Annotated in this window: 111 protein-coding genes (2 of these 111 running past the window's edge); 36 read left to right on the top strand and 75 right to left on the bottom strand. The window is 69.2% G+C overall.

Annotation, left to right across the window (positions count from 1 at the left end):
• The 4 genes in view from LY40_RS10220 to LY40_RS10205 are tightly spaced (at most 17 nt apart) and all read right to left on the bottom strand, a layout consistent with a single transcriptional unit that may run on beyond the window.
• Positions 1-1,418, bottom strand: partial view of a carbamoyltransferase family protein gene (locus tag LY40_RS10220; protein ID WP_258936636.1) — the 5' portion only. It extends 400 nt beyond the left edge of the window; only the first 1,418 of its 1,818 coding nucleotides appear in the window; the start codon lies at positions 1,416-1,418; its stop codon lies beyond the left edge, outside the window.
• Positions 1,419-1,435: 17 nt separating this feature from the next.
• Complete coding sequence (locus LY40_RS10215) at positions 1,436-2,734, bottom strand: hypothetical protein (RefSeq protein WP_258936635.1); 1,299 nt, start codon at positions 2,732-2,734, stop codon at positions 1,436-1,438.
• On the bottom strand, positions 2,731-3,948 hold the full coding sequence (locus LY40_RS10210) for an ATP-grasp domain-containing protein (protein ID WP_258936634.1): 1,218 nt from the start codon (positions 3,946-3,948) through the stop codon (positions 2,731-2,733). The genes LY40_RS10215 and LY40_RS10210 overlap by 4 nt, the downstream gene beginning before the upstream one ends.
• A complete protein-coding gene (locus LY40_RS10205; protein ID WP_258936633.1) occupies positions 3,945-4,880 on the bottom strand; it encodes a glycosyltransferase family 2 protein in 936 nt (311 codons plus the stop codon). Before LY40_RS10205 ends, LY40_RS10210 begins: the two co-directional genes overlap by 4 nt.
• Positions 4,881-5,218: 338 nt before the next feature.
• On the opposite strand from LY40_RS10205, the gene LY40_RS10200 reads away from it, so the two are divergent.
• Genes LY40_RS10200 through LY40_RS10180 form a run of 5 tightly spaced genes read left to right on the top strand, consistent with a single transcriptional unit; the run spans position 5,219 to position 10,310 of the window.
• A complete protein-coding gene (locus LY40_RS10200; protein WP_258936632.1) occupies positions 5,219-6,004 on the top strand; it encodes a hypothetical protein in 786 nt (261 codons plus the stop codon).
• Positions 6,001-7,062, top strand: a complete 1,062-nt coding sequence (locus LY40_RS10195) for a peptidogalycan biosysnthesis protein (protein WP_258936631.1) — start codon at positions 6,001-6,003, stop codon at positions 7,060-7,062. The genes LY40_RS10200 and LY40_RS10195 overlap by 4 nt, the downstream gene beginning before the upstream one ends.
• Positions 7,059-8,189 carry a hypothetical protein gene (locus LY40_RS10190; protein ID WP_258936630.1) on the top strand — a complete coding sequence of 377 codons (1,131 nt, stop codon included), beginning with the start codon at positions 7,059-7,061 and terminating at the stop codon, positions 8,187-8,189. The genes LY40_RS10195 and LY40_RS10190 overlap by 4 nt, the downstream gene beginning before the upstream one ends.
• Before the next feature lies 1 nt (position 8,190).
• A complete protein-coding gene (locus LY40_RS10185; RefSeq protein WP_183783797.1) occupies positions 8,191-9,234 on the top strand; it encodes a GNAT family N-acetyltransferase in 1,044 nt (347 codons plus the stop codon).
• Positions 9,231-10,310, top strand: coding sequence for a GNAT family N-acetyltransferase (locus tag LY40_RS10180; protein ID WP_228726036.1), 1,080 nt, complete (start codon positions 9,231-9,233; stop codon positions 10,308-10,310). The genes LY40_RS10185 and LY40_RS10180 overlap by 4 nt, the downstream gene beginning before the upstream one ends.
• Positions 10,311-10,382: 72 nt before the next feature.
• Here LY40_RS10180 and LY40_RS10175 read toward each other — a convergent pair whose 3' ends face one another.
• The 6 genes from LY40_RS10175 to LY40_RS10150 form a co-directional block, all read right to left on the bottom strand.
• On the bottom strand, positions 10,383-10,760 hold the full coding sequence (locus LY40_RS10175) for a succinate dehydrogenase/fumarate reductase transmembrane subunit (protein ID WP_183783794.1): 378 nt from the start codon (positions 10,758-10,760) through the stop codon (positions 10,383-10,385).
• Positions 10,757-11,260 carry a succinate dehydrogenase, cytochrome b556 subunit gene (sdhC, locus tag LY40_RS10170; protein WP_183783792.1) on the bottom strand — a complete coding sequence of 168 codons (504 nt, stop codon included), beginning with the start codon at positions 11,258-11,260 and terminating at the stop codon, positions 10,757-10,759. Before sdhC ends, LY40_RS10175 begins: the two co-directional genes overlap by 4 nt.
• On the bottom strand, positions 11,257-13,002 hold the full coding sequence (locus LY40_RS10165; RefSeq protein ID WP_258936629.1) for an FAD-binding protein: 1,746 nt from the start codon (positions 13,000-13,002) through the stop codon (positions 11,257-11,259). The genes sdhC and LY40_RS10165 overlap by 4 nt, the downstream gene beginning before the upstream one ends.
• Positions 12,989-13,726, bottom strand: coding sequence for a succinate dehydrogenase/fumarate reductase iron-sulfur subunit (locus LY40_RS10160; protein ID WP_183783790.1), 738 nt, complete (start codon positions 13,724-13,726; stop codon positions 12,989-12,991). Before LY40_RS10160 ends, LY40_RS10165 begins: the two co-directional genes overlap by 14 nt.
• The gene (gene argH / locus LY40_RS10155; protein WP_258936628.1) at positions 13,719-15,230 is read right to left on the bottom strand and encodes an argininosuccinate lyase; all 1,512 of its coding nucleotides are present in this window, start codon (positions 15,228-15,230) and stop codon (positions 13,719-13,721) included. Before argH ends, LY40_RS10160 begins: the two co-directional genes overlap by 8 nt.
• Positions 15,231-15,338: 108 nt before the next feature.
• Positions 15,339-16,064 carry a sulfite exporter TauE/SafE family protein gene (locus LY40_RS10150; RefSeq protein WP_258936627.1) on the bottom strand — a complete coding sequence of 242 codons (726 nt, stop codon included), beginning with the start codon at positions 16,062-16,064 and terminating at the stop codon, positions 15,339-15,341.
• A gap of 126 nt (positions 16,065-16,190) precedes the next feature.
• On the opposite strand from LY40_RS10150, the gene LY40_RS10145 reads away from it, so the two are divergent.
• On the top strand, positions 16,191-17,831 hold the full coding sequence (locus LY40_RS10145) for an SLC13 family permease (protein WP_183783784.1): 1,641 nt from the start codon (positions 16,191-16,193) through the stop codon (positions 17,829-17,831).
• Positions 17,832-17,867: 36 nt separating this feature from the next.
• Here LY40_RS10145 and LY40_RS10140 read toward each other — a convergent pair whose 3' ends face one another.
• The 3 genes from LY40_RS10140 to LY40_RS10130 form a co-directional block, all read right to left on the bottom strand.
• Positions 17,868-18,602, bottom strand: coding sequence for a FadR/GntR family transcriptional regulator (locus tag LY40_RS10140; protein ID WP_221212748.1), 735 nt, complete (start codon positions 18,600-18,602; stop codon positions 17,868-17,870).
• 105 nt (positions 18,603-18,707) lie between these two features.
• Entirely contained in the window at positions 18,708-19,733 is a 1,026-nt protein-coding gene (locus LY40_RS10135; RefSeq protein ID WP_183783782.1) for an Ldh family oxidoreductase, read from the bottom strand.
• A complete protein-coding gene (locus LY40_RS10130) occupies positions 19,730-20,713 on the bottom strand; it encodes a hydroxyacid dehydrogenase (RefSeq protein ID WP_258936626.1) in 984 nt (327 codons plus the stop codon). Before LY40_RS10130 ends, LY40_RS10135 begins: the two co-directional genes overlap by 4 nt.
• A 181-nt stretch (positions 20,714-20,894) precedes the next feature.
• Between LY40_RS10130 and LY40_RS10125 the strand changes: the two genes are divergently transcribed.
• Positions 20,895-21,197: a UxaA family hydrolase gene (locus tag LY40_RS10125; RefSeq protein ID WP_183783778.1), complete on the top strand. Its 303-nt coding sequence runs from the start codon at positions 20,895-20,897 to the stop codon at positions 21,195-21,197.
• Positions 21,176-22,336 carry a UxaA family hydrolase gene (locus tag LY40_RS10120; RefSeq protein WP_258936625.1) on the top strand — a complete coding sequence of 387 codons (1,161 nt, stop codon included), beginning with the start codon at positions 21,176-21,178 and terminating at the stop codon, positions 22,334-22,336. The genes LY40_RS10125 and LY40_RS10120 overlap by 22 nt, the downstream gene beginning before the upstream one ends.
• A 72-nt stretch (positions 22,337-22,408) precedes the next feature.
• Here LY40_RS10120 and LY40_RS10115 read toward each other — a convergent pair whose 3' ends face one another.
• Positions 22,409-23,332 carry a YeiH family protein gene (locus LY40_RS10115; protein WP_258936761.1) on the bottom strand — a complete coding sequence of 308 codons (924 nt, stop codon included), beginning with the start codon at positions 23,330-23,332 and terminating at the stop codon, positions 22,409-22,411.
• 168 nt (positions 23,333-23,500) lie between these two features.
• Here LY40_RS10115 and LY40_RS10110 point away from each other — a divergent pair, with 168 nt between their 5' ends.
• The 4 genes from LY40_RS10110 to LY40_RS10095 all read left to right on the top strand — a co-directional run bounded on the left by LY40_RS10110 (position 23,501) and on the right by LY40_RS10095 (position 28,385).
• Positions 23,501-24,454 carry a LysR family transcriptional regulator gene (locus tag LY40_RS10110; RefSeq protein ID WP_183783774.1) on the top strand — a complete coding sequence of 318 codons (954 nt, stop codon included), beginning with the start codon at positions 23,501-23,503 and terminating at the stop codon, positions 24,452-24,454.
• A gap of 97 nt (positions 24,455-24,551) precedes the next feature.
• Entirely contained in the window at positions 24,552-25,973 is a 1,422-nt protein-coding gene (locus tag LY40_RS10105; protein WP_258936624.1) for an NAD-dependent succinate-semialdehyde dehydrogenase, read from the top strand.
• A gap of 130 nt (positions 25,974-26,103) precedes the next feature.
• Positions 26,104-27,468 carry an MFS transporter gene (locus tag LY40_RS10100; protein WP_308216704.1) on the top strand — a complete coding sequence of 455 codons (1,365 nt, stop codon included), beginning with the start codon at positions 26,104-26,106 and terminating at the stop codon, positions 27,466-27,468.
• A 53-nt stretch (positions 27,469-27,521) separates the two neighbouring features.
• Entirely contained in the window at positions 27,522-28,385 is an 864-nt protein-coding gene (locus tag LY40_RS10095) for an NAD(P)-dependent oxidoreductase (RefSeq protein ID WP_183783768.1), read from the top strand.
• An 18-nt stretch (positions 28,386-28,403) separates the two neighbouring features.
• Here the strand turns inward: LY40_RS10095 and LY40_RS10090 are convergent, their stop codons facing one another.
• The 4 genes from LY40_RS10090 to LY40_RS10075 form a co-directional block, all read right to left on the bottom strand.
• Complete coding sequence (locus tag LY40_RS10090; RefSeq protein ID WP_258936623.1) at positions 28,404-29,513, bottom strand: acetate/propionate family kinase; 1,110 nt, start codon at positions 29,511-29,513, stop codon at positions 28,404-28,406.
• Positions 29,510-31,894, bottom strand: a complete 2,385-nt coding sequence (locus LY40_RS10085; RefSeq protein ID WP_258936622.1) for a phosphoketolase family protein — start codon at positions 31,892-31,894, stop codon at positions 29,510-29,512. The genes LY40_RS10090 and LY40_RS10085 overlap by 4 nt, the downstream gene beginning before the upstream one ends.
• Before the next feature lie 124 nt (positions 31,895-32,018).
• On the bottom strand, positions 32,019-32,195 hold the full coding sequence (locus tag LY40_RS10080; protein WP_183783764.1) for a hypothetical protein: 177 nt from the start codon (positions 32,193-32,195) through the stop codon (positions 32,019-32,021).
• Positions 32,196-32,332: 137 nt separating this feature from the next.
• A complete protein-coding gene (locus tag LY40_RS10075; RefSeq protein WP_183783762.1) occupies positions 32,333-33,004 on the bottom strand; it encodes a GntR family transcriptional regulator in 672 nt (223 codons plus the stop codon).
• Positions 33,005-33,109: 105 nt separating this feature from the next.
• On the opposite strand from LY40_RS10075, the gene LY40_RS10070 reads away from it, so the two are divergent.
• From LY40_RS10070 to LY40_RS10050, 5 genes are all read left to right on the top strand, one after another.
• Entirely contained in the window at positions 33,110-33,340 is a 231-nt protein-coding gene (locus tag LY40_RS10070; RefSeq protein ID WP_258936772.1) for a hypothetical protein, read from the top strand.
• Complete coding sequence (locus LY40_RS10065) at positions 33,337-34,572, top strand: CoA transferase (protein WP_258936621.1); 1,236 nt, start codon at positions 33,337-33,339, stop codon at positions 34,570-34,572. Before LY40_RS10070 ends, LY40_RS10065 begins: the two co-directional genes overlap by 4 nt.
• A gap of 41 nt (positions 34,573-34,613) precedes the next feature.
• Complete coding sequence (fabG, locus tag LY40_RS10060; RefSeq protein WP_258936620.1) at positions 34,614-35,354, top strand: 3-oxoacyl-ACP reductase FabG; 741 nt, start codon at positions 34,614-34,616, stop codon at positions 35,352-35,354.
• On the top strand, positions 35,354-36,583 hold the full coding sequence (locus LY40_RS10055; RefSeq protein ID WP_183783754.1) for an acetyl-CoA C-acetyltransferase: 1,230 nt from the start codon (positions 35,354-35,356) through the stop codon (positions 36,581-36,583). Before fabG ends, LY40_RS10055 begins: the two co-directional genes overlap by 1 nt.
• A 110-nt stretch (positions 36,584-36,693) precedes the next feature.
• Positions 36,694-37,929 carry an acyl-CoA dehydrogenase family protein gene (locus LY40_RS10050; protein WP_258936619.1) on the top strand — a complete coding sequence of 412 codons (1,236 nt, stop codon included), beginning with the start codon at positions 36,694-36,696 and terminating at the stop codon, positions 37,927-37,929.
• Between the two features lie 25 nt (positions 37,930-37,954).
• On the opposite strand, the gene LY40_RS10045 is transcribed toward LY40_RS10050, so the two are convergent.
• Positions 37,955-38,488 carry a pyridoxamine 5'-phosphate oxidase family protein gene (locus tag LY40_RS10045; RefSeq protein WP_183783750.1) on the bottom strand — a complete coding sequence of 178 codons (534 nt, stop codon included), beginning with the start codon at positions 38,486-38,488 and terminating at the stop codon, positions 37,955-37,957.
• 97 nt (positions 38,489-38,585) lie between these two features.
• Here LY40_RS10045 and LY40_RS10040 point away from each other — a divergent pair, with 97 nt between their 5' ends.
• Positions 38,586-39,113, top strand: coding sequence for a winged helix-turn-helix transcriptional regulator (locus LY40_RS10040; RefSeq protein WP_228726034.1), 528 nt, complete (start codon positions 38,586-38,588; stop codon positions 39,111-39,113).
• Between the two features lie 48 nt (positions 39,114-39,161).
• On the opposite strand, the gene LY40_RS10035 is transcribed toward LY40_RS10040, so the two are convergent.
• The 5 genes from LY40_RS10035 to LY40_RS10015 all read right to left on the bottom strand — a co-directional run bounded on the left by LY40_RS10035 (position 39,162) and on the right by LY40_RS10015 (position 43,320).
• The gene (locus tag LY40_RS10035) at positions 39,162-40,217 is read right to left on the bottom strand and encodes a zinc-dependent alcohol dehydrogenase family protein (protein ID WP_258936618.1); all 1,056 of its coding nucleotides are present in this window, start codon (positions 40,215-40,217) and stop codon (positions 39,162-39,164) included.
• Positions 40,218-40,303: 86 nt separating this feature from the next.
• Entirely contained in the window at positions 40,304-40,771 is a 468-nt protein-coding gene (gene rraA, locus LY40_RS10030) for a ribonuclease E activity regulator RraA (RefSeq protein ID WP_228726429.1), read from the bottom strand.
• A gap of 86 nt (positions 40,772-40,857) precedes the next feature.
• Positions 40,858-41,067, bottom strand: a complete 210-nt coding sequence (locus tag LY40_RS10025) for a hypothetical protein (RefSeq protein ID WP_183783746.1) — start codon at positions 41,065-41,067, stop codon at positions 40,858-40,860.
• Positions 41,068-41,096: 29 nt separating this feature from the next.
• The gene (locus LY40_RS10020; protein ID WP_258936617.1) at positions 41,097-42,215 is read right to left on the bottom strand and encodes a fatty acid desaturase family protein; all 1,119 of its coding nucleotides are present in this window, start codon (positions 42,213-42,215) and stop codon (positions 41,097-41,099) included.
• Positions 42,216-42,225: 10 nt separating this feature from the next.
• Positions 42,226-43,320 (bottom strand): ferredoxin reductase, encoded by a 1,095-nt coding sequence (locus LY40_RS10015; RefSeq protein WP_258936616.1) that lies wholly within the window; start codon positions 43,318-43,320, stop codon positions 42,226-42,228.
• 124 nt (positions 43,321-43,444) lie between these two features.
• Here LY40_RS10015 and LY40_RS10010 point away from each other — a divergent pair, with 124 nt between their 5' ends.
• A complete protein-coding gene (locus tag LY40_RS10010; RefSeq protein WP_183783742.1) occupies positions 43,445-44,062 on the top strand; it encodes a TetR family transcriptional regulator in 618 nt (205 codons plus the stop codon).
• Positions 44,063-44,146: 84 nt separating this feature from the next.
• Here the strand turns inward: LY40_RS10010 and LY40_RS10005 are convergent, their stop codons facing one another.
• The 3 genes from LY40_RS10005 to LY40_RS09995 are packed head-to-tail and all read right to left on the bottom strand — an operon-like array spanning position 44,147 to position 47,018.
• Complete coding sequence (locus LY40_RS10005; RefSeq protein ID WP_372497752.1) at positions 44,147-46,447, bottom strand: heavy metal translocating P-type ATPase; 2,301 nt, start codon at positions 46,445-46,447, stop codon at positions 44,147-44,149.
• A gap of 41 nt (positions 46,448-46,488) precedes the next feature.
• Entirely contained in the window at positions 46,489-46,695 is a 207-nt protein-coding gene (locus tag LY40_RS10000; RefSeq protein WP_183783737.1) for a heavy-metal-associated domain-containing protein, read from the bottom strand.
• A 41-nt stretch (positions 46,696-46,736) separates the two neighbouring features.
• Complete coding sequence (locus LY40_RS09995) at positions 46,737-47,018, bottom strand: metal-sensitive transcriptional regulator (RefSeq protein WP_183783735.1); 282 nt, start codon at positions 47,016-47,018, stop codon at positions 46,737-46,739.
• A gap of 194 nt (positions 47,019-47,212) precedes the next feature.
• Here LY40_RS09995 and LY40_RS09990 point away from each other — a divergent pair, with 194 nt between their 5' ends.
• Together LY40_RS09990 and LY40_RS09985 are read left to right on the top strand one after the other, a co-directional pair.
• On the top strand, positions 47,213-47,653 hold the full coding sequence (locus tag LY40_RS09990; RefSeq protein ID WP_183783733.1) for an Hsp20/alpha crystallin family protein: 441 nt from the start codon (positions 47,213-47,215) through the stop codon (positions 47,651-47,653).
• A 203-nt stretch (positions 47,654-47,856) separates the two neighbouring features.
• Positions 47,857-48,141 (top strand): hypothetical protein, encoded by a 285-nt coding sequence (locus LY40_RS09985; protein WP_258936615.1) that lies wholly within the window; start codon positions 47,857-47,859, stop codon positions 48,139-48,141.
• Here the strand turns inward: LY40_RS09985 and LY40_RS09980 are convergent.
• A complete protein-coding gene (locus tag LY40_RS09980) occupies positions 48,131-48,529 on the bottom strand; it encodes a hypothetical protein (RefSeq protein ID WP_183783729.1) in 399 nt (132 codons plus the stop codon). The genes LY40_RS09985 and LY40_RS09980 overlap by 11 nt on opposite strands.
• Before the next feature lie 245 nt (positions 48,530-48,774).
• Entirely contained in the window at positions 48,775-50,100 is a 1,326-nt protein-coding gene (locus LY40_RS09975) for an aminotransferase-like domain-containing protein (protein WP_258936614.1), read from the bottom strand.
• Positions 50,101-50,179: 79 nt separating this feature from the next.
• Here LY40_RS09975 and LY40_RS09970 point away from each other — a divergent pair, with 79 nt between their 5' ends.
• On the top strand, positions 50,180-51,007 hold the full coding sequence (locus LY40_RS09970) for an alpha/beta fold hydrolase (protein ID WP_258936613.1): 828 nt from the start codon (positions 50,180-50,182) through the stop codon (positions 51,005-51,007).
• 3 nt (positions 51,008-51,010) lie between these two features.
• Here the strand turns inward: LY40_RS09970 and LY40_RS09965 are convergent, their stop codons facing one another.
• From LY40_RS09965 to LY40_RS09945, 5 genes are all read right to left on the bottom strand, one after another.
• On the bottom strand, positions 51,011-52,144 hold the full coding sequence (locus tag LY40_RS09965; RefSeq protein ID WP_258936612.1) for an NAD(P)/FAD-dependent oxidoreductase: 1,134 nt from the start codon (positions 52,142-52,144) through the stop codon (positions 51,011-51,013).
• 97 nt (positions 52,145-52,241) lie between these two features.
• Complete coding sequence (locus LY40_RS09960; RefSeq protein ID WP_258936611.1) at positions 52,242-53,108, bottom strand: RNA polymerase sigma-70 factor; 867 nt, start codon at positions 53,106-53,108, stop codon at positions 52,242-52,244.
• A 37-nt stretch (positions 53,109-53,145) separates the two neighbouring features.
• Positions 53,146-55,731 carry an ATP-dependent Clp protease ATP-binding subunit gene (locus LY40_RS09955; protein WP_183783721.1) on the bottom strand — a complete coding sequence of 862 codons (2,586 nt, stop codon included), beginning with the start codon at positions 55,729-55,731 and terminating at the stop codon, positions 53,146-53,148.
• 131 nt (positions 55,732-55,862) lie between these two features.
• On the bottom strand, positions 55,863-55,997 hold the full coding sequence (locus LY40_RS09950) for a hypothetical protein (RefSeq protein ID WP_258936610.1): 135 nt from the start codon (positions 55,995-55,997) through the stop codon (positions 55,863-55,865).
• Positions 55,998-56,125: 128 nt separating this feature from the next.
• Positions 56,126-57,049: an AraC family transcriptional regulator gene (locus LY40_RS09945; protein WP_183783719.1), complete on the bottom strand. Its 924-nt coding sequence runs from the start codon at positions 57,047-57,049 to the stop codon at positions 56,126-56,128.
• A 92-nt stretch (positions 57,050-57,141) separates the two neighbouring features.
• Between LY40_RS09945 and LY40_RS09940 the strand changes: the two genes are divergently transcribed.
• Positions 57,142-57,582 carry a pyridoxamine 5'-phosphate oxidase family protein gene (locus LY40_RS09940; protein ID WP_258936609.1) on the top strand — a complete coding sequence of 147 codons (441 nt, stop codon included), beginning with the start codon at positions 57,142-57,144 and terminating at the stop codon, positions 57,580-57,582.
• Positions 57,583-57,900: 318 nt separating this feature from the next.
• Here the strand turns inward: LY40_RS09940 and lpdA are convergent, their stop codons facing one another.
• The 7 genes from lpdA to LY40_RS09905 all read right to left on the bottom strand — a co-directional run bounded on the left by lpdA (position 57,901) and on the right by LY40_RS09905 (position 64,978).
• Positions 57,901-59,301 carry a dihydrolipoyl dehydrogenase gene (lpdA, locus tag LY40_RS09935; RefSeq protein ID WP_183783715.1) on the bottom strand — a complete coding sequence of 467 codons (1,401 nt, stop codon included), beginning with the start codon at positions 59,299-59,301 and terminating at the stop codon, positions 57,901-57,903.
• 109 nt (positions 59,302-59,410) lie between these two features.
• Complete coding sequence (locus tag LY40_RS09930) at positions 59,411-59,815, bottom strand: nitroreductase family deazaflavin-dependent oxidoreductase (protein ID WP_183785587.1); 405 nt, start codon at positions 59,813-59,815, stop codon at positions 59,411-59,413.
• A 51-nt stretch (positions 59,816-59,866) separates the two neighbouring features.
• Positions 59,867-60,886 (bottom strand): threonine ammonia-lyase, encoded by a 1,020-nt coding sequence (locus tag LY40_RS09925; RefSeq protein WP_183783713.1) that lies wholly within the window; start codon positions 60,884-60,886, stop codon positions 59,867-59,869.
• Positions 60,887-60,910: 24 nt separating this feature from the next.
• The gene (locus tag LY40_RS09920; RefSeq protein ID WP_183783711.1) at positions 60,911-62,065 is read right to left on the bottom strand and encodes a Gfo/Idh/MocA family protein; all 1,155 of its coding nucleotides are present in this window, start codon (positions 62,063-62,065) and stop codon (positions 60,911-60,913) included.
• A 96-nt stretch (positions 62,066-62,161) separates the two neighbouring features.
• Complete coding sequence (locus LY40_RS09915; RefSeq protein WP_183783709.1) at positions 62,162-62,938, bottom strand: ABC transporter ATP-binding protein; 777 nt, start codon at positions 62,936-62,938, stop codon at positions 62,162-62,164.
• A 97-nt stretch (positions 62,939-63,035) separates the two neighbouring features.
• The gene (locus LY40_RS09910; protein ID WP_183783707.1) at positions 63,036-64,058 is read right to left on the bottom strand and encodes an ABC transporter substrate-binding protein; all 1,023 of its coding nucleotides are present in this window, start codon (positions 64,056-64,058) and stop codon (positions 63,036-63,038) included.
• A 38-nt stretch (positions 64,059-64,096) separates the two neighbouring features.
• On the bottom strand, positions 64,097-64,978 hold the full coding sequence (locus LY40_RS09905; RefSeq protein ID WP_183783705.1) for an ABC transporter permease: 882 nt from the start codon (positions 64,976-64,978) through the stop codon (positions 64,097-64,099).
• 204 nt (positions 64,979-65,182) lie between these two features.
• Between LY40_RS09905 and LY40_RS09900 the strand changes: the two genes are divergently transcribed.
• The 4 genes from LY40_RS09900 to soxR all read left to right on the top strand — a co-directional run bounded on the left by LY40_RS09900 (position 65,183) and on the right by soxR (position 68,977).
• Positions 65,183-66,220: a LacI family DNA-binding transcriptional regulator gene (locus LY40_RS09900; protein WP_183783703.1), complete on the top strand. Its 1,038-nt coding sequence runs from the start codon at positions 65,183-65,185 to the stop codon at positions 66,218-66,220.
• A gap of 239 nt (positions 66,221-66,459) precedes the next feature.
• Positions 66,460-67,629, top strand: a complete 1,170-nt coding sequence (locus tag LY40_RS09895) for a dihydrodipicolinate synthase family protein (protein WP_183783699.1) — start codon at positions 66,460-66,462, stop codon at positions 67,627-67,629.
• Positions 67,626-68,441, top strand: coding sequence for a sugar phosphate isomerase/epimerase family protein (locus LY40_RS09890; RefSeq protein WP_183783697.1), 816 nt, complete (start codon positions 67,626-67,628; stop codon positions 68,439-68,441). Before LY40_RS09895 ends, LY40_RS09890 begins: the two co-directional genes overlap by 4 nt.
• Before the next feature lie 68 nt (positions 68,442-68,509).
• Positions 68,510-68,977 carry a redox-sensitive transcriptional activator SoxR gene (soxR, locus tag LY40_RS09885; protein WP_183783695.1) on the top strand — a complete coding sequence of 156 codons (468 nt, stop codon included), beginning with the start codon at positions 68,510-68,512 and terminating at the stop codon, positions 68,975-68,977.
• A 195-nt stretch (positions 68,978-69,172) separates the two neighbouring features.
• Here soxR and LY40_RS09880 read toward each other — a convergent pair whose 3' ends face one another.
• From LY40_RS09880 to nucS, 7 genes are all read right to left on the bottom strand, one after another.
• Positions 69,173-70,291: an alkaline phosphatase family protein gene (locus tag LY40_RS09880; protein ID WP_228726032.1), complete on the bottom strand. Its 1,119-nt coding sequence runs from the start codon at positions 70,289-70,291 to the stop codon at positions 69,173-69,175.
• 136 nt (positions 70,292-70,427) lie between these two features.
• Positions 70,428-71,159, bottom strand: a complete 732-nt coding sequence (gene dhaM, locus LY40_RS09875; protein ID WP_258936608.1) for a dihydroxyacetone kinase phosphoryl donor subunit DhaM — start codon at positions 71,157-71,159, stop codon at positions 70,428-70,430.
• Complete coding sequence (gene dhaL / locus LY40_RS09870) at positions 71,156-71,785, bottom strand: dihydroxyacetone kinase subunit DhaL (protein WP_183783689.1); 630 nt, start codon at positions 71,783-71,785, stop codon at positions 71,156-71,158. The genes dhaM and dhaL overlap by 4 nt, the downstream gene beginning before the upstream one ends.
• Positions 71,785-72,786 carry a dihydroxyacetone kinase subunit DhaK gene (dhaK, locus tag LY40_RS09865; protein WP_258936607.1) on the bottom strand — a complete coding sequence of 334 codons (1,002 nt, stop codon included), beginning with the start codon at positions 72,784-72,786 and terminating at the stop codon, positions 71,785-71,787. The genes dhaL and dhaK overlap by 1 nt, the downstream gene beginning before the upstream one ends.
• 141 nt (positions 72,787-72,927) lie before the next feature.
• Positions 72,928-73,209, bottom strand: a complete 282-nt coding sequence (locus LY40_RS09860) for a hypothetical protein (protein WP_183783685.1) — start codon at positions 73,207-73,209, stop codon at positions 72,928-72,930.
• 10 nt (positions 73,210-73,219) lie between these two features.
• Positions 73,220-74,917, bottom strand: a complete 1,698-nt coding sequence (locus LY40_RS09855; protein ID WP_183783683.1) for a sodium:solute symporter family protein — start codon at positions 74,915-74,917, stop codon at positions 73,220-73,222.
• A 324-nt stretch (positions 74,918-75,241) separates the two neighbouring features.
• Positions 75,242-75,901, bottom strand: coding sequence for an endonuclease NucS (gene nucS / locus LY40_RS09850; RefSeq protein ID WP_258936606.1), 660 nt, complete (start codon positions 75,899-75,901; stop codon positions 75,242-75,244).
• 527 nt (positions 75,902-76,428) lie between these two features.
• On the opposite strand from nucS, the gene LY40_RS09845 reads away from it, so the two are divergent.
• Together LY40_RS09845 and ehuD are read left to right on the top strand one after the other, a co-directional pair.
• A complete protein-coding gene (locus LY40_RS09845) occupies positions 76,429-77,193 on the top strand; it encodes an amino acid ABC transporter permease (protein ID WP_183783679.1) in 765 nt (254 codons plus the stop codon).
• Complete coding sequence (ehuD, locus tag LY40_RS09840) at positions 77,190-77,846, top strand: ectoine/hydroxyectoine ABC transporter permease subunit EhuD (protein ID WP_183783677.1); 657 nt, start codon at positions 77,190-77,192, stop codon at positions 77,844-77,846. Before LY40_RS09845 ends, ehuD begins: the two co-directional genes overlap by 4 nt.
• Positions 77,847-77,900: 54 nt before the next feature.
• On the opposite strand, the gene ehuB is transcribed toward ehuD, so the two are convergent.
• Positions 77,901-78,803: an ectoine/hydroxyectoine ABC transporter substrate-binding protein EhuB gene (gene ehuB / locus LY40_RS09835; protein ID WP_183783675.1), complete on the bottom strand. Its 903-nt coding sequence runs from the start codon at positions 78,801-78,803 to the stop codon at positions 77,901-77,903.
• Between the two features lie 72 nt (positions 78,804-78,875).
• On the opposite strand from ehuB, the gene LY40_RS09830 reads away from it, so the two are divergent.
• The gene (locus LY40_RS09830) at positions 78,876-79,409 is read left to right on the top strand and encodes an NUDIX domain-containing protein (protein ID WP_183783673.1); all 534 of its coding nucleotides are present in this window, start codon (positions 78,876-78,878) and stop codon (positions 79,407-79,409) included.
• On the opposite strand, the gene LY40_RS09825 is transcribed toward LY40_RS09830, so the two are convergent.
• Both LY40_RS09825 and ehuA read right to left on the bottom strand, forming a co-directional pair.
• Positions 79,406-80,179: an enoyl-CoA hydratase-related protein gene (locus LY40_RS09825; RefSeq protein ID WP_183783671.1), complete on the bottom strand. Its 774-nt coding sequence runs from the start codon at positions 80,177-80,179 to the stop codon at positions 79,406-79,408. The two genes, LY40_RS09830 and LY40_RS09825, sit on opposite strands and share 4 nt — an antisense overlap.
• 121 nt (positions 80,180-80,300) lie before the next feature.
• Positions 80,301-81,071, bottom strand: a complete 771-nt coding sequence (ehuA, locus tag LY40_RS09820) for an ectoine/hydroxyectoine ABC transporter ATP-binding protein EhuA (RefSeq protein WP_183783669.1) — start codon at positions 81,069-81,071, stop codon at positions 80,301-80,303.
• 381 nt (positions 81,072-81,452) lie between these two features.
• Here ehuA and LY40_RS09815 point away from each other — a divergent pair, with 381 nt between their 5' ends.
• The gene (locus tag LY40_RS09815; RefSeq protein WP_183783667.1) at positions 81,453-82,076 is read left to right on the top strand and encodes a LysE family translocator; all 624 of its coding nucleotides are present in this window, start codon (positions 81,453-81,455) and stop codon (positions 82,074-82,076) included.
• A 42-nt stretch (positions 82,077-82,118) separates the two neighbouring features.
• Here LY40_RS09815 and murA read toward each other — a convergent pair whose 3' ends face one another.
• Complete coding sequence (murA, locus tag LY40_RS09810) at positions 82,119-83,396, bottom strand: UDP-N-acetylglucosamine 1-carboxyvinyltransferase (protein ID WP_183783665.1); 1,278 nt, start codon at positions 83,394-83,396, stop codon at positions 82,119-82,121.
• A gap of 142 nt (positions 83,397-83,538) precedes the next feature.
• Between murA and LY40_RS09805 the strand changes: the two genes are divergently transcribed.
• A complete protein-coding gene (locus LY40_RS09805; protein WP_183783664.1) occupies positions 83,539-84,111 on the top strand; it encodes a cob(I)yrinic acid a,c-diamide adenosyltransferase in 573 nt (190 codons plus the stop codon).
• Between the two features lie 402 nt (positions 84,112-84,513).
• On the opposite strand, the gene LY40_RS09800 is transcribed toward LY40_RS09805, so the two are convergent.
• The 12 genes from LY40_RS09800 to LY40_RS09745 all read right to left on the bottom strand — a co-directional run bounded on the left by LY40_RS09800 (position 84,514) and on the right by LY40_RS09745 (position 95,056).
• Positions 84,514-84,948: a DUF2550 domain-containing protein gene (locus LY40_RS09800; protein ID WP_258936605.1), complete on the bottom strand. Its 435-nt coding sequence runs from the start codon at positions 84,946-84,948 to the stop codon at positions 84,514-84,516.
• Between the two features lie 27 nt (positions 84,949-84,975).
• On the bottom strand, positions 84,976-85,341 hold the full coding sequence (locus LY40_RS09795) for a F0F1 ATP synthase subunit epsilon (protein WP_258936604.1): 366 nt from the start codon (positions 85,339-85,341) through the stop codon (positions 84,976-84,978).
• Positions 85,342-85,476: 135 nt separating this feature from the next.
• Complete coding sequence (atpD, locus tag LY40_RS09790) at positions 85,477-86,901, bottom strand: F0F1 ATP synthase subunit beta (protein ID WP_183783662.1); 1,425 nt, start codon at positions 86,899-86,901, stop codon at positions 85,477-85,479.
• Between the two features lie 3 nt (positions 86,902-86,904).
• Positions 86,905-87,855, bottom strand: coding sequence for a F0F1 ATP synthase subunit gamma (locus tag LY40_RS09785; RefSeq protein ID WP_183783661.1), 951 nt, complete (start codon positions 87,853-87,855; stop codon positions 86,905-86,907).
• 12 nt (positions 87,856-87,867) lie between these two features.
• Complete coding sequence (gene atpA / locus LY40_RS09780; RefSeq protein WP_183783660.1) at positions 87,868-89,508, bottom strand: F0F1 ATP synthase subunit alpha; 1,641 nt, start codon at positions 89,506-89,508, stop codon at positions 87,868-87,870.
• Between the two features lie 61 nt (positions 89,509-89,569).
• On the bottom strand, positions 89,570-90,391 hold the full coding sequence (locus tag LY40_RS09775; RefSeq protein WP_183783659.1) for a F0F1 ATP synthase subunit delta: 822 nt from the start codon (positions 90,389-90,391) through the stop codon (positions 89,570-89,572).
• 12 nt (positions 90,392-90,403) lie between these two features.
• Positions 90,404-90,946 carry a F0F1 ATP synthase subunit B gene (locus LY40_RS09770; protein ID WP_183783658.1) on the bottom strand — a complete coding sequence of 181 codons (543 nt, stop codon included), beginning with the start codon at positions 90,944-90,946 and terminating at the stop codon, positions 90,404-90,406.
• Positions 90,947-90,995: 49 nt separating this feature from the next.
• A complete protein-coding gene (locus tag LY40_RS09765; RefSeq protein ID WP_308216334.1) occupies positions 90,996-91,232 on the bottom strand; it encodes an ATP synthase subunit C-like protein in 237 nt (78 codons plus the stop codon).
• Positions 91,233-91,362: 130 nt separating this feature from the next.
• On the bottom strand, positions 91,363-92,145 hold the full coding sequence (gene atpB, locus LY40_RS09760; RefSeq protein ID WP_183783656.1) for a F0F1 ATP synthase subunit A: 783 nt from the start codon (positions 92,143-92,145) through the stop codon (positions 91,363-91,365).
• 242 nt (positions 92,146-92,387) lie between these two features.
• The gene (locus LY40_RS09755) at positions 92,388-93,065 is read right to left on the bottom strand and encodes a Cg1360 family ATP-synthase-associated protein (protein ID WP_372497751.1); all 678 of its coding nucleotides are present in this window, start codon (positions 93,063-93,065) and stop codon (positions 92,388-92,390) included.
• Between the two features lie 56 nt (positions 93,066-93,121).
• Complete coding sequence (locus LY40_RS09750) at positions 93,122-94,285, bottom strand: glycosyltransferase family 4 protein (protein ID WP_183783654.1); 1,164 nt, start codon at positions 94,283-94,285, stop codon at positions 93,122-93,124.
• Positions 94,286-94,405: 120 nt separating this feature from the next.
• Positions 94,406-95,056, bottom strand: coding sequence for an L-threonylcarbamoyladenylate synthase (locus LY40_RS09745; protein WP_258936603.1), 651 nt, complete (start codon positions 95,054-95,056; stop codon positions 94,406-94,408).
• 126 nt (positions 95,057-95,182) lie between these two features.
• On the opposite strand from LY40_RS09745, the gene LY40_RS09740 reads away from it, so the two are divergent.
• Complete coding sequence (locus LY40_RS09740) at positions 95,183-95,521, top strand: hypothetical protein (RefSeq protein ID WP_258936602.1); 339 nt, start codon at positions 95,183-95,185, stop codon at positions 95,519-95,521.
• Between the two features lie 8 nt (positions 95,522-95,529).
• On the opposite strand, the gene prmC is transcribed toward LY40_RS09740, so the two are convergent.
• From prmC to LY40_RS09715, 5 genes are all read right to left on the bottom strand, one after another.
• Positions 95,530-96,393, bottom strand: a complete 864-nt coding sequence (gene prmC, locus LY40_RS09735; RefSeq protein ID WP_183783648.1) for a peptide chain release factor N(5)-glutamine methyltransferase — start codon at positions 96,391-96,393, stop codon at positions 95,530-95,532.
• A 260-nt stretch (positions 96,394-96,653) separates the two neighbouring features.
• Positions 96,654-97,724, bottom strand: coding sequence for a peptide chain release factor 1 (gene prfA / locus LY40_RS09730; protein ID WP_183783646.1), 1,071 nt, complete (start codon positions 97,722-97,724; stop codon positions 96,654-96,656).
• Positions 97,725-97,928: 204 nt separating this feature from the next.
• Positions 97,929-98,156, bottom strand: a complete 228-nt coding sequence (gene rpmE / locus LY40_RS09725) for a 50S ribosomal protein L31 (protein WP_183783644.1) — start codon at positions 98,154-98,156, stop codon at positions 97,929-97,931.
• A 448-nt stretch (positions 98,157-98,604) separates the two neighbouring features.
• Positions 98,605-99,960, bottom strand: a complete 1,356-nt coding sequence (locus tag LY40_RS09720; protein WP_183783642.1) for a GntP family permease — start codon at positions 99,958-99,960, stop codon at positions 98,605-98,607.
• A gap of 77 nt (positions 99,961-100,037) precedes the next feature.
• A complete protein-coding gene (locus tag LY40_RS09715; RefSeq protein WP_258936601.1) occupies positions 100,038-101,789 on the bottom strand; it encodes an IlvD/Edd family dehydratase in 1,752 nt (583 codons plus the stop codon).
• Positions 101,790-101,916: 127 nt separating this feature from the next.
• Here LY40_RS09715 and LY40_RS09710 point away from each other — a divergent pair, with 127 nt between their 5' ends.
• Positions 101,917-102,543, top strand: coding sequence for a GntR family transcriptional regulator (locus LY40_RS09710; protein ID WP_183783640.1), 627 nt, complete (start codon positions 101,917-101,919; stop codon positions 102,541-102,543).
• Positions 102,544-102,681: 138 nt separating this feature from the next.
• Here the strand turns inward: LY40_RS09710 and rho are convergent, their stop codons facing one another.
• The 6 genes from rho to argS form a co-directional block, all read right to left on the bottom strand.
• The gene (rho, locus tag LY40_RS09705; RefSeq protein ID WP_258936600.1) at positions 102,682-104,676 is read right to left on the bottom strand and encodes a transcription termination factor Rho; all 1,995 of its coding nucleotides are present in this window, start codon (positions 104,674-104,676) and stop codon (positions 102,682-102,684) included.
• Positions 104,677-105,058: 382 nt separating this feature from the next.
• A complete protein-coding gene (gene thrB / locus LY40_RS09700; protein ID WP_258936599.1) occupies positions 105,059-105,952 on the bottom strand; it encodes a homoserine kinase in 894 nt (297 codons plus the stop codon).
• Positions 105,949-107,043 (bottom strand): threonine synthase, encoded by a 1,095-nt coding sequence (gene thrC / locus LY40_RS09695; protein WP_258936598.1) that lies wholly within the window; start codon positions 107,041-107,043, stop codon positions 105,949-105,951. Before thrC ends, thrB begins: the two co-directional genes overlap by 4 nt.
• Positions 107,040-108,335: a homoserine dehydrogenase gene (locus LY40_RS09690; RefSeq protein ID WP_183783632.1), complete on the bottom strand. Its 1,296-nt coding sequence runs from the start codon at positions 108,333-108,335 to the stop codon at positions 107,040-107,042. The genes thrC and LY40_RS09690 overlap by 4 nt, the downstream gene beginning before the upstream one ends.
• Positions 108,336-108,393: 58 nt before the next feature.
• Positions 108,394-109,833 (bottom strand): diaminopimelate decarboxylase, encoded by a 1,440-nt coding sequence (gene lysA, locus LY40_RS09685; RefSeq protein WP_183783630.1) that lies wholly within the window; start codon positions 109,831-109,833, stop codon positions 108,394-108,396.
• A 3-nt stretch (positions 109,834-109,836) separates the two neighbouring features.
• Positions 109,837-111,492, bottom strand: coding sequence for an arginine--tRNA ligase (gene argS, locus LY40_RS09680; protein ID WP_183783628.1), 1,656 nt, complete (start codon positions 111,490-111,492; stop codon positions 109,837-109,839).
• 163 nt (positions 111,493-111,655) lie between these two features.
• Between argS and LY40_RS09675 the strand changes: the two genes are divergently transcribed.
• Together LY40_RS09675 and LY40_RS09670 are read left to right on the top strand one after the other, a co-directional pair.
• Positions 111,656-112,465, top strand: coding sequence for a thioredoxin-like domain-containing protein (locus LY40_RS09675; protein WP_183783626.1), 810 nt, complete (start codon positions 111,656-111,658; stop codon positions 112,463-112,465).
• Positions 112,466-112,519: 54 nt separating this feature from the next.
• On the top strand, positions 112,520-112,586 hold the beginning of the coding sequence (locus tag LY40_RS09670; protein ID WP_183783623.1) for a DUF305 domain-containing protein. The gene runs 839 nt beyond the window's last position; only the first 67 of its 906 coding nucleotides appear in the window; its start codon is at positions 112,520-112,522; its stop codon lies beyond the right edge, outside the window.

Here is a 112,586-nt window from a genome sequence, read left to right as displayed (position 1 = left end):
ACCTTCTCGTTCATCCGGGTCTTCGACTCGGGATCGCGCGGGTCGGCCACCAGCGAGCGATTGCCGAGTGCACGCGGACCACACTCCATCCGGCCCTGAAACCAGCCGATGATCAGACCGTCGGCGATCCGCTGGGCGGAGTGAGCCGCGATGTCGTCGTGGCGTTCGTAGTCCAGTCCCGCGTCCTTGAGCGCCAGCTCCATGTCCGTCTCGGTGTACTCGGGGCCGGTGTAGGTGAAGCCGCTCCGGGGGCGCGGGCGGTGGTAGGTCCCCACGCTGACGTCGAGGGCCGCACCGACGGCGCACCCGTCGTCGGCCGCGGCAGGCTGTGCGAAGAAGTCCTCGAACGGGGTCTCCAGCAGGATCCGCCCGTTCATCACGCTGTTGAGCGCCACCCCACCGGCCACGCTCAGTCTCGTCGACCCCGTTTCAGCCTGCAGCCACCTGGCGAGGTGCAGACCGGCCTCCTCGAGCGTCACCTGCAACGCGTAGGCGATGTCGCAGTAGTGCTGCGGCACCGGGTTCTCGGCCGTGACCCGTGTCTTCGGCCGGGCTGGGCCGAACAGGTCGTGGAACTTCTGCGACATCACGTGTTTGCCGGTGCGGTGGTGCTCGAACCAACTCAGGTCGAGTTCGAACCCGCCGTCCGGGTCGAGGTGCACCAGGTCGCGGAACGCCTCGACATACGTGTCGCGGCCGAGCGGGGCCAGGCCCATGACCTTGCCTTCGTCCCGGGTCGGGTAGAAGCCGAGATATCCGGTGACGCCCGCGTACATCGCACCCAGCGAATGCGGGAACTTGATCCGCCGCAGCTCGGTGATCGTGTCGCCCCTGCCGTGCGCCAACAGCGTCGAGGCGCCGTCGCTGCCGATGCCGTCGAGCGTCAGCACCGCCGATTCGTCCCAGGGACAGATGTAGTACGCACTGCCCGCGTGTGCACGATGGTGGTCGACCAGGTGCACTGTGAAGTTCGTCGGCCCGGAGTGGCCGACGGCCTCCTTGATGTCTCGCCCGAGGGTGTAGGTGCGTTTGATGTGCGCGAGCAACGCACCGCCGACGTGGTAGTCGTCGACGCCCTTGCCTCCGCCGCTGCGGAGTGTCTTCAACAGCCCGGCGGCCCGGCCGCCCGACGCACCGTCCGGATTGCGGAAGACGTCCAGCGTGCCGGGGAAGTACCGCGCGAACACCTTCGCGGCGTGGATCGCCTCCCGCCACCGCTGCCAGTAGTAGGCGACGTGATCCACCTCGGCGAGCGTGATACCGGCCTGGTCGAGGCAGAACCGGATCGCGTTCGCGGGCAGGCCCCCGTCGTGCTTGACGCGGGTGAACCGCTCCTCCTCGGCGAAGGCGACGATCGTGCCGTCGTGGACCAACGCCGCCGCCGAGTCGTGAACCCTGCTGATACCCAGTACGTACATGTTCTCGCTCCGTGGTGTTACGTGGTGGATGACAGGCCGGACCGTGCGGGCCGTCCGGCAGGCGGACCGGATGGACGTCGTCGCACCATGTGGTGCAGCGCCGCCGCCTCGGCCGACAACGCGAACACGACTGCGGCGAACCCACCCGCGGCGCCGAGGGGCGGCACCAGGCACAGCGCACCCACCGTCGTCGCGAGGAGCCGGCACAGCGCTCCCCTGAGGCTCACCCCCAGCAGCGGGCCCCCGGTGTTCTCGATCAGGAAGATTCCGTACATCACGGCGATCGCGGTGACGATCTCGACGGCGGTGAGCACGCCGAGTGCCGCCCACATCGCGATCCCCGTGTCGGCGAGCAGCGCGTCGCGCGATGTGGGCACCAGCAGGGCGGCACTGAACAGCACGGCGAACGCCGCCCCGCCCACGACGACCGCTCGCAGGATCGCCATGGCCTTCGCCCGCGCCACCACCGCGCCGGCTCCCCGCTGGCGGAGCGATACGCCCGGCTGGTGGATCCGGAACTGGTATCGCACGATCGAGCAGAACGCCCCCGCCGCGAGCATCGCGAGGTAGAACGGCCCGCTGTCGGACACCCGGCCCACGGCGGCGAGCACGAAGAACACCACCGCCACGGTGAGGGCGTCCAGCAACTCGGGCACACCGAGGAGCCAGGTGGTGCGCCCGTAGGCGAGCACGAACCGGCGCCGCCGCAGCGGTTCCGGCCGTCGCCAGTCCCGGGGCAGTAGACCGACGGCGACCAGCGCGACGGCGGCCAGTCCCGCGGGCAGCACCAGCAGCACGGTGCGCGGGGACCACTCGGCCAGCCAGGTCGACAGCGTCACGGCCAGCACCAGCACCGCGCCCGCGGTGAACGCCCAGGCGTCGAGCGCGGCCCTTCCCCTGAGCCGGTGGAGTCCGGCCACCGTCATCAGCATGCCGGAACACGTGTGCCAGCAGGCTGCGGCCAGGTACGGCAGCAGGGCCGATTCCGGTGCCACGACGACGGTCACGATCAGGCCGGTCGCGAACGCCAGCACCGGCGCGGCCGCGAACCGAACGGCCAGCGCCGCCACCGTCGCCCGCGTCGCCCTCACCCGCGGAGCCAGCCTCAGTGCGCTCTTCTCGGCCGCATTGGGCAGGAAGACCAGCCACGCGCACGCGCCGAGGGCGTTGGCGAACGGGCCGTAGGCGACGGTTCCCCACACGACGGCCAGCGCCACCTGCATCACCTGCACGCTGGCACGGAACGAGCCCCGGCCGAGGAGCAGCCGCAGCATCATCGACCGGCGGGGGGCCGCGCTCACCGCAGCGCCGGTCACGGCTGCGGCACCGCCTGCGTCACGTCGTCGAGGCGGAACTTCAGTGCGCCGCGCACCGCCTCTGCCGCGGCACGCAGATCATCCATTGTGGGCGCTTGGAGAACCGCGTAGCCGAGTTTGTAGCCGGCCTGTTCGTAGGCACGCACGAACGTTCCCTCGTCGGCGAACAGCCGCAGATCGACCACGGCCGGATGCGAGCGGACCTCCTCGATGCCACAGACCTCGGCGAGTCTGCCGGCCCGGTCCGCCCCGAAGACCTGCACCATCGTGGGCACCGGTTCCCGGGAAGCGAGCACCGGCTCGTCACCCATCGCCGTCGCCATGGTCGCCGCCATGACGTCCACGCCGTAGCACGACTCGATGAGCTCGGCGAGGCCGTTCCCTCCCATGCGCGCACCCATCTCGACCAGATACAGCCTGCCGTCACGGCCCAGCACCGCGTCGAGTGTCAGCGGACCGTCCGGGTAGTCGATCCGCTCGCAGACCGCTTCGAGCATGCCCACCAGCTCGGCGTCCACTCCGGACGGAAGTTCGGCCGGAACGAGGTGCGAGGTGGTGACGAAGTACGGCGGCGGCGTGATCGTCCGTTCGGTGACGGCGTGGAAGGCCACGCTGCCCTGCCGCATGAGAACCTCGACGGTGAGGTGCATCCCCGTCACGTACTCCTCCACGACGAGCTTGCCCTCCGGCGAGAACGCCACCGATTCGGCGAACGCCGATCGCAGGAATCCCGGTCCGGCGCACGCCACCACTCCCCTGCTCCCCGACGAGTCGACGGGCTTGACCAGCGCGGGGAATCGCAGTTCACGGGCGCGCTTGACGAGGTCGTCGTCCGGTGTGCCACTGACGGCCCGATACCCCGGCAGATCCAGTTCGGCGCACAGCTCACGAAACACCGATTTGTCGACCGAAGCGCGCATCGCCAGGTCCGGCAGCGAGGCGGGGAGGTTCCAGTGCCGGGTGAGCCAGGCCAGGGCCGGCAGTCCGACATCGCTGGCCGGGCACAGCACACCGACGATGTCGTCGCGTCCGGCCAGCGCGCTCGCGATCCGCTCCGGGGCGCGCACGCTCAGCTGGACGAACTCGTCGGCGTGGAGCACCCCCGGCGCGCTCGGCCGGATGTCGACGCAGATCGTCCGGTATCCCAGCCCGCGCGCCCGTTGGTACACGCTGACCGAACCGTCGGCGCCGCCGAGCACCACCAGAGTCTTCACGAGGCCACCTCCGCACGCCGGGGCTGCGGCGCAGCCTGCCGTTCGTCGAGGAGCAGGTCGGCCGGATCGACTCGGTCGCACAGCGACGTCTCCCGGATGTAGAACTGTCGCGGCCGCGGCCCTCCGGATCCGACGGTGACGAGGTAGCGAATCCCCACCGACAGCACGGCCGTGATCACGGCGAGGACCACGAACACCGCGGCCGGCACCGCGGCACCACCGACCACTCCGGCGGCCGCACCGACGGCCAGCAGGCCGCACAACGCCGCGGTCCCCAGCGCGAGACCTGCCGCGACGCCGGGAAGCCTGCGGGTGAACCCGACGAACAGTTCCACCGCGTGCGAGGCGAGGAAACGGAACCCCACCTTCGACTCACCGCGCTCCCGCGCGCGATGGCCGACGGCCACCGTCGTGTACCGGCCGGTGAGCCGCGGCACGGTCGCCATGAAGTACGGAGTGCCGAGCTCGAGGTCGACGACGCGACGTGCGAGGTCCGTGCGGACCAGCCGGAACGCGGTCGCACCACGCGGTATCTCGACGCGCAGGACGCGCTGGGCCAGATAGTGGAACACGGCGGTGCCCCATCGCCGCAGCAGCGGGTCCTGCCGGTTGGTCCGGACCCCGAAGACGGCGTCATAGCCCTGCTGCGCCTCGTCGATCAGCACCCGCGCCTCGGCGGCGGGGAACTGCTGGTCGGCGTCGATGTGCAGCACCCACGGCTGTGCGGCGTATCGATATCCGGCCGAAAAAGCCGCCTCGAAACCGAAGTTCCGCGTGAAGGAAATGAAACCGACTCGCGGGTCTTGTTCCGCGATTCCGCGAATGATATCCAGCGATCCGTCCGAGCTTCCGTCGTCGACATAGATGACTTCGAGCTCGATATCGCCGAGCTCTTCGACGATTTCCTCGTATGATGCCGTTATATTGTCCACTTCGTTATAACACGGAACCACAACTGTGATACTCGATATACTGGCGCGATCCCCACTCGGCCCTGTCACAGCTCACGCACCAGAACCGGAGCGGATTCCCGTAAGCGAATCCATCTCGGCGAACACGGCATGAATGTCCTCGCGTTTCTACTCGTCAGTAGTCTCTGCCCCCAGCAGGAACGATTCGAGAGTTATATCCGACAAAACGGCGGCAGCAAGGAGGAAAGTCCGGATTGAGCCGTTCAGCCGAGGTCGAAATGAGGGCATGGGCGACCTTTCGGCGCAATCACGGAATTCCCTGCACGAATCCGGTTACTGCGGTGGCACACTGCTCAGCCATGTGGAATTCGCTGGCCTTCCGGTTGTGGCGGGCCGCCTATCTGCGGGCCGTCTCCTCGGCCTTCGCGACCGTGCCGCTGTACCGCGAGACCTGGGCGCTACACGGCCGCACGGATCCGGTCCTCGTTCCGGGCAAAACCGGAAGCAACGGCGGGGCGCTGCCCGCCGACGGGGTGCACCGCCGACTGGTCGACACCGCTCCGCTCGCGGGCGGATCGACCGAACCGGATCCGGCACGCGGCCTCGCCGGGCTGCTGACCCGCGCCACCCACCGGCCCTCCCACCGGCTGGTCGTCATCGTGGACTCCGACGTCACCCGCCCGCCGACGGGACTGCCTCGCGGTTCCCGCGGATGCGTCCTGCACCCCGACGCCGCCACAGCCGCAGGGGACGAGCCGGTAATCAGAGAGGTCGTCGACACGCTGCGGCGTGGTGAGCGCGTACTGACCGTCGGCGAGGGCAAAGACCTCGACGCACTGACCGCGGCCCTGCCTGCGCAGCTGCCACCGCCCGATCGCGTCCCTCACCACCGCATCGACCGCCCGGGCACGGGGCCGTTCGGGCTGCTCCACGATCCGTTGCTCGGCTATCTCGGCGTCCTACGGGAGTGCGGCCGTCTGCACGTCGACCATTGGCACGTCTACGTGCGTGAGACCGCGGGCGGGCTCGCCTTCACCGTCCTCGACCGCACTTCGCCACGCCTGGTCGACGTACTCATCGGCGGCGGGGTGCCGGGCGAGGTGCACGCCTGCCCGAAGCACGGCTCTCCCGTGATCGAGACATGACGGCTGCGTCCGCGCGCACCGCTGTCGCCGCCGCGCGCATCTGCGACCCACGCGTCGACCCTGCTCCCGTCGGGTGGTCCGAGTTCATCGGCACCGCACGTCCGCACGCCGTGTGGGATCCGGATCTGCTGCGCATCGAGGGCTGGCTGGCGCGCAATCCGCCGCTGCTGGTCACCGTGCACGACGCCGACGGCATCGTGGCGGCACTGTCGGCGCTGGTCTGCCGGCCGACGCGCACACCCCGCTACGCGCCCCGTCGGCCCCGTCGCGGTCCGATGTGGGTGGAAGTCAGCCAGCCGTGGCTCAGCGGACTGCCCGGAATCGTGTGGCGGCCCGAGATCCAGGGACACCGGTTGCACGCGGCCGTACGCGCGGCGGAGCGCGCCCTCGCACGGCACCTCGGGCCCGGCCTGGTCGGGGTGTTCTACCGCGGGGTCGGCCCGGAGCTGCTCCCCGAGCTCGACGGCCACGGCCGCATCCACCGGCGCACGGATTCCTCCGCCGTACTCGACAACACCTTCGCCGACGTCGACGAGTGGCTCGCATCGCTGAGCAAGAGCCGGCGCGCCGGTCTGCGCAGACAGCACCGGCGGGCCGAATCCGACCGGACGCTGCTCATCCGCGGTGGCCCCGGCCGGACCGACATCGACGCAGCCGCCGTGGCGGATCTACTCAACGACCATCGCGCCCGGTTCGCCGCGCAGGCCGGCGACACGCGCTCACCCGTCGCGGCACCGTATGTGGAGGCGTTCGTGCGCAGATCCGACGTGCACACACTCACGTATCACGACACCGACGGCAGGCTGCTCGCGCTCAACATCCTGCTCGACCACCGCGACGTCGTCGTCAAACAGCACTGGGCGGCGCTGCCTCGCGAGGACGAGGGCAGACAGGGGCTGTACTTCGATGCCTACGTCCGCGCCGTGCGCTGGTGCATCGCGCACCGCAGGCCGCGAATCTCGTCGGGCCGGGGCAAGCTCGACGTCAAGACGTCGATGGGGTTCGCCCCCCAGGACGTCCACGGGGTCATCGCGCCGAGGCCGGTGATGGGGCGGTGAACGTCGAGATCCTCGACCCCCGTGTCGACCCGGAACCGTCCGGCTGGGCGGGCTTCGTGGGCTCCCACGGTCTGCATCCCGTCTGGCGTTATCCGCTGCTGCGGCTCGAGGCGTGGACCGCCCGCAACCCGCCCGTGCTGGCCGTGGTGCGCGACCACGGGCTGGTGGTCGGAGGCCTTCAGGTCATGGTGTGCCGCAGCTGGCGCACCGGCCGTTTCGGACCCCCGGTCACTCGGCGGCCGGTCCGGTGGCGGCCGCGCTGGGCCGAGGTCTACCTTCCTCTGCACAGCGGCTACCCGGCCGCTGCCTTCCATCCGGACGCCGACGCGCCGGCCGCGGTCCGCGAGTTCGAACGCGCACTGGTGCGGTGGGTCGGCCCGGGCCTGCTCGGAGTGCTGTACCGGGCCATGACCGCCGAGCTGGCCGATGCGATGTCCGGACCGGGCCGGCCGCGCAGAGAGATCGACCCGGCGGCCGGGCTCCGCCCACCGGAGACGTTCGACGCGTGGCGCGCGAGCCTCGCCGACGACGTGCGCGCCACCATCGACGAGATCGACGCCGACCCCGACGTGCGTACCGACGTCGGGGCCGGCCGCGACGACCTGGACGCGACCGAGCTCGCCGCGCTCCTCAACGCCCACCGGGCGCGCCAGGACGCCCGTGCGTGGTCGGGCGGGCAGCGTTCGCGGTTCGCAGGCCTGCACATGGACACCCGCAGTCCCGTGTCCCCCGCCTACCTGGATGCGCTGCTGCGCAGATCGAACGTGCTCACGCGCACCTACCGCACGGCGGCGGGCCGGCTGCTCGGGTTCAACACGATGATCAACGACCGGGCCACGGCCGCTTTCCATCACTGGGCGGCGCTGTCCCGACAGGACGGCGGCCAGCCGGGGCTCTACCTGCACGCCTACGCCCAGGCCGTGGCCAAGGCGATCGAACGGGGAACGACCGAGCTGACCGCGGGCAGGGCGATGCTGGACGAGAAGGCCGCCCTCGGCTTCCACGATACCCGCGAACTGCACACCGTCGCGGCGCCACGGCCCCTGCTCGGCGACCGCTGGTCGGCAGCGGCCTGGCGCCGGCGACCCGGCAGCACCCGTCCACGCCAGCACGTACCGGGAGCGTGACATGACCGTGCACATCGACGTCCTGGATCCGCGCAGCGAACCCGAGCCCGCCGACTGGGCCGATTTCGCCGCGGCCCAGTCGCTGCCCGCGCCCTGGGACTACGGCATGCTGCGCCTGGAAACGGCGTCGTCGCGATGCCCCAACCTGCTGGTCGTCGCACGCGAAGGGGGCGAGCCGGTCGCAGCGCTCTCGGTCACCGTCGCCCGCCCCGGCGATCCGCACCGCCGCAGGCCCGTCGGCGGCATGGCACGGTTCGCACCCCGGCTCGCCGAGGTGCACCAGCCGTGGATGCCCGGCACGTCGGGGCGGGTGTTCGCGCCCGGGCTCGACGCCACCACGCGGCGGGACATCACGCGGGCGGCCGAGCGCGCTGTCGTGGCCTTCATCGGCCCCGGCTGCTGCGGGGTCGTCCACCGCTATGTCCGTGACGGTGAGCTCCCGGACATCACCGGCAGGGGCAGGGCGGTGCGCGACGCCGTGCCCACGACGTTGCTCCAGAACGGTTTCACCGATGTCGACGAGTGGGTCTCGTCGCTCGCGCGGAGCAGGCGGCACAGCATCCGCGGCCAGCGCCGCAAGGTCGCCGCCGACCCGTCGTTGACGATCCGATGTGGACGAGGCAGGGAGGACGTCGACGGTGCGGAGCTGGCCACACTGCTGCACGCGCACCGGGCGAAGTTCGGCCGCGTTCCACTCGACCTGCGCGGAGCCGTGACCGCCGAGTACCTGCACGGGCTGGTGCGCAGGCCGGACGTGGCCACCCTGACGTACCGCGACGCGGCATCCGGGCGGCTGCTCGCGTTCACCAACGTGCTCGATCACGTCGTGACGCCGCTGCACCAGCACTGGGCGGCGGTCCCGCCCGACAGAGGAGGAAAGCGGCACCTGTACTTCGACGCCTATGCGCGCGTGGTCGGATTCATGATCGACAACGGCAGGCCGTCGATCTCGTCCGGCCGCGGCATGCAGGACGTCAAGGGATCGCTGGGGTTCGCGCCGCAGCCGCTGCATACCGTCATCGCTCCGCGGCCGGTGTGCCGATGATCGGGCCGCCGGCGGATTCCGGCTCCCGGGCGGCCGTTCGCACCCTGCAGGGTTCGGCGCGGGCCGCCCACTACGAGGTGTTCGACCCGCGTTTCGATCCCGAACCGGCCTACTGGTCCCGACTGCGGGCAACCGCAGGTCTGTACGCGGACTGGAGCTGGGCCGCCCTGGCCGCCCAGGCGTGGGCGGCTCGCACACCCCAGTACGTCACGGTGCTGCACGCCGACGACGGCCCGTGCGGGGTGGTGTGGGCCGCGTGGGTCGGACCTCCGACGAGGCGACACCGCTTCGCACTCACGACGCGCGGCGGACGGATCGGTGGGCTCGACGTCCGGGCACCGAACAACGCGTCGGCGCCGGGCTGGTGGTTCGCCGACGGCACCGGGCAGCGGCTGCTCACCGACTACGCGCCTGCGATGCGCGACCGACTGGGTGGCGGATCGCGCCTGCTGCTCGCCCGCCAGCTCGGCGACACCGATGCCGCGGCCGTGAGCGCGCCGCTGCGGATCGTCCGGCCGACCGAACCGATCAGCATGCTCGACACCGCCTCGTTCGAATCCGTCGAACACTGGCAGTCCGAACTGCGCGCCACCCGCAGGCGCAGCCTCACCCAGATCGAGCGGACCGTCGACGACGATCCGCACCTGGAGGTGAGAACCGGCCCGATGGCGGACACCGACGCCGGCGAGGTCGCCACACTGTTGCGGCACAACGCCGAGAAGCACCACGACGTGCCGATCGTGCCGCTGCCGATGTTCACCGGCTACCTCGAGCACCTGTTGCGCCAGCCGGACGTCGTCGGCGTACGGTATGTCGACCCAGTCTCCGGAGCGCTGCGTGCGCTCGCACTGATCCTCGACCATCCACAGTGGCCGGTGATTCGCTCGTGGTCGACGCTGCCGCTGCACCGCGGCGGGCGACGGAATCTGTACTTCGACATGTACACCCAGGCCGTGCGGTTCGCGCTCGCATCCGGCAAGAAGGGCATAGTGCTCGGCAAGAAGATGACCGAGCTCAAACGCACCTTCGGCGCCAGGACGGTGGCCCAGCACGCGGCCCTCGTCCCGCTGCACTGACCTCCCGTGAGCCGGCCCGGATCCGGCAACGACCGGTCAGGATGCTGTGGCCGGTCAGGCCGGCGTGCCCGGTCAGGATGCCGTGGCCGCGAGCCACAACAAGGTCATCCCGCCGACGAGGACGGCTCCCGCTCCGCAGAGCAGGACCACCCGCCATATTCGCCTGCGTCTGCCCGCGGTGTAGTCGGCGATCACCGCCCACAGGCCGAGCACCGCGTGGCCCAGTGTCGCCGCCAGCATCACCCCGTCCCAGACCAGCCACAGTGCGGTCGCCCACCGCTGGTCGATGAAGCGGGAGTCGGTGTCCGCGACGTCCGTGGTGACGTGGGTGGCGACGAAATGCCCCAGCACCAGCACGGCGAGCAGCACACCGGACAACCGCAGCGCGACGTACGCCGCCCGCCTGCGGCGTGCGGAGTTCGCATCACCCTTGATGTCGGCCACCGTCATACGATCACCGGTCCCAGAATGAACACGGCACCCGCGAGCGTGCCGACCACACTCACCCCGAGGACGCCGTAGAGCGCTCGTGTGGAGCCCGTCAGCCCGAGATCGACGAGGTCGACCGCGACCAGCCGCAACCCGTTGGCCGTGTGGAACAGCAAGCCGAACAGCAACCCGACCTCGGCAAAGCGCATCGGCACGCTGCCGTACACCTGGTGTACCTCGTCGTAGATCTCACGCGAGATCACGTACAGGCTGACGTCGCCGACGTGCAGGCACAGGAAGGCGAACAGTCCCAGGCCGCTGACGCGGTGGAGGTAGAACGCCCACCGTTGCAGCTCGGCCCGGTCGCGTCCCGGCCGGGCGAGCCGAGCGACCAGCGAGCGCGACACGAACGGCCCGCCGTCGTCCCGGCGAGCGCTGCGCACGACCACGACGCTGAACGCCACGATCGCGACGGCCACCAGCGCGAATCCACAGAAGAACACGAACTGCGCCACGCTCACGAGCCCGGCCTCCCATCGAGATCGGCCGGCCGGAGGTGGCTGAACTCCACGTCGCGCACCTCCGACTCGATCGCACCGGTCGGGCCGTCGCCGGCCGCCCGCTGCACCAGATACCGGGGACGAGCGTCCGTATCGGGGAAGTCCGACCGTGCGTGCGCCCCGCGGGTCTCGGTACGCCAGGCCGCCGCGTGAGCCATGGCCCTGGCGACGGTCACCTGGTTGGCCAGGTCGAGCGCCTCCTGCCAGGCGAAGTTGACCTGTGGCGGACCGGGAACGGCGATGTGCTCGATCTCGTCGGCCAGCGCGTCGAGTTCCTTGCCCGCGTGCTCGAGCGAGGCACCGTCGCGTACGACGCCGACCGAGCGCCACATGAGTTCCTTCAGCCGCCGGGTCAGATCGAACGGCCACGGACCGAGTGATCGGGTCAGCGGCGCGTACGCTCGCGCCAGCGACGCGTTCACCTCGGTCCGCTCCGGTGTGCGTAACCGCCGCTGCCGGGCCAGCCGGGCGGCAGTGTCCCCGGCGCGTGCACCGAACACGGTCGACTCGGCGACGCCGTTGCCACCGAGCCGGTTGGCGCCGTGCGTACCGCCGGCGTCCTCGCCCGCCACGAGGAGTCCGTCGACGTCGGTCCGGCCGTCGGCGTCGATGAGCACACCGCCCATGTGGAAGTGTGCCGTGGGCGAGACCTGGACGGGACCGATCGCCAGGTCCTGTTCGATCTGCCGGGTTCTCGCGACCATGCCCGGAAAACACCGCTCGACCTCGCCGCTGCCCAGGTGCGAGATGTCGATCAGGACGCCACCCTCGTCCGTACCGCGTCCCGCCATGATCTCGAGGTATCCGGCCCTCGCCACGACGTCCCGTGTGGATCGTTCCATCCGCTCCGCGTCGTACCGGGCCATGTACCGCTCGCCGGCCGCGTTGTACAGGTGCGCCCCTGCTCCGCGCAGCCCCTCCTCCAGCACCGCGCCGGTCATCCGGGACTTACCGGCCAGCAGCCCGGTCGGATGGAACTGCAGCATCTCCATGTCCCGCATCGGCAGGCCGGCTCGCCAACACATCGCCACGCCGTCGCCGGTCTTCTCTCTAGCCGGCGCCGCGACGCGGTACATCGTCGCCGAACCGCCCGTCGCCACGACCACCACCCGAGCCCGCAAGACCAACGGATCGCCGGTGCGCACGTTCAACGCCGTCAACCCGGCCAGTTCACCCTCGGCATCGTGGACGAGGTCGAGGGCACGAACGTCTTCCAGCTCGCGAGGACCGAGACGGAACATCTGATCGCGAAGCCGTCCCATGATCTCGATGCCGGTCAGGTCACCGCGATGCACCGTCCGATCGAACGCCTGCCCGGCGAAGGCCTTCTGATGGATGCGGCCGTCGGGCCTGCGATCGAAGAAGCACCCGACCCTGGTCTCGAGCTCGTTGATCACCCGAGGCGCGTCGTCGACCAGCGTTCTGGCCAACGACTGGTCGTTGAGGAACTTCCCGCCCTGGACCGTGTCGCGGAGATGCAGGTCCACCGAGTCGTCGGGGTCGAGGACCGCGTTGTAGCCGCCCTGCACCATGCGGGTGCACCCGGAACGTCCCACCGCGCCTTTGCTCACCACGGTCACGTCCAACTCCGGACGAGCCGTCAAGGCGTGGAGCACGCACATCAGACCGGCTCCCCCGCTGCCGACCACTGCGACGTCGGTGTCCAGCACCTCCGGTTCCCGCCATACCTCACCGGTCGCCACGGAACCTCCTGCCACGCAGTCGGCGGATCGCACGCGCGGGATCGAGCCCCTTGGGACACGCAGCGGTGCATCCGTAGATGTAGTGACACCGGTCGACACCGGATTCCGCCCCGACGACCTCCAGGCGTTCGGCCGTGGCACTGTCCCGGCTGTCGGCGACCAGCACCATCGCGCGGTTCAGCGCCGCGGGGCCGACGAAATCCCGATGCGCACTCGCGATGCCACAGCTCGAGAAGCACGCCGCGCACCCGATGCAGTCCAGAGCAGGATCGATGGCGCGGCGTTCGGCCGAATCCGGCGCGATCACGGCCGGCTCGGCGTCCATGCCGACGTCGGCGTCCTCGCCGGGCACGAGATACGGCCGCACCGATGCCCACGCCTGCCAGAAGGGGCCGGTGTCGACGATCAGATCCCGCACCACGGGCAGGCCCGCGAGTGGGTCGACCCGGATCCGATCGGTGTCCGCCGGGATCTCCGTCTGACACGCGAGCGCCGAGCGTCCGTCGACCCGCACCGTGCACGTCCCGCACATGCCGACCCGGCACGAGAAGCGGAAGGCCAGCGCGGGATCGTGCTCCCGTTGTACGGCGAGCAGCGCGTCGAGAACCGTCATCGGACGGATACGCGCGACGAGGAACTCCGACCGCGTGCCCTCGACGCTGCGCGTCACGGTCACCCGTACCAGCCCGCCGGCGTTCGTGTCCGCATCGGCGGTATCAGCCATGGGAGTCGCCCAGGTAGTCGCGCACGCGGGCGGTGAGACGGTCCGACGCCTCGTCGAGTCCGCTCCGTGCGCGGTCCAGCCACTCCCGCCGATCGGCCAGCTGCTGCCGTGCACCGGCGAGCGCGTGCCGCATCGGTTCGGGTGCCGGCCCGCCCTGCACCTGGTGCGCCGCGACGAACCCGGACGGGTCGAGAGCGTCGCGCACCTGGGAATCGGCCAGACCCGCATCCCGTCCGAGGACCTCACGTGCCGCTTCGTCGAGCAGTGCGGCGCCGACCTCACCTGGCGACAGTCCTCGGGTCGTGGCCAGCAGCACCAGGTGCCCGACCACACGGTGGGCCGACCGGTAATCCAGGTCCGATTTCCGATGCAGCACGGCGGCGAGCTCGGTGGCCGTCGAGAAACCCGACGCGGCACGGGCAGCGCAACGTTCTCGGTGGACCACCAGCGTGCCCAGCGTCCCGCCGAGCAGACGCAGCGACGTCACCATCTCGTCGCACCCGCGGAACACCGGCGGCACCATCTCCTCCTCGACGTCCTTGATGTCGCCGAAGTTCGTGTTGTGCAGCGCACCGAAGGCCGAGGTCATCTCGCCGACCGCACGTGCGCCGCGGGCGCGCACGTACTCGAACGGGTAGGCATTCTTCTTCTGGGGCATCATGCTGCTGGAGCCTGCGAACGAGTCGCCGATCTCCACCAGCCCGAATTCGTCGGTGTGCCACAGGTAGAGGTCTTCGCAGAGCCTGCTGAGGGTGACACCGATGTTCGCGACGGCGGCCGCCGTTTCGAGCCCGTGGTCACCGGAGGCGACGCAATCGATCGTGTTCTCCCGCACCTCGTCGAAGCCCAGCAAGGCTGCCACGAGGCCCCGGTCGACGGGGTAGGACGTGCCGGCGAGAGCGCCGCAGCCGAGCGTGCAGGCGTTGGTTGTCCGGTAGGCGGCCGCGAGCCGGTCCACATCCCGCAGCAGCGCGCCGGCGATACCGAGCAGGTAGTGCCCGAAGGTCGACGGCTGCGCCGGTTGCATGTGCGTCCACTGGGGCATCACCGTGCCCGCCTCGCGGGCTGCAAGATCGAGCAGTACCTCGACCAACGACAGCAATTCCCCGTGAATCCGGATGATCCGTGGCCGAAGCGCCATCCGGGTGAGCGGCTCGGGCCGCGTTCTGCCCAGGTTGATCTCGCCCGCGGCCGCCGCACCGGCCAGTTCGGCCAGCCGGTGTTCGAGGTGGGAGTAGAAGTACTCGAAATCCGGGTTGAACTCCGCGAAGGCCGCCGCACCCTCCTCCGACATCCGGTCCAGCGCCCCCAGCAGGCGCCGGACGTTGTCGGGCGCGACGATCCCGGTGTCGCCCAACATGACGGCCCAGGCCCGGTTCGTCTCGAGCAATGGGTCGAAGTACTCGTCGAGCATGAACCGGAAGCTCGGCTCGAGCACGGTGGTCGTGTAGATCTCACCCGGTGGTTCGGTCAGTCGTTCGCGAGAGATCCGCTCGGCCGGCATCGCTACCTCCAACTCCGCGACGGTGCGGATGTGGTTTGACCTCTGCCCTCCAGGCACATGCTTACTACCTGTTGATCAGGTGTCAACGCCCCAGTGGCGCCGGCCACATCACACCGACAGCAGCGTCGCCACACCGGCCGCCATCACGAGCACGAACGTTGCGATACGGAACACGTCGGGCCGGGCACGACCACCCCACGCCGTGCCGATCCAGTTCGCGACCAGAGCACCGGGCAACCACCACGCCAGCAACCCGACATCGCCGAGGAACGCCCCGTCCCGAACGCCGAGCACAACGAGACCGACCACATTGCTCGACACGAAGTACACCGCCAGATCGGCGATGAAACTACGCTGACCGTCAGTATCGGCCGCGAGAGTCAGCGCCACCGGCACGCCGTTCAACGATGTCGTCGTACCCAGCGCTCCCCCGGCGAAGCCCGCGAGTGCATAGCGACTCCGCGACCGTTCACCAGGACTCGGCGTCCGGAACACCATCACCGGTGCGACAACGAGTACCACCACCCCGGTGACGAGCCGAATCCCGGACGGATCGATCAGGCCGCCGAGCAGCGCTCCGACGACAAGCCCGGGGAAGCTCGCGACGGCGAGTGGGATCGCACGACGCCACCGGATCGAACGCCACAGACGCGCCACGACCGAGACCCGTGTCGCGAGCGCGATCGCGAGATTCACCGCCACGACGGTCGGGGGATCGAAGCCGAGCAGCAGTATCAGCGGAGTCGCGATGAGGTTGTAGCCGAATCCGGTCATGCCACCGAGCACGGCCGCAAGGACGACGATCCCGGCACCGCCGACGATCACCGTCGACATCGGCCACCCCTTCCGCTGATTGCGATCGCACCCTATCGCAGGATCGATTCATCCAGAAAGAAAGAGGTAAGACCTCTGGTGGTCTGGGTCTAGTGGTCTGCGTCACTCGTCGGTATGGTGCGGCGCATGGCTACTGAGGTCAACGACAACGCCGGGCCCGACGGAGTGTCCGGCGACTCCCGGAGCAGCTCCGGAAGTGATGTCACCTCCGTCCTGCTGTCGGGAACCACATACCGGAGTCTCGGCGAACAAACCCTGTCCCCCACCGAAGAACGCTTCGAACGCGCCCGCCGCACCATCGGGCTCGTGCTGGCGCCGCTGGTGACCGTGGTGTTCCTGTTCCTGCCCACATCGCTCGACGGTCCGCAGCACAAACTGGCCGCGATCCTGCTCGGAGTGGTCGTGCTGTGGGTCTGCGAACCCGTACCCATCCCTATCGGCGGACTCATCGGCGTATCCGCCATCGTCCTGTTGGGTGTCGTACCGGCCGACGAAGCACTGGCACCGTTCGGTTCGTCGACGATCTTCGTGTTCATCGGCGCCTTCATCCTGGCGCAGGCGATGCTTCGCCACGGCCTCGCGAGACGGTTCGCCTTCCTCGTGTTGTCACTGCCCGGGGTGGGCAAGACGTCGGCGCGCGTGGTGTGCGCGTTCGGCGCCATCACCGCCGTACTGTCCGCCGCGATCTCCAATACGGCTACGGTGGCGATGCTGCTGCCAACCGCCGTCGGCATCCTCGCCGTCATCGCGGAACTCGTCCGCAAGGATCTGCCCGAGGGCACCCCGTTCGACCCGCTGCGCCTGCGCATCGGTGTGGCACTGATGCTGATGCTCGCCTACGGCTCCGGAGCGGGTGGACTGCTCACCCCGATCGGATCCGCGCCGAACCTCATCGGTCGCGAGTTCATCGAGCAGGCCACCGGGCAGCAGATCTCGTTCCTCAGCTGGTTCCTCACCGCACTACCGGTCTGCATCGTGATGTTCCTGCTGCTCGCCGGTGTCCTCCTGCTGCTCAACCGTCCGGAAATCAAGAGGCTGTCCGGCATCGAGGACTACGTGACCGCTGAGCGGGCGAAACTAGGGCGCATGTCGTGGGCGGAACGCAACACCCTGATCGCCTTCGGGGTGACGGTCACACTCTGGATGGTGCCGGGTCTCGTGGCCTTGGTCGCCGGCGACGACTCGGCCGCCTACCGGACGGTGAGCTCCCACCTCGACGAAGGCGTGGTCGCGGTACTCGGGGCGGCGCTGCTGTTCGTACTGCCGACCAAATGGTCCAACCGCGAGTTCACGCTCACCTGGTCGGAAGCCAGTCGCATCGACTGGGGAACGATCGTGCTGTTCGGCTGCGGCATCATTTTCGGCACGCTGCTGGCCGAGACGCAGCTCGCCGAGTCGATCGGCACCGGAGCGGCAGCGATGCTGGGGCTGGGCAGCAACATCGCCATCCTCGTGTTCGCCGTCGTCCTCGCAGTCGTCATCTCCGAAACGACCTCCAACACCGCTGCGGCGTCGGTGGTGGTGCCGATCCTCATCCCGGTCGCGACGGCTGCTGGCGTCGATCCGTTCGTTCCCGCGCTGGCCGCGACGTTCGCGGCCTCGTTCGGCTTCATGCTTCCGGTGTCGACGCCGCAGAACGCCATCGTCTACGGGTCGGGCGCGGTGCCCATCACCAAGATGGTCCGCTCGGGTTTCACCTTCGACATCGCCGGAATCGTCCTGGTGGTGTTGTTGCTGCCGCTCATGGTGGGCATGGTCTTCGGCTGACAGCAACAGAACCCGAACCGTGGCGGTGGAAGCCGGTCAGAGTTCGCCGGCTTCCACCGCCACCGGGTTCTCCGTGTGTCTCCGCGCCGCCGCGTACGCACCGCGGATGTGTGCCCGCGCCGCCGAACGAGCCGCGCGCGAGTCGCCCGCCTTGATCGCCTCGAGAATCCGGGTGTGCTCGGCGGCCGACTTCTCCAACCTGCCCGGCAGGCGCAGCGTCGTTTCCATGCCGGTCACCATGATCTCGTTCAGCACCCCCAGGGTGCGCATGAGGAAACGGTTGCCCGCAACTCGCACGACCGCCTCGTGAAACGCGGCGTCCAGTCGCTGCACCTCGTCCCAGTCGACCGGATCCCGCGTGGCCTCGATGAGCTTGTCGTACGCGTCCTGGAGCCACTCGATGCCCACCTCGGTGCAGTTCTTCGCGGCCCAACCGGCGGCGGGCACCTCGAGTACCTCACGCATGGCGAACAGCTCGTCGAGGTCGTGTTCGTAAGAGGTGAGACTGTGGGTCAGCCGCTTCGTGGTCGCAGGCTCTTCGACGAACACGCCCTGACCGTGGCGCACAGCGAGCCGACCGCGCGCGGACAGGGAGCGGATGGCCTCGCGCAGCGACGGACGGCTCACGCCCAGCATCGTGGCCAATTCCCGTTCGGGCGGAAGACGATCACCCGGCCTCAATTGCTCCGCCGTGATCAGTTCCTCGATCCGCTCGGCGATCCGCGCGGCGAGCGAACCCGGTGGCTGAATCGGCTCCCACAGATTGTCCAACGCCTCATCCTTCCGGCCAACTGGTCTGGCCAGTCTACCTTCGGAATGGGGACGACCCCGGCACGGGACACGGCCGTGGCACGGTGCCCCCTGCCCGGGTGAACGTCACACCTGCGCAGCGGTCGTATTCAGGCGTTTCGCCCAGTCGTCCAGGTGCGCCGCGGTGCTGTCCGCCACCTCGACGACACGGTCGTCGGCCAGGTCCGCCGGGCCGATCCGCGAGGCGCCCGGTGTGCGCCCACCCGCGTCGCCCACCTGCTCGGCGAGTGCGGCGAATCGCTCCATCGCGGCCGGATCGAACGCACCGGGACGTACCGTCACCACCAGATGGCCGATACCCTGCGGAACCGCGTCGTCGGCCCGGTTGAACATGTCGGGCACCGCCGAGGACAGGTTGGGGCCCACCAGACCGCCGGTCAACGCTTCGACCAGCAGCGCGATGACGAAGCCCTTGCTACCGCCCATGGGAGCGAGCATGCCCTGCAGGGCTGCCTGCGCATCGGTGGTCGGCTCCCCGTCGACGTCGAACGCCCAGCCCGGTTCGAGCTCGATGCCCTGCTGCGCCCGCCACGCGATGGCACCGCGCGCCACAGCACTGGTGGCCAGGTCGACCACCACGGGCCGCGGCGCCGCGGGTACACCGGCAGCGAGCGGACTCGTCGACAGCACCGACCTCGTGCCCTGCCACGGTGGCATGACCGCAGGGCCGTTACTGAACACCAACGTCAGCAATCCCTCGTCGAGAGCCGGGTACACGTACGCGCCGAGCGCGCCGCAATGAGACGAGTTCCGCACCGCCACGGCCGCGATGCCGGTCGAGCCACTCAGTTCCGCCGCCCGTTCGGCCGCGCGCCATAGCTGCCAGTGCCCCAGGCCGGCACCGCCGTCGTACACCACCACGCCGCCGGTGTCGGACACCGGCGTCAGTACCGCGTCCGCCCTGCAGCCTCCCGCAGCGAGCCGCTCCAGATAGTGCGGAAGCCGCATGAGTCCGTGCGTGTGCACTCCCCACACGTCCGCCAGCACGAGCATCTCGGCCGTCCGTGCCGCGTTCGGCTCGGGCACCCCGGACGCCGTCAACAGCTGCTGTGCGCGGGATCTCAGCTCGCCGGCTGTCCTCGTGCCGTTCATGCCGGTGTCCACAGGTCGTGCTTGCCGACCGCATTCACCGCGCGGCGCCCGGCCAGCACGGCCTGGACGTCGTCGGCGAGCACCGATGCGATGCGCTCCTGGCTCTCCACCGTCAACCCCGCTACGTGCGGGGTGTAGATCACCGTCGGGTGCGCGTCGAGCGGACTTCGGCCCGGTGGCTCCGACTCCCGCACGTCCAGGCCTGCCCCGGCCACGGTCCCCGACCGCAGTGCTGCCGCGAGCGCCGATTCGTCGATCACTTCCCCGCGCCCCGCGCTCACCAGCACCGCGCCGGGCCGTATCGCGGCGAACGCCTCGTCGCTCAAGACATGCCGAGTCTCGCGGGTCGCCGGGAGGTGGACACTGAGCACGTCGGCGGACCAGAGGACCTCGTCCCACCCCGTTACGGTCACCCCCGCCTCGCGCACGTCCGCCGCCGCCGGATCGACGTACGGGTCGTACGCCAGGACACGCACGTCGAACCCTCGCAGCACACGCGCCACCGCCATACCGGTGGCGCCGAGGCCGAGCAGTCCCCACGTCTTGCCCGAGAGCTCCCGGCCCGAACTCCGGTTCCATTCCCCGTTCCGGACTCCACGGTCATGGGCGGGAATCTCGCGCAGTACCGCGAGCGCCAACGCCAGGGTGTGCTCGGCCACGCTCATCGCGTTCACGCCGAGCGCCGCAGACACCACCACACCCGCGTTGTCGGCGGCATCGAGGTCGATGTTGTCCAGCCCCGTGCCCGCCCGCGCCACGATCCGCAGGTCCGGCGCCGCCGCCAACATCTCCGCCGTCATGCGCGCCTTGTTCCGCACCACCACTGCCTGTGCACCGGAGAGCGTGTGCCGCAGCAGGTCATCGTCGACCCACGCATCAGGCTCCCATCGGACGTCGTGTGTTCGCGCGAGCTTGTCGAACGCCTCGCCCCACACGTTCTCGACAACCGCCACCGAACCGGCCATCTCCGCACCGTTCATTCGATCTCAATCCTCGTCCCATTGAGGTTTGACCTCTGTCCGATGAACGTAACGCACCGAAGATCGCTTGCCAACACGGCCGACACTGCGAGTGAGCCCTCACCTCGCGTTGACAACGCTTCTCCCCTGCTTCTAACGTCGGAAACGGAAGAGGTAAGACCACTTACCGAAAGAGGAGAACATGTCAGCTCCCCGGCCAGACTTCCTGGCCCATCGCTCGGGTGACGCGGTCGGCGTCGCGGTACGGGACCTCACCCCCGGCCCCGTCAAGGGCGGGTACCTCGACAGCGACGCCGTCGAGGAACTCGAACTCGCCCACGAGGTGCCGCTGGGCCACAAGGTGGCGCTGCGAGACATCCGCAGCGGCGACGACGTCATCGAGTACGGCGTCCGGACCGCCATCGCGTCGCAGGACATCGCACGCGGCGACTACGTCCACACTCACAACGTTAGGAGCGCACGGTGGCTCAGCAGCGTCGCCTGACCGGGTACCGACGGCCGGACGGTTCGGTCGGCACCCGCAATCATGTCGCAATCCTCCCGGTGGACGACCTGTCCAACTCCGCGGCCGAGGGCATCGCGTCGCTGGTGCCCGGCACCCTCGCACTCCCGCACGCATTCGGACGACTCCAGTTCGGCGACGATCTGGACCTCACGTTCCGCACCCTCATCGGCGTCGGCGCCAATCCGAACGTCGCCGCGGTCATCGTCATCGGGATCGAGCCGAACTGGACGGACGTCGTCGCAGACGGCATCGCCAAGACCGGCAAACCCGTGCATCGCATCGCCATCGAGGGACGAGGCGACCTGCGCGTGATCGAGAGCGCATCGCGGTACGCCAAGAAGTTCCTCCAGGACGCCAGCGAGATCACGCGCGAACCGGTTGATCGGTCCGACATCGTACTGTCCATGAAGGACGGCGAGTCCGACACCACGACCGGCCTCGGATCCTGTCGTGTCACCGCTCACCTCGTCGACCGGTGGGTCGAGTCGGGCGGCACCATGATCTTCGGTGAGACCAGTGAGCTGACCGGTGGGGAGCACCTCATCGCCGAGCGCTGTGTGAGCGACGAGGTCCGCAAGCGGTTCCAGGGTTTCTACGACGACTACGTCGAGATGATCGAACAGACCGGGGCGAATCTGCTCGGCTCCCAGCCGACGCAGGGCAACATCGCCGGCGGGCTGTCGACCATCGAAGAGAAGGCCATGGGCAACATCGTGAAGACGGGATCCGTGCCGATCATGGGTGCACTCGCCCCGGCCGAAGCACCGACCGGGCCCGGTCTGCACTTCATGGACACCTCATCGGCCGCAGCCGAGTGCGTCACGCTCATGGCAGCCGGGCGCGGGGTCGTCAACCTCTTCCCCACGGGACAGGGCAATGTCATCGGCAATCCGGTCCAACCCGTGGTCAAGATCAGCGCGAACCCGAAGACGACGTCGGCGATGTCCGATCATATCGACGTCGACTGCTCCGACGTGCTGACTCAGGAATCGACCGTGGAGCAGGCCGGAGATGCGCTGATCGACCTGGTCGAACGGACGATCAACGGCCGGGTGACCGCATCCGAGGCACTGAACCACCGCGAGTTCACGCTCACCAAGCTCTACCGCAGCGCATAAGCGATCGACCCCCGCGTGGATGGGGCGCACCTCGACCGGAGGTGCGCCCCATCCACATGTGCGGGTTGCGGGTCAGACCGCCCCGGCCGCCGCCAACGCGGTGTACCCGACGACGGCCACCAGCAGCGTGGACAGCGCCCCGAGCGCGAGCCCCCGCCGGCCTGTCCGGAGCAGGGAACCCAGGCTCACTCCCGTACCGAGGCCGAACAACGCGGCGGCGAACAGCAATGTACCGACCACATCGGACACCGAAAGCAGCACCGATGGCACGGCGCCCGTGCTCCGGACCAGCATCATCACCAGGAACGCGACGACGAAGAGCGGAATCAGCGGCGGACGTTTCCCGGTCGTCGCAGCGCCCGCGGGGCCGTTGCCGCGACGATTCGCCATGCTTACTCCTGCCACCATGGGGGCCAGCAGCACAACGCGGGTGAGTTTCACGACCACGGCCACGGCCACGGCCGCCGCACCCGCCGGTGATGCCGCGGCCACGACCTGCGCCACCTCGTGGATCGACACTCCCGCCCAGGCGCCGAGTTGCTCGGGCACCATGCCGAGCCACTGGCCCAGCAGCGGAACCACGGCGATCGCCCCGCTGCCGTACAAGGTCACCAGAGTCACACCGGTTGCGACATCCTCCTTGTCGCTGTCGGTCACGCTGTCCATCGCCGCGATGGCCGAGGCTCCGCAGATCGAGAACCCCGTGGCCACCAACAGTCGAAGGCCCGGCGACACTCCGATGAGACGCCCCATACCCAGCGTGCCGAAGAACGCCACGAGCACCGTCACCACGACGGCGGCGACCACCCCGGGCCCCAGTTCCAACACCTCGCCGAGCCCGAGCTGCAGGCCGAGCAGCACAACTCCCACTCGCAGGAATCGTTTGGTGGCCCACGCGAGCCCCTCCCGCGCCCGCTCCGGAATCCAGCGGCCGACGGCCACCCCGAGGACCACCGCAACGGTGAGGGCGCTCAGCACCGGCCACAGAAGCGACATCCCGAACGCCACGGCCGTTCCCGCCGTCGCCACCGCGACACCGGGTACGAGTGCACGCCAACGCGCGGACCCGTCCACGATCGACTCTTGCTTTGTCACCACTTCATCGTCGTTTCGGGGCTCGGACGGCGGTACCACCAGCTCGTTCGCACGTCATAACCTCTGGGAATGACCGAACTGCCGGACATCGAATCCCTGCAACTGCTCGTGCTCGTGGGTGAGCACCGCAGCCTCACCACCGCCGCCGCGCAGGTCGGAACCACCCAGCCCGCCGCGAGCAAACGCATTTCCGCGCTGGAGCGCCGACTCGGCGTACGGCTGCTCGACCGGTCCCGCACCGGTTCGACGCTGACGCCGGACGGGCGGCTGATCTGCAGCTGGGCGGAGCGGGTGATCGAGAACGTCAACCTGCTCGTCGAAGGCGTCAACGCACTGCGCAGGGAACGCACCGCCCAACTGTCACTGGCGGCGAGTCTGACGGTGGCCGAGCACCTGCTGCCCACGTGGATCGGTGAGCTGCGCAGACAGGTTCCCGATCTTCACGTGGGACTGCAGGTGCTCAACTCCACACGGGTGTGCGAGCTGGTCCGGAACGGCGAGATCGACCTCGGCTTCATCGAATCCCCCCGACGGCTCCGGAGACTGCGTTCCCAGATCGTCGCCAGGGACAGGCTGGTCCTGGTCGTCGCCCCGGGGCACCGCTGGGCGCGCAGGCGCACGCCCGTCGACGCAGCGGAACTAGCCGCAACCCCGTTGATCAGCAGGGAGAGCGGGTCGGGTACCCGTGACACCGTCGAACAGGCCCTGCTCGCGACAGGCCTCACCCCTGTGGAACCGCTGTTGGAACTGGGCTCCACCACCGCGGTACGCAGTTCGGTCGCCACTGGAGCGGGCCCTGCACTGCTCAGCGAACTCGTCGTCGCATCCGATCTCGCGGCGGGGAATCTGCGGGAAGTGGCCACCTCGGGAGTCGACCTGCACCGGACACTGCGCGCCGTCTGGCACACGGGCGCAGCACCGTCCGGTGCCGCGGCCGAGTTGCTCGCACTGGCTTCGCGCGCCGGCGCCGGGCCCCGTACAACATCGGTGCGCCGTACGCAGTCCGAACGCGACCGCGGCTGACCCGACGATCGATGCGGGACTTGTCCCGCACTCGTGCACCCGCTACCGTCACCCCCGCAAGAGGTAAGACCTCTCGCCAAAACGTGAGGAGTCGTTGATGGGGCAAGGGACCATGCTCGTGAACGGCGAGTGGTTCGACACGGAATCGGTCCGGGACGTACGGAATCCGGTCGATGACACCGTGATCGGAACCGTCGCCTGTGGAGGCGGCGCGGAGGCCACTGCGGCGGCCGACGCCGCGGCCGACGCGTTCCCCGGCTGGGCCGCGACACCACCACGACAGCGCGCCGATATCCTCCTGCGGGCCGCAGACCTGCTCCGCGAACGCTCGACGGAGCTCGGCACGTTGCTGGCCAGGGAGGCGGGAAAACGCCTTCCCGAGGGAATCGGCGAGATCGCCTTCTCGGCCGAATACCTGCGCTGGTTCGCCGAAGAGGCACGCCGGCCTGCCGGTACGGTGCATACCCACGAGGCAGCGGACCGCAGGCACCTCAGCATGCGCAGACCCGCGGGCGTCGTCGCGAGCCTGACCCCGTGGAACTTCCCGTGCTCCATTCAGGCTCGCAAGCTGGCCCCGGCGCTCGCAGCGGGATGCACCGTGGTGGCGCGGGTGTCGGAGAAGGCACCCCTGGCGGCGACCGAACTCGTGCGCTGCCTCCACGATGCCGGTCTGCCGCCGGGCGTGCTCAACCTCGTCCACGGCCCCGCAGCCGAGATCACCGCAGGGTACCTGGGCCATCCGGCGGTGCGGGTCGTCAGTTTCACCGGATCGACCGAAGTGGGCAGGCGCATCTTGACCGCCGCCGCCGGTCGGATCGTGCGGCCGCTGCTCGAACTCGGCGGCAATGCGCCCTTCGTCGTGTTCGACGACGCCGACATCGACGCCGCAGTCGAGGGCGCCATGCTCGCGAAGTTCCGCAACACCGGACAATCCTGCATCGCGGCCAACCGCTTCCTGGTGCACGCAGCGGTCTATCAGCAGTTCACCAAGCGGCTGGCAGCGGCCATGGATGCGATGTCGATCGGCGACGGACTCGCCGAGCCCACCCCCGACCTCGGTCCGTGCATCGATCACGACCGGGTGCGCGAGGTCGAGGCGATCGTCCAGGAGGCCGTCGCCGCCGGCGCACACAAGCTGACCCGTGACACCGAGGTACCGGGCCCGAATTTCGCCCGGCCCGCCCTGTTGGCCGATGTCCCCGGTCACGTCCGGCTGGCGACCGAGGAGGTGTTCGGCCCCGTAGCAGGAGTGTTCCCATTCCACACCGAGGAGGAAGCACTCGCCGCGGCCAACGGCACCGAGATGGGCCTGGCCGCGTATGTGTACACCCGCGATCAGGCACGCGCATGGCGCTGGTCGGAGCAGTTGGACAACGGCATCGTCGGTGTCAACAATCCGCTTCCCAGTGTTGCGTTCGCCCCGATGGGCGGGACCAAACAATCCGGCCTCGGCCGCGAAGGCGCAGCCGCAGGCATCGAAGAGTTCGAAGAGACCAGGTACGTCGCGATCGGTCTCTGATCCGAGTACCGAACGGCCATGGACAAGGACGTCTCATCATGCCGACCCCACACTCCGACCCGCCCCCTGTCATCTCATCGGCGGCGGACGTCAACGAGCTCATCAATTCCGGACGGGCCAAAGGCGGTAAATCGACGGCGATCACCATCATCGCCCTCGGTGGATCTTCATCGACGCCTACGACTTCTCGGCGATCGCCTTCGGCCTCAAGGACATCGCGGTCACCTTCGAGCTCAGCTCGATCCAAGAAGGCATCGTATCGGCCTCCATCATGGTCGGTGCACTCCTCGGCGCCCTGGTCGGCGGATACCTCGTCGACCGCATCGGGCGCTACAAGATGTTCATGGCCGACATGGTCTTCTTCGTCGTCGCCGCCCTGGCCTGCGCGGTCGCACCCACCTTCGAGCTACTCACCGGAGCGCGATTCGTCCTCGGCATCGGGATAGGTATCGACTTCCCCGTCGCGCTGGCATTCATCGCCGAGTTCAACGCGCTCCGCGGCCGCGGCGGAAAGGTGTCGCTGTGGCAGCCGATGTGGTATTTCGCCACCGGCTGCAGCTTCCTGGTGCTGGTGCCCTTCTACTTCCTGATACCGGAATCGGGCCACGCCGACCTCTGGCGGTGGGCCGTGGGCTTCGGCGCTGTTCCTGCTCTCATCGTGATGCTCATCCGGCATCGGTACATGAACGAATCGCCCGCATGGGCCGCTCGACAGGGTGATCTACACCGAGCCGCCGAGATTCTTCAGTCGTCGTACGGACTCACCGTCACCGTCGACGACTCGGCACAGGAACCCGCCGCGACAGGGCCGCCGTCGTCCGGACTGCGCGAGTTCGCACGCCTGTTCAGCCCGCGCTACCGAGCACGTACGATTCTGGCCGCGTCGGTGAGCGCGCTGCAATCGGTGCAGTACTACGCCGTCGGGTTCGCGTTGCCGGTGATCATCGCGGCGCTCCTGCACCAGGGCAGACTCACCTCCATCGTGGGCCCGCTGATCTTCAACCTCGTGTTCGGCGTCCTCGGCGGCCTGCTCGGTGTGCGGTTGAGCAACAAGCTCGGCTCCTGGAAGCTCGCGGCCGGCGGCTTCGCCGTCTGCTTCGCGATGCTCATCGGCCTGGGTTTGGTCGGCGACGCAGAAGGCGCGATGCTGATCCTCGTCGGAGCGATGCTCGGGGTGTTCGTGTTCTTCCACTCCTACGGCCCCGGCGCTCAGGGCATGACCATCGCAACCCTGAGCTATCCGACGTCCCTTCGCGGCGTCGGCAGCGGTTTCGGCCAGGCGATGCTGCGCATCGGATCCATGGTCTCGCTGTTCTTCTTCCCCATCCTCAGCGCGAACCTGGGAACCGGCGTGTTCTACGTCGTCGCAGCGGCCCCGCTGCTCGGCCTCCTCGTCCTGCTGGCGATCAGATGGGAACCCACCCGCGTGGACGTCGATGCCGAGGAAGCGGCCGACCTCGCTGCAGCGGCACCCGACCGACATCCAGCCGTGTGACGGCCGTACGCGCACACCCGATCCCCACGCGGGACCACAAAGGAGATGCTCGAATGAGAATCGCATTCATCGGCGCAGGCAACATGGGCGGCGCCGTGGCCCGCCGCCTCGCCACCGGCGGGTACGACGTCCGGGTCGCCGACACCTCGCCGTCCGCAGTGGAGCGCTGTACCGCAGTCGGTGCCGAAGCCGCCGAGAGCGCCGCGGCAGCGGCGAAGGACGCCGACGTCGTGTTCACCAGCCTTCCCACGCCGGAGGTCGTCACGGAGGTGTGGCGGGAGGTGGCACCGCACCTGTCCGGGACCGCGATCGCTGTCGACGTGTCGACCATCGACCCCGCCACGGCCGACCAACTGGAGACCATGCTCGCCGAACACGGTCACGCGTTCGTCCACTGCGCCCTGGGAAAGACCCCGGCCGCTGCGGAGCAAGGCGCCATCCCACTGTTCGCGGGCGGTTCCGGCGCGGCGATCACCACCCTCGCCCCGGTGTTCGACCGGATGGGCGAGCGGACGTACGACTTCGGTTCACCGTCGGCCGCGGCCGTGTTCAAACTCATCTCGAACATGATCGGGATGACGAACGTCGCCGTGCTGAGCGAGGGTTTCACGCTCGCGGAGAAGGCCGGGATCGACCCGGAACTGTTCGCCTCGGCGCTCGATGACACCGGCGCCTACTCGTTCCAATCGCAGGTCCGCCTCCCGTGGATGATCGCGGGCGACGACACGGCCCGGTTCAGCACGGCACTCGCGGCGAAGGACCTCCGACTCGCGGTGGACGCGGCGGGGAGGCTCGGGATTCCCACCCCCGTGTCCGCGCAGACCCTGGCGCAGTTGCTGAGCACCGTGGTGCACGGCTACGGCGACCGGGACGTCGTGGCCATGCGCTCGCTGCTGACGCCACCCGGCCGGGACTGAGGTCCCCGCCCACACCCGTCACTCGGCGAGCGTGCGACGGGTGTGGGCGGCGATCTCGAGGTCCTCCCGAGCGGGGACCACGAGCGTGCGCACCGGCGCCGCTGCCCCGCTGATGTCGGCCTCCCCGGTACACGCCTCGTTGGCCTTCGTGTCCAGGGTCACGCCCAGATACCGCAGTCCACCGGCGGCCTCGGCCCGCACCCGGGCGTTGTGCTCCCCCACGCCGCCGGTGAACACCAGCACGTCGATCCCGCCGAGACTGCCCGTCATCGCCGCGATCTCGCGTCGCAGCCGGTGGACGTACACGTCGAACGCCAGCCGGCACGCCTCGTCACCGGAGTCCATTCCGGACATGATCTCGCGCATGTCGCCGGTTCCGCCGGACAGTCCCGCGAGACCGGACTCGCGCTCCAGCGCGTGCGACAGAAAGTCGGCGTCCATTCCCGCCTGTTGCTGCAACCACAGCACCAGGCCGGGATCGACGCTTCCGGTGCGGGTCGCCATCACCAGCCCCGCCAGTGGCGTGAAGCCCATCGTCGTGTCGACCGATCGGCCGCCCGCAACCGCCGCGAGTGACGCGCCGGCCCCGAGGTGGCAGGACACGATCCGCGGTTCCCGCTCCGGTGGCCTCGTCAGCTCAGCCGCCCTCCTGGTCACGTAGGCGTGCGACAGGCCGTGGAACCCGTACCGGCGCAGCCCCCACCGGCGATTCCATTCCGCGGGCAGCGCGTACGTGGCTGCCGCGTCCGGGATCGTCGTGTGGAACGCCGTGTCGAAGCACGCGACCGCCGGTGTGCCCGGCAGCACCTGCGCCACCGTATCGATCCCGGCCACGCCACGCGGCTGGTGCAGCGGGGCGAGATCGGCCAGGCCGCCGATCGCCTCGCGCACCTCGTCGTCGATCCGCACCGGTTCGCTGAACCGACGTCCGCCGTGGACGATGCGGTGCCCCACGGCATCGACCGAGGGCAGGCGGCGCACGAACCTCTCCAGTTCGGCCGTGTCGGCTCCGTCCCAGTTCTCGAGGGCCACGGCATCCACGACCTCGTCGGCGGCGTCGAGCAGCCGTAGCTTCAGGCTCGACGATCCGGCGTTGACCACCAGCACGTGCACCGGCGCTCCCGTCACGACTGCCAGACCCAGTCCCGCACCTCGGGCAGGTCGTCACCGTGCGCGCGGGTCCACGCGTCGTGGCGGGTGCGGGTGTCGACCATGTCCTGCCGCAGCCGCGCTGCCGGAACCCCGAGCTGGGGCACCCGGTCCAGCACATCGATGACCAGGCGGAACCGATCCATGTCGTTACGCACGACCATGTCGAACGGCGTGGTCGTCGTGCCTTCCTCCTTGTAGCCGCGGACGTGGATGTTCCGATGGTTGCGCCGCCGGTACGTCAACCGGTGGATCAGCCACGGATAGCCGTGATACGCCAGCAGCACGGGCCGGTCCGTCGTGAACAGCGCGTCGAACTCGGCGTCCGTCATGCCGTGCGGATGCTCGCTCGCCGGCTGCAGCCGCATCAGATCGACGATGTTGACCACCCGCACCGCCAACTCCGGCAGGCGCTCCCGCAGGATCGACGTCGCGGCCAGCACTTCCAGTGTCGGCGCGTCCCCTGCACACGCCATCACCACGTCCGGTTCCCTGCCGGCGTCCGAACTCGCCCACTCCCAGATGCCAGCGCCGCGGGCACAGTGCAGCACCGCCTCGTCGGCGTCCAGCCACTCCGGCGTCCGGTTCTTGCCCGCCACCACGACGTTGACGTAGTCGCGGCTGCGCAGGCAGTGGTCGGCCACCGACAGCAGCGTGTTCGTGTCGGGCGGCAGGTAGACGCGGATGATCTCGGCCTTCTTGTTCATCACGTGATCGATGAACCCGGGGTCCTGGTGCGAGAAGCCGTTGTGATCCTGCCGCCACACGTGCGAGGTCAACAGGTAGTTCAGCGATGCGACGGGCCTGCGCCAGTCGAGTCCCTTGCTCGTCTTCAGCCACTTCGCGTGCTGGTTGAACATCGAGTCCACGATGTGGATGAACGCCTCGTAGCAGGACAGCAGCCCGTGCCTGCCGGTGAGCAGGTACCCTTCGAGCAGGCCTTGGCACACGTGCTCGGACAGCATCTCGATGACGCGCCCGTCCCTGGCCAGGTTTTCGTCCGTGCCACGGAGCTCGCCGAGCCACTGTTTCGCGGTCCCGTCGTAGACCGCGTCGAGCCGGTTCGACGCCGTCTCGTCCGGGCCGAACAGGCGGAAATTCCGGTGATCGTCGTTGGCGCGCATCACGTCCCGCAACCAACGTCCCAGCACCCGTGTCGGCTCCGACATCGTCGACCCGGGCTTCGTCACCTCCGAGGCGTACTCGCGGAAATCGGGCAGTCGCAACGGTTTCAGCAGCAGTCCGCCGTTGGCGTGCGGGTTCGCCCCCATGCGGCGGCCGCCCGCCGGGACCTGCGCCACCAGCTCGGGACGGGGCGCACCACGCTCATCGAACAGCTCCGCCGGCCGATAAGACCGCAGCCACGACTCCAGTTGCTCCCGATGCCCGGCGTTCTCCCGCACCTCGGCCAGCGGGATCTGGTGCGAACGCCACGTGTCCTCGATCGGCATACCGTCCACTTCGATCGGACCTGTCCATCCCTTCGGGGTGCGCAGCACCAAGACAGGCCACTGTGGACGGCCGGTGAGTTCTCCTTCGCGTGCGCTGTGCTGGATGACGTCGATCTCGCCCATGATGCGGTCGATCGTGGCGGCCATCTCCCGGTGCATCGTGGCCGGCTCGTCACCGTCGACGTAGTACGGCACGTAACCGCAGCCGCGCAGCAGCGCGTCGAGCTCCTCGCGCGGGATACGGGCGAGAACCGCCGGATTGTCGATCTTGTACCCGTTGAGATGCAGGATCGGCAGCACTGCACCGTCGGTTGCGGGGTTGAGGAACTTGTTGATGTGCCAGCTGGTGGCCAGCGGCCCCGTCTCCGCCTCGCCGTCCCCGATCACACACGCGACCAGCAGGTCCGGGTTGTCCAGCACCGCACCGTAGGCGTGTGCCAGCGAGTAGCCGAGCTCTCCGCCCTCGTGGATCGAACCGGGCGTCTCCGCGGCCACGTGGCTCGGCATGCCACCGGGGAACGAGAACTCGCGGAACAGCCGGCGCATGCCTTCCTCATCCTGCCCGACGGCGGGATAGGCCTCCGAATAGGTACCTTCGAGCCAGCTGTTCGCCAGCAGGCCAGGACCGCCGTGGCCAGGGCCGATCACGTACATGACGTTGCGGTCGCGGCGCCGGATCATCCGGTTCAGGTGCGCGTAGACGAAATTCAGACCGGGGGTGGTGCCCCAGTGACCCAGCAACCGCGGCTTGAGGTGCTCGCCCCGCAGCGGCTCCCGTAGCAGCGGGTTGTCCAGCAGGTACAACTGCCCGACCGACAGATAGTTCGCCGCGCGCCAGTACGCATCGAGTGCGTGCAACTCGTCGTCGTGGAGCGGATGAACATCGGTCACGGTCGCCTGTCCGGCCATGTCGGATCCCCTCGTGTCCGGGTATTCCCACGTCGCCGTGGACTACCCGGACAGCGAGGCGACTCAATCCCGTGGTCGGTGGCGTGGCCCGATCGGAGGCCGTGATCGACCGGGCCGGGGACGGTCAGTCCTCGCCGCCCTCACCGTCGCCGTCGTCCTCGTCGCGGCCTTCGTCGCCGTACTGGCCGCCGCCGTCTTCCTCCTGCTGGTTGCCGTCGTCCTCGACCGGCTCGTCACAGGCGGCCACTCCACCGAGCGCACTCACCGCGGCCAATGCCGCGACCGTCTTCCTGATCCTCATACGGGTCAGCGTACGGACATCACGGGCGTTTCACACGACGCCGACCGCCGCGCACGAGGACGACTCCGGACCGGAGCGCGGTCCGCCCGGCACGGCAAATCTCACCCGGCACCGTCGCTTCGCCCGGTACGGCGATCTCACTCGGCGGCGCGGCGATCGACATGCCGCCCGAGCAGCTCACCGGCGTGACGGATGTGGTCCTGCATGGCCTTTCGCGCGGCCTCCGGATCTCGCGCGTGCAGCGCCTCGAGAATCGGATAGTGGTCGTCGACGGACGCCTGCACCCAGCCGTCGATCGTCTCGTAGTAGCGCGACGGCGTGTGCTTGACCGCCTGCCCGAGAAACCACGTCAGCTTGGGCGACCGACCCGCCATCGCCAGCAGGTGGTGGAACCGGTGGTTGAGGTCCTCGATCTCGTCGAGCCTGCCCTCGGCGAGCGCGTCGGCGAGGCCCCGCTGCAGCTCGTCGAGCCGGGCGAGGTCGTCGTCGGACAGCCGCGGTGCCGCGCGTGCCGCGAGCTCGCCTTCCAATTGCGCCTGCACCCAGAACAGGTCGCGGACGTCGTCCCCCGACAGCGGGGCGACCATGAACCCGCGCCGCGGTTCGAGCTGCAACAAGCCCTCGGCACGCAGCGTCAGCAGTCCCTCGCGGACCGGCGTGACGCTGATGCCGAGGTCGGCGGCGACCTGATCGAGCCGTACGAACTCGGGGAATCGCAACTGCCCGGACATGATGAGCTCGCGTACGTGCGCGGCGACCTGGTCGGGCAGGGACCGCTTTCCCCTGGTGCGTGACGTCGTGTTCGTCATGACCCGCCTCACTCACATCCGCCGAGGTTCGACCCTTCCCCAGATCATATATTTGGGCTATAAAAAATAGAAGGACGCCCGCCTGCACCGTTGGAGGTCGCGGACATGCCCGATGAGCCCATGCCGGTCGCGCCGTTGCCGGTCGCGCCGTTGCCGGTCGCGCCGTTGCCGGTCGCGCCCGAGCTCGTGGCACCCGAACTCGTCGCGCCCGTGCCCACGGCACGCAGGCTCGTCGCGCCGGTGCACACAGCACTCGAGCCTGCCGCCCTCATGTCCGCAGCGCCCGCGCCCGGTGCCCACGTCCGCCCCGTCGGCGCCGCCGGACCGCGGGCATGACGGCGCCCGGGCCTCCGACCTCTGCGGCCGACCCGCTCGCCGGACTCCGTGTCGTCGAATGCGCTAGCTTCGTGGCTGGGCCTTCGGGAGGCATGGCACTGGCCAGGCTCGGCGCCGACGTGCTACGGGTCGACCCGCCCGGCGGCGGAGGCGATTTCCACCGCTGGCCCGTCGACGATCGGGGCACGAGCCTGTACTGGGCCAGCCTCAACAAGGGCAAACGTTCGCTCGCCCTCGACTTCCGCGCCCCGGAAGGCCGCGAACTCCTCCTCGCGCTGGCCACCGATCCCGGCCCCGACGCCGGGATCTACCTCGACAACGTCGCGGGGCGCGCCCGGCTGACCTCGGACGAACTGTCCGCCCGTCGGGCCGACACGATCCACGTGCACGTCGAAGGAGCGGCGGGAGGCAAGCCCGGCGTCGACTACACGGTCAACGCCGCCGTCGGCGTTCCGGATCTCACGGGCCCGGCCGACCACCACGGTCCGGTCAACCATGCCCTGCCGGCCTGGGATTTCCTGTGCGGCCAGTACGCCGTGACGGCGATTCTCGCCGCGCTGCACCGTCGCACCCGCACCGGTGCGGGTGCGTCGTCGACGATCGCGCTGTCCGACGTGGCGCTGGCGGCCGTCGGCGACCTCGGCTGGCTCGCCGAGGCCCATCGGACGGGCCGCAGCCGCGAGCGCATCGGCAACCACACCTACGGCAGCTTCGGCGTCGACTTCCCCACTGCCGACGGCCGCCGGGTCATCGTCGTCGCGCTCACCGGCGGCCAGTGGACCGCGCTGTGCAGGGCCACCGGCACCACGGAGGTGTTCGCCGCGCTCGAACCCGCGCTCGGTGCCGACCTGTCGGACGAGTCCGATCGCTACCGGTTCCGCGAGACGATCGAGGCGATCCTGCGGCCGTGGTTCGCCGCGCGCCCCTACGACGAGGTCGCCGACCTGCTCGACGAGTCCCGCGTGCTGTGGGGTCCCTACCGGGACATGGCCGAGGCCACCCGGCTGGCGCTCGCCGACGCCACGTCCGTGGTACGGGAGATCGACCAGCCCGGCATCGGCCCGATGGCCGCCGCAGCCGGTCCCATCCGCACGGCGGGCGAAGCCCGCCCACCGCAATCCGCACCGGCGCTGGGCGCCGACACCGACGCGGTACTGAGCGAACGCCTCGGCCTCAGCCCTGCCGAGATCGGCAGGTTGCACGACGCCGGGCTCGTCGCGGGCCCCGCGTGATCCGTACGCCAGCATCCACAGAGAAGGGACACCGCCACCACATGGGTCTGCTCGACGGCAAGGTCGCCGTGATCACCGGCGCCGCACAAGGAATCGGCTTCGCCATCGCCGAACGATTCGTCGCCGACGGTGCGCGGGTGGTCGTCGGCGACGTCGACGACCAGGCGGCAACGGCCGCGGCGGAGAAGCTCGGCGGCTCCGCCGTCGCGACGGCCGTGCGCTGCGACGTCACCGCACCGGACGACGTCGACGCGCTCCTGGCCGCCGCCACCGACCGCTTCGGCGCGCTCGACGTCCTGGTCAACAACGCGGGCATCACCCGCGACGCCACGATGCGGACGATGACCGAGGAGCAGTTCGACCAGGTCATCGAGGTCCACCTGAAAGGCACGTGGAACGGCCTGCGGAAGGCCTCCGCCATCATGCGCGCGCAGCAGAGCGGCGCGATCGTCAACATCTCGTCGCTGTCCGGCAAGGTCGGCATGGCCGGCCAGACCAACTACTCGGCGGCCAAGGCGGGCATCGTCGGCATGAGCAAGGCGGCCGCCAAGGAGATGGCCCACCACGGCGTGCGGGTGAACGCGATCCAGCCGGGCCTGATCCGCTCGGCGATGACCGAGGCCATGCCCGAACACGTGTGGGATCACAAGATGGCCGAGATCCCCATGCAACGGGCCGGCGAGGTGTCCGAAGTGGCGAGCGTGGCGCTGTTCCTCGCCTCCGATCTGTCGTCCTACATGACCGGGACCGTGCTCGAGGTCACCGGTGGGAGGTTCATGTGATGAGCACCGGAACGACCCGTGAGGCCGTGATCTGCGAACCGGTCCGCACCCCGATCGGCCGGTTCGGTGGCGTCCTCCGTCCGCTGAGCGCCGCCGACCTCGGCGAGGTCGCACTGCGCGGTCTGCTGGAGCGCAGCGGCGTCGCCCCGGATGCGGTCGACGACGTCGTACTCGGCCACTGCTATCCGACCAGCGAAGCACCCGCGATCGGCCGCATGGTCGCGCTCAACTCCGGGCTGGGCGAGCACACCGGCGGCATGCAGATCGACCGCCGCTGCGGTTCCGGGCTGCAGGCGGTGCTGCAGGCCGCGATGCAGGTGCAGAGCGGGGCGAGCGACGTCGTCGTGGCCGGCGGCGCCGAGAGTATGAGCAACGTGGCGTTCTATTCCACCGAGATGCGCTGGGGCGTCAAGGGTGCCGGCGTGATGCTGGAGGACGGACTCGCCCGGGGCCGCATCACCGCGGGCGGCCGGAACCATCCCGTGCCGGGCGGGATGCTGGAGACCGCCGAGAACCTGCGCCGCGAATACTCGATCCCGCGCGAGGAGCAGGACCGGCTGGCCCTGACCTCCCACGAGCGCGCCGTGGCGGCGCAGCGGTCCGGCGTGTTCGCCGAGGAGATCGTGCCGGTGACCGTTCGCACCCGCAAGAGCGAGTCCGTTGTGGATACCGATGAGCACCCGCGCGCCGATGCCTCGCTCGAGACGTTGGGCGGACTGAAACCCGTGCTCGGCAAGCAGGACTCGGACGCGACCGTCACCGCGGGCAATGCCAGCGGACAGAACGATGCGGCCGCGATGTGCATCGTGACCCACCCGGACAAGGCCGCCGAGCTGGGCCTGCGCCCGCTGGTGCGGATCGTTTCGTGGGCCGTCGCCGGGGTGCCGCCCGAAACGATGGGCATCGGGCCGGTTCCGGCGTCACGGCAGGCGCTGGACCGCGCCGGCCTGGCACTGTCCGATATGGACCTCATCGAGCTCAACGAGGCGTTCGCCGCACAGGTGCTCGCGTGCACGCGCGAGTGGAACTTCGGGGCCGGCGATTTCGACCGCCTCAACGTCCACGGCTCCGGCATCTCGCTCGGCCATCCCGTCGGAGCGACCGGCACGCGGATCCTCGCCACCCTGGCCAGGGAAATGGACCGGCGCGAAGTGCGCTACGGCCTGGAAACGATGTGCATCGGCGGTGGTCAGGGCCTCGCCGCGGTCGTCGAACGCGTCACAGGCTGACACCCGCGGCTGGCATGCCACCCGGCCGGCCGCCCTCAGACCGACGCCCCGTCCGCCGGCCCGGCGGGCGGGGCGCGAACCCACACCGCTCCCTTGGAGGCCGCACAGCCATGGCCCGCTTGGCGCACACCGCAGGACTGTCCGATGTGCAGTCCGAGATCCTGGCGACGGTAAGGAAGTTCGTCGACAACGAGATCATCCCGCATGCACAGGAACTCGAGCACGGCGACACCTATCCCGCCGAGATCGTCGAGGGCATGAAGGAGATGGGGCTGTTCGGCATCACCATCCCTGAGGAGTACGGCGGGCTCGGCGAGTCACTGCTGACGTACGCGCTCGTCGTCGAGGAGATCGCGCGGGGCTGGATGAGCGTGTCGGGCGTGATCAACACCCACTTCATCGTGGCCCACATGATCGCCCGGCACGGCACCGAGACTCAGAAACGCCACTTCCTGCCGCGCATGGCCACCGGCGAGGTGCGGGGCGCGTTCTCGATGTCCGAACCCGGCCTCGGTTCCGACGTCGCCGCGATCAGCACGAAGGCCACCCTCGACAGTAATGGGGGCGCCTCCGCCAGTGGGGGCGTGGCCGGCGGGGGAGAGTACGTCATCGACGGCGCCAAGATGTGGCTCACCAACGGCGGCACGTCCACCCTCGTCGCACTGCTGGCCCGCACGGACGAGGGTGCCGACAGCCCGCACCGGAACCTGACGACCTTCCTCGTCGAGAAGCCGGAGGGCTACGGCGAGGTGCTGCCGGGGCTCACGATTCCCGGCAAGATCGACAAGATGGGCTACAAGGGCGTCGACACCACCGAGGCCGTGTTCGACGGCTTCCGTATCGGCTCCGACATGGTGCTCGGCGAAGCTCCCGGCCGGGGCTTCTCGTACATGATGGACGGCATCGAGGTCGGTCGCGTGAACGTCTCGGCTCGTGCGTGCGGCATCGCGATCCGTGCCTTCGAGCTGGCGATCGAGTACGCCCAGCAGCGCGAGACGTTCGGCAAGCCCATCGCCGAGCACCAGGCGATCTCGTTCAAGCTGGCCGAGATGGCCACGAAGGTCGAAGCCGCCCACCTGATGATGGTCAACGCCGCACGCCTCAAGGACTCCGGCGCACGCAACGACGTCGAAGCCGGCATGGCCAAGCTCATCGCCAGCGAGTACTGCGCCGAGGTCACCCAGGAGGCGTTCCGCATCCACGGCGGCTACGGCTATTCCACGGAGTACGAGATCGAACGCCTCATGCGCGAGGCGCCGTTCCTGCTCATCGGCGAGGGTACGAGCGAGATCCAGAAGACGATCATCAGCAAGGGCCTGCTCAAGGAGTATCGCCTCCGCAGCTGAGCCGCTCACATGGCAGCGCACCGGGTCACGTGAATCGCCACCGGGTCGGCAGGAACGTGCCCTCCATGGGAAACGCGAACGCCGTCTCCGGGGCGATCTCGAATACCGCGTACGGCGGCCCACCGGAGGTCGGCGCGCCGAACGGAGCGTCGAGCAGCTCCCCCGCGACCGTCGTCGGCCAGCCGTAGACCGCAGCGAAGGCATCCGATGTGCGCCGGAGCGTGTCCTCATCGGACACCCGTAGGCCACGACCCTCGACGATCACGTGCGCCGCGTCGACGTCGGTGGTGACCACGCACCGGCCGTCCGCGATGAGGTTCCTGCTCTTGCGTGTCGTGTCCTTCGAGCACACGTACACCCGGGACTCCGACCACACCGCGAACAGCGGAGCCACGTGCGGCGCCCCGTCGGGGCGCACGGTCGCGAGCCAACAGGACGCGTCGGTGTTGAGGCGGCGTTCGGCCTCGGCCCAGGACAGCGGTTCCAGCTCGGCCTGCGCGTCGAGCGCGGTCCCGCGGCCGACGGGTGGAATCGCCTCGACGACGGGATGTGCCTGCATCGTTCCTCCTCGGATCAGCTACCGCTGCAATTTTGCAAGCAGTTGTAGACTAGAGGTGACCGATGCAAGAACACAACCGGTTGGAGAATCGAAGCGGATGGCAGAGCCGGATCGGATGACCGCGTCTCCTCGTTCCCTGTGCCCGGTCAACCTGTCGCTGGAGGTCTTCGGGGACCGCTGGACGCTGCTGGTGCTCCGCGACATCGTCTTCGCCGGGAAGCGGCACTACCGTGAGCTGCTCACCTGCGACGAAGGCATCTCCACCAACATCCTCGCCGACCGGCTGAAACTACTGGTCCACCGCGGACTGCTCACCAGGAGCGACGACCCCGGACACAAACAGAAGGCGCTCTACAACCTGACCGAACGGGCCATCACGCTGGTGCCGGTGTTCGTCCAGATCGGGGTGTGGGGCAGGAGGCAGCTCGGAGCCGACGACGAGCTGAGCCGCTACGCCGAGGTCCTCGAAGACGGCGGCCCTCCGCTGTGGGAAAGCTTCATGGACGACCTCCGTGAGGCGCACCTGGGCGCGGCGGCACGCCACCACCCACCCGGACACGGCCCGTCGTTCGAACTCGCCGTCGAGCGGGCCCGTACGGGCAGTCGATCCACGGGCGGTGCGTGAGCGGAACCCCACTCGCCCCTGCCGACGACCGCCTCGCTCGCCGGTGACTCAGCCGGGCAATTCGACCACGGTCATCCCTGCGCCGGTGCCGGCCGTCGGCTCGTCCATCGCCTCCAGTGCGGCCGGTGCCTGCCGGAGGCCGATGGTCTCGCCGATCAGCTCCTCGGGGCGCAGCGTGCCGTCGGCGAGCATCGCGAGCAGCTGCGGGTAGTCGCGCGCCGGCATCCCGTGGGAACCATGCACCTCCAGCTCCTGCGCGGTGACGACGTCCATCGGGATCGGCGGGGTCGCCGCCTCCCCGAACAGCAGGCCGACCTGCACGTGCCTGCCGCGGCGGCGCAGACTCCGCACCGACGAGATGCACGTACCGGCCGAACCGAAGGCGTCCATCGACGCGTGCGCCCCGCCGCCGGTGAGCTCCCGCACGGCCGCCGCCGTCTCCGGAGCATCCGATCCAGCCGAGTTCACGACGGCCTGCGCACCGAGGCGGCGCGCGTTGTCGAGCGGCGAATCCGCGACGTCGACGGCGACCACCCGCGCGCCCAGCGCGACCCCGATCTGCACCGCCGACAGTCCCACGCCACCGCAGCCGTGCACCGCCAGCCAGTCCCCCGGCCCGACCCGACCGTGGACCATGACCGCGCGGAACGCCGTGGCGACCCTGCAGCCGAGCGAGGCGGCCGCCGTGAAACCCACGGTCTCGGGCAGTGGCACGAGATTGAGGTCGGCCGCGTGCAATGCCACGCGCTCGGCGTAGGAGCCCGGCCCGGTGAAGCCCGGCTGCGTCTGATGGGGGCAAACCTGCGCCTCACCGGCGGCGCAGTACTCACACCGCCCGCACCCGCACACGAACGGCACCGTCACCCGCGCGCCGGGCTGCCAGCGCGTGACGTCCACGCCGACCTCGGTGACGACACCGGCCAGTTCGTGTCCAGGGATCTGCGGCAACGGCACCTGCTCGTGCCCCTTCCAGGCGTGCCAGTCCGACCGGCACACGCCGGTGGCGCGCACGGCGACCACCACGCCGTCGGACGGGCACTCCGGCTCCGGGACATCGGTGAGCACGGGCGGTTCGCCGTAACCGGCGTAGACGACAGCCTGCATGCCGTCAGTCTGACCGCGGCGCCCCGGCGCATCACCCCCGGCCCGCCGCGAGTCGTGGACGGAGCCGGAGTCGGCCGCGCGGCCGGTCAGGCCCGTGGCAGCAGCACCACGCCGTCGTCGTCGGCGTACAGCGTGTCGCCGGGGTGGAAGGTGACGCCGCCGAACTCGACCGGGATGTCGACCTCGCCGACCCCGTCCTTGCTGCTCTTGCGCGGGTTCGTGCCGAGAGCCTGCACGCCCAGCGGCAACCCGCCCAGCACGGCCGAGTCCCGCACCGCGCCGTTGATGACCAGCCCGGCCCAGCCGTTGCGCACCGCGGCACCCGCGATCAGGTCACCGGTCAGTGCCGTGTGCAGCGACCCGCGGCCGTCGACCACGAGCACGCAGCCCTCGCCTTCCGAGTTCAGCAGCTGCTTGACCAGGCCGTTGTCCTGGTGACAGGACACCGTTCGCACCCTGCCGGAGAACTCCCGGTGCGAGCCGAACTGCCGGAACTGGGTATCGCACACGCGCAGCGCCTCGCCGTGTTCGTCGACGAGGTCTGCCGTACTCATCACGTCACTCACGCGGGACATCATGACCACCGGGTACGCACCCGGTCCGCCCGGGGAGGCGCACGCCACACAGGCGCGTGCCGGGCTCAGCGGTCGCCCGTCTCCCGATCCTCGTCGGCCACGGCCTTCCCCGAGGCCTCCCGCATCTCGATCAACTCGGTCACCCAGTCGCCCGTCTCGCGCGCGACGTCGCGCACCGCGCCGGTGATGATCCCGGCGATGTTGCCGACATGCGACGCCGCCTGCTCGGTGAGTACCTGCACCGTGTCCTTGCCCGCCTCGAATCGGCCGACCATGTCACCCTCCCTCGTCGTGTCTGCGTGCCTCAGGCCGCAGCAGGTGTCCGGTCGCGCTCGACTGTAGCCGGTTCGGGCTCGCGGTCCCCGCTGCCGGGAAGCGCGAACTTGACGATCTTCTTCGCCACCGACCACAGCTGCTTGTGCAGCGGTCCGGTGTGGTACGGCAGGCCGTACTTCTCGCAGATCGCCCGCACCTCGCCCGCGATCTGCGGGTACCGCCGCGCCGGGATGTCCGGGAACAGGTGGTGCTCGATCTGGTGCGAGAGGTTGCCGGAGAGGATGTGGAACAGCGAGCCGCCGGTGATGTTGGCCGAGCCGAGGATCTGCCGCAGGTACCACTGGCCGCGCGTCTCGCGTTCGGTCTCCTCCTCGGAGAAGCTCTCGACGTCGGCCGGGAAGTGGCCGCAGAAGATGATCCCGAACGCCCACAGGTTCCTGGCCAGGTTGGCCGCTGCGTTGCCCGCGAACGTCAGCGGCGCCAGCGGCCCGGTGAGCAGCGGGAACAGCACGTAGTCCTTGCCGATCTGCCTGCCCATCTTCCGGCCGATGCGGCGCCGCTCCTCGCTGAACTCCGACCACTTGCGCTCGCCCTTGAGGACCCGGTCGACCTCGAGGTCGTGGAGCATGACGCCCCACTGGAAGAAGATCGCCAGCAACGTCGCGTACACCGGGTTGCCGAGGTAGTACGGGTGCCATTTCTGCGCCGGGTCGATGCGCAGGATGCCGTAGCCGACGTCGCGGTCCTTGTCGACGATGTTGGTGTAGGTGTGGTGGATGTAGTTGTGCGAGTGCCGCCAGTTCTCGGCGGGCGCCACGTTGTCCCATTCGAACCGCTGCGAACTCAGCGCCGGGTCACGCGTCCAGTCGTACTGACCGTGCATGACGTTGTGGCCGATCTCCATGTTGTCGAGGATCTTCGCCAGCGACAGTGCGCCCACTCCCGCGAGCCAGGCGGGCGGGAAGAACCCGGCGTACATCAGCGCCCTTCCGGTGACCTCGAGGCCCCGCTGGGTCTTGATGACGTTCTGGATGTACTCGACGTCCTCGGCGCCGAGGTCGGCGACGACCCGCCGGCGCAGTTCGTCCATCTCGCGGCCGAACTCTTCGACCTGTTCCGGCGTGAGCCGGTCCTGCAAGCCCGTCATGAGGTGGCTCCTAACAGTCGATCTCGACGTCACCCACCGCGGCGGTGACGCACAGCTGGATTTCTTCGTCGTCCTCGGCCGATTCCTCGCCACCCGCGGTGCGCACGACGCCGGACACCTTGCGCTGGGTGCACGAGAAACAGATACCCATGCGGCAGCCGTGTTCCGGGGACAGGCCCGCGTCCTCGGCCTGTTCCAGCAGCGGCCGACCGTCGCTCACGATGTCCACCCCACTGCGCACGAAGCGGATGCGACCGCCCGCCTCGGACGCAGCGACCGTCAGTACCGGCGGCGCGAACTCCTCGGTGTGCAGGTGTTCACTGATCCCCGCGTCGGCGTAGTGCGCGCGCACCGCCTCCATCAGCGACGACGGCCCGCAGAGATACGTGGTGGCGCGGGCGAACCACGGTGCGACCCGGCGAAGGTGGTCGGCGTTGAAGTGCCCGTCGGTCGCCGTGTGCCGGACGTGGATGCGTACGCCCCGCCTGGCCGCGAGCTCGTCGAGTTCGTCGGCGTAGGGCACGTCGTCGGGGGTCCGCGCGTAGTACAGCAACGACACCTCGCCCGGGTGCCGTTCGTCGACCAGTGTCCGCAGCATCGACAACACCGGCGTGATGCCGCTTCCTCCCGCGATGAGCACGATCGATTCGGGCCGCGGTTCGGGCAACGCGAAGGTGCCGTCGGCCGGTGACAGCCCGAGCACCATGCCCACGTGCCCACGTTCGTGCAGGTGCCGGGAGACCAGTCCGCCCTCGTGCGCCTTGACGGTGAACTCGAGCTCGTCACCGCGATGCGCACTGCCGGCAGGCGAGTAACAGCGCGTACGCCGCACCCCGTCGATGTCGACGGTGACGCGGACGAACTGCCCCGCGGCGAAACCCCGCCACGCCCTGCTCGGGCGGACCGTCAGCGTGATCGAATCCCTGGTCGGCCTGCGCAGGGCCACGACCTCGCCGCGGATCTCGCTGCGTACCAGCATCGGGTCGATCAGTTCGAGGTAGCGGTCGACCCCGTGCGGCGTCAGCAGTTTCTCCGCCAGTGACGCGAGCGAGGCGGGCAGCGATCCCGGCCGGGTCGCCGCTCGCCGCACTGTGCGCATCGCCATTCCGCGCCTCCATTTTCAGTGAACGACTGTACACTCAATCTTGTAGGCGATCAGGTGGAGGCGCAAGGTGACCAGGGTCGATGTGAACGGGGTTACAGAACCGGCCGACGTATGCTCGACAGCCATGACGGCACCGGAGACCCGCAACGAGCGGAAGGAACGGACGCGGCGCGCACTGCTCGACGCGGCGCTGCGACAGGCGTCCGAGCGGGGATTCGCCGGGTTGAGCCTGCGGGAGATCGCCAAGCAGGCCGGTGTCGTGCCGACGGCGTTCTACCGTCATTTCGAGTCGATGGACGAACTGGGCGTCACGCTCGTCGAGGAGTCGATGCGCACGCTGCGGACGATGATCCGCGGAGCACGCAACGCGCCCGGTGGTTCGGCCGACCTCATCCGCGCATCGGTGCGAACTCTTTCGGAGCACGTGCGTTCACACGAGGAGCACTACTGGTTCCTGGTGCGGGAGCGCTACGGCGGCACCGGCGCGGTGCGCCAGACCATCGGCGTGGAGCTGAAACTCCTCGCGGGCGAACTGGCGGTGGACCTCGCACGCTTCGACGGCCTGCGCGACTGGTCGACCGACGACCTGCGCATGCTGGCCGACCTCATCGTGTCCGCGATGCTGGCGACCGTGCTCGACCTACTGGAAGCACGCCCCGGCTCGGAGGCCGAGATCACGGCCGAAGCCGAGCGGAAACTCCGCCTGATCTTTCTCGGCGTGCCGCACTGGCGCAGCAGCTGAGAGCACCGCGCTGATGCACGCGAGAAGCCCCCAAGGGCACTTTGGTTGCATTGAGTGCAACCAAAGTGCCCTTGGGGGCGCCGGTCAGGAGAAGCGGCGCAGCCGCAGGCTGTTCGTCACCACGAACACCGAGCTCAGTGCCATGGCGGCACCGGCGAGCATCGGATTGAGCAACCCGGCCGCCGCGAGCGGCAACGCGGCGACGTTGTAGCCGAACGCCCAGAACAGATTCCCCTGAATGGTCCGCAGGGTCCGGCGCGACAACCGGATGGAGTCGGCGGCCGCGGTCAGGTCGCCGCGCACGAGCGTCAGGTCGCCCGCCTCGATCGCGACGTCCGTGCCCGTTCCCATCGCCAGGCCGAGGTCGGCGCAGGCCAGTGCCGCGGCGTCGTTCACGCCGTCGCCGACCATGGCGACCACCCGGCCCTCGGACTGCAGCCGCTCCACGACGGCGACCTTGTCCTCGGGCAACACCTCGGCGATCACGTCCGCCGACTCGATGCCCACCTGCGTGGCGACAGCCCGCGCGACGGCGTCGTTGTCACCGGTCAGCAGTACCGGGCGCAAACCCAGCGACCGCATCCGCCGCACCGCTTCGGCCGACGTCGCCTTGACCTCATCACTGACGACGAGCACGGCACGTGCCTCGCCGTCCCAGCCCGCGATCACCGCGGTGCTGCCGTCGCGTTCCGCGGCTTCCTTCGCGGCCACGAGTTCGTCCGGCAGCGTCAGGCTCCATTCCCTGGCCAGCGCCTCCCTGCCGACGACGACGGCGTGACCGTCGACGACACCGTGCACCCCGAGGCCGTTCGTCGTGGCGAAGTCGCCGGCCTCCGGCACGTCGCCGAGTTCCCGTTCCGCCGCATCCGCGATCGCCCGGGCAATGGGGTGCTGTGAGGCGTTCTCGACGGCACCGGCGAGTCGCAACGCCTCGACGCGATCGGTGCCCTCGGCGACGTGCACCGCGCCGAGTGTCATCGTGCCGGTGGTGACGGTGCCCGTCTTGTCGAGCACGACGGTGTCCACCCGGCGCGTGGACTCCAGTACCTCGGGCCCCTTGATGAGGATCCCCAGCTGCGCGCCCCGGCCCGTACCGACGAGCAACGCCGTCGGCGTGGCCAGGCCCAACGCGCACGGGCAGGCGATGATCAGCACGGCGACGGCCGCGGTGAACGCCGCCTCGACGGCACCACCGGTGGCCAGCCAGCCGATCAGCGTGCCCACTGCCAGCACGATGACGATCGGCACGAACACCCCGGAGATGCGATCGGCGAGCCGCTGCACCTCCGCCTTACCCGCCTGGGCGTCCTCGACGAGCTTGGCCATCTGCGCCAGCCGCGTGTCCCCGCCGACGCGAGTCGCCTCGACCACGAGCCTGCCGCCCTGGTTGACGGTGGCCCCGACGACGGTGTCGCCCGCGGTGACCTCGACCGGCACCGACTCGCCGGTGAGCATGCTGGCATCGACCGCGGACACGCCGTCGACGACGACGCCGTCGGTCGCGATCTTCTCCCCCGGCCGCACGACGAACCGGTCGCCGACGCCGAGGTGGTCGACGGGGATGCGCTCCTCGCGACCGTCACGCAGGACGCCGACGTCCTTGACTCCCAGGTCCAGCAACGCCCGCAGCGCGGCACCGGCGCGGCGCTTCGCACGCGCCTCGAAGTACCGGCCTGCCAGCAGGAACATCGTGACGCCTGCCGCGACCTCGAGGTAGATGTTGGTGCTGCCGTCGCCGCGTTGGATCGTGAACTCGAAGGCGTGCGTCATACCGGGCATGCCCGCACCGCCGAAGAACAGTGCGTACAGCGACCACGCGAACGCAGCCGACACCCCCATCGACACCAGCGTGTCCATCGTCGCTGCGCCGTGCCGCAGGTTGACCAGCGCACTGCGGTGAAACGGCCACGCCGCCCACACCACGACCGGGGCCGCCAGCGCGAGCGAGGCCCACTGCCAGTTGTCGAACTGCAGCGGCGGCACCATCGCCAGCACGATCACCGGTACCGACAGCAGGATCGCGCCGATGAGGCGCTGCCGCAGCGATTCCGCCTCACGGTCCACGGGTTCGGCCGAGGCCGACCCGCCAGGCGCTCCCGTGGTGTCGGGCGTCTCCCTGACGGGTAGCACCGCTTCGTAGCCGGCGGCTTCGACCGTCTCGACCAGCCGGTCCGGCGATACCCCTTCGGGGTAGGACACGCGCGCCTTCTCGGTCGCGTAGTTCACCGACGCCGCGACACCGTCCAGCTTATTGAGCTTGCGTTCGATGCGGTTCGCACACGAGGCACACGTCATGCCACTGATCGCGAGCTCGATCTCGTGCTCCGCCGCCGGGTCCTGCCCGGCGGCCTCGACGCCCTCCGATGCCCGAGATCCGGCCGTCATCACCGCCTCCTTCACGGATCATCCATTGCCGACGTGCAGCCTCACGCAGCCAGCGTGTACCCGGCTTCCTCAACCGCCGACCGCACCGCCTCGTCGGCCACCTCGGCGTCACTGCTCACGGTGACGGCTCCGGTGTCGAGGTCGACGTTCACGGCACGCACGCCGTCGACCTCGCCGACCTCCTCGGTCACCGACGCCACGCAGTGCTGGCAGGTCATTCCGGTCACGGTGTAGGTCTTCTCGAACATCACGATCGCCTTCTCTTCAGAATCACCAATGGTTTTGCCGGTCACGAGCGCACGAGGCGGGCAATCGCCTCACTGGCCTCGCGAACCTTCTCGTCGGCCGTCTCGCCGCCTTCGGCGACGGCCTCCGCGACACAGTGCTTCAGGTGCTCGTCCAGCAGGCCCAGCGAGAGCGACTGGAGCGCCTTCGTAGCGGCCGAGACCTGCGTGAGGATGTCGATGCAGTACTCGTCGTCTTCGATCATCCGCTGCAACCCACGGATCTGCCCTTCGATCCGGCGTAGCCGCTTGAGATAGGCGTCCTTGTCGCCGCTGTAACCCCGCATGACATGCCTCCTTCGTTGTCGACACCATCATCATATACCCCCTACCCCTATAAGGCTAAGGTGGACCCCCGGGCTCGCGAGAAATCGCCTTGAGCGAACAAGGCTCAACTTTAGGAACAAGGCCTGCCGCAACTCCGTTGGACGAGATGGCAGGCCCGAGCCGCGGGCCTCGAGCCCGAGAAGGGATGAACGAGATGGCATTCCCGGTACTGCACACCCGCACGGCGCGCCCGCTGCGCACGTCGACCCCGACCTGGAGCCCGCTGCGCGAGCTCGACGAACTGCAGCGCCTGCTCGCCGGCGCCGCGAACGACAGGACACCGGCCTGGTCGCCGGCCGCCGACGTCCGCGAGACGGACGAGGCCTACACGGTCGAGATCGAACTGCCGGGAGTCAAGCGCGAGGACATCGCCGTCGACCTCACCGAAGGGACCCTGGCGGTCAGCGGCGAGATCGCCGAGCGGGAAGGGCACTTCCGCCGACGCACCCGCCGCACCGGCCAGTTCCGGTACGCCGTCACCCTCCCCGAGGGCGTCGATCCCGACCAGGTGAGCGCGGAGCTCGCCGAGGGAGTGCTGACCGTGCAGGTGCCGAAGCGCCCCGAGGACGCGACGCGCCGCATCGAGATCAAGTAACGACGAGTTCGGGCGGGCCGGAATCCGGAATGCCGGGTTCCGGCCCGGCCGCGTCGCCATTTCTGTGCCGTGACTCACATCGAATGTGGCATGTGTCCTCAATGGACTTTCGTGCTGGACCGTGCCGGTTTGGGAACCATGGCGCCGGGTATCTGCAGAATATGGTGCACATCCCGGAACAGCAGGAAAATGACAATGCGAACATGGCCGAACTCGCAGAGTCGGCACGGGCCGTCGGTATCTTCGCCACGGCCCACATGAGCAAAGCGGAACTGATCGAAGCGATCAGGCAACAGCGTGAAACGAACGCAGTCCTACGTGCCGACCCGCAACGCACCGACGAACCGGACGCCGACCGTCGGCCGTCCGCCACGAAACCGTCCGATCAGCCGCGGTCCGACCGGCAGCGCACCGGAAGGCGACGCGCCGGTGACCGCACCGATCAGCGCGCGGCTGCGCGGCGGCTGGCCGGCGGCATCACTGGGTGACGAGCGACCGGCTGGCGAGTTCGGCGGTGTGGAGTTCACGACCCAACTGAGCCGCCATGCGCTGCGCACGCGCCAGCGCGGCAGCCGCTTCGAACGTCGACTGTGCCAGCTCGCCGTAGGCCGTGTCCTCACCGACGTTGCCCGACCAGAGCTGCTGCTCGAGCCACGTGCCCGATTCGGGCAGGAACCGGGCGAGGTTCTCGGCGAGCTGCCGCAGCGAACTCAGCACTTCGTGCAGCTCCGCCTCGTGATCGGCCCGCGGGTGAGAGCCGCGGCGGGCGGCCCACTGCTGCAGGGTGCGCGTCGCGTCTTCAGCGCGGGCGGCCAGCACGCCGGGGTCGGCCGGGGCGCCCACGTTCGTCTGGTCGGCGTTGCCGGATGCGGTCATGGCGGTTCCCTACGGTCATGGCACAAAGCGCGGTGAAAACACGGGCATGAGAAACTCGGGGCCGGAAATATCTCCGGAGAATCCGAGCTCGCATCCACGTTAACGTCGGGTAGCCGGTGTTTCTGCCACGATGTGGCGAAGCTCAAGTTTTGCCGAGCTATCGTCGGCAAACCCGATTCCGGCGCGACTCGCCGACGAACGAAGATCGAATTCCGCTGAAACCGGATGACTCCCTCGGATTCGGATCAGCTCGGACCCGTGTCGTCCGGTCCGCCGCGGGCGAGTCGAGCGAGAACCTCGAGCGCTCCCGTGAGCACGGATTCGGGCGGTGCCGCCAACGCGAGCCGGACCGCGGACGGCGCATGTCCCTCGTCGACCGTGAACGACGCCGCCGGGCTGACCGCGATGCCGTGACGGGCCGCCGCGGCGACGAAGGTGTCCGCCCGCCACGGCTCGGGAAGCTCCCACCAGCAGTGATAGGCACGAGCATCGGCGCGGATCGCGAATCCGCCCAGTCGAGCACGCATCAGTTCCTGCCGCCAGGCCGCGTCCGCACGTTTTCCCCCGACGAGTTCGTCGAGCGTGCCGTCGACGATCCACCGCGTGGCCGCATCGAGGGCGAATCCGCTCGCGGCCCATCCCCCGCATCGCAACGCCCGCGCGACCTCGCCCCACAACTTCGGTGGCACGGCGACGAAGCCGAGGGTCAGCCCGGGGGCGATCCGTTTCGACAGGCTGTCCACGACGATCGTGTATTCCGGTATGTGGTCGGCCAACCGCGGTTCGTCACAGAGGAATGCGTTCACGCGGTCCTCGATCACCGGAACCCCGCGGTCGCGGACCACCTCGGCGAATGCCGTCCTCCGCTCCGCAGACATCGTCGATCCGAGCGGATTCTGCAACGCCGGCTGGACATACACGGCGTCGACCGCCGCCCGCTCGAGCGCATCGGGGCGAATGCCGTCCTCGTCGAGTTCGAGCGGTACGAGTGTGACGCCGCGATTCCTGGCGATCCCGCGGACGACCGGGTACGTCAGCGCCTCCACCCCGAGCCTGCCGCCCGCGGGCACGACGGCCGCGATGGCGGCGCCGATCGCCTGCCGACCGTTGCCGGCGAGCAGCACCTGGTCCGGGTCGACCTCTCCGAGCAAGCGGGCCACGGCCCGCCGCGCCTCGGCGGTACCGCCGACGGGGACCGGCGCCGACGCCGCGTCGAACGCATCCGGCCGGAGCGCGGCTGACAGGCTGCGGGTCAACATTTCCGACTGCCCCGGCAGCGACGGGAAGTTCAGTTCGAGATCCACTCCTGCCCGCGCCGGTTCCCCACCGGGCGGGTCGACGGGCGGTGCGGCGGCCCGGACGAACGTGCCCCTGCCGACCTCTCCGACGACGAGGCCGCGCCGCGTCAGCTCTGTGTACACGCGAGCGGCCGTCGACGTGGCGATGCGGCGGTCGCGCGCGAAGCGACGCTGCGGGGGCAGCTGCTCCCCCACACGCAACCGGCCCGCCGCGATGTCCGCGGCGACCCCGTCCGCGATGGCCCGATAGTCCTCGTCACTGGAACCGACCATGCTCGAACGATGAAGGAGAATTGCACCGATGTCAATGATTTTATTGCACCGATCAGAGCGGACTTCTAATGTCTCAACCATGACGGCGACGAGACCGACAGCGACCCCTGGCACCCGGATGGCCCACGACGACGCAGGACACGGACCCGCCGTCGTGCTGGTCCACGGACACCCGTTCGACCGGTCGATGTGGTGGCCGCAACGGGAACGACTGACCACGGCGGGATGGCGTGTCATCGCCCCGGACCTGCGTGGATACGGCGAAACCCCGAGCAGCGACACGTGCACCCCGCTCGAGGTGTTCGCCGGGGACCTCCTCGCCCTGCTGGACGAACTCGACGTCGAACACTTCATCCTCGGCGGCCTTTCGATGGGCGGGCAGATCGCCCTCGCGACCCATCGATTGCTCCGAGAAAGATCGGAGCAATATCGCATCAGGCGAATGCTGATCGCCGCGTCATCCCCGCACCCGGAGGACGCCACAGGCGTCCGAGCTCGTCATGCCACGGCCGACCGGCTACTGACCGACGGTATGGAACGGTTCGCCGAGGACATGCTGCCGCGGATGCTGGCCCCCGCCAGTATCCGGAGGCTTCCCGCCACCGCCCGGCACGTCCGCCGCATGATGGCCGCCGCGCCGCCGAACGGTGCCGCAGCCGCACTCCGCGGCCGCGCGATGCGGCCCGACTACCGAACCGAACTCGCCGAGGTCACGGTCCCGACGCTCGTCGTCGTGGGCCGGCACGACACCCTCACCCCGGTTCCGATCGCCCGGGACACGGCAGCCGCCCTGCCCCGGGGCCGGCTCGCCGTCCTCGACGGCACGGCACATCTGCCGAACCTGGAGCACGAGGTCGCCTTCAACGACACGGTGCAGCACTTCCTCGGCGAGACGTTCGACGGCTGAGTTTCACGCCGGAACGGCGCGCGCCGGACGATACGGGCCGGGGTGTGCCGCGAACCACGACGCGCCCCGCACCACGGCCTCCTTGTACGACGCGGCCACCCGCCCGCCGAGGATCATCCGAAGTGGACTGTCATCGCCGTCGACGGCCTGGATCACGCCGTCCCGCCTGCCGAGGCTGATGCACTGGTTGACATACCGGAAGCGCAGCCCGGCGGGCTTGCGCCCGGCCAACCGGTCGGCGATCGCCGTGCCCGCGGCCGCACTCATCGGCAACGCCGTCGCACAGGCCATGCGGAAGTCACGCCCGTTCGGCAGCTCCGGCACGGCCGCGTCGCCGACCGCGTAGACGTCCGGATGGGACACCGAGCGCATCGTCCCGTCGACGCGGATCCGCCCCGTCCCGTCGACCGCCAGTCCGGATCCGGCAGCCAACGACGGCACCGCGAAACCCGTACACGCCAGCGTGAGACCCGCGCCGACCACCCGGCCGTCGGTCAGCTGCACCGCACCGTCCCGAACATCGGCGACCGAGCCGCTGACGACCTCGATCCCGAGCCTGCCGAACACCCGCCGCAGATGCCGCTGCGCCCGGTGCGACAACCACGACCCCGGATCCACATCGGACACCACCCGCACCCGCACGGCCGGATGCCGCTCGGCGAGTTCGGTCGCCGCCTCGATACCCGTCAGCCCACCTCCCACGACGGCCACCGGACCGGGTTCGGCCGCAAGTGCGCCGACCCGATCACGCGCCCGCCACGCGTCGTCCACCGTCGCCAGCGCGACGGCGTCGTCCGGTGCGGGCGCCGCCTGACTGCCGAGCGCATAGACGAGCGTGTCGTACGGCAGCCGCTGCGCGCCGGACGAGGCCCCACGCTCCAGTACGACTTCCCTCCGGTCGAGATCGATGCCACCGGCCCTGGCCACGACGACGGTGACGCCGGGCCGTACCCGCTCACGCAACGGCCGCAGGACGATCGACTCCCCCACCGCGACCTGATGCAGTCGCACCCGCTCGACGAACGTGGCACGTTCGTTCACCAGCGTCACCTCGGCACCGTCGAGCCTGCGGGCGATCCGGTTCGCCGCCGTCACACCCGCGTAGCCACCACCGAGGATCACGATCCGATGAGCCATGAGGAACTCCTTCCGAACCCGAGCACGTCACCTCATGAACCGCACAGCGGCGCGAGAACTGACAACGGGCCGGAGTGTCACGCGTCACAACTCCGGATCACGGCACGACGAGCCGGGCGAGCTTGTCCGGGTTGGCGACGAGATAGATGTCCGCGATCGCCCCGTCGACGATATGCAGCGACACGGCCAGCACGGTCACGCCGTCGATCGAGGCCACCACGCCCGGCGTCCCGTTGATGTCCGGCAGGTCGACCACGAGGCCGGGGATGTCCCTGCTCATCCACGCCAGGTAGCGGGTCACCCGGTCGGCACCCGAGACCGGGCGGCGGGCGGCCGTGGTCTTGCCGCCACCGTCGGCCCACGCGACGACGTCCTCGACGAACAGGCTGCGCAGCGCCTCCTGGTCGGCTCCGCGGGCTGCGGACAGGAAGCGCTCGGTGATCCGCCGGCACTCCTCGGCCGACGTGGTGAACCTGGCCCTGCCGTCGGCCACGTGCCCGCGGGCCCTGCGGTACAGCTGTTGGCTGGAGACCTCGGTGATGTCGAGCACGGCCGCGATCTCCGCGTGCGAGTGGCCGAACGCCTCCCTCAGCACGAACACCGCTCGCTGCGGTGGCGTCAGCCGTTCGAGGACCACGAGCATCGCCATCGACACCGACTCACGTTCGGCGAGCGTCGTCAGCGGTTCTTCGGTGACGACGGGTTCCGGCAGCCAGGGCCCGACGTACTCCTCACGCCGGGCCCTGGCCGACGTCAGCCGGTTCAGGCACACATTGGTCAGCACCCGCGTCAACCACGCGACCGGTTCGCGCACGTCCCCGTGCTCGGCTCCCGACCAGCGGACGTACGTGTCCTGCACGGCGTCCTCGGCGTCGGCGACGGTGCCCAGCATGCGATAGGCGATGGCCGACAGCCGGCCACGCGCCTCCTCGAAGGTGCGAACGTGTTCGTCGGCGATGGACACGTCCCCACCGTAGCCACGCGGTCAGCCGACCACCCGGTCACACTCCGGCGTGCTCGACCACGTCGAACCGCAACCCGCCTTCGGACGCGACGTCGATCCGCACCGTGGCACCCTCGCCGATCTCCCCGCCGAGCAGCATCCGGGACAACACGTTGTCCACCTCGCGCTGGATCGTGCGCCGCAGCGGCCGCGCGCCGTACTCGGGCTGGTAACCGGTCTCGGCGAGCCAGCGCACCGCCTCGTCGCTGACGTCCACCTCGACTTCCTGGGCACGTGCCTTGCGCCGCGTCTCCTCCAACAGCAGCGACGTCACCTGTTCCAGCTGCTTGGAGGTGAGCTTGCGGAACACGATGATCTCGTCGATGCGGTTGAGGAACTCCGGCCGGAAGTTGTCCCGCAACCTGCGCATCAGCCGGTCCCGCAGTGGTTCGTCCCCGTCGTCGCCGCTGGATGCGGTGAAGCCGAGCGCACCCTGCGTCCCGCTCAGCACGAGTTCCGACCCGATGTTGCTCGTCATGATCAGCACCGTGTTGGTGAAGTTCACGGTCCGACCGCGGCCGTCGGTGAGCCTGCCGTCGTCGAGAACCTGCAGCAGGACGTTGAACACCTCCGGGTGCGCCTTCTCGATCTCGTCGAGCAGCACCACCGAGTACGGCGTCCGCCGAACGGCCTCGGTGAGCTGGCCCGCCTCCTCGTAGCCGACGTAACCGGGTGGGGCGCCGAGCAATCGGGAGACGGTGTGCCGTTCGCCGTACTCGGACATGTCGAGCCGGATCATGCGGCCGTCGTCACCGAACAGCGCCTCGGCGAGCGCCCGGGCCAGCTCGGTCTTGCCGACCCCGGTCGGGCCGAGGAACAGGAAACTGCCGGAGGGCCGGTCGGGCTCGGCGAGGCCCGCGCGGGTGCGGCGCACGGCCTCCGAGATCGCCTCGACGGCCTCGTCCTGGCCGACGACCCGCCTGTGGAGGTGTTCCTCCAGCTTGAGCAGTCGTTCGCGCTCCTCCTGGGTCAACTGTGCGACGGGAATGCCGGTGAGCCGCGAAACGACCTCCGCGATGTCGGTCTGCCCGACCTCCGTCTCCCCTGCCGGCCGGTCCTGGCTGCGAGTCTGCTCGATCCGTTCCCGGAGTTCGTTGATCTCGTCCCGCAGCGCCGAGGCCCGCTCGTAGTGTTCCTCGCTGACGGCCTGGTCGCGGTCGCGGGACAGTTGGTCGAGGCGGTCCTGCAACTCGGTCAGGCCTTCCGGCCGCTGCGCCGACCGCATACGCACCCGCGCCCCAGCCTGATCGATGAGATCGATCGCCTTGTCGGGCAGATGCCGGTCGGTGATGTAGCGGTCGGACATGGTGACCGCGGCGTTCAGGGCCTCGTCGGTGAACCGCACCTGATGATGCGCCTCGTACTGGTCGCGCAGCCCGTGCAGGATCTTCAGCGCGTCCGCCACGCTCGGCTCCGGCACAAGGATCGGCTGGAACCGACGTTCGAACGCGGGGTCGGTCTCGACGTTGGTGCGGTACTCGTCGAGCGTCGTCGCGCCGACGATGTGCAGCTCACCGCGGGCGAGCGCCGGCTTGAGCATGTTGCCCGCACCCATCGAGCCCTCCGACGACCCTGCCCCCACGACCATGTGCAGCTCGTCGATGAACACGATCAGCTCGTCGCGGTGTTCACGGATCTCGTCCAGCAGCGCCGTCATCCGTTCCTCGAAATCCCCGCGGTACCGGGTGCCCGCGACCATCGCCGTGAGGTCGAGCTGGATCACCCTGCGGTCGCCGAGGATGTCCGGCACCTGCCGGTCGGAGATGCGCTGCGCGAGTCCCTCAACGATCGCCGTCTTGCCCACGCCCGCTTCACCGATCAGCACCGGATTGTTCTTCGTCCGGCGGGACAGCACCTCGATGGTCTGCTCGATCTCCGTGTCCCTGCCGACCACCGGATCGAGCTCACCACCGGAAGCCAACGCGGTGAGGTCGCGGCCGTACTGCTCCAGCGTCGGTGTGTTGCTCGTCCCGCCGCCGCCTCGCGACGTCCCGGAGCCCCCGCCACGTGCCGCGGCCTGCCCTGACTGGGGCGCACCGGCTGCGCCGCCGGCTTCCGGGCCGGCCAAGCCGCGGCGGATCGTCTCGGGGGTCACACCGCCGTCACCGAGCATCCGTCCAGCCGGGGAGTCCTGGTGCGCCACGAGCGCCAGCAGGACGTGCTCCGGGCCGATGTAGCTCGAGCGCAGCTGCCGGGAGATCTGGTGAGCGTCCATCAGAATGCGCTTGGCCCCCGGGGTGAGCACCGGCGCCGACGACGGGCCGCCGGTGGAACCCTCGGACTGTTCGCCGATCCGCGTGGCTAGCGCGTCCGGATCCCCGCCCGCGCGCTGGATCAGCTCGCGACTGCCCGGCACCTGCGTCGCGCCCCAGAGCAGGTGCAGCGAGTCGAGTTCGGCGCGTCCCTGTGCGGCGACCTGTTGCACCGACGCCGACAACAGTGCCAGCGCCTGCTCGCTCATCAGCCGCGTGATGCCCAGCGGGGCCTGTCGTCCCGGCATCCCACCGCGGCTGGAACCGCCGAAGAACTGTGCCAGCAGCTGGTCGAACGGACTGGGGCCGGGGTCGCCGAAGAAGCCGGACATGGACAGCCTCCTCCTTACCGATGGCGGGATCTGCCGCGCACGTGACTACCCACTGAGCCGAGGTGTCAACCAGCCTGCCGTGTTGCGGATCCTGGGGGCCGTGTTGCGCTTTCCGGAGTTCGTGTTGTCACCTACGGGGTCGCGTGTCCGCCACGTGGGTAGACCACGGATTCCCGGTGCGCGTGGAAGACCACGCGCGTCGGCGTGCTGCGGAGGTTCTCCCGGTGCCAGTCGAACCGCCACTGCGGCACGGCGTCTCCACCCACGGAATTTCCACCCACGATCCGCGCGGTGCCGGGTCATGGTGCGTGCTGCGAGCCCGCAGGTCTGCAACACGGGCCCCGGAAAACGCAACACGGGCTCCGGAATCGACAACACGGTGGTCAGACACCAGTTAGGCGGTCGCGGTCCTGCGGAACTCGCTGGGGTTGACACCTCGGACGCGTTTGAAGGCCGCACTGAAGCCGAACGGGTCGGAATAACCCACGGCGCGGGCGACGTCGGCGACGGTCGCCGAGCTCCGCTCGACCAGCATCTCCGCGGCGAGGGTCATCCGCCAGCGCGTGAGGTACGTCAGCGGAGGTTCGCCCATCAACTCGCCGAATCGTTTGGCCAAGGTCGACCGTGACACGCGGGCGCGATCGGCCAACACGGCGACGGTCCACGGCGCCGCAGGCTCGGCGTGCATCCGTCGCAGCGCATCGCCGACGACGGGGTCGTGCTGCGCCGCCCACCACGCCGGGGGCCGGCCACCCGGCCGGTCGAACCACTCGCGCAACGTGCAGACCAACATCCAGTCCAGTAACCGATCGAGGACCACTTGCTGACCCGGCCGGTCGATCGCGACCTCCTCGGCGAGATGGTCCAGCACGCCGTCACCGGTTCCGCCGCCGTCCACACGCAACACACCGGGCAGCGCCTCCACCAGTCTGCGGCTGATCTCGCCCCGCACGGGATAGGCACCGACGATCAACGTCACGTCGGCGTCACCGCTGTCGTGCCAGCCACGGCGATGCCGCGTGCCTCCCTGGCCGGGGACCGCGCAGTGCTGCCCGCACGAGACGGGTGCGGCCCGCGTGCCGACCTCGTCGACGAAGCTGAACGGCTCCGGACCACGGACGACGACCGTCTCGCGATCACGCAGTGGGACCGGCTCACCGTGCTCCGGCACGATCCAGCCCGCGCCGCCGAGCACGGCGCACAGCGTCAACGGCGCACCGTCGGCGAAGTGCAACGACCACGGCGGCGTCAGCACCGAGCTGCCGAACAGCGACCCGTGCGCACGCACCCCGCGGATCAGGTCGTCGAACACGTCCACCGTGCCGAGCATAACCGTGCCGAGACGAATACACAGGCGACTCGGTGTCCTACCTATGGGATCGTCCGATCGACTCGGATTGACTGGTCGACATGACTACCGAGACCGCTGTGTCGACTCCGTTGCTGACCGCCGCCGACCTGGCGTTCCTCCGTCGGCCGCTGCACGGCTTCCTGTCCGTGGCGGCGGGACCGCTTCCGCCGCAACCGCGCCCCGTGTGGTTCGAGGCCACCGAGGCGGGCACCATCCAGCTGTTCACCTATCCGGACGCGCCCAAGGTACGGCGGCTGCGCCGGGACCCACGCGCCTCGATCGTCGTCGCCGCACCGGTGGGTGAACAGGAGCAGTGGATATCGGTCGCCGGTCGCGTCACGATCGAGTTCGAGGGTGCGCACGAACTGCTGGACCGTCTCGCGGCTCGGTACTGGGACCTGGACGACCCCGGGCACGCCGCCGACCTGGCCACCATGCGGTCGGAGAACTGGGCGCGCATCGTCATCCGGCCGGAGTCCGTCCGGCGTGCAACGGGCTGACGGGCCTGAAAGGCGCTGACCTGGCCCCGCGGCACCGCCCCGGCAAGTTGGGTCTCGTGTCGGCGCGTCGACGAGGAACGGCAGCCGGACGACGGGTGGGAGCGACACGAACCCCGCATGCGCAACACGCGCGGGAACGCCGTCACGCGGCAGCATGTCGGTGAGGAGTGGGGACCGGGTCACGGACGCAGAACACGCGGCGTTGAGCGCAGAACACGCGGTGCTGAATGCAGAACACGCGGCCGAGGTCGGGGTCGCCCACCTCGGCCGCGTGTCGATTCGGCGCCTTCGCGCGTGTCTGCCGACAGCCCCGGACGGTCACATGTTGATCATGTGCCCCGCGAGGCCGTGGACCGCCTCCTTGATTCCCTCGCCGAGCGTCGGGTGGGCGTGCACGTTGCGGGCGACCTCGTGCACGGTGAGGTCCCACTGCTGGGCGAGCGTCAGCTCCGGCAGCAGCTCCGTGACCTCGGGGCCGATCAGGTGGGCACCGAGGAACTCGCCGTACGCCGAGTCGGCGATGACCTTGACGAACCCGACCGGCTCGGCGAGGCCGTGCGCCTTGCCGTTGGCGGTGAACGGGAACTTCTGCACCTGCACGTCGTGGCCCGCGTCGCGTGCCTCCTGCTCGGTGAGCCCGAACGAGGCGACCTGCGGCTGGCAGTACGTCGCGCGGGGGATCATGCGGAAGTCGAGTTCCATCGTCTCGGCGTCGGCGATGGTCTCCGCGGCGATCATTGCCATCGACTCGGCGGCGTGCGCGAGCATCAGCTTCGCCGTCACGTCGCCGATCGCGAAGATGTGCCCCGCGCTGGTGCGGCCGCGGCCGTCGACGTCGATCGCGCCCCGCTCGGTGAGCCGCACGCCGGTGTTCTTGAGCCCGTAACCCTCGACGTTCGGTGTGAAGCCCATGGCCTGCAACACCTTGTCGGCCTCGAGGACCTGCTGCTGGCCGCCGGACGAGACGGTGACGCGCACCCCGGTCCCGTTGTCCTCAATGGACTCGACCTTCGTGGACGTCAGCACGTCGACGCCGAGCTTGCGGTAGCGCCTCGCCAGTTCGGCGGACACCTCTTCGTCCTCGGCAGGCACCATGCGGTCGGCGAACTCGACGATGGTGACCTGTACACCGTAGTTGTGCAGCACGTAGGCGAACTCGACGCCGATCGCACCCGCGCCGGCCACAACGATGCTGTTCGGCAGCTCCTCGGCGAGGATCTGCTCCTCGTAGGTGACCACGTTCTGGCTGCGCTGCGTACCGGGCAGCAGTTTCGGGCTGGCGCCGGCGGCGATGATGCAGTGGTCGAACGTGACCGTGTCCGTCTCGCCGTCGCTGCGCCGCACGTCGATCGCGTTCGGGCCGGTGAACGAACCACGACCGTTGAACTGGGTGATGGCATTCTTCTTCATCAGGTAGTGAATGCCCTTGACGCGACCGTCGGCGACCTTGCGGCTGCGCTGGTAGGCCGCGCCGTAGTCGAAGGTGACCTCGCCGGTCGTCTGGATTCCGAAGGTCTTGGCCTCGGACGTGAACAGGTGGGCAAGCTCGGCGTTCCGCAACAGCGCCTTCGACGGGATGCAGCCCACGTTCAGGCACACACCGCCCCAGTAGCGCTCCTCGATGATGGCGGTGTCGTACCCGAGCTGGGCCGCCCGGACCGCGGCGGTGTATCCGCCGGGGCCGGCGCCCAGGACCACAACGTCGAAGTGTTCGCTCATGGCGGCGATTATGCCCCGGACCACACCGAGGGGCCGTCACCCCGGCCACGGGCGTGACGTGGGTCGCTCTGCCGGATCGGCTACCGACCCGGCAGAGCGTCTGTGCAGGTCACGCCGGGTCGAGGACCACGACGGGGATGTCACGGTTGGTCTTGGCCTGGTAGTCGTCGTAGGACGGCCACACCGCGGCCATCAGCGGCCACAACTCGGCCTTCTCCTCGGCACCGGCGGTGCGGGCGACCGCGTCGAACTTCTCGGCACCCACCTGGACCTTCACGTGCGGGTCGGCGTCCAGGTTCTTGTACCAGCCGGGGTTGTCGGGCGCGCCGCCCTTGGACGCGACGACGACGTACGCACCACCGTGCACCTGGTAGATCAGCGCCGACTTGCGCGGCTCGCCGGTCCTCCGCCCGGTGGTGGTGAGGACCAGTGTCGGCACGCCGTTCTGCCACACGTGGCCGACCTCGCCGTCGGTCTCCTCGTACCTCTGAACGTGTTCGTCGCCGAACAGCACGTCGCTCATCGTCGGCCCCTTCGTCACGCGTCGGCTGGCTCTGCTCTCCCGTCAGCCTAGGACGTCGGCGAGCATCGCGCGGTCCACGTTTCCGCCGGAGACCACCACGACGGTGCGCCCCCGGGGCAGCTCACCCGACCGGTGGAGATAGGCGGCCAGCGGGACCGCGCCGGACGGCTCGGCGATCAACCGGCTACGGGTGGCGAGGACCCGCATCGCGTCGCGGATCTCGTCCTCGGTGACGGTCACGATGCCGTCGACGACGGCCTGGAGGTGCGCGAACGTCAACTCCGACGGCTGTGAACGCAGCCCGTCGGCGATCGTCCTGACACGGTCCTCGACCGGCCACTCGACCACCTGCCCTGCGCGCAGACTGTCGGCGGCGTCCGCGGCCAGCTCCGGCTCGACCCCGACGACGGTGGCGTTCGGGCAGAGTGCCTTCACCGCGGTGCCGACACCCGAGGCGAGCCCTCCGCCACTGATGGGGACGAGCACGAGCTCGACGTCAGGCAGGTCGTCGCCGATCTCGAGCCCGGCGGTCCCCTGACCCGCGATGATGTCGGGGTGGTCGAACGGCGGCACCAGCACCGCGCCCAGCTCGTCGACCAGCCGGTAGGCCGCCGACTCGCGCTCGCCGACGGGCACCAGGACGACCTCGGCGCCGTACATCCGCGTGCCCTCGACCTTCACCTGCGGCGTGTTCTCCGGCATCACGATGTGCGCCGCGACGCCGAGCCGCTGCGCCGCACACGCCACCGCCTGGGCGTGGTTTCCGCTCGAGTACGCCACGACGCTCGGCCTCGCTGCGACACCCTGCCCATCGACACCCTGCCCAGCTGCGCCACCCTGCCCGGCGGCACCGCCCTGCGCACCGGCCCGTTCGTCGAGCGCCGCGAGCGCGTTCACGGCACCGCGGAGCTTGAACGCGCCGATCGCCTGCAGGCTCTCGGGTTTCAACCACAGCGGCCGGTCGGTGTCGGCCCAGGGAGCGGGCAGAAGCGGGGTGCGCAGGACCTGGCCGCGAACGCGGTCGGCGGCGGTCCGGATGTCGTCGAGTGAAACGAGCTGCATACCCCGCAGTCTGCCCGCGGCCCGTTACAGCGCCAGCGTCGGGATCTCGACCCTGCGGCCCTCCCGCGCAGACCGGAGTCCCAGCTCGGCGAGCTGGACACCCCGCGCCCCGGCGAGGAAGTCCCACGGGAAGGGCTCGTCACCCGCGACGTGCCGCAGGAACATCTCCCACTGGACCTTGAACCCGTTGTCGAACTCGCCGTTGTCCGGAACCTCCTGCCACTGGCCGCGGAAGTCCTCCGTGGCCGGCAGGTCCGGGTTCCACACGGGTTTCGGCGTCATCGAGCGGTGCTGCACCCGGCAACGGCGCAGCCCGGCAACGGCGCTGCCCTCGGTGCCGTCGACCTGGAACTCGACGAGCTCGTCGCGGAACACGCGCGTCGCCCACGACGAGTTCAGCTGGGCCACGACACCGCCCGCGAGCTCGAAGATGCCGTAGGCCGCGTCGTCGGCCGTGGCCTCGTACGTCCTGCCCTGCTCGTCCACCCGCTTCGGGATGTGTGTCGCCGCAAGCGCTTGCACGGAACGCACCGGCGCGAAGATGTCCTCGAGCACGTAGCGCCAGTGGCAGAACATGTCGACGATGATGCCGCCGCCGTCCTCGGCCCGGTAGTTCCACGACGGGCGCTGGGCCTCCTGCCAGTCACCCTCGAACACCCAGTACCCGAACTCCCCGCGCACGGACAGGATCTCGCCGAAGAACCCGCCGTCGACGAGCCGCTTGAGCTTGCGCAGCCCCGGCAGGAAGAGCTTGTCCTGCACCACGCCGACCTTCACGCCCGCGTCCCTCGCCAACCTGCCGAGTTCGAGCGCGCCCTCGGTGTCCTCGGCGATCGGCTTCTCGGTGTAAATGTGCAGCCCCGCGGCGACGGCCTTGCGCACGCCTTCTGCGCGCCTGCTGGTGACCTGCGCGTCGAAGTAGATCTCGGCGCCGGAACGCAGCGCCTCGTCGAGGTCGGTCGTCCACCGGTCGAGTCCGTGTTCCTTCGCGATGGCGGCGAGCTTCGATTCGCTCCGTCCCACCAGGATCGGCTCCGGCCACAGCAGTGTGCCGTCCGGCAGGGACAGTCCGCCCTGCTGCCTGATCGCCAGGATCGACCGGACGAGGTGCTGGCGGTAGCCCATCCGGCCCGTGACACCGTTCATCACGATCCCGACGGATCGCAGTTCGTTGACCATGACGCCCTTTCTGAGGTTGCCGTGCGCGTCGGGCCGGCGGCGGTCACCGCGGCCGGCTGGAAGTCGACGCCGTTCGGGTTTCTCGGTCTCGGCCCGCTATTCGGCCGCTGCGGCCGCACCGAGGTGATCGCGGATGTGGCGGGTGGCCTTGGCGAACTCGGGTTCGGCCATCGTCGGGCCGTAGTCCCGCTCCACCGGAAGGTTCACGTCGACGACGCCGGCGACCGTTCCCGGCCGAGCGGAGATCATCACGACCTGGTCGGACAGGTACACCGCCTCGGCGATCGAGTGCGTCACCAGCAGGACGGTCGTGCCCGTCTCCTGCCAGATGCGGCGCAGTTCGACGTTCATCTGCTCCCGGGTGAGTGCGTCGAGCGCGCCGAACGGCTCATCCATCAGCAGCACCGGCGGACGGTGCAGCAGCGCCCGGCACAGCGCGACGCGCTGCTGCATGCCGCCGGACAGCTCGTGCGGCAAGGCGTCCTCGAAGCCCGAAAGCCCGGTCATCTCGATCAGCTCGTCGGCGCGGGCCGCCGCCTCCTTGGGCGGCAGTTTCCGCATCTCGGCCTGCAGCAGGATGTTCTTGCGCGCCGAACGCCACTCGAGCAGCGCCGCCTTCTGAAAGACGTAACCGATGTCCTTGCGCGGCCCGTGCACCGGTTCGCCGAACAGCCGCACATCGCCCGTCGACGCCGGCAACAGTCCCGACGCGAGCTTGAGCAATGTGGACTTGCCGCATCCCGACGGCCCGACGATGGAGACGAACTCTCCCGGTTCCACGCGCATCGTCACGTCGGTCAACGCCGTCACGTCACGCTTCTTACTGCGGAACCGCACCGTGACGTCGTCGATTTCGACCGCGTAGCCAGCCATGTGCCTTCCCCACTCCTCGGACCTGTTCTCGGGTGGCGGTTGTCCTCCGGCGATGCGGGGCGGCCGCACCGGGGTGCGCGACCGCCCCGCGTCGCCGTTACTCCTGTGCGACGAGGTCGCGCTCCCAGTACTCACCGGGCTCGCCCGCCTCGTCGATGACGCCGGCGTCGGCGAAGATGCCGATGGTCTTCTCCCAGTCCTCCGGCGTGTTGACGCCGGGACGCTCACCCTCGGTGGCATCGGTGTGGAGCAGTTCGAGCGTCTCGTCGAACTGCTCGGTCAGCACCGGCTTCGACGGCAGTTGCTCGGAGGCGCCTTCCATGGCGTCGACCGCCGCCTCGCGGTCCTGCCCCGCCTGCTCCCACGCCTCGGTGGTCGCGGCAACCATGCGCTGGGCGAGATCGCCGCGGTCGTCGAGCACGTCCTGCGCGGTGAGCAGGCCGTTGCTGTAGAAGTTCAGCCCGTGCTCGGCCCACCGCAGGTACGAGACGTCCTTGCCCGCCTTCTCCTGCATCGTCGGTCCCTGGTCGGTGGCGTAGCCGAGCAGAGCGTCGGTCTGGTCCTGCATGACCGCGGCCATCTTCCCCGCAGCATCGGTGTTCTGCACCTGAACGTCCTGTTCGGACAGTCCGTTGGCTTCGAGGAACAGCGGGAACACGTTCGTCAGGGCGTCGCCCGCCGTGCTCGCGACCGTCTTGCCCTTGAGGTCGTCCGGCGACGAGATGCCCTCCTCCGAGAAGAACTGCACGGACGAAGGCGTGGTCTGCAGGTAGACACCGATGCTCTTGACGTCGAGGCCCTGTGACACGCCCGCCAGCAGCGCAGGTGTGTCGGCCCAGCCGAAGTCGGTCTGCCCGGCCGCCGTCGCCTGTACGGTCTTCTGCGAACCCTGGCCCGCGCGGATGTCCAGCGAGATTCCGTGTTCCTCGTAGATCCCCTGCTGTTTGCCGTAGTAGAAGGGCGCGTGTTCGCCGTACGGGTACCAGTTCAGGGTGAGGGTGACCTTGTCCAGCTCCTCGCCCTCGGCGTTGGTGACGGTCTCGCCTTCCGATCCGCCGCAACCGGCGGCCAGCAGCAGCGCTGTGGCGGCCGTGCCTGCGGTGAGTGCACGTAGCTTCATTGCTCTCCTTCGACTCACTGGGCTCTCGTGGATACGGGTCAGAGGGTGGTGCTGGCGCCCTCGTCGCGGCGGCTGGCGTGCCAGGGCAGCAGGAGCTGTTCGAGCCATTCCACGATCACGAACAACAGCACGCCGAGCAGCGACATGATCAGCAGACCCGCGAACAGCACCGGGGTGTCGAGATTGCCGTTGGCCTGCAGGATCACGAACCCGAGGCCGGCGTTGGCTCCGACGAACTCACCGACGACGGCGCCGGTGACGGCCATCGTCGCGGCCACCTTCAGGCCCGAGAACAGGTGCGGCAACGACGCCGGGAATCGGATCTTCCAGAACGTCTGCCCCGACTTCGCGCCCATGGTCGAGGACAGCTGCAGCATCTCCGGGTCGACGGACTTCAGGCCCGTGACCATCGAGATGACGACGGGGAAGAACGCCATCAGCACGGCGACCAGGATCTTCGGCCCGAGGCCGAACCCGAGCCACACGACGAACAGCGGCGCGATGGCGATCTTCGGGATGACCTGTGCGAACAGCAGCAACGGGTACAGCGTCTTCTCGAGCGTGGAGGACTGCACCATGGCCACGGCCGCGACCACGCCGACCGCGATGGCGATGACGAATCCCAGGATGGTCTCGTACGTCGTGGTCCAGGTGTGCTCCCAGAAGTACTCCGGGCGTGCCGCGATGGCGTCGAACGTGTCCCCGGGGGAAGGCACCAGGTAGGGCTCGACGAGCTCGGCCGCCGTGACGCCCCACCATGCCACGAACAGCGCTGCGAGCAGCGCGAACGGCCGCCACGAGCGTTCCAGGAAGCCGCCCAGCCGCTGCCCGATCCCGGGGCGGCCGCGCTCGGCGACGCCGGAGGCTTCGCCCGCTCGCTCCCGCTGCCCGGTCCGCGCGGACTGTGTGTGCGTGACCATGACCCTCCGTTCACCGTCGAACGTGTCGCTAACAAGAACCTGATCGAAACCCGGCACACGTTGTGTGAATGCGCTTTCTGAATGCGCTTTCACGCTAGGATGTGGACAGCGTATGCAGACCGGAGAGAGCCGGTCAAGCGTCGGGTGCCGAACCGAGGGGCCTACCCTGGCCGGTGCTCATGAGACGAGCTGGGAGAGTCGCGAATGGACGATCGGCCGCACGTCACGCTCGAAGACGTCGCGCGGGAGGCTCAGGTCTCCCTCGCCACGGCATCGCGCGCACTGAACGGAACCACAAAAGTACGCTCCGACCTGCGAGAACGTGTCCTGGCAGCGGCTAACCAGCTCGCCTACACGCCCAACGCGCATGCGCAGGCGCTCGCGGGCGGAGCACACCGCACGGTCGGTGTCATCTGCCACGACGTCAGCGACCCGTACTTCGCGGGCATCTCGCGCGGGGTCATGCGCGCGGCCGACGAGGCCGGCCTGCTCGTGATGCTGGCCAGCACCTTCCGCGATCCCCAGAAGGAGATCGCCTACATCTCGATGCTTCGCGCCCAGCGGGCCTCGGCGATCCTGCTGGTCGGCTCGGGTTTCGAGGACCGGGAGTGGGAGCGGGCGCTCGCGGCCGAGATCGAGCCGTACCAGCGCGGCGGCGGCCAGGTCGCGGTGGTCAGCAGGCATCGGACGCTGCGCGTCGACAGTGTGCAACCCGAGAACCGGGAGGGCGCCGCGCAACTCGCCCGCACGCTCACGGCACAGGGGCACCGCCGGTTCGCCGTGCTGGCGGGGCCGCGCGCGCTGACCACGGTCGTCGACCGGCTCCGGGGCTTCCGGGAAGGTCTCGCCGAGGCGGGCGTCGAGCTGGCCGAGAGCCACATCGTCGAGGCGTCGTTCACGCGCGACGGCGGGCACGCCGCGATGTCCGAGCTACTGGCACGCGGACTCGACGCCACCTGCGTGTTCGCGGTGACCGACGTGATGGCGATGGGCGCGCTCGCGGCACTGCGGGAGGCGGGCAAGTCGGTTCCCGAGGACGTCTCGCTCGCCGGTTTCGACGACATCCCCGTGGTGCGCGACCTCGCTCCCCCACTGACGACCGTGGCGCTCCCCCTCGAGGAGCTGGGCGAGAAAGTCATGGAGCTGGCCGTGCGTGACAACCGCGGCAAGCGCAGCCGCATTCTCCGCATGCCGGGCACGGTCGTGGTCCGCGAGAGCACCCGCGCCCCGACTGCCCCCTGACCCGCTCCCGACCAGCCCCTGCCCCGGGCCGACACGGCGCCTTGTCGCGTGCGGCGACGGCGTCTAAGGTGTGTGAAAACGCTTTCTACAAGCGCTTTCAGCAGACATCGCAGGGTTGGGCACGTGTCGCGAAGGCCGGGCCGAGCTGCCGTGGCCAGCCGTAGTCACCCACCGGGTGCCCGAGTCCGGAGTCGTCCGCATCGAATCCCTGGCCGACGTCCGGCCACAAAGGAGTGATCATGAGCTCGTTGCTGCTTCCGTCACGCGACCGCACGCTCGAACGGTGGTCCCCGTCCGGAACGCCGGTCCGACCACCGGCCGCGGCACAAGCGACGCCGCCGACCTCGCGCATCGCCTACGCGGCCGCGCACGTGGTGGCCGACGCCTCCTGCCCCGACGACCCGACGCACGTCGTGGAACTCGACTGGGAGACGACGCTCGCCTTCCGCGAGCACCTGTGGTCGTGCGGCCTCGGGGTGGCCGAGGCCATGGACACGGCGCAGCGCGGAATGGGCCTGCACTGGCCGGCCACACAGGAACTCATCCGCCGCACCGGCGCCGCGGCCCGCGCCGGAAACCGGCCGTGGGTCGCGGGCGTCGGCACCGACCAGCTCCCGCCCGGCCCCGCCACGATCGACGACGTCGTCGGGGCGTGGCGGCAGCAGCTCGACCTGGTCGCCGGGGAGGGCGCCGTGCCGGTGGTCATGGCGAGCCGGGCCCTTGCGGCCGCGGCAGCCGGCCCCGAGCTCTATCGCGACGCCTACGGCAAGCTCCTGTCCGCCGCGGACGGCCCCGTGCTGCTGCACTGGCTGGGCGAACCGTTCGACCCGGCCCTGGCCGGCTACTGGGGGCACTCGGACGTGCGCGCGGCCGCCCGCGAGCTCGCCGCGCTCTGCGCGGAGCACGCCTCGACCGTGGCCGGCGTGAAGGTGTCGGTCCTCGATGCCGACGTCGAGCGGGAGTTCCGGCGCGCGCTGCCGGACGGAGTCGCGTGCTACACGGGCGACGACTTCAACTATCCGGAGCTCATCGCTGGTGACGAACAGGGGCACAGCGAAGCACTACTCGGGATCTTCGATCCGATCGCACCGGTCGCCGGCGCTGCGCTCACGGCCCTCGACGACGGCGACCTCACCCGGTTCCACGAGCTGCTGGCACCGACCGTGCCGCTGTCCAGGGAGATCTTCCGGGCACCGACCCCGCACTACAAGGTGGGCGTGGTCTTCCTGGCGTACCTGAACGGCCATCAGGACCATTTCCGCATGGTCGGTGGGCTCGAGTCGGCGCGGTCGATCACGCATCTGTCCGACGTGCTGCGGCTCGCCGATCGCGCCGGACTGCTGACCGACCCCGAGCTGGCCGTCTCCCGGATGCGCTCGCTGCTCGACGCCGCGGGGGTGCGCTGGTGAACCGCCTCAGCCTGAACCAGATCACCACGAAGCGCTGGTCCCTGCCGGAGGCCGTGCGCGGCTGTGCCGATCAGGGAGTCGAGTGGATCGGACTGTGGCGGGACAAGATCGCCGAGGTCGGCGCCGCCGAGACCGCACGGCTGCTCGCCGAGCACGGTGTGCGCGCCTCCTCGGTGTGCCGCGGCGGCTTCTTCACCGGTGTGACGCCCGAGGGCGCCGAGGTCGACGGGGTGGCGGGGACCCGCGAGGCGATCGACGAGACCGCCACCGTCGGTGCGGACACCCTGGTGCTCGTGGTCGGCGGGATCGCGGGCGGCGACCTCGCCGCCTCCCGCCAGCGCGTCGCCGACGCCGTCGGGGAACTCGCCCCGTACGCCGCGCAGCGCGGGGTGCGGCTCGCACTCGAACCGCTTCATCCCATGCAGTGCGCCGAACGGTCCGTGCTGTCGACGCTCGACCAGGCGCTGGAGATCGCCCAGGAGCACCCGTCCGGCGCGGTCGGTGTGATCGTCGACGAGTTCCACGTGTGGTGGGACCCGCGCATCGAGGAGTCGATCGCGAAGGCCGCGGACCGGATCGCCGGCTTCCACGTCTGCGACCAGCAGGTGCCGATCACCGACGGGCTGATGGCACGCTCGCTGCCTGGCACCGGGCCGATCGACCACCGCAGGCTGCGGTCCTGTGTCGAGGCGGCGGGCTACGACGGGCCCATCGAGGTCGAGGTGTTCGACGCCGACCTGTGGCAGCAGCCGGGTGATGAGGTGCTTCGGCAGGTGATCGCGGCCTACGAGGAGCACGTGGCACCGCGGTGAACGAGCGGACCCGCCGCCGACTTCGAGTTAGGTGGAAGTCGGCGCGCGGGTTCGGTTACCGTGGCGGAGTGACCACCAGGCTCGCCGATCATCTCACGATCGGGCAAGTCGCTCAGCGCAGCGGCGTGCCGCACACCGCGTTGCGATTCTACGAGGACCGCGGCCTCATCTCGTCGGAGCGCTCCAGCGGCAACCAGCGACGCTACCCGCGTTCGGTCCTGCGCCGCATCGCCTTCATCCGCGCCGCGCAACGGGTCGGCCTGAGCCTCGACGAGATCGGCTCCGCCCTCGACACGTTGCCCCACGACCACGCGCCGACGAAGGCTGACTGGGCGCGGCTCTCGCGGGACTGGCGCGACGAGCTCGACGCCCGTATCGACGCGTTGCAACGTCTCCGCGACCAGCTCACCGGCTGCGTCGGCTGCGGCTGCCTGTCGCTGAAGGCCTGCGGGCTCCACAACGTCGACGACCGGCTCTCCCAGTTCGGGCCAGGGGCACCGCTGTTGAAGCCCGCCAACGAGGGCGGACTCGAGTAGGCGTCGGCCAGCCCAAGCTGCCCGGCCACGCGGCTGCCCGGCCACTGTCCCGACGACACCCTGCCGCGCAGGCATCGTCGCGCGTGTTCTGCACTCAGAACCGCGTGTTCTGCGCCCGCCCGTCACCCGGCCACCGCCCCCAACGCCGCACTGACGCGACTGCATCCTCTCGCGTGTCCTGCACCCGAGCCCTGGTCAGCCCACGGTGTCGGCGACCGCGAGGGGCACTAGCTGCTCCGCGGCGGTGAACGAGCCGTGGTGCCCCGTCAACGAGGTCTCTGCGGGCTCGGCCGTCGCGCTCACGATGCCGTACCGGGCACGGGCCGCGGCGACGACGTCGCCGATCCGCGGGCGCACCCGATCGCCGACGTGTGGCCCGAACCAGCCCTCCTCGACGGCCTGTTCGCGCGATGCGACCCAGGCCCGTTCGCCGAGCAGTTCCCGCCAGGCCGCCAGCACGTCGTCGGCCGCACCGGGCTCGGCGTAGACGTGGCGGGCGCGTACCTCACCGCCCAGCGCACGCACCCCCTCCCGCAGCGCGGGTGTCGCGTCGACGTCGACGGTCTCCCCGATCCGCACCATCCCGTGGTCGGCTACCACCGCCAGAACCGCACCGGAGGGCATTCCCTCGACAACGGATTCGACGAGCCGGTCGACCTGGCGCAACTGCATGCGCCACGCCGTCGACCCCGGTCCGTACAGGTGGCCGAGCATGTCGAGTTCGCTGTGATAGCCGTAGACGAACGCGCGCTCCGGCCGCAGCGCCTCCGTCACCCGCATCGCGAGATCCCCCAGCGCATGCACGCCGACGTACCGGCCGCCCCGTAGCACCGCCCTGGTCAGCGGTGACCCGTCGAACTGCGCAGCCGACACCACGCTCGTCGCCACGCCCGCCGCTGCGGCGCGCTCGAACGTCGTCGGCAGCGGCTGCACATCCTCCGCGGCGAGCTCGTCCGACAGGTCGCGCCCACCGGGATGCCTGCACCAACGCAGCGCATTCACCACGCCCGTGCCCGGCACCTCGAAGCTGTAGCCGGCCATGCCGTGCTCCCCCGACGGCGAGCCGGTGCCGATGGCGGCCAGCCCCGCCGCCGTCGTCGCCGGGTACCCGACCCGCAGCGGCCTGCGGCACAGCTCCAGCAGCACCGGCGCGCAGTCGGCGTGCTCGTGCAGCAGCTCCCAGCCGAGACCGTCGATGAGCAGCACGCACGACCGTGTCGTTTCGGGCAGTTCCGGCACCGAGCGTGCGAAGCCCGGCACTCCCGCCGCGGCGAGCATCGTCGGCACGACCTGGGACAGGTGCGGGTGATCCATGCCGCCCAGCATCGCCGCGACCCCGTTCCGCGCGCCAGCCGATAACCGGACGCCGAACGCGTCCGCGCCCGGCACGCGCCCGACGAGGCGCGGCCGGGCGCGGCTTCGGAGCACCGACGCCGGCGTGCGGCGGGACCTACTCGTCGAAGTTGCGGTCCGCCAGGGCGGTGATGCGCGCGACGGCGTCCTCGGCCTGCGTTCCCGTCGCCGTCACGACGACCGTGTCGCCCTTCCGGGCGGTCAGCGACATCAACGAGAACACACTCCTGGCGTCGGCGTCGGTGTCGCCGAGCGAGATCCGCACGTCGGCGTCGACGTCGGCGATGCTCCTGGCGAGCAGGGCCGCGGGCCGGGCGTGCAGTCCGACCTCGTTGTCGAGCGTGATCTCCGCGCGGGCGCCCGGCTCCGGCTGCGCACCGGACTCCGGCCCTGCACCGACGGTGTCACCGGAACCTGGCGCCTCGGCGGTATCGGCCACTTCGGACCGGCCCGCCGCCGCACGGGCCGCTGCCGCCACCGCACCACGGTCGCCGCCGCCCTGGGCCGAGACCGCAGCCGCGATCGCACCCTCCACGAGCGGGGCGTCGACGACCACGACCGTCTCCGGCTCCGGCAACGATTCCACGGCCATCTCCGCCGTCATCTGCGCGCTTCCCAGGTCGTAGAGCACGACCACGCCCGCAGCCGCCGCGGCCTCGGTCACCGCGGCGAGCACGGCCTCGAAATCGGTGCCGATCCCGCCGTCGGGAAGCCCACCGGCCGGCTTCACCGTCACGTCGGGCGCCATCTGGGCGGCGACCTCGGCGACCCCGTCGGCCAGCCGGCCGCTGTGCGACACGATCACCAGCCCGACCAGGTCGCCGCTCATCGTGCGGCCTCCGCGAAGGACCGCAGCAGCAGCGCCGTCGACGTCGCGCCCGGATCGGCGTGACCGACACTGCGCTCGCCCAGATACGACGCGCGCCCCTTACGGGCGGTCAGCGGCACGGTCGAGTCGGCGCCCTCCTTCGCGGCGTCGGCCGCGGCGCTGAGTACCGCCGCCACATCCCCGCCGTCGGAGTGGGTGCGCTCCGCGGCTTCGACCGCGGGCTCGAGCGCGTCGACCATCGTGGCGTCGCCGACCTCGGCTTTGCCGCGGGCGACCACACCGTCCAGCGCTGCCCGCAACCCCGCGGCGACCGCGGCGCCGTCCAGTTCGGACACATCGCCGAGTTTGGTCGCCGCACGCAGGAACGCCGTACCGTACAGCGGCCCCGCCGCTCCGCCGACCTTCGAGATCAGCGTCGTCGCCGCGACCTTCAGAACCGCACCGGGCGTCTCCGGCACACCGGCGTCGAGCGCGGCGAGCACCGCCGCGAAACCACGGTCGAGATTCTCCCCGTGGTCGGCATCGCCGATGGCACGGTCCAGGTCGATCAGTTCGGCCTTGTGCTCGGCGACCGTCTCCGCGCCCGCGCGCAGCACCCCGGCCACCCGTTCCGCGTTGCAGCCCATCAGACCCCCCACCGCAGCGACGGGGTGTGCACCGGGGCGTCCCACAGCTCGGTCAACTCGTCGTCCATCCGCAACAACGTCAGGCTGATCCCCTGCATCTCCAGGCTCGTGATGTACGGGCCGACGAGCCTGCGGGTGACCCGGATGCCCCGGTCCGCGAGCAGCCGCTCGGCGATCCCGTGGGCCAGATACGTCTCCATCGGCGGTGTGGCGCCCATGGAGTTGGTCAGCAGCAGCACGTCGTCACCGTCGCCGAACGGCAAGTCCTCGACCACGGCCGTGACCATGCGCTCGACGAGCGCGTCGGCCGGCTCGGCGGGAATCCGCTCCCGGCCCGGTTCACCGTGAATGCCGATGCCGAACTCGAACTCGTCGGCTCCGAGGTCGAAACTCGGCTCCCCGGCGTGCGGCACCGTCGGCGGCGAGAGCGCCACGCCGATCGACCGCACCTGGCCGACCACTCGCCGCGCGAGCGCCTCGACGGCATCGAGCCCGTCCCCACGTGCGGCAGCCGCGCCGACGATCTTCTCCAACGGCACGGTGCCGCCCACACCGCGCCTGCCGGCGGTGAACGTCGAGTCGGCCACCGCGACGTCGTCGTCGATGACCACGCTGCGCACGTCCAGCCCTTCGGCGGCGGCCAGCTCGGCGGCCGTCTCGAAGTTCAGCACGTCGCCCGTGTAGTTCTTCACCACCAGCAGCGCACCTGCCTGCCCGGTCGTCGCCGAGACCGCCGCCTGCACCGCGTCCGGCGTCGGCGAGGTGAACACCGGGCCGGGAACGGCCGCATCGAGCATCCCCGCACCGACGAACCCGGTGTGCAACGGCTCGTGGCCGGAGCCTCCGCCCGAGATCACGGCCACCTTGCCGGAGACCGGTGCATCGGCACGCACCACGTGGTTCGGGTCGTAGGCCACGCGCACCAGGTCCGCGTGCGCGGCTTCCAGTCCTCGGAGCGATTCGGCGACCACCGCCGCCGGATCGTTGATGATCTTCTTCACGACGCCCTACTTTCCGTGTCACCTTCGACTTCGCCCGCGAACGCGGCGCGTGCTCGAGGCAACGCTAACGACAGAAGCAGGCCGGGCGCCACGCGAGATTCCGCGTCGGCAGCCCGGCCTGCTTCTCGTGTTCGGTCGTTCTCAGTCCTGCCCGGCCTGGGAGGAGTCGTTCTCCTCGTCCTCGGGCACAGGCACCGTCAGCGGACGGAGCTTCACCCACAGCAGGAACAGGCCGGTGAACACGAGCATGCCGATGCCCGCGAGCAGGTTGATGTTCATGCCGTCGGCCTTGGCCAGGTCCTCGTCGGAGACGAACCCGATCCCGAGGATCGTGATCACCAACCCGTACACACCGGTCAGCAGTGCGATGACCAGCCGGACGTCGAACGCACCGGCGGTGCGCTTGCGCGTGTCGCTGCCCATTGTCCGCCTCCTAGAAGAAGATGTTCAGGACGATCGTGAGGACCAGGACGATGCCCGCCAGCAGGCCCGGGTTGCGGTACCAGCCCGCGTCCTCGCCCACCGTCGAACGCTTCAGCTTCTCCTTCGGCGTCAGCGAGTAGACTAGGCCCACGAGCTGCGCCTCCGGCTTCGGCTTCGTCACCATGGTGACCACGACGCTGACCACGATGTCCACCACGAACGCGGCGCCGGCACCGATGAACGAGGCGCCCTGGCCCGGCAGGTCCCACACTCCGGTCTCGGCGAGCATGAAGACACCGACCGCGGCAGCGGTACCGGTGACCAGGCCCGTCCAACCGGCGGTGGGCGTCATCCGCTTCCAGAACATACCGAGGATGAACGTCGCGAACAGCGGTGCGTTGAAGAACGAGAACAGCTGCTGCAGGTAGTCCATCAGGTTGCTGTAGGTGGAGGCGATGAACGCCGTGCCGATCGCGAGGATCGTGGCGCACGCGGTGACCACCCGGCCCGCCCGCAGGTAGTACTGATCCGGCTTGTCCTTCTTGATGTAGGCCTGCCAGATGTCGTACGTGAAGACGGTGTTGAACGCGCTCAGGTTCGCCGCCATACCGGCCATGAACGAGGCCAGCAGACCGGCGATCGCGATGCCGAGCATGCCGTTCGGCAGCAGGTCACGCATCAGCAGCAGCAGCGCGTCGTTGAAGGTCGCACCGCTCGGCGCGGCCTCGCCCGCCATCAGGGCGGCCTTGTTCTCGCCGGACAGCTCGGTGACGCTGACACCGGCGATCATGCCCGGAATGATCACGATGAACGGGACGAGCATCTTCGGGAAAGCACCGATGATCGGCGTGCGCTGGGCTGCCGACATGCTCTTCGAGGCCATCGCGCGCTGCACCTCGACGAAGTTCGTCGTCCAGTAGCCGAACGAGAGCACGAAGCCGAGACCGAACACGAGGCCGAGCACCGACAGGAAGTTGTCGCCGAAACCGGTGAGCTGGTTACCCGGCCAGGAGCTGAGCTGTTCCTCGCCGCCGGGGCCGTTCGCGACCTTGTCGACGAGGCCCTCCCAGCCGCCGACCTCGTGCAGCCCGACCAGCGTCAGCGGCAGCAGGGCCGCGACGATGACGAAGAACTGCAGCACCTCGTTGTAGATCGCCGCCGACAGTCCACCGAGCGCGGTGTAGGCGAGCACGATGACCGCCGCGAGGATGATCGACACCCAGAGCGGCCAGCCCAGCAGCAGGTTCACGACGCTGGCAAGCAGGAACAGGTTCGCACCTGCGATGAGGATCTGCGCCATCGCGAAGCTGACACCGTTGACCAGGTGTGCCGGCTTGCCGAATCGCCGGAGCATGAACTCCGGGACACTGCGCACCTTCGACCCGTAGTAGAACGGCATCATCACGATGGCCAGGAACAGCATCGCCGGGATCGCGCCGACCCAGAAGTAGTGCACGGTCGGCAGGCCGTACTGAGCGCCGTTCGCCGACATGCCCATGACTTCGATCGCACCCAGGTTGGCCGCGACGAACGCCAGGCCGGTCACCCACGCGGGCAACGACCTGCCGGAAAGGAAGAAGTCCAGACTCGACGACACCTGTTTCCGCGCCAGGTAACCGATACCGAGCACCAGGGCGAAGTAGAACGCGAGCAACGCGTAGTCGACCGCGTTCGCGTCGAGCCGTAGATCCTGGGCTAGGACGGTCATCGGCCCACCTCCGGAATCAACAGTAGTCAACAGAAATGATCACAGATCAAGCTGCGCGCGAACATTACCGCACGCAGATACTCACCTGAATCCCACATCGCGAATTACGCAACGACCACGTCGAGACACGGACAGTGACGCCAATTGGTACATACCGGACGCCGACAGGCCGCAGAACGCGTCTTCCGACGGCCGCGACTTCCGATTGCCGCAACGGCGAGGTCCGAACAGGAGGAGGCCGGAACAGGCTGTGACCCACGGCGGCGCCCACGTCCCCACCAGGGAGCGAGAGCGGCCTGCACGGCTTGCTCGGCGCGCCGCCCGTCAGAACAGGCGGAACTCGTCCGGTTCGATGCCGCGAAGCGCGTCGTAGTCGAGCGTGACGCAACGGATGCCCCGGTCCTCGGCCAGCGTCCGCGCCTGCGGCCGGATCTGCTGCGCGGCGAACACACCCTGGACAGGCGCCAGCAACGGGTCCCGGTTGAGCAGTTCGAGATACCGCGTCAGCTGCTCGACACCGTCGATCTCGCCGCGCCGCTTGATCTCCACCGCCACGGAGGCCCCTTCGGAGTCACGCGCGAGGATGTCGACCGGGCCGATCGCGGTCGGATACTCCCGCCGCACGAGCGAGTAGCCGTCGCCGAGCGTGGTGATGTGTTCGGCCAGCAGCTCCTGCAGATGCGCCTCCACACCGTCCTTCTGCAGGCCCGGCTCGGCACCCAGATCGTGCGATACCTCCTCGACGATCTGGTCGATCGTGATGACCAGCTTCTCGCCGGCCTTGTTCTCGACGATCCACAGGTTGCCGTCCTCGATGAGCCAACACGGCGGACTCATCCAGTTCAGCGGCTTGTAGGCGCGGTCGTCGGAGTGCACCGACACCGAACCGTCCGACTTGACCAACAGCAGCCGGGTGGCCATGGGCAGGTGGGCGGTGAGACGGCCGGCATAGTCGACCTGGCACCGGGCAATGACCAATCGCACCCGGCAGAGATTAGGGGACTTGCCACGGCACGTGACGATGGCCCCGGCGATGGATCGCCCACGTCGGCCGAGAGGGGCGGCCCTTCCACGGCGACGCGCGCACCACACCGATGACGTCTCCGGTGACCGTGGCGAAGGGGCACGGTGCGACCGGACCGGACATCGCACCCCACAACGGCATTGTCTTCGCTGGTCATCGCAGGAGCCGCGGACTGCACGCGGGACTACCGTGGTCCGGACATCGACGTCGGCATGGCCCGTGGCCTTCCCCGGACACACCGTGACGACCGGGCGAGCGCACGACCATGCCGAGCGGCCGGTCGACACGCCGGTCACGACTCCGAAAAGCCGGCTCACGGGAAAACCCGACTATGACATTCCTATATCGGTCGGCTCATTCGTCCGAGATCCATTCGGGAAGTCGCGGCGCACGAAGCCCTCTCCCCCGTTAGTGTCATGCGGGTGCCGGCGCTGGCCGCCGCCTGTCGCAGCAGGCGTCGCGAGCGAAAGACCGACGAGAGGTGCTGATGAACGATATACCGACTGTCTGGGACTGGACGGGAAACCTGCTCACCGGTTTACGCATCACTCTGCTGGTCACGGTACTCGGCACGATCCTCATGATCGCGATCGCCATCGTGCTGGGACTGATGGCCCGCTCTCGCCGCATCGCGGTACGGGGCATCGCGCGCGTGGTGATCGAGTTCTTCCGCGGCACGTCGCTGCCGATCCAGCTGTTCTTCCTGTTCTTCGGCCTGCCACTGCTGGGTATCCGCTTCGATCCGCTGGCATGCGGTGTGATCGCGTTCGGCCTGAACTACGGCGCCTACGGCTCCGAGGTGGTGCGCGGCTCCATCAACGCCGTGCCCAAACCGCAGTGGGAGGCCGCGACCGCGCTGAACCTGTCCGCGTGGCAGCGGATGACCCGCGTGATCTGGCCACAGGCGATCCCGCTGATGATCCCGGCGATGAACAACCTGTTCATCCAGCTGCTGAAGAGCACGCCGCTGCTGTACGCCATCTCGCTGGCCGACATCATGACGAAGGCGGAGGACTTCCGTAAGGCGGGTGGCGACGCCACGCTCATGTACCTGGCCCTGATGGTGATCTACTTCGTCCTGGCGTACGCAGTGACCCTGCTGTCCAATATGGCCGAGGTGATCGCCAAGACCCGACTCGGTCAGCACGCCGGTCTGCGCAGCGTGTTCACCTTCCGCAAGCCGAAACCCGCTGAGGAGGCGAAGCTCGTGGATGCGAGCTCCGCGGCCGGCGGACCGGGAGGTGTCCGATGAACTTCGACCTCGAATACGCGGGCGAGATCCTGCCCGACCTGCTGCTGGCCTTCGTTCAGTACACGTTGGTCGCCACACTCCTCGGTATCGGTGTCGCCGCCGTGCTCGGCCTGCTGTTCGCGGTGATCCGTCAACTCCGGATCCCGGTGTTGACGCAGCTGCTGACGGCGTTCATCGAGTTCATCCGCAGCACACCACTACTCGTGCAGCTGTTCTTCCTGTTCTACGCGTTGCCGGGCATGGGCGTAACGCTCTCGCCGATGATGGCCGGGGTGACGGGGCTCGGTGTGCACTACGCGTGCTACATGGCGGACGTTTACCGGTCCGGCATCGATGCGGTCCCGCGTGGACAGTGGGAAGCGAGCGTCGCGCTGCAGCTGCCGCCGCGGGTGACCTGGCAGCGTGTCGTACTTCCGCAAGCGATCCGCAACGTGCTGCCCTCACTCGGCAACTATGCGATCGCGATGTTCAAGGAAACCCCGTTCCTGGCGTTCATCACGGTGCCGGAACTGCTCCACCAGGCGCAGGAGGTCGGCGCCAACACCTACGAGTACGTCGAGCCGTTCGCGCTGGCAGGCCTGATCTTCCTGGCCGCGAGCTACCCGACCGCGCTACTGCTGCGTCGCTTGGAACGCAGGCTGGAGACACGCTGATGCGTTGAGGGGCGTGAGCGCTCGACCGCGCTCACGCCCCTCAACGCATTCTCCTCAACCCTCCGTGGCGCAGAGTTCCTCGGTGGTGGCCTTACGGGCCTCCTCGGCCGGGAATCCCCACTTGTTCATCAGCTGCTCGAACTCCGAGCTTTCCTTGAACTTCTCCAACTCCCTGTTGTAGTTGTTGAAGAATTCCTTGTCCCCTGGCCGGAACGCCGCGCCGGAACCCGTGGTCGGGAACGCTTCGAGCGGCTCGGTGATCTCGAAACCGCCCTGCTGATCCTTCAGCTTCTCCAGGGACAGTGTCGGCAGGAGGATCGCGTCCACCCGGCCGTCCCTCATACCCTGCAACGCGTCGGGCGCCAGCGGGTAGGTCGGCAGCTTGGACTCGTCGATGCCCAACGACTTCGCGGTCTTCAATTCGAAGCTGCCTTCCAGCACCGCGACCGTGACGTCCTTGTTCTTCAGGTCGTCCACCGTGGTCAAGCCCTTGGGATTGCCCTCCGGCACCGCGAACGACTCCGTCGACACGAGCACCGGCGACGAGTACTGGACTTTCGCGCACCGCGTCTTGTTCATGAACAGCCCGGCCGTCACCATGTCCCAGCGGTCCGCATTGAGCCCGGGGATCATCGAGTCGTAGTCGGCCTGCACGCCCTTGATGTTGTCGATGCCCATGCGCTTGAGCACGGCCTGTGCCACGTCGGGTTCGGCACCCGTGAGCTCACCGTTCTTCTCGAGCACGGTGTACGGCGGCTCGTTCGCGACCGCGAGGCGCAGCGCCTGGCCCGAGTCCACCCGCTGCTGCAGGCCCGGCGCATCGTCGGACTGTCCGGTCTCGGGGTCGGTCGTCTGGCACGCACCGAGGAGCAAGCCGCCCCCGACGGCGGCGACACCGGTCGCGGAGTAGCGCAACATAGCCCGGCGGGAAAGGCGGTTCATCTTCGGTTCCGACACAATCTCTCCGTTCGAAAGACAACGGTTCATCGGACCCTAACCCAAACGAGTGGATCGGGCAGAATCTTCGCCATGGAACAGCTGAACTCGCGGCAGGTATACGCGAACAACTGGATGACGGTGCGGGAGGACGCGATCCGGCGGGACGACGGATCCCCAGGTCTGTACGGGGTCGTCGACAAACCCGACTACGCGCTCGTCATTCCCTACGAGGACGGCAGGTTCCACCTCGTCGAACAGTATCGTTACCCGCTCGGTATCCGGCGATGGGAATTCCCGCAGGGCACGGCGCCCGATCGGGCCGACGTCGAACCGGCCGTGCTGGCCGCGCGCGAGCTACGCGAGGAGACCGGACTGGCCGCGGGCGAACTGGTCGAAATCGGGCGACTCGACGTCGCGCCCGGCTTGTCCAGCCAGCGCGGCAGGGTCTTCGTCGCCACCGGCCTCACACACGGTGAGCCGCAACGGGAGCACGAGGAGCAGGACATGCGCTCGGCGTGGTTCGAACGGGCGAAGTTCGAAGCCATGATGAGAGCGGGCGAGATCACCGACGCCCAGTCCGTCGCGGCGTACGCGCTGCTCCAGCTGTGGGAGAAGCGCTCCTAGTCCGGCCAGTCGGGCTTGCGCTTCTCCAGGAACGCGGCCATCCCCTCGCGGGCGCCCGGCAACTGGGACGCCGCCGCCATGACCTCGACGGCGATGCGGTACGCGTCGTCCTCGGGCCGGTCGAGCTGCGAGTACAGCGTCTGCTTGCCCAGCGCCTTGGCCGCCCGGCTGCCGCGAGTCGCCCTGCCGAGCAGCTCGGTGACGGCCTCGTCGAGCTCCGCGTCCGGCACGACGCGGTTGACCAGGCCCCAGTCCAGGGCCGTCACGGAGTCCACGACGTCGCCGGTCAGCGCCATCTCCATGAGACGTTTGCGGCCGATCGTCCTTGCCACGGGCACGGCAGGCGTGTGGCAGAACCAGCCGCCCTTGCCGCCCGGCAGCGCGAAGCCGGCCGATTCGGCCGCCACGGCCAGGTCGCACGACGCGACCAACTGGCAGCCCGCCGCCGTCGCAAGCCCGTGCACCCGCGCGAGGACGACCTGTGGCACCGACTGCATCGTGTGCATCAGCCGGGTGCACACCTGCAGGAGCTCGCGTACCCCGACGAGGTCGCGCTCCGCGACGTCGCCGAAGTCGTGCCCGGCCGAGAACACGGGGCCCGCGCCTGCCAACACGATCCCGGTCGCGTCCGACTCGCCGACCTCGGTGAATGCGGCGAGCAGCTCCCGGAGGTGCTCCTCGGTCAACGAGTTGCGCCTGCTCGCGCGGTTCATCGTGATCGTGACGGTCTCGCCGTCGCGCTTGACGAGGACGTGCTCGTACTCACCCATGCAACGACCGTAACCCCGCCTCACCGGCTCGCGGAAGCGGCAGCTTCGCGGCGGAACGGGACACCCTGCGCGCACGGTTCGATCATCGAGCGCGTCACGGCTCCGCGAGAACCGTGAGGGATTAGGACGCTTCCCTGTCGATCACGGCGTGCAGGAACGCCTTCGTGCGTTCCTCGTCGGGGTCGGTGAACAGCTTGTCCGGCGCCGCATCCTCCACGATCTGACCGGCGTCGAACATCATCACGCGGTCGGAGACGTCGCGCGCGAACTGCATCTCGTGCGTGACGCACAGGAACGTGATGTCGGTGGTGCGGGCGATCTCGCGCAGCACTGCCAGCACACCTGCGACCAGCTCGGGATCCAGCGCCGAGGTGACCTCGTCGAGCAGCAGGATCTCGGGCTCCATCGCCAGCGCCCGCGCGATCGCGACGCGCTGCTGCTGCCCACCCGAGAGCCGCGAGGGATGCTCGTCGACCTTGTCGGAAAGGCCAACCATGTCCAGCAGCTCCTTGCCGCGCTGCTCGGCCTCGTCGCGAGACTTGCCGAGCACCCTGATCGGGGCCTCGGTGATGTTCTGCAGCACCTTCATGTTCGGGAACAGGTTGAACTGCTGGAACACCATGCCGATGCGCTTGCGGACCTGGCGCAGGTGCCTCTCGTCCGCGGGGACGAGTTTGCCGCCGCGATTCATGTGACTGAGGTATTCGTCGCCGACCTGGATCGTGCCGCCGTTGATGCGCTCCAGCGTCATCAGCAAGCGCAGAATCGTCGTCTTTCCGGACCCGCTGGGCCCGATCAGCGAGACGAACTCGCCGGGACTCACGGAGAAGCTCAGATCACGCAACACGACGTTGTCGTCGAACTTCTTGACAACATCCTCGAACCTGATCATCACATCCGAGCCAAGACCGGTCGATGTCTCACTCTGGGGGCACAAAACGACGCTCCAAAAGTCGGACGAGCAAAGGCATGACGAGCAAGCCGTAGGGTAACTCACAAGCAGGAACCCGCACGCCCACAACGATGATCGGCTCAACATACTTGCGCGTTTGCCCACGAATCGTGGAGGGTTCCGCTCTGCGGCGCCCCGGCAGGGACCCCCGCGGTGTTGCCACGGGGAGGACGTCCCGCTCCGGCTGCGGCCGAAGCCCCCGCCGCCGCGCCCGACCAGATGGCCCGAGGGCTTCGCTGCCGGACCCCGCCACCGTGTGGTGCCCGTACGCGCTCACCTGTGCGGCGGGCTCCGGCACGTCATGCCCTACCGTGGAACGCCGTGACGTGGAGTGCGTACAGCAGCTACCTGATACTGACCATCCTGGTCGTGATCGCCCCGGGCCCCGACACCGTGGTGACGCTCAAGAACGCGTTCGCGGGCGGATTGCGGGGCGGCATGATGGCCACCTTCGGTATCGCCGTGGGCAACCTCGTACAGGGCACGCTCGTCGCACTGGGACTCGGCACCCTGATCGTCCAGTCGCAACCGGTGTTCACCACGATCCGCTGGGCCGGTGTCGTCTACCTCTGCTACCTGGGCATCCAGGCACTCCGGTCGGCCTGGCGGGGCGACTACGCCACGATGGACGCCCAGGGCGCGGACGTCAGCGCGTTCCGCCGGTGGCGCGAAGGCTTCCTGTCCAACGTCACCAACCCGAAGGTGCTGGCGCTGTACCTGTCGGTGCTGCCGCAGTTCCTCGATCCGGTCACCAGCACACCGCTGCACGCGCTGCTGCTCGCGTACACCGTGGCCGTCCTGGGCGCCGTGTGGCTGGTCCTGTTGCTGATGTTCGTGCACCGCGTCCGCGCGTGGCTGCAGCGACGCCGCGTGCGCCGCGGGCTCGACATCGCGACGGGCGGCACCCTCATCGGCTTCGGCGTGTCCCTCGCGGCTGGCGGCTGACCAGCGGCCCTGCGACACCGCCGCGGCGAACGCGGACGGTCCTCAGCCGCCTTCCGGACCCGACGTGCCGACCCGGTCGATGCGCGCGCCGAGCCGGTTGAGGTTCTCCACGAAGTGCGGGTAACCGCGGTCGATGTGGAACACGTCCCACACCTCGGTGATCCCATCGGCGCACAGGCCCGCGAGCACGAGTCCCGCACCCGCACGGATGTCCGAGGCCCACACCGGCGCGCTCGACAGCTGCTCCACCCCGCGGACGACGGCGTGGTGCCCGTCCGTCCGCGCATCCGCACCGAGCCGCACCATCTCCTCGATGAAGCGGAATCGCGCCTCGTAGACGTTCTCCGTGATCATCGACGTGCCGTCGGACACCGACGACAGCGCGACCGCGAACGGCTGCAGATCGGTGGCGAAACCGGGATACGGCAGGGTCACGAAGTCGACCGACTGCGGCCGTTCGGGCTGCCGGACCCGGAAACCCTTGCCGTCGTAGGTCGTCACCTCGGCGCCGGCCAGGCGCAGCTTCTCCAGGACCAGTTCGAGGTGATGCGGGTCGACCCCGGTGACGGTCACGTCGCCACGGGTCATGGCGGCTGCGAACGCCCAGGTCGCGCCTACGATGCGGTCGCCGATCACGCGGTGTTCGGTCGGCTTGAGCTCGGCCACCCCCTCGACGGTCAACGTCGACGTGCCCGCACCCGAGATCTTCGCGCCCATTTCGCCCAGCATCGCCGCGATGTCGGCGATCTCCGGCTCCCGCGCCGCGTTGTCGATGACCGTCGTGCCCTCTGCGAGGACGGCCGCCATGAGGATGTTCTCGGTGGCCCCGACGCTCGGGAAGTCGAGCCAGATCTGCGCACCGTGCAGCCCCTCTGCCTGGGCGACCACGCAGCCGTGCTCGATTGCGCTCGTCGCGCCCAGCTTGCGGAGACCGTTCTGGTGCATGTCCAACGGCCGCGACCCGATCGCATCCCCGCCCGGCAGTGCCACGACCGCCTTCTTCAGCTTGCCGACCAGCGGGCCCAGCACACAGACCGAGGCCCGCAGCTTGCTCATCGCACCCGAGGACGCCTCGTGGGACAACTCCGCCGGAGTGGTGATGCGCACCACGTCGTCGTCGATCTCCACGTGGCAGCCGACACTGCGCAGCACGTCGGCCATCAACGGCACGTCGAGGATCCGCGGGCAGTTCGTGATCGTGGTCGTGCCCTCGGCGAGCAACGCCGCCGCCATCAGCTTCAGCACGCTGTTCTTGGCTCCGACGACCTCGACCTCGCCGGTCAGGCGCGCTCCGCCATGTACGTCGAAGTGCTCGCTCATGCGGACATCTTGCCCGCCCGAACCACGCACTCTGCGCAGGGGCATGCTTACAGCAAGAGTGGTCACAATTCGGCCACGACCGAAACACATGATCTCCGCCCGACGATGCCCCGCGCACGAGATCCTGACGTAGCCTCGTCGCATGTCTGTCCGGATCAACCGCGTGTACACCAAGGTCGGCGACACCGGCACCACCGCTCTCGGCGACGGTTCCCGCGTCGCCAAGACCGATCCGCGCCTCGGCGCCTACGCCGACGTCGACGAGACGAACTCGGTCATCGGCGTCGCTATCGCCCTGGGTGAACTGTCCGACGAGGTCGCCGGCGTGCTCCGCGGGGTGCAGAATGACCTGTTCGACGTCGGCGCGGACCTGTGTTCCCCCGTTGTGGCCGACCCCGAGTACCCGCCGTTGCGCGTGACCGAGCCGTACATCGAGCGGCTCGAAGGCTGGTGCGACGAGTTCAACGAGCGGCTCGGCAAACTGACCTCGTTCATCCTGCCCGGTGGCACTTCGGGAGCAGCCCTGCTGCACCAGGCACGCACCGTCGCCCGGCGTGCGGAGCGGTCGGCGTGGGAGCTCGCGGAGGCCGATCCGGAGCGCACCAACACCCTCGCGGTGAAGTACCTGAACCGGTTGTCGGACCTGCTGTTCATCCTCGCCCGGTTGGCCAATCCGGACGGCGACGTCCTGTGGCAACCCGGCGGCGGCCGCTGAGCACGATCTCTGAGCACGGCCCCTGAGCGGCACGTCCCCGCCGCTCAGGGCTGGTCGTCCGCCAGCACGTCTCAACGCCGTCACCAGCGCAGGAAGCCGTTCACGGCCAACAGTGAGAATCTGCGTATCGGTCGACCAGTACCCCTGGACGACCCTCTTCCGCATGTCCGCGGGACGACGCCGACGGGACATCGGGGTGGCGTTCCTGGACGGCGCTCGGCACCTTGGTGGCCGCTTCGGCCAGCACAGTGAGCTTCCACAGGAGGGCGTCGACCACGTTCTGAGCGCAGAACACGCATTACGGAACGCAGGACACGCGTGAGGCGCAGTCGCGCGTCAGCGCGGCGTCGGGGGTGGTGGCCGGGCGACGGGTGGGCTCAGAACACGCGCCGCGAGGTCTCGTCAGGAGGCGCGACGTATGCGCCTGCCGGGAGGCGCCGATTCGAGCCACGACAGGAAGCCGGTGAGCGCGTCCGGTCCCATCGCCACCTCGATGGGTTCACCGTGTGCCGGCTGACAGCGCAACACGGTCGAACCGGACGGGACGGCGTAGGACTCGGTGCCGATGGGATCACGCCGATCCGCGATCTCCAGCCCTTCCCGGCCCAGCACCCGGTCGGGCCCGCTACGCAGGCTCCACACGCGATACCACAGGAACTGCTCGCCGTGATAGCTCGCGATACCGAGGTGCCAGCCGGAACGCTCCCGGTCCGGGTCCCACCGCAGCGCCACGCTCACGCCACCGCGGCGGCGCATCGCGACCCACCGCAGGCCGTACCAGAGCGCGAAGACGAGCAGTACCAGCAGGAGGGCGGAGACCACGATCGCTGCGTCCACGGCCGGCACCCCTGCTGGTCTCGCCTGTCAGACCGACTGGCCGGCTGCGCGGAGTTTCGCGGTCGCTCTCTCGCGTTCGACCTCGTCGTCGTCGGTCAGCGCGGCGCGCGCGGCCTCGACGTCGACCTCCTCGCCCAACTCGGCGCTCTCGGCGAGGACGCTCACACGCTCGGCGGTCACCGAAAGGAAGCCGCCGTGTACCGCGGCCGTGACGGTCTCGCCGGCTGTCGTCGTCACCTTGACCACGCCGCCCTCGACCAGTTGGCCGAGCATCGGCTCGTGGCTCGGCATGATGCCGATCTCGCCTTCGGTGGTCTGCGCGACGACGAACGAGGCCTGGCCGGACCACAGCCGCCGTTCGACGGCGACCAACTCGACGGACATCTCAGCCACGTGGGGTCTCCTTCTTCATCAGCGCTGGCGCCAGTGTAACCGCCACGCTGTCCTTGCCAGGGGGTGAGTACGGAAGCGACGGGGCCGGGAGTCCCCGGCCCCGTCGCGCCGCATGTGTCACTCGAGGTCAGCCGGTCACTTGCCGGTGAGCTCGTGGTACTTCTTCTCCAGGTCCTCGAGGCCACCGATGCCCAGGAACGCCTGCTCCGGGTAGTGGTCGAAGTCGCCCTTGGCGATCTTGTCGAACGCCTCGACGGTCTCGGTCACCGGCACGGTCGAACCGGGCTGGCCCGTGAAGACCTCGGCGACGAGCATGTTCTGCGAGAGGAAACGCTCGATGCGGCGGGCCCGCTGCACCGTGAGCTTGTCCTCCTCGGACAGCTCGTCCATACCGAGGATCGCGATGATGTCCTGCAGTTCCTTGTACTTCTGCAGGATCCGGATGACCTCGGAGGCCACTCGGTAGTGCTCGTCACCGACGATCGCCGGGTCCAGAATCGTGGAGCTCGACGCCAGCGGGTCGACCGCCGGGAAGATGCCCTTCTGGAACACGCCACGCGAGAGCTCGGTGGTGGCGTCGAGGTGGGCGAACGTGGCCGCCGGAGCCGGGTCGGTGTAGTCGTCCGCCGGCACGTAAACCGCCTGCATCGAGGTGATCGAACGACCCTTGGTCGAGGTGATCCGCTCCTGCAGCACACCCATCTCGTCGGCCAGCGTCGGCTGGTAACCCACCGCCGAGGGCATGCGGCCCAGCAGCGTCGAGACCTCCTGGCCCGCCTGCGTGAACCGGAAGATGTTGTCGATGAACAGCAGCACGTCCTGGTTCTGGACGTCGCGGAAGTACTCGGCCATCGTCAGCGCGGACAGCGCGACCCGCATACGGGTGCCCGGCGGCTCGTCCATCTGACCGAACACGAGGGCCGTGTTGTCGATGGTGCCGTCCTCGCTCAGCTCGAGGAACATGTCGGTGCCCTCACGCGTGCGCTCACCGACACCGGCGAACACCGAGCTACCACCGAAGTTCTTGGCGATACGGGTGATCATCTCCTTGATCAGCACCGTCTTGCCGACACCGGCACCGCCGAACAGGCCGATCTTGCCACCCTGCACGTACGGGGTGAGCAGGTCGATGACCTTCAGACCGGTCTGCAGCACCTGCGTGCGGCCTTCGAGCTGGTCGAACGCCGGCGGGTGGCGGTGGATGGTCCAGTGCTCCATGTCGGAGCCGTAGCCGGGCTCGTCGAGGCACTCGCCCAGCGCGTTGTAGACGTGGCCCTTGACCTTGTCGCCGACCGGCACGGAGATCGCCGAGCCCGTGTCGGTGACCTCGGCGCCGCGGACGAGACCGTCCTGCGGCGCGAGCGAGATCGCACGGACCAGGTTGTCGCCGAGGTGCTGCGCGACCTCGAGCGTCACGGTCTTGCGGAGCTCGGCGAACTCGATCTGGACCTTGAGCGCGTTGTTGAGCTCGGGGATGTGGCCGCGCGGGAATTCCACGTCGACGACCGGACCGGTCACCGAGACGATGCGCCCCTTGACGGCAGCTTCAGTGCTAGTCATAGCTCAGTCATCACTTCCTACTGCGGCGAGCGCATCCACTCCGCCGACGATTTCGCTGATCTCCTGGGTGATCTGGGCCTGGCGGGCCTGGTTCGCCAGCCGGGTGTAGGTCTCCACGAGTTCGCTGGCGTTGTCCGACGCCGCCTTCATCGCGTTCCGCTGAGCCGCCAGCTCGGAGGCCGCCGATTCCAGCAACGCCGCGAAGATCCGCGTGTTGATGTATTTCGGCAACAGGGCGCCGAGCAGCGCCTCCGCGTTCGGTTCGAAGTCGTACGCGGGTGCGACCCCACCGCCTGCCTCCGCGGCACCGTCCTCACCATCGGTGTACTCGACCTCCAGCGGCGCCATCCGCTTGGCCACCGGTGTCTGCGTCAGCATCGACCGGAACTCGGTGTAGACGATGTGGAGCTCGTCCACGCCCAGTACCCCGTCCGGCCCCTCGGTGCCGCCCTCGTCGTCACCACCGGCGAGGAACGCATCGACCAAGGTCTCACCGACCTCGGCCGCGTTCTCGTAGTGCGGCTGCTGGGAGAACCCGGTCCAGCTGCCGGCCAGCTCCCGGCCACGGAACGTGTAGTAGTTCAGGCCCTTGCCGCCGATGACGTAGAGCTGCGGGTCCTTGCCCTGTTCACGCAGGAGCGAGAGGAGCTCCTCGGTGGCCCGCAGGACGTTGGCGTTGTAGCCACCGCACAGCCCCTTGTCACTGGTCACGACGAGCACGGCGACCCGACGTACCGGTTCGCGCTCGACCAGCAGCGGGTGGTCGAGGTTCGACGACGCGGTCGCCAGCGCGGAGAGCACCTCGGTGATCTCCGACGCGTACGGACGCGCGGCCTCGACCCTCGCCTGCGCCTTGCTGATGCGCGAGGTGGCGATGAGTTCCATCGCCTTGGTGATCTTGCCGATGTTCTTGGTGGACCGGATCTTCGACCGGAGCTCACGAAGCTGTGCCATGGCTACCGCCCACTACTTCTTCGGAGCCGGACGGTTCACCTTCACGGATTCCTGTCCGACCTTCTCGGCGTCCATCGCGTCGGCCTCGGCCTCGTTGAGCTGCTTACCCTCCGAGGTGGTGAAGCCCTTCTTGAACTCCGTGGCTGCGGCGGCGACCTTCTCGGCCAGCTCGTCGTTCCACTGTCCCTTCTCGCGGATCTCCGCCAGGACGTCCTCGTGCTTGTGCCGCATGTTCTCGAGCAGCTCGCTGTTGAACCGCGCGGTGTCCTCGACCGGGACATCGTCGAAGTGCCCGTTGGTGCCGAGGTACACGGTGACGACCTGCTGCTCGACCGGAACCGGCGAGTACTGCGGCTGCTTGAGCAGCTCGTACAGGCGGACACCGCGGTCCAGCTGGGCCTTCGAGGCCGCGTCGAGGTCGGAGGCGAAGGCGGAGAACGCCTTGAGCTCCTCGTACTGCGACAGGTCGATACGCAGCGTACCGGCGACCTTCTTCATGGCCTTGGTCTGCGCGTCACCACCGACTCGCGACACCGAGGTCGTGGTGTCGACGGCGGGACGCTGACCCGAGTTGAACTTGTCCGACTGGAAGAAGCACTGCCCGTCAGTGATCGAGATGACGTTCGTCGGAATGTAGGCCGAGATGTCGTTGGCCTTCGTCTCGATGACCGGCAGCCCCGTCAGCGAACCGCCGCCCAGCTCGTCGGAGAGCTTGGCGCAACGCTCGAGCAGACGCGAGTGCAAGTAGAAAACGTCACCGGGGAACGCCTCGCGGCCCGGCGGACGACGCAGCAGCAGCGAGATCGCTCGGTAGGCCTCGGCCTGCTTGGTCAGGTCGTCGAAGACGATCAGGACGTGCTTGCCCTGGTACATCCAGTGCTGGCCGAGCGCGGAACCGGAGTACGGTGCCAGCCACTTGAAGCCGGCCGGGTCGGACGCCGGGGCGGCGACGATGGTCGTGTACTCCAGGGCGCCCGCGTCCTCGAGGGACTTGCGCACCGCGGCGACCGTCGAGCCCTTCTGGCCGATGGCGACGTAGATGCAGCGGACCTGCTGGTTCGGGTCGCCGCTCTCCCAGTTGGCCTTCTGGTTGATGATCGTGTCGATGCAGACCGCGGTCTTACCGGTCTTGCGGTCGCCGATGATCAGCTGACGCTGGCCGCGGCCGATCGGCGTCATCGCGTCGATGGCGGTGATACCGGTCGCCAGCGGTTCGTCGACCGGCTGACGCTCGACCACCGAGGCTGCCTGCAGCTCCAGCGCGCGGCGCTCGTCCGACTCGATGTCACCGAGGCCGTCGATCGGCGTGCCGAGCGGGTCGATGACGCGACCGAGGAAGCTCTCACCGACCGGCACCGACAGGATCCGCCCGGTGCGCTTGACCTCCTGGCCCTCCTCGACCTTCTCGAAGTCGCCGAGGAGCACCACGCCGATCTCGCGCGGCTCCAGGTTCTGCGCAACGCCGTAGACGCCGCCGGGGAACTCCAGCAGCTCGTTCGCCATGGTCGACGGCAGGCCCTCGACGTGGGCGACACCGTCACCGGTGTCGACGACGACGCCGACCTCTTCCCGGCTTACCTCCGGGGAGTAACTCGAGACGTAGTTCTCGATCGCACTGCGGATCTCATCCGAGGAGATCGTCAGCTCCGTCATGTCGTTCCCGCTCTCACTTCGTGTCTTGCCACTGTGCAAAGTTTGTGTTGCGTCCGCGCCGTCAGCCCGCGAGCTGCCTGTGCAACGCCTCGATGCGACCCGCGACGCTTCCGTCGATGACCTCGTCACCGACGCGGATGACGAGCCCGGCACCCACCTTGTCGTCGACCTGGACGTGCAGGGCCAGCCTGCGCCCGTAGATCTGCTCGAGCCGCGCGGTCAGCTGCTCGCGCTGACCGCCGGTCAGCTCGGTGGCACTCCTGACGTACGCGACCGACTTCGAGCGGTACGCCGCGGCTTGCTCGACGAGCGCGTCGATACCGGTCGCGATGCCACGTCCACCCGGACGTGCCACGACCTGCTCGGCCAGTACGAGCGTGACCGCGTCGACCTTCTCGCCGACCAGACCGCGCAACAGCGACCGTCGTCCGGAGACGGACCCGACCTGGTCGGACAGCGCCCGCTCCAGTTCCGGTCTCGCCTCGACGATACGGGCGAGCTGGAACAGTTCCACCTCGACCGTGTCGAGCTTCCCGGCCTTGTCGGCGCTGATCAGCAGCGCCTTGCGGGCGACGGTCTCCAGGCCGTCCAGCAGCTCACGCGGGCTGGACCAGCGGCTGCCCACCACGGTGTCGAGCACGCCGAGGGCGGGTTCGGACACCTTGCCTTGCAGCAACGACCTGACGAGCCGCTTGCGGGCCTCGGGATCGGACGAACCGTCGCCGACGGACCGCCGCAACCCCACCTCCCTGGTGAGCAGTTCCACCACGGAGAGCAGCTCTTCCCCGACGGCGGACGGGTTCGTGCCCGCATCGCCGAGCACCTCGTCGAGACGGGTCTCGGCGAAGCCAAGAGCGTCCCGGCTCGCAGCATGCAGCGTCATGTGCGCCTACTCCTAGTTCCTGGCTCCGGCACCGTCGGCACCGGCGTCGAGTTCGGTGAGGAACCGGTCGACGGTGCCGCGCCTGCGGGCCTCGTCCTCCAGCGACTCACCGACGATCCGGCTGGCCAACGCCACCGAGTTCCGGCCGAGGTCGGCCCGCAGCTCAGCGACGAGCTGCGCACGCTGCTGCTGCAGCTGCGCCTCGCCCTGAGCGACGATCCGGCTCGCTTCCTGCTCGGCTTCGGCACGCAGTTCCGCCTTGATCGTCTCGGCCTCGAGCCGTGCGTCGTCGCGGATCTTGGCGGCCTCGGACCGTGCTTCGGCCAGCTGCGCCTTGTACTGCTCCAGCGCCTGCTCGGCTTCGGCCTGAGCCTTCTCCGCCTTCTCGATGCCGCCCTCGATCTTCGCGGTCCGCTCCTCGTACAGCTTCTCGAAGCGCGGCACCACGAACTTGCGCAGCACCCACAACAGAAGCAGGAAGGCGATCAGACCGATGATGATCTCGGCAACGTGCGGCATCACCGGGTTGTACTCTTCTCCAGCCGCCAGAATCATCGTCGTCTCCACTTCATCCTGTCATTACCGGCGTCGGCGGTCGCCGACGTCAGGCGAGGAAGAAGAGAACGAAGCCCAGCAGCGCCAGAACCTCGACCAGGGCGAAGGTGGTGAAGCCGATGTTCATCAGCTTGCCCTGGGCCTCCGGCTGGCGAGCGGTGCCGCTGATGACGGAGGAGAAGATCATGCCGACACCGATACCACCACCGATGGCACCGAGGCCGTAGCCGACGACGGCAAGGCCCGAGTTGATGCTGGTCTCTGCGGCCTGCTGGGCGAGAACAATGGAGCTCACGTGTTTTCCCTTTCCAACTTCGTCCGTGTTCGGTAACGGATGTCTTGTCTGTGGGTTCGGACGGACGTTCTCGTCGCTCGCGCGTGAGCCGTCCGGGATCTGAGGGTCGGTGCGGTTGTTCCTAGTGCTCGTCGGCCAGTGCCGCGCCGATGTAGTTGGCCGACAGCAGCGCGAAGATGAAGGCCTGGATCGACATGATCAAGACCTCGATGAACGTAATCGCGAGCGCTCCGCCGAACGAGAAGACGGAGAAGATCTTCGTGATGCCGTCGCCGTGGAGCAGCAGGAACTCCGCTGAGATGCCGAACAGCATGATCAGCAGATGACCCGCGAACATGGCCGCGAAAACTCGAATCGCGAGCGTCAGCGGGTTCATGATGAACTTCGTGAAGAACTCGATCGGTGTCAGCAGGATGTACACGGCCTTCGGCGCGCCCGGCGGAACCAGCTGGTGCTTCAGGTAGCCACCGAGCCCGTGCCGGCGGATGCCCGCGTAGTGGTACACGGGGTAGACCACCAGCACCGACAGTGCGAGCGGGAAGCCGATGTGCGACATCGTCGGGAACTGCAGGATCGGAACGATCCCGAACAGGTTGTTCACGAGGACGAAGCTGAACAGACCCAGAATCAGCGGTAAAAAGCGAAGGAAGTCCTTCGAACCGATCTGCTCCCGGGCAATGTTGTTGCGCCCGAAGTCGTAGAACGACTCGACCAGGAACTGTCCCTTGCCAGGCACGACGCTCAGCTTCCTGCTGGAGAGCAGGAAGAACCCGATGATCAGGACGACCGACAGCACAATCAACAGCATGGGTTTGGTGACCCAGCCGAAAATGGGAGGCAGATTAAACGCCTCGGCCGTCGGCGGCGTGAATTCGTCACCCGCGGCTAGTACCAGCGCGCCCAACTGGGCTCCTTCCGGTTCTCCCGGCCGGCGTTCACTCCGCCGGGGGAATCGATGCAACCTGGGCATAACGTACCGGATGCAGATCCGGTGCTATGCGGGGTGTCCCTTCACGTGAAGCAAGGGCAACCTTGGCGGGGACGTTATCAGCCCCGTAACAGCCCCAGCCGTACGGGCATACTTCTACGGTTTTGCAATGCCGCCGACCTGGAACTACGCCATGTCGTAGGGATTCGTGGAACGATTCAGTTCTCTTTCCCGGAACGCGTGTGCGCTGGGACGTCCGCGGCGGCCGTCGTGCCGGAAATGTCAGCAGCGTCACGTCCGGTGGGGACGCTGTCGACCGTCTCGGCGTCGTCATCGCCTGTCCCTCGGCCGGCCGGTTCGCCCACCTCGGCGCCCGGGTCGGCGGGCCCGGAACCCTCGGACTCGGCATCGGTGGGAGCGGACTGCGCCGGCGGGATGACCAGCGTCGGTGTCTTCGTGCGCTGGAAGGCGACGACCTCCCCCGCCGCCCACGCGACGACCACCACGAGCATGCCGAAGGCCAGTGCGGGCCTGCTGAACCCGTCGACGTCGCGCAACAGCAGCATGACGACCAGCAGCGCGGTCATCTTCAGCGCATATCCGCCGAGCGCGAAGCCCAGCAGCGAGTTCGGACCGCGCTGCGCGGCCATGCGCATCATCGTGATCGTCACCAGCGCCGACCCCTGACCGAGCACGACGCCGAAACCACCGCCCACCAGCCCAGCGGTGCCCGCGACCAGCACCGAGACACCCAGGGTGATCAGGCTGAGCGGCAGCGAGATCCGCAGCCCCCAGCTGAGCATGGCGTCGGCCAGCCGGTGCACCGACCGTGCATGCTCGGCACGGACCGCGGCGTCGGGCTCGGCCGGGGTCGCTGACTCGGTCTCGGCATTCATCGGATGGCCTTCGGATCGTGGACGTGGCGGACTGGGCGCAGCACCCCGGAAGCCGGTCAAGACCGCGCGGAGGGGCCTTCGCGCTGTCGTTTCAGTCTAGGGACTCCGGACACGGTCGCCGCGAGCAGCAGGCCGACGCAGGTCAGCCAGAACACCACGCCGGTGTCGAACAGCGTCACCGCGACGGCCCCGAATGCCAGCAACCCCGCCCACAGGTAGATCAGCAGCACGGCACGCCGCTGGGAGTGGCCGATCTCGAGCAGCCGGTGGTGCAGGTGCATCTTGTCGGCCGCGAACGGGCTCTCGCCCCGGCGGGTGCGCCGCACGACGGCCATCACGAGGTCCAGCAGCGGCAGGAACAGCACCGCCGCCACGACGAACAGCGGGGAGAGCAGGGCGACGACGTCGGTCGCGTCGAACGAGGTGTAGTTGATCTTCCCCGACGCCGAGGTGCTGGCCGCGGCCAGCATCAGGCCGATCATCATCGACCCCGAATCGCCCATGAAGATCTTCGCCGGCTGGAAGTTGTGGGGCAGGAACCCCAGACAGGCACCGGCCAGCGTCGCGGCGATCAGCGCGGGCGGATACGTCCCGACGTCCCCTCCGGACGAGGCGAGCAGGCCGAGCGAGAACGCGCACGTCGCGGCGGCGGCGATGAGCCCGAGGCCGCCCGCCAGTCCGTCGAGGCCGTCGACGAAGTTCATCGCGTTGACCATCACCACGACGAGCAGCACCGCCAGCAGGCCGCCCTGGTTGCGGTCGAGGATCAGCACCTGACCGAGGGCTTCGCCCTCGCCGCCCCACGGCACCCAGAACGAGACCCACTGCAGGCCGAACAGCACCAGGATGCCGGCACACATGACCTGGCCTGCGAGTTTCGTCCAGGCGTCGAGCTCGAACCGGTCGTCGAGCGCGCCGATGAGCACGATCACCGCGCCGCCGATGAGGACGGCCAACGGGTCGTAGGAGTACTCGAACGCGCGGCGCAGCACCGGCAGCTGATGTGCCAGCGCCATCCCGCCGACGACGCCGAAGTACATCGCGAGCCCGCCCATCCGCGGAATGGGCACCACGTGCACGTCGCGCTGCCGCGGTACCGCTACGGCACCGGACTTCATCGCGAACTTCCGCACGAGGGCGGTGAGCAGGAACGTCACGGCCGCGGACACGAGCGCGACCAGGATGTACTCGCGAATGGGCAGACCCGCCGTGGGAGTCACGGGCGCTCCGTTCCGGTGATTCCCCGGGCCCCGGCCCTGCGGCGAACCCCGGGGATCCGGTGGGTCCAGGCGAGTCGGTGGGAGGTCACGGCGGGCAACGCTATCGCCATACCGCCGACGTCACTCCTGCGGGCCGAGGTCGACGCCCAGCACCTCGGACACCGCGTCGGCCGTCACGGCACCTTCCCGCAGCAACACGGGAGCCGAACCGGTCAGGTCGACGATCGTCGACGGCACCGGCTCGCCGCTGGGGCCGCCGTCGAGGTACACCGACACCGACTCGCCGAGCTGCTCCTCGGCCTCCTGCGCGTTAGCCGCGGCGGGTTTGCCGGAGACATTGGCGCTCGAGACGGCCATCGGGCCGACCTCGCGGAGCAGCTCGAGTGCCACCGGGTGCAGCGGCATCCGGAGCATCACCGTGCCGCGGGTGGTGCCGAGGTCCCAGTTCAGGCTCGGCGCGTGGGGCAGCACGATCGACAGGTCGCCGGGCCAGAACGCCTCGATGAGGGCGCGCGCCTGCTGCGGCACCCCGAGCACGAGCCCGTCCACTGTGGACCACGAGCCGACGAGCACGCCGACCGGCATGTCCGGCCCCCGGTGTTTCGCCTGCAGAAGTGCGCGCACGGCGGCGGAGTCGAAGGCGTCCGCACCGATGCCGTAGACGGTGTCGGTGGGCAGCACCACGAGCCGTCCCGAGCGGACCGATGCGGCCGCGGCCTTGAGTCCGTCGGTGCGGGAATCCGGGTCGCTGCAGTCGTAGACCACGCTCATGACCGGCAGCTTAGACCCGCCGGGGTCGGCCACTCGCAGCGGCGGTCGGTGCCCCGGACGGCGAACCGGCGGGCCGCCGGGTGCGGTACCGCGTGCGCCGTGGTGGACTCGACGCCGATGACGCCCATGACGACGCCCGAGGGAGCCGATGCTCAACCGGGCGTAGCGGGCTGGCACGGTCCCGCCGGGTTCGGCCGGACACTACTGGTCCTGCTCCCGCTGCTCGTGGCGCACGTGCTGGTCGACATCACGGCCTTGAGTGGCGGTCTCATGACGATCGTGTTCTGGCCGTTCGTGCTCGCCGGTTACGCCCTGGTCTCCCTGCTCGTGTGGCTCATCGGGAGGCGCGGCACGAGATGGTCGGCGGGCAGGGCGGTGCTCACCGGGGTCATGGTCCATCTGTTCGTGGCACTGCCACTTTCGGCTGTCGCACTCGCGTTCCTCAACGAGGCACTGACGCAGTAGCGCACGTGTCAGCCACGCAGCGCGGTGGCGAACCGGGCACGGCCGGCGAGGTCCTGGTGATCGGCCACGTCGGACAGCACCTTCCGCGCGCGCAGTAGTTCCGGAACGGCACCGCCGTGGGTGTCGTCGTGTTCCATGGCGACGCCGCCGCCGGGTTTGAGCAGTCGCGCGGCCATGCCGACGACGTGGCGGATGACGGCCAGTCCTCCCCCCGGCGCGAACACGGCCTGTGGCGGGTCGTGGTCGGCGACCTCGCGCGACACGTCGGTGCCCTCGGGAACGTACGGCGGGTTGCACAGCACCAGGTCGACGAGCCCGTCGAGCTCGGCGAACACGGTCGGGTCGGTGACATCGCCGGAGTACAACCGGACGGGCGTGTCTCCCGTGGCGGCGCGCGCGTCGGCGTTGTGCCGCGCCCAGGCGAGCGCAGTGGGGTCGTTGTCGACGGCGTAGACGACCGCGTCGGGGCGCGCGTGGGCGACCGCGAGCGCGAGCGCGCCCGAGCCCGTGCACAGGTCTACGACCACGGGGTATTCACGCCCCTTCAGCAGCTTCAGTCCCCATTCGAGAAGCAGCTCGGTCTCCGGGCGCGGCACGAACACGCCCGCGCCGACGTCGACGGTGATGTCCCCGAGAGCGGCCCATCCGGTGAGGTGCTGCAGCGGCACCCGCTTGGCACGCTGTTCGACGACGCGGCGCATCGACTCGACGACGGGCGGATCGACCAGCGGCGTCAGCGGGAGTCGACCACGGTCGATCCCCAGCACGTGAGCCGCGATGAGCTCCGCGTCGTTGCGCGGCGAGGCCACACCGGCCTGCTCGAGGATGCGCGTCGCCTCCAGGATCGCCAGGCGGAGAGGCTGTCTGTTCACCCTTCTACCCTGGCATATTCGTCAGTCCTCGGGCGGGACGTGCCCCGCGAGTGCGGCTCCGGTGCGCCGCATCGAGCTGGTCCGGACCGCGCTCGGTGCCGGTAGGGAGTGGTGGACGATGCTGGGTACTTCCTCGGCGGTTCGGTCCGCTGGACGGGTTCGCCGACCGCACGACGCGCTTCACCACGAGGTTCGGCCTGGGCAGAGGGGCTTGCGTCCGCCTCACTGTCTGCGGCTCCCACGCGGGCGGGCGCCGCGGGTCAGGACTGCGACTCGGCCATCCGCTCCTCGCGGTCGGCGGCCTGCAGCGCGTCGAGCACGGCGTCGAGCTCTCCTTCGAGCACCTGGTCGAGGTTGTAGGCCTTGAAGTTGACGCGATGGTCCGAGATGCGGTTCTCGGGGAAATTGTAGGTACGCACCCGCTCCGAGCGGTCGACGGTGCGGATCTGTGACCGGCGCGCGTCGGCCGCCTTCGCTGCCGCCTCCTCCTCGGCCATCGCCTGCAGCCGTGCCTGCAGCACCTGGATCGCCCGCGCCCGGTTCTGGATCTGCGACTTCTCGTTCTGGCAGGACACGACGACGCCCGTCGGCAGGTGCGTCACGCGGATCGCGGAGTCGGTCGTGTTCACGCTCTGCCCGCCGGGGCCCGATGAGCGGAAGGCGTCGATGCGCAGGTCGTTCGGGTCGATCTCGACCTCGACCTCCTCGGGCTCGGGGTAGATCAGCACGCCCGCGGCCGAGGTGTGGATCCGCCCCTGCGACTCGGTCGCCGGTACCCGCTGCACCCGGTGCACGCCACCTTCGAATTTGAGCCGCGACCACACGCCGTCCGCAGCCGGCTCCTTGGTCTTCAACGACACCGTGACGTCCTTGTAGCCGCCCAGGTCGGACTCGGTGGAGCCGAGCACCTCGGCCTTCCAGCCGTGCCGTTCGGCATAGCGCAGGTACATGCGCAGCAGATCGCCCGCGAACAGTGCCGACTCCTCGCCGCCTTCACCGGACTTGATCTCCATCACGACGTCGGCGCCGTCGTGGGGATCGCGCGGCAGGAGCAGTTCGGTCAGCTTCGCCTCGAGCACGGGAATGCGCTCCTCGAGCTCCTCGGCCTCCTCAGCGAATGCAGGGTCGTCCGAGGCGAGCTCCTTGGCCGCCGCGAGGTCCGATTTCACGCCCTCGAGCTCGTGGACCGTCTTCACCACCGGCGAGAGCTCGGCGTAACGGCGACCCAATTTCCGTGCCCGCGCCTGGTCGGCGTGCACGGCCGGATCGCCGAGCGCCTCTTCGAGCTCGGCGTACTCGTCGAGCAGCCCCTTCAGGGACGCTGATTCCACTGCACTGCTCCTTCGTTGATCACCTCGCCGGGCGAGCCGCCTGGTCGGCGCGACTCGCGGGACTCCCGAACACCGGCGAGCCGAACCACTGGTGTCGCCGGACTACCGGAACCGGGATGCCGGGTCGTCGGACAACCGGGTCGCCGAAATACAAAGCGGCGCCCGTACCCGCCACACAGGCAGATACGGGCGCCGTCGGTGAAGCTACTTGGCGTCGGCCTTCTTGCCGCGCTTGCCGTAGCGCGCCTCGAAGCGGGCGACGCGGCCACCGGTGTCCAGAATCTTCTGCTTACCGGTGTAGAACGGGTGGCACGCCGAGCAGATCTCGACGTAGATGTGGCCGGAGTCCCGCGTGCTGCGCGTGGTGAAGGTGTTGCCGCAGCCGCAGACGACCTCGGTCACGACGTAATCGGGGTGAATACCGCTCTTCATGGTGTCCTCTCTTCGTGGTCCCGGGTCCTGCGCGAGGAAGGTGAACCGGGACCGGACGTCAGCGGGTCGATTCTGCCAGACGGCCCGTCACCACCTGCAACGCGGTCCGGGCCGCCGCCATTCCCACACGAGCACCCTGCGGATGCCACCAAGCCCCACACCCCAAGGGCACCTTCGGGCATTCAACGCAGCCACGCGTCGGCGTGCCTGTGAGGGGTGGTGGTCGGGCCGGCGGGCGGGAGCCCCGAATCCTCCCCTCGCGATTGTCGACAACGCGAGAGTGGACGACGCCCCGGCGATAAACCCCCGAGCACACCTTGGTTGCGCCCACCCGTATCCCCCACCGCCCGACCGGACAAACGCCGCACGGCGGGCTCGACAGATACGGCGGGCTCGACAGCTGCAGCCACAGTGCACCCCGGGGCTCTTCGTAGCAGCGCTCGCGGTGTCAGACGAAGGCACTCAGCGCCGTCGCGGCGACACAGCCGGTCAGGCCGACGATCGTCTTCATCACGGTCCACGACTTCAACGTGTCGGCGACCGACATGCCGAAGTAGCGGTTCGCCATCCAGAAGCCCGAGTCGTTCACGTGGGAGAACGCGGCAGCACCGCTGGCGATCGCGATGCAGGTCAGGGCGACGACCGCGTCGCTGGCGCCCATCGTCGTGGCCAGCGGGGCGGTGAGCGTGGCACCCGTGATCATGGCGACGGTGCCCGAGCCCTGCGAGATGCGGATGATCGACGCGGTCACGAATCCGAACAACACGAGCGGCATGTTCATATCGCTCATCCAGCCGGCCAGCACGTCACCGATACCCGATTCGACAAGTAGCCCGCCGAACACGCTGCCGGCACCCGTGATGAGGATGATGACGCCGGCCGGACCGAGCGCCGAGGTCGTCATCTGCTGCAGCTCGTCCCTGGTCGCGCCGCGCCGGACGCCGAAGAAGTACAGCGTGTACAGGCAGGTCAGCAGCAGTGCGATCACGGGATGTCCGATGAACGCCAACGTGGTTCGGGCGGCGTTGTCCTCGGGCAGCACGGCCTCGCTGGTCGTGCCGGCGAGGATCAGCACCAGCGGCAGCAACAGCGCGCCGACGACGGCGCCGAACCGCGGCAGCGTGTCCGGGTCGCGCTCGTCGGCCTCACCGCGGGCGGCGTCGAGGTCGGCTGGCACGGGCACGAAGATCCGCTTCGAGATCCAGCGGCCGAAGACCGGCCCGGCGATCGCCATTGCGGGCAGGCCGCAGATCACGCCGAAGAGAATCACCAGCCCGAGGTCCGCGTTCATGATGCCGGCCGTGGCGATCGGCCCCGGGGTCGGCGGGATGAACGTGTGCGTGACGCTCACGCCCGCGCACAGCGGGATGCCGTAGAACAACAGCGACTTCCCGGTGCGCTTCGCGATCGTGTACAGCATCGGCACGAGGATCACGATCGCGACGTCGATGAACACGGCGATCGACACGAGGAAACCCGCGAACCCGAGCCCCCACGCGACATGCTTCTCGGAGAAGCGGTCGATCAGGGTCGAGGCGAGCCGTTCGGCTGCACCCGCCCGTTGGAGCACGTGCCCGAACACGGCACCCAGGCCGACGACGAGCGCGACCTGGCCGAGCCCGCCGCCCATCTCCTCGACGATGAGTTCGACGAGGTCACCGGGGCTGGTGCCGGTGGCGAGCCCGAACCCGATGCTCGCGATCAGTAGTGCGATGAACGCCTGCAGCCGAACCCAGATGACCAGGCCGAGCAGCAAAGCGATGGCGAGGACCGCTGCGACGAGCGTCCACGTCGTGGATGTCATGACATCACCATTGATTGTCTAAAAGGGACGGGTGGGTTGGGGAGAACGCCCGCGGTGGGACGCAGGCCGGGCCGCGCTCAGCGGGCGCGCGGCACCGAGGCCCGCTTCTGTTCGGCCTGCAGGAATCGGAAGTCGGCGCCGTCCTCGGCCTGGGTGACCTGGTCGACGAACAGTTTCCGGTAGCCGCGAGCCGGGGTTTCCGGCGGTGTCACGGGCTGCTGCTCACGGCGGGTGGCGAGTTCGTCGTCAGGCACCTCGAGCGAGAGCACGCGGTCGGCCACGCTGAGCCGCACGGTGTCGCCGTCGCGCACGTACGCGAGCGGACCACCGACCGCCGATTCCGGGGACACGTGCAGGACGATCGTGCCTCGCGCGGTGCCGGACATACGCCCGTCGGAGATGCGGACCATGTCCGTGACGCCCTGCCGGGCGAGCTTCTTCGGGATGGGGATGTAGCCGGCCTCGGGCATCCCGGGGGCGCCGAGGGGGCCGATGTTCTTGAGCACGAGTACGTCATCGGCGCGCACGTCGAGGTTCTCGTCGTCGATGCGCTCGGCCATGTCGGCGGAGTTCTCGAACACGACGGCACGTCCCGTGTGCTCGAGCAGTTCGGGCGTGGCGGCCGCCTGCTTCACGATCGCCCCACTCGGGGCGAGGTTGCCGCGCAGCACGGCGATGCTGCCCGCCGGGTAGATCGGGTCCTCGCGCGGCCGGACGACCTCCTGGGTGAACGAGGTGTCGCGGTCGGCGAGCTCCTCGCCGAGGGTGCGGCCCGTGATCGTGAGCGCATCCAGGTCGACCAGGTCGCGCAGGCGGTCGAGCAGCATCGGGATGCCACCCGCACGGTGCAGGTCCTCCATGTAGTGCGACCCGGCGGGTTTGAGGTTGACCAGCACCGGCGTCTCACGGCTGAGCTGGTCGAAGGTGGCGAGGTCGAGATCGAAGCCGAGGCGTCCCGCGACGGCCGCGAGGTGGACGATGCCGTTCGTCGAGCCGCCGAGGGCCAGCAGCACGCGCAGGGCGTTCTCGAACGACGACTCGGTGAGGATCTTGTCGACGGTGAGCCGTTCGCGCGCGATGCCGACGGCGCGGGTGCCGGTCTGCTCGGCGACGCGCATGCGGTCGGCGGTGACGGCGGGCGGCGTGGCGCTGCCGGGCAGGGCGATGCCCATCGCCTCGGCGATGCCGGCCATGGTGCTGGCGGTGCCCATCACCGAGCAGGTGCCGACGCTGCCGACCAGGCTCGAGTTGACCTCGGAGATCTCCTGGTCGTCGATCTCGTCGCCGCGGTACTTGCCCCAGAACGCGCGACAGTCGGTGCAGGCGCCGACCCGTTCGCCGCGGTGTCCGCCGGTGAGCATGGAACCGGTGACGAGCTGGATCGCGGGGATTCCCGCGGAGGCGGCACCCATCAGCTGCGCAGGGACGGTCTTGTCGCACCCGCCGATCAGCACGACCGCGTCGAGCGGCAGCGCCTTGATCATCTCCTCGGTGTCCATGGACATGAGGTTGCGCAGGTACATGCTCGTCGGGTTCGAGAAGCTCTCGTGCAGCGAGATCGTCGGGAAATCGACCGGCAGCCCGCCCGCGAGCATCACGCCTCGCTTCACCGCCTCGATCAGCTGCGGCATGTTGCCGTGGCACGGGTTGAACCCGCTGCCGGTGTTGACGATGCCGACGACGGTGCGGTCCAGCGCGTCGTCGGTGTACCCCGCTCCCTTGATGAATGCCTTGCGCAGGAACAACGAGAACCCGGAGTCGCCGTAGTTCGGCAGTCCCCGCGTCATGCCCTGAGTGGGGTCTTCCGCATCGCTCGCCCCGTCAGCCATTATCGACCTCATTATCAATAATCTAGTCAATGAAAACGGCGACATCTAACCACGGCCGTGGAGCGGGTGGCAACAGCCATGGGAAACTGACTCGCCCGCGCCGATACGTGATGGAGGTAGAGGCGAGTTGTCCCTGCTCGAACAACTGGAGGAGCAGATCGTCCTCGGGCTGCGCTATCCGAGGGAGCGGCTCGTGGAGGACGAGCTGATGCGGGCGTTCGCCGCGAAACGCCACGTGGTGCGCAGTGCACTGCAGGAACTCGAGAACCGGGGACTCGTCGAGCGGAAACCGAACGTGGGTGCGTTCGTCAAGGCCTACACATCACAGGAGGTGCGCGACCTCTATGCGGTGCGGGAGCTGCTGGAGGTCCACTGCGCGCGGCTGATCCCCGTACCGGTGCCGCCCGAGCGGCTCGACGAACTCGTCGCCATCCAGCGCAGTCACGACGCGGGCATCGACAGCGGTGAGCTGCGCGATGTGACGAAGGCCAACATGGAGTTCCACCGCGCCCTGTTTGGCCTGTCCGACAACACCGTCCTGGTGGAGGCGATCCGGAGGCACGCGCAGATGGCTCACGCGATCCGATCCGTCACCGTGACCTCGCCCGAGTATCTCGAGCAGAGCAGGCGCGAACACTGGGCGATGATCGAGGCGCTGCGCAACGGCGACACCGAGACGCTGGCCGAGACGTGCCGCGAGCACCTGCTCCCCTCCCGCGACGCCTACCTCAGCCGCCTGCCTCCTGCCGACTGACGCCCGCCCTCAAGGGCACCTTCGGGGCGCTCAACGCCACAGGGGTGTGCCCTGGGACGCTTCCGGCGTGCCGACGCGAACGGCCCCTCGCCACACCTGGTGACGAGGGGCCGTTCGCTTGCGAGCCGCGGGCGCGGGTTACTGCTGCTCTTCCGTGCCCGGGGTGCTCTTCGAGATCTGCATCAGGAACTCGATGTTCGTCTTCGTCTTCTTCAACCTGTCGATGAGCAGGTCGATCGCCTGCTGCGAGTCGAGCGCGTGCAGCACCCGGTGCAGCTTGTGCGTGACGGCCAGTTCGTCCGGCGAGAGCAGCAGCTCCTCCTTGCGGGTGCCGGACGGGTTGACGTCGACCGCCGGGAACACACGGCGCTCGGAGATCTTCCGGTCGAGCTTGAGCTCGGCGTTACCCGTGCCCTTGAACTCCTCGAAGATGACCGTGTCACCGGTGGAGCCCGTCTCCACCATTGCGGTGGCGAAGATGGTCAGCGAGCCGCCGTCCTCGATGTTGCGCGCCGCACCGAGGAACCGCTTCGGCGGGAACAGCGCCGTCGAGTCGACACCACCGGAGAGGATCCGGCCGGACGCCGGGGCCGCCAGGTTGTAGGCGCGGCCGAGGCGGGTGATCGAGTCGAGCAGCACGACCACGTCGTGGCCCATCTCGACGAGGCGCTTGGCCCGCTCGATGGACAGTTCGGCGACCGTCGTGTGGTCCGACGGCGGACGGTCGAACGTCGAGGCGATGACCTCGCCGTTCACCGACCGCTGCATGTCGGTGACCTCTTCGGGACGCTCGTCCACGAGCACGACCATGAGGTGGCACTCGGGATTGTTCGTCGTGATCGCGTTCGCGACGTCCTGCATGATCGTCGTCTTACCCGCCTTCGGCGGCGAGACGATCAGGGCACGCTGCCCCTTGCCGACCGGCATCACCAGGTCGATAACCCGGGTCGTCAGCTTGTTCGGCTGCGTTTCGAGCCGCAGCCGCTCGTTCGGGTACAGCGGCGTCAGCTTCGTGAACTCGGGGCGCTTCTTGGCGACCTCGGACTCGAGCCCGTTGACCGAGTCGACCCGCACCAGCGGGTTGAACTTCTGCCGCTGCTGCTCGCCCTCCCGCGGCTGACGCACGACGCCGGTGATCGCGTCGCCGCGGCGCAGGCCGTGCTTGCGCACCAGCGACAGCGACACGTACACGTCGTTCGGCCCCGGCAGGTAACCGGAGGTGCGCACGAACGCGTAGTTGTCGAGCACGTCGAGGATGCCGGCGACGGGCAGCAGGACGTCGTCCTCGCGGATCTCCGTCTCGCCTTCGCCACGGCCGCCACCGCGACGGCGACGGTCCCGGTACCGGCGGCCACGGCGGCCGCCGCGGTCGTCGTCGTCCCGGTTGTCACCACGGTTGTCACCACCACGGTTGTCACCGCCGCGGTTGCCCTCGCCCTTGTTGTCGCCGCGGTTGTTCTGCTTGCGCTGGTCGCCGGATTCGTCGTCGGCCTTGTCCTGGCCGCCGTTGCCGTCACCGCGCGAGTTGTCGCCGCGGCCACCGTCGGCGTTGCGGCCGGAACCGCCACGACGACGGCGCCGTCCGCCGCCCTCGCCCTGCTGACCGGACTCGCCGTCACCGTCGGCCTTCTGCTTCGAGCCGCCCTTCTCGGGCTTCTCCGTCTTGTCGGCCTGCTCGGTCTTCTCGGCCTTGTCAGCCTTGTCAGCCTTCGCCGGCTTGTCGGCGGTCTTCTCCGCAGACTTCTCCGCGGCCTTGCCTGCCGGCTTGTCGGTCCCACCCGCGGACGCGGTCTGGACCTTCTGCTCCGACTTGGCCGCCTTGCCGTTGGTGTCGCCGAGCGGCAGCGTCGCCTCGATGGCCTCGCCCGTGTCGTTCGACTCGGTGCCGCCCCGGGGCTTCTTGCTCTTGCCCTGGCGTTCACGAATGGCGGCGATCAGGTCCCCCTTGCGCATGCCCGTGGTGTCACCGATACCGAGTTCGGTGGCGAGGGCACGAAGATCGGCGATAACCATGCCGGACAGTCCGCCGGGACGCCGCTTCGGCGTCGACGCCGAGCCGCCCTGCGACTCCCCGTCACCCGGCGCTGCAGCCTGGGCACTCGCGTCGCCGCTCAAAAGATCGGTGTTACTCACACATGTCCTTCCTGACCGGTCCACTCCTTGTCGTTGGACCAGCGGACCGCCGCCCGCGTCCGAATTGCGAGACGGCGTTTCGGCTCCCTGCGAGCGGCCTGCGCTGAGACGTGGGAGTCGCAGCGGCGCCAGCCGCGTGCAAGAGATGGGGTCGACCACCGCGATACCGGTTACCCCCGTCGAGAAAACGGAAGATGCGACCGGGAGGAGTTCCCGTGACCATCGCCGGGTGCGGAATGAGCACGGTGACCGAACGCCCCCGAGCGTAGACCGCCCACCGTGCGGGTGCAACAACCACCCCGGTCAGTGGCGTGCCTCACTCTCGGCGATCGGACTGCGACGGGATGCGGGAACCCTGCCGATCGGGGCCCTGAAGCCCTCGTCAGGCCAGGGAGACCTGCGCTCCGTCGAGGTCGATGGCCGGCTCGAGGATGTCGAATCCGTCAACGTCGACGTCCGGCGGAATTATTCCCGCACCGGCCCGTTCGCCGAACGGAAGCGCCAGCACGGTCGGCCCCGCCCCGGACACGGCAGCCGCGATGCCGTGGGAACGCAGCTCGTCGACCAGCCGCATCGTGTCGGGATAGGCGGGCCTGCGGTAGCCCTGGTGCAGCCGATCGTCGGTCGCCTCGAGTAGCAGATCGGGCCTGCTGGTCATGGCATGCACGGCCAGTGCGGTGCGCCCGCCCGTGAACACGGCGTCGGCCAGCGGCACCTGCTCGGGCAGCAGGCCCCGCGTCTGATGTGTCGACGACTGGGTCGGCGGTACTGCGACGACCGGCCGGATCGCCTCGTGCGGGGTGAGCCGCTCGGCGCGGTACCACTCGCCGGATTCCCACGCCACGACGAAACCGCCGTACAGGCTGGCCGCGACGTTGTCGGCGTGACCTTCGAACTCGGCGGCCAGGTGCAGCGCTTCGGCGTCGAGCTCGCGGTCGGCGAGGGTGTAGGCAGCGACGACGCCGGTGACGATCGCGGCGGCCGACGAACCGAGGCCGCGGGAGTGCGGGATCGCGTTGTGACACCGCAGTCGCAGACCGGGCGGGGTGGTGCCGAGCCGGTGGCAGGCGGAACGCAACGCACGCAGGACGAGATGCCTGCCGGTGCGCGGCACGCGGCTCATGTCGCCCGCCCCCGCGTCGAGCACCTCGATGTCCACACCGGACTCGGCGGTCTCGAACTCCACGACGTCGTGCAGCGCCAGCGAAAGCCCGAACGTGTCGAATCCGGGACCGAGATTCGCCGTCGAGGCTGGCGCTCGGACCGTGAACCTCACGAGAGCTCCAGCGCCGCCGCGACCGCCCGCGGGTCGACGGAGAGCGGCTCGACCTCGACGTTGCCTTCGAGCGCGGTGCCCGGGTCCTTCAGGCCGTGGCCGGTGACGGTGCACACGACTGTCGACCCGCGAGGGATCCGCCCGTCGGCCGACGCCACGAGCAGTCCGGCGACGCTCGTGGCCGACGCCGGCTCGACGAACACGCCCTCCTTGCTCGCCAGCAGCCGGTACGCGGCGAGGATCTTCTCGTCGGTGACCGCGTCGAACAGTCCCCCGCTGGCCCGCTGGGCCTTCACGGCGCTGTCCCACGACGCCGGGCTGCCGACGCGAATGGCCGTGGCTACGGTCTCCGGCGTCTTGACCGGCTCGCCGTGCACCAGCGGCGCCGCCCCTGCCGCCTGGAAACCGAACATGCGCGGGGTGTTCTCGACGAGCCCGTCGGCCGCGTACTCGGTGTAGCCGGCCCAGTAGGCGGTGATGTTGCCCGCGTTGCCGACCGGCAGGCAGTGGATGTCCGGGGCCGTGCCCAGCGTGTCGCAGATCTCCCACGCCGCGCTCTTCTGCCCCACCAGCCGCACCGGGTTCACGGAGTTGACGAGTGTCACCGGGTAGTCGGCGGCCGTCTTGCGCGCGAGTTCGAGGCAGTCGTCGAAGTTGCCGTCGATCTGCAGGATGCGCGCGCCGTGGAGCACCGCCTGCGCCATCTTGCCGAGCGCGATCTTGCCCTGCGGCACGAGCACCGCCGTGGCGAGCCCTGCCCTGGCGGCGTACGCGGACGCCGAGGCCGACGTGTTGCCGGTCGAAGCGCAGATCACGGCCTTGAGCCCGCTCGCGCGGGCGTGCGTCATGGCCACGGTCATGCCGCGGTCCTTGAACGAGCCGGTCGGGTTGGCGCCCTCGACCTTGAGGTACACGGTCGCGCCGGTGAGCTGCGACAGGTGCGGCGCGGCGAGCAGTGGCGTGTTGCCCTCGCCGAGCGTCACGACGTCAGCGCCCTCGGGGATCGGAATCCGCGAGGCGTACGCGTTGATGATGCCGGGCCAGCCGGCCTTGACGTCGCCGCCCGTGCCCGCCGGGTTCTCGGTAGTCACTCCGCCTCGCCTTCCACCCGCATCACGCTGACGACCTCGCGTACGACGTCGAGCTTGTCGATTTCATCCACAGTGGACCGCAGTGCGGCGTCGGGAGCCTGGTGCGTCACGACCACGAGGCTCGCCGTGGATCGCCGGTCCCGTTGCCGCACCGTGGAAATGCTCACGCCGTGCGCTGCGAACACCTGGGCCACCTGCGCGAGCACGCCAGGCTTGTCGGCGACGTCGAGGCTGACGTGATAGCGAGTCGGCGTCTGCCCCATCGGGCGCACCGGCAGGGCCGCGTGTGCCGATTCGCGGGGACCTCGGCCGCCCGCGACCTTGTTACGTGCGGCCGACACGAGGTCACCGAGCACCGCGCTCGCCGTGGGAGCGCCGCCCGCACCCTGGCCGTAGAACATCAGCTGCCCCGCGGCCTCGGCCTCGACATAGACGGCGTTGAACGCGCCGCCGACACCGGCGAGCTGGTGCGACTTCGGGATCATGACCGGGTGCACGCGCGCGGAGACCGATTCGGAACCGTCCTCTTCGGTCACGCGCTCGCAGATCGACAGCAGCTTCACGGTGCGCCCCAGCGATTTCGCCGCGGTGATGTCCGACGAGCTGATGCCTGCAATGCCTTCGCGGTGAACGTCGGCCGCGGTCACGCGACTGTGGAACGCCAGCGACGCGAGGATCGCCGCCTTGGACGCCGCGTCGTATCCGTCCACATCGGCCGTCGGATCGGCCTCTGCATAGCCGAGCCGAGTCGCCTCGTCGAGCGTCTCGGCGTAGCCGGCTCCCGTGGAGTCCATCGCGGACAGGATGAAGTTGGTCGTCCCGTTGACGATGCCCATCACGCGCGTGATGCGGTCGCCTGCCAGTGATTCGCGGAGGGGACGCAGCAGCGGGATCGCACCGGCGACGGCGGCCTCGTAGTACAGGTCCGCACCCGACTCGTCGGCCGCCTCGGCGAGCTCACTCCCGTGCTCCGACAGCAACGCCTTGTTGCCCGTCACGACCGATCGGCCCTTGCGCAGCGCGGACAGCAACCAGTCGCGCACCGGGTCGATCCCGCCGATCAGTTCGACGACGATGTCCACATCGGAATCGATCAGCGCCGTCGCGTCCGACGTGACGAGGTGCTGCGGCAATTCCGGATGCTTGTCCGGCCTGCGGACTGCGATACCCGCCAGCTCGACCGGCGCGCCCACGCGCGCGGCCAGCTCGCCGGGGTCGTCGAGCAGTATGCGCGTCACCTCACTGCCGACGGTTCCGCATCCGAGCAGGGCAACCTTGACCGGCTCAGTCATTCACGCCCCTCCCCTACAAGCAGCTGGCCACAGCTCACGTCATCGCTCGCGCCGCAGCTCACGACGCCTCCAGTCGCAGCATGTCGTCGTACGTCTCCCTGCGCAGCAGCAGCCGGTGCTCGCCGTTTCGCACGGCGACCACCGCGGGCCGCGGCTGCCGGTTGTAGTTGCTGGCCATCGAGTAGCAGTACGCACCCGTGGCGGCGACCGCCAGCAGGTCGCCCGGTGCCAGGGTCTCCGGCAACCAGCAGTCGCGGACGACGATGTCACCGGACTCACAGTGCTTTCCCACCACGCGGGACAGCATGGCGGTCACGGGCTCGGGCTGACCGTCGTCACTGGCCCTGGAGACGAGGCGGACGTCGTAGGCGGCGTCGTAGAGCGCGGTGCGGATGTTGTCGCTCATGCCGCCGTCGACGCTGACGTACCGCCGCACGCCCTCGTCGCCGAGCACGACGTCCTTGATGGTGCCCGTCTCGTACAGCGTCACGGTGCCGGGCCCCGCGATCGCCCTGCCGGGCTCGCCCGCGATACGCGGCACCGGGATGTCGGCGAACGCGCACTCCTTGCGGACGATGTCGCGGATCTGGGTGACCAGCTGGGCCGGCGGGGGTGGGTTGTCCTTGTCGGTGTAGGCGATCCCGAACCCGCCGCCGAGGTCGACGGTCGTGAGGCTCTCCAGGGCCTCGGCGCCGTGTTCCTTGCGCAGCTCGGCGAGCAGGCCGACGACGCGGCGCGCGGCGACCTCGAAGCCGTCGGCGTCGAAGATCTGTGACCCGATGTGGCTGTGCAGGCCGACGAGCTGCAACGACGGGGCGTTGAGCACGCGGCGGACGGCTTCGGCCGCTTCACCGGCTGCGAGCGAGAACCCGAACTTCTGGTCCTCGTGCGCGGTGGCGATGAACTCGTGGGTGTGGGCCTCCACGCCGACCGTCACCCGCACCAGCACCTGCTGGACCACGTCGTGGCGAGCGGCGACGTCGGCGAGCCTGGCGATCTCGTAGTACGAGTCGAGCACGATCGTGCCGACGCCGGCCTCGACGGCCGCCTCGAGTTCGGCCACGGACTTGTTGTTGCCGTGGAACGTGATCCGCTCGGGCGGGAACTCGGCGCGCAGGGCGATGGCCAGTTCCCCGCCGCTGCAGACATCGAGACTCAGGCCCTGCCCGGCCACCCACCGGGCCACCTCGGTGCACAGGAACGCCTTGCCCGCGTAGTGGACCAGGGTCGGGTCCTCGAACGCGGCGGCGTACTCGGCGCAGCGGAACTTGAAGTCGGCCTCGTCGATGACGAACAGCGGCGTGCCGTAGGTACGTGCGAGCTCGCGGACGTCGACGCCCGCGATGCGCACGACGCCGTCGCCGGCGCGGTAGGTGTTACGCGGCCACACCTTCGCGTGCAGCCGGTCGAGCTCGCCCGAGGTGGACGGTGGGAAACCCGCCTGATCGGCGTGCGGGTAGACCTCAGCGTGGCGGGGCCCCGCGGGGTGTGCACACATTCATTACATCCGTTCCGGGGCCGAGACCCCGAGCAGGGACAGTCCGTTGGCGAGTACCTGGCGTGCGGCTTCGCACAACGCCAGGCGCGCATGGGTGAGGGCGGTCGGCGCCTCGTCACCCTGGGGCAGCACGCGCGCGACGTCGTAGAACTTGTGGTACGCCGACGCCAGCGACTCGAGGTAACGGGCGACACGGTGCGGTTCGCGCAGCTCGGCCGCCTTGCTGAGCACGCTCGGGAACTCGCCGATCGTGCGGATGAGGTCCCCTTCGCGGGGATGGGTGAGCAGGCTGAAGTCCGCCTCCGGGTCCAGCTCGATCTTCAGCTCGGCCGCGTTCCGCTGGAGGGAGGCCAGCCGCGCGTGCGCGTACTGCACGTAGAACACCGGGTTCTCGTTGGTGTGCTTGCGCAGCAGGTCGAGGTCGATGTCGATGCCGGAGTCGACGGAGTAGCGCGTCAGCTCGTACCGTGCGGCGTCGACGCCGACGGCCTCGACGAGGTCCTCCAGGGTCACGACGGTGCCGGCGCGCTTGCTCATCTTCACGGGCTTGCCACCGCTCACGAGGTTGACCATCTGGCCGATGAGCACCTCGACCACCGCGGGGTCGTAGCCGAGCGCCACGGCGGTCGCCTTCAACCTGCCGATGTAACCGTGGTGGTCGGCGCCGAGCATGTAGATGCACAGATCGAAGCCGCGCTGCACCTTGTCGCGCAGGTAGGCGATGTCGCCTGCGATATAGGCGGGGTCGCCGTCGCTCTTGATGACGACGCGGTCCTTGTCGTCGCCCTGGTCGGTGGTGCGCATCCACCAGGCGCCGTCGGCCTCGTAGAGGGTGCCGGACTCCTTGAGCTCCCCGACCGCCTGCGCCACCGCGCCGTTCGCGTGCAGCGAATCCTCGTGGAAGAAGACGTCGAAGTCGGTGCCGAAGTCGTGGAGACTTTGTTTGATCTCCTCGAACATGAGGCCGACGCCGATCTTGCGGAACGTCTCGCGGCGCTCGCCCTCGGGCTGCGAAAGCGCGTCGGGTTCCTTGCGCAGGACGGCGGCGGCGATGTCGTCGATGTAGGCACCCGCGTAGCCGTCCTCGGGCGCCGGCTGCCCCTGAGCGGCCGCCAACAGTGAGTTGACGAACCGGTCGATCTGCGCGCCGGCGTCGTTGAAGTAGTACTCGCGTGTCACCTCGGCGCCCTGCGCGCTCAGCACGCGGCCCAGCGCGTCACCGACGGCGGCCCAGCGGGTGCCGCCGAGGTGGATCGGGCCGGTCGGGTTGGCGGAGACGAACTCGAGGTTGATCTTGCGACCGGCGAGCGCGTCGCCGCGGCCGAAGGCGTCGCCCGAGCCGAGCACGCGGCGGACGATCTCGCCCTGGGCGTCGGCCGCGAGGCGCAGGTTGAGGAAACCGGGGCCCGCGACCTCGGCGGTGTCGACGCCGTCGGCGGCGGCCAGCTCGGTCGCGAGCGCCTCGGCCAGCTCACGGGGAGCCATACCTACTTTCTTCGCGACTTGCAGCGCGACGTTGGTCGCGTAGTCGCCGTGTTCCGGGTTGCGGGGTCGCTCCACCGTCACCTGCTCAGGAAGCACGCCGGTGTCGAGGCCGCGGGCCTCGAGAACCGTGACGGCAGACGAACGCACGAGGTCAGCAAGGGCGGAGGGAGTCACCCGGCGAGTGTACGTTCGGAGGGGGCGACGCTCGGTCACCGGCTCACCCCCGATGTGCGCGGTCACATACCGGATCCGCGAGCCGCCGCCCGGGGCCCGTCCGGACGTCCCTACACTGCTCGATCGGGGTACCCGACTCTCGCCGAAGGAGACATCTGCAGCCATGGCCAGCGGCAAGAAGGGCAAGAAGGCGCCGAGCGCGGTGCAGGCCGCCCGCGGATCCACGGTCGGCCAGAAGAACGTGCCCTGGGGCACGATCACCGCGGTCGTGGCCATCGTGCTGCTGGCGGCCGGCGTCTTCGGCTACTACTACGTCGCCTCGAGCGACTCGCGGGAGCAGCGGGAGCGCGAGGAGGTCGCGGCCGAGAACTTCACGCCCGACCAGAACAACCCCGATCCGTCGGAGAAGATCGACGGCGTCACGACCGAGCAGTACGAGGGCGGCGCCCACGTGCGCCCGAACGAGCGGGTCGCCTACGACCAGTCACCGCCGTTCGGTGGACCGCACGACGGGTTCTGGGCAGCCTGCACCGGCACCGTGTACTCGGAGGCGGTGCGCACCGAGAACATGGTCCACTCGCTCGAGCACGGCGCGATCTGGATCGCCTACGACCCGGAGCGGGTGTCCGGGGAGGACCTGGACACGCTGAAGCTCCGCGTCGAGAACAAGCCGTACATGATGCTGTCGCCGTACCCGGGGCTGGACTCGCCGGTCTCGCTGCAGTCCTGGGGCCACCAGCTGAAGGTCGACGATGTCACCGACGAGCGCATCGATCAGTTCATCGCCGCGCTGAAGCGGAACTCGAACACCTACCCCGAGATCGGCGCCTCCTGCGACGCGCTGGGGCCGGGCCAGTTCGACCCGGACGACCCGCCGCCGTTCAACCCGGAGAAGCCGGGCCCGGACGCCAAGCCGATGGGCTACCAGGGCTCGGCGGGAGCGGCCGACGAGTCGATGGGCGGCGGACAGTAACCTTCCGGCTACTCCCCGCCCGCCGACGACCGTATTCCAGGGACTCCGCAGGTCATGAACGACACTCCTGACGAATCACGCTCCCCCGAACCGACAGGCCCTACCGGCGACGCCGAGGCGG

Origin of the sequence: Prauserella salsuginis, assembly GCF_024648885.1 — a bacterium.
Taxonomy (GTDB): domain Bacteria; phylum Actinomycetota; class Actinomycetes; order Mycobacteriales; family Pseudonocardiaceae; genus Prauserella; species Prauserella salsuginis.
This window is presented reverse-complemented; position numbering and strand designations above follow the sequence as displayed.

What these genes read in the sequence shown, in the direction of transcription:
- LY40_RS10200 (WP_258936632.1), top strand. Translation starts at nt 5,219, where the DNA reads ATGTGGAATTCGCTGGCCTTCCGGTTGTGGCGGGCCGCCTATCTGCGG.
- LY40_RS10195 (WP_258936631.1), top strand. Translation starts at nt 6,001, where the DNA reads ATGACGGCTGCGTCCGCGCGCACCGCTGTCGCCGCCGCGCGCATCTGC.
- LY40_RS10185 (WP_183783797.1), top strand. Translation starts at nt 8,191, where the DNA reads ATGACCGTGCACATCGACGTCCTGGATCCGCGCAGCGAACCCGAGCCC.
- LY40_RS10180 (WP_228726036.1), top strand. Translation starts at nt 9,231, where the DNA reads ATGATCGGGCCGCCGGCGGATTCCGGCTCCCGGGCGGCCGTTCGCACC.
- LY40_RS10175 (WP_183783794.1), bottom strand. Translation starts at nt 10,760, where the DNA reads ATGACGGTGGCCGACATCAAGGGTGATGCGAACTCCGCACGCCGCAGG.
- LY40_RS10160 (WP_183783790.1), bottom strand. Translation starts at nt 13,726, where the DNA reads ATGGCTGATACCGCCGATGCGGACACGAACGCCGGCGGGCTGGTACGG.
- argH (WP_258936628.1), bottom strand. Translation starts at nt 15,230, where the DNA reads ATGCCGGCCGAGCGGATCTCTCGCGAACGACTGACCGAACCACCGGGT.
- LY40_RS10150 (WP_258936627.1), bottom strand. Translation starts at nt 16,064, where the DNA reads ATGTCGACGGTGATCGTCGGCGGTGCCGGGATCGTCGTCCTTGCGGCC.
- LY40_RS10145 (WP_183783784.1), top strand. Translation starts at nt 16,191, where the DNA reads ATGGCTACTGAGGTCAACGACAACGCCGGGCCCGACGGAGTGTCCGGC.
- LY40_RS10135 (WP_183783782.1), bottom strand. Translation starts at nt 19,733, where the DNA reads ATGAACGGCACGAGGACAGCCGGCGAGCTGAGATCCCGCGCACAGCAG.
- LY40_RS10130 (WP_258936626.1), bottom strand. Translation starts at nt 20,713, where the DNA reads ATGAACGGTGCGGAGATGGCCGGTTCGGTGGCGGTTGTCGAGAACGTG.
- LY40_RS10125 (WP_183783778.1), top strand. Translation starts at nt 20,895, where the DNA reads ATGTCAGCTCCCCGGCCAGACTTCCTGGCCCATCGCTCGGGTGACGCG.
- LY40_RS10115 (WP_258936761.1), bottom strand. Translation starts at nt 23,332, where the DNA reads ATGTCGCTTCTGTGGCCGGTGCTGAGCGCCCTCACCGTTGCGGTGGTC.
- LY40_RS10110 (WP_183783774.1), top strand. Translation starts at nt 23,501, where the DNA reads ATGACCGAACTGCCGGACATCGAATCCCTGCAACTGCTCGTGCTCGTG.
- LY40_RS10105 (WP_258936624.1), top strand. Translation starts at nt 24,552, where the DNA reads ATGGGGCAAGGGACCATGCTCGTGAACGGCGAGTGGTTCGACACGGAA.
- LY40_RS10095 (WP_183783768.1), top strand. Translation starts at nt 27,522, where the DNA reads ATGAGAATCGCATTCATCGGCGCAGGCAACATGGGCGGCGCCGTGGCC.
- LY40_RS10085 (WP_258936622.1), bottom strand. Translation starts at nt 31,894, where the DNA reads ATGGCCGGACAGGCGACCGTGACCGATGTTCATCCGCTCCACGACGAC.
- LY40_RS10080 (WP_183783764.1), bottom strand. Translation starts at nt 32,195, where the DNA reads ATGAGGATCAGGAAGACGGTCGCGGCATTGGCCGCGGTGAGTGCGCTC.
- LY40_RS10075 (WP_183783762.1), bottom strand. Translation starts at nt 33,004, where the DNA reads ATGACGAACACGACGTCACGCACCAGGGGAAAGCGGTCCCTGCCCGAC.
- LY40_RS10070 (WP_258936772.1), top strand. Translation starts at nt 33,110, where the DNA reads ATGCCCGATGAGCCCATGCCGGTCGCGCCGTTGCCGGTCGCGCCGTTG.
- LY40_RS10065 (WP_258936621.1), top strand. Translation starts at nt 33,337, where the DNA reads ATGACGGCGCCCGGGCCTCCGACCTCTGCGGCCGACCCGCTCGCCGGA.
- fabG (WP_258936620.1), top strand. Translation starts at nt 34,614, where the DNA reads ATGGGTCTGCTCGACGGCAAGGTCGCCGTGATCACCGGCGCCGCACAA.
- LY40_RS10055 (WP_183783754.1), top strand. Translation starts at nt 35,354, where the DNA reads ATGAGCACCGGAACGACCCGTGAGGCCGTGATCTGCGAACCGGTCCGC.
- LY40_RS10050 (WP_258936619.1), top strand. Translation starts at nt 36,694, where the DNA reads ATGGCCCGCTTGGCGCACACCGCAGGACTGTCCGATGTGCAGTCCGAG.
- LY40_RS10045 (WP_183783750.1), bottom strand. Translation starts at nt 38,488, where the DNA reads ATGCAGGCACATCCCGTCGTCGAGGCGATTCCACCCGTCGGCCGCGGG.
- LY40_RS10040 (WP_228726034.1), top strand. Translation starts at nt 38,586, where the DNA reads ATGGCAGAGCCGGATCGGATGACCGCGTCTCCTCGTTCCCTGTGCCCG.
- LY40_RS10035 (WP_258936618.1), bottom strand. Translation starts at nt 40,217, where the DNA reads ATGCAGGCTGTCGTCTACGCCGGTTACGGCGAACCGCCCGTGCTCACC.
- rraA (WP_228726429.1), bottom strand. Translation starts at nt 40,771, where the DNA reads ATGAGTACGGCAGACCTCGTCGACGAACACGGCGAGGCGCTGCGCGTG.
- LY40_RS10025 (WP_183783746.1), bottom strand. Translation starts at nt 41,067, where the DNA reads ATGGTCGGCCGATTCGAGGCGGGCAAGGACACGGTGCAGGTACTCACC.
- LY40_RS10020 (WP_258936617.1), bottom strand. Translation starts at nt 42,215, where the DNA reads ATGACGGGCTTGCAGGACCGGCTCACGCCGGAACAGGTCGAAGAGTTC.
- LY40_RS10015 (WP_258936616.1), bottom strand. Translation starts at nt 43,320, where the DNA reads ATGGCGATGCGCACAGTGCGGCGAGCGGCGACCCGGCCGGGATCGCTG.
- LY40_RS10010 (WP_183783742.1), top strand. Translation starts at nt 43,445, where the DNA reads ATGACGGCACCGGAGACCCGCAACGAGCGGAAGGAACGGACGCGGCGC.
- LY40_RS10005 (WP_372497752.1), bottom strand. Translation starts at nt 46,447, where the DNA reads ATGACGGCCGGATCTCGGGCATCGGAGGGCGTCGAGGCCGCCGGGCAG.
- LY40_RS10000 (WP_183783737.1), bottom strand. Translation starts at nt 46,695, where the DNA reads ATGTTCGAGAAGACCTACACCGTGACCGGAATGACCTGCCAGCACTGC.
- LY40_RS09995 (WP_183783735.1), bottom strand. Translation starts at nt 47,018, where the DNA reads ATGCGGGGTTACAGCGGCGACAAGGACGCCTATCTCAAGCGGCTACGC.
- LY40_RS09990 (WP_183783733.1), top strand. Translation starts at nt 47,213, where the DNA reads ATGGCATTCCCGGTACTGCACACCCGCACGGCGCGCCCGCTGCGCACG.
- LY40_RS09985 (WP_258936615.1), top strand. Translation starts at nt 47,857, where the DNA reads ATGGCCGAACTCGCAGAGTCGGCACGGGCCGTCGGTATCTTCGCCACG.
- LY40_RS09980 (WP_183783729.1), bottom strand. Translation starts at nt 48,529, where the DNA reads ATGACCGCATCCGGCAACGCCGACCAGACGAACGTGGGCGCCCCGGCC.
- LY40_RS09975 (WP_258936614.1), bottom strand. Translation starts at nt 50,100, where the DNA reads ATGGTCGGTTCCAGTGACGAGGACTATCGGGCCATCGCGGACGGGGTC.
- LY40_RS09970 (WP_258936613.1), top strand. Translation starts at nt 50,180, where the DNA reads ATGACGGCGACGAGACCGACAGCGACCCCTGGCACCCGGATGGCCCAC.
- LY40_RS09965 (WP_258936612.1), bottom strand. Translation starts at nt 52,144, where the DNA reads ATGGCTCATCGGATCGTGATCCTCGGTGGTGGCTACGCGGGTGTGACG.
- LY40_RS09955 (WP_183783721.1), bottom strand. Translation starts at nt 55,731, where the DNA reads ATGTCCGGCTTCTTCGGCGACCCCGGCCCCAGTCCGTTCGACCAGCTG.
- LY40_RS09940 (WP_258936609.1), top strand. Translation starts at nt 57,142, where the DNA reads ATGACTACCGAGACCGCTGTGTCGACTCCGTTGCTGACCGCCGCCGAC.
- lpdA (WP_183783715.1), bottom strand. Translation starts at nt 59,301, where the DNA reads ATGAGCGAACACTTCGACGTTGTGGTCCTGGGCGCCGGCCCCGGCGGA.
- LY40_RS09925 (WP_183783713.1), bottom strand. Translation starts at nt 60,886, where the DNA reads ATGCAGCTCGTTTCACTCGACGACATCCGGACCGCCGCCGACCGCGTT.
- LY40_RS09920 (WP_183783711.1), bottom strand. Translation starts at nt 62,065, where the DNA reads ATGGTCAACGAACTGCGATCCGTCGGGATCGTGATGAACGGTGTCACG.
- LY40_RS09915 (WP_183783709.1), bottom strand. Translation starts at nt 62,938, where the DNA reads ATGGCTGGCTACGCGGTCGAAATCGACGACGTCACGGTGCGGTTCCGC.
- LY40_RS09910 (WP_183783707.1), bottom strand. Translation starts at nt 64,058, where the DNA reads ATGAAGCTACGTGCACTCACCGCAGGCACGGCCGCCACAGCGCTGCTG.
- LY40_RS09905 (WP_183783705.1), bottom strand. Translation starts at nt 64,978, where the DNA reads ATGGTCACGCACACACAGTCCGCGCGGACCGGGCAGCGGGAGCGAGCG.
- LY40_RS09900 (WP_183783703.1), top strand. Translation starts at nt 65,183, where the DNA reads ATGGACGATCGGCCGCACGTCACGCTCGAAGACGTCGCGCGGGAGGCT.
- LY40_RS09895 (WP_183783699.1), top strand. Translation starts at nt 66,460, where the DNA reads ATGAGCTCGTTGCTGCTTCCGTCACGCGACCGCACGCTCGAACGGTGG.
- LY40_RS09880 (WP_228726032.1), bottom strand. Translation starts at nt 70,291, where the DNA reads ATGGATCACCCGCACCTGTCCCAGGTCGTGCCGACGATGCTCGCCGCG.
- dhaM (WP_258936608.1), bottom strand. Translation starts at nt 71,159, where the DNA reads ATGAGCGGCGACCTGGTCGGGCTGGTGATCGTGTCGCACAGCGGCCGG.
- dhaL (WP_183783689.1), bottom strand. Translation starts at nt 71,785, where the DNA reads ATGGGCTGCAACGCGGAACGGGTGGCCGGGGTGCTGCGCGCGGGCGCG.
- LY40_RS09860 (WP_183783685.1), bottom strand. Translation starts at nt 73,209, where the DNA reads ATGGGCAGCGACACGCGCAAGCGCACCGCCGGTGCGTTCGACGTCCGG.
- LY40_RS09855 (WP_183783683.1), bottom strand. Translation starts at nt 74,917, where the DNA reads ATGACCGTCCTAGCCCAGGATCTACGGCTCGACGCGAACGCGGTCGAC.
- LY40_RS09845 (WP_183783679.1), top strand. Translation starts at nt 76,429, where the DNA reads ATGAACGATATACCGACTGTCTGGGACTGGACGGGAAACCTGCTCACC.
- ehuD (WP_183783677.1), top strand. Translation starts at nt 77,190, where the DNA reads ATGAACTTCGACCTCGAATACGCGGGCGAGATCCTGCCCGACCTGCTG.
- LY40_RS09830 (WP_183783673.1), top strand. Translation starts at nt 78,876, where the DNA reads ATGGAACAGCTGAACTCGCGGCAGGTATACGCGAACAACTGGATGACG.
- LY40_RS09825 (WP_183783671.1), bottom strand. Translation starts at nt 80,179, where the DNA reads ATGGGTGAGTACGAGCACGTCCTCGTCAAGCGCGACGGCGAGACCGTC.
- ehuA (WP_183783669.1), bottom strand. Translation starts at nt 81,071, where the DNA reads ATGATCAGGTTCGAGGATGTTGTCAAGAAGTTCGACGACAACGTCGTG.
- murA (WP_183783665.1), bottom strand. Translation starts at nt 83,396, where the DNA reads ATGAGCGAGCACTTCGACGTACATGGCGGAGCGCGCCTGACCGGCGAG.
- LY40_RS09805 (WP_183783664.1), top strand. Translation starts at nt 83,539, where the DNA reads ATGTCTGTCCGGATCAACCGCGTGTACACCAAGGTCGGCGACACCGGC.
- atpD (WP_183783662.1), bottom strand. Translation starts at nt 86,901, where the DNA reads ATGACTAGCACTGAAGCTGCCGTCAAGGGGCGCATCGTCTCGGTGACC.
- LY40_RS09785 (WP_183783661.1), bottom strand. Translation starts at nt 87,855, where the DNA reads ATGGCACAGCTTCGTGAGCTCCGGTCGAAGATCCGGTCCACCAAGAAC.
- atpA (WP_183783660.1), bottom strand. Translation starts at nt 89,508, where the DNA reads ATGACGGAGCTGACGATCTCCTCGGATGAGATCCGCAGTGCGATCGAG.
- LY40_RS09775 (WP_183783659.1), bottom strand. Translation starts at nt 90,391, where the DNA reads ATGACGCTGCATGCTGCGAGCCGGGACGCTCTTGGCTTCGCCGAGACC.
- LY40_RS09770 (WP_183783658.1), bottom strand. Translation starts at nt 90,946, where the DNA reads ATGATTCTGGCGGCTGGAGAAGAGTACAACCCGGTGATGCCGCACGTT.
- LY40_RS09755 (WP_372497751.1), bottom strand. Translation starts at nt 93,065, where the DNA reads ATGAATGCCGAGACCGAGTCAGCGACCCCGGCCGAGCCCGACGCCGCG.
- LY40_RS09745 (WP_258936603.1), bottom strand. Translation starts at nt 95,056, where the DNA reads ATGAGCGTGGTCTACGACTGCAGCGACCCGGATTCCCGCACCGACGGA.
- LY40_RS09740 (WP_258936602.1), top strand. Translation starts at nt 95,183, where the DNA reads ATGACGACGCCCGAGGGAGCCGATGCTCAACCGGGCGTAGCGGGCTGG.
- rpmE (WP_183783644.1), bottom strand. Translation starts at nt 98,156, where the DNA reads ATGAAGAGCGGTATTCACCCCGATTACGTCGTGACCGAGGTCGTCTGC.
- LY40_RS09720 (WP_183783642.1), bottom strand. Translation starts at nt 99,960, where the DNA reads ATGACATCCACGACGTGGACGCTCGTCGCAGCGGTCCTCGCCATCGCT.
- LY40_RS09715 (WP_258936601.1), bottom strand. Translation starts at nt 101,789, where the DNA reads ATGGCTGACGGGGCGAGCGATGCGGAAGACCCCACTCAGGGCATGACG.
- LY40_RS09690 (WP_183783632.1), bottom strand. Translation starts at nt 108,335, where the DNA reads ATGACTGAGCCGGTCAAGGTTGCCCTGCTCGGATGCGGAACCGTCGGC.
- lysA (WP_183783630.1), bottom strand. Translation starts at nt 109,833, where the DNA reads ATGTGTGCACACCCCGCGGGGCCCCGCCACGCTGAGGTCTACCCGCAC.
- LY40_RS09675 (WP_183783626.1), top strand. Translation starts at nt 111,656, where the DNA reads ATGGCCAGCGGCAAGAAGGGCAAGAAGGCGCCGAGCGCGGTGCAGGCC.